This is a genomic window from Rhodococcus sp. 06-156-4 (genome assembly GCF_002259345.1).
GTDB lineage: Bacteria > Actinomycetota > Actinomycetes > Mycobacteriales > Mycobacteriaceae > Rhodococcoides > Rhodococcoides fascians_E.
This window is the reverse complement of the sequence record NZ_NPGB01000027.1, coordinates 57672-172618: the sequence shown is the minus strand read 5'-3', so window position 1 is coordinate 172618 and position 114947 is coordinate 57672. Positions and strand designations below refer to the sequence as shown.

Below are 114947 nucleotides of genomic sequence, written 5' to 3'. Positions count from 1 at the left end.
GTGTCCGAACGGAAAGCGCGACAGCGCTTCGTATCCCACGACGGCAGTGGTCGCAGTCTCGCAGATCGGCTGGAACACCACCGTCGGGCCGCCGTCGGAGACGAGACTTTCGATCCGGTCCCGAACCAGCAGTGGATCGTGCGAGCGGCGGGGATCTCCGTCGGAGTGTTCCTGTTTGTTTCGGTACAGCTCGATGTCCGCCAACGCGATCAATTTTCGGACGAGGGTGCCGGTGGCGTCACCGCGAATGGTCGTGTCTCCGGCCGATCCGACGCTGGTCGTGAAGGGCGGACCGCTGAACGATTCTTCCAGCGCGGCGCGTAGCCGCTGCTCGGCGTCGTCGACCTCGGCGCGAGTGCCGATGTGCACGCAGACGAACTCGTCTCCGCCGAGCCGTGACACCACCGAGTCCGTGGTCGGGTCGTTTCTGCCGTCTCCACTCCCGGTCGACGCCGCCTGCTGCAACCGGTCTGCGACCTCGACGAGAACGGCGTCACCGGTCGGGTGTCCGTAGCGGTCGTTGATGGCCTTGAACCGGTCGATGTCGACGACCACCACGCCGATTGCTCGGGATTCCACCTTCGTGCCTGCTCGGGCGTAGTTCAGTTGGTCGACCATGTCGAAGAGTCCGCGGCGGTTCCACAACCCGGTCAACGAGTCGCGGAGTCCGACCTGTGCGCGTTGACGAAGGAAGCGAATGTAGGGGCGCAGAGCGAACGGTGTGATGAAGAGAGAGCCGATCGTGACGACGCGTGAGGCGACCGACCACGGTTCCATACCGCTGCGGGCCGCCATCACAGCGAGATAGACAAGAACGAGGGCGGCGAGAATCAGGTGCGCAGTGAGTACTCGCGGCGACGTTCCGACGATGGCGAACAGCGCGACGATGGCGAACATCGCGCACCCAGGCATGGCCACGAACGGTGATTCGTGCGCGAGGAGAACGAAGAGGATGCCGATGTCCGCCCACAGGACGTACACGTTGGCCATCCTCCGGCTGGGCCACCGGCCCAGGATCCAGGCGAGAGCAACGGGAACCGTCGACGCCGACGCCAGCGCCACCAATACCGATTCCACGTCGGTGAACTGCCCCGACGGGATCATCAACAGGCCGGCGATACCGAAGGACGCGGTGAGAAGCCCGATCAGCTTTCGTCCCCAGGCTTCACCCTCGGGAGCTTCGGCGACCGGGACGTCGGGTTCGTAGGTGTTGATGCCGTGCCGAGTCGGCGGTTGGGGGTGCGACCGATCGGTCTGCGAATCCGAACCGGACTCGGTGACACCCTCCACGGTCACTGGACCTCTCGTTCGCTCGACGCCGATCGAGCCTGCGTCGAGCGAGGCAGGCGCACTCCCTGTACTTCGAGGGCCCCCACCCCGTCGAATCGACCTGGTCGAACCGTACCAGCGATCAGGTTATGCGACGGGGTTTCGGGCAGTCGGACGTCAGTCGGTACCGGACTCGATGGCGGCGTGGTCGAGGGCGTCCGAATTGACCTGGTCGGAGTTTCCGCCCGCGGAAATGGCTGCTGCCCCACCGGCGGGAACCTGACCGACGAGATCCTCGAACGCCGTGACCTGATGCTGGGAGGCGTACTGCTCGAGCTTGCTGCGCGAGTCCGCGATGTCGAGGTTGCGCATGGTCAGCTGACCGATGCGATCACCGGGGAAGAACGCCTGGTCCTTCGCGCGCTCCATCGACAGCTTCTCGGGGTGGTAGCTGAAGTTCGATCCCTGGGTATCGAGGATCGTGAAGTCCTGGCCGCGGCGCAGACGTACGGTGACGCTTCCGCTGACGACGTTGCCGACCCACCGCTGCAGGCCTTCGCGCAGCATCAGGGCCTGCGGGTCGAACCAGCGGCCCTCGTACAGCAACCGACCGAGTCGACGGCCCTCGTTGTGGTACGACGCGACGGTGTCCTCGTTGTGGACCGCGTTGATCAGGCGCTCGTAGGTGATGTGCAGCAGCGCCATGCCCGGTGCCTCGTAGATGCCACGACTCTTGGCTTCGATGATGCGGTTCTCGATCTGATCGGACATGCCGAGACCGTGACGTCCGCCGATGGTGTTCGCTTCCATCACCAGGTCGACGGCACTGTCGAAGCGCTTGCCGTTGATCGCGACGGGACGGCCACGCTCGAACTCGACCGTGACGTCCTCGGTGTCGATGGCGACCTCGGGGTCCCAGAAGCGGACACCCATGATGGGGTTGACGATCTCGAGCGACGTGTCGAGGTATTCGAGGCTCTTGGCCTCGTGCGTCGCGCCCCAGATGTTGGCGTCGGTGGAGTACGCCTTCTCCGCGGAGTCGCGGTAGGGCAGGTTGTGCTCGGTGAGCCAGACCGACATTTCCTGACGGCCACCCAGCTCGGTCACGAACGCCTTGTCCAGCCACGGCTTGTAGATCCGCAGTTCCGGGTTGGCGAGCAGACCGTAGCGGTAGAACCGCTCGATGTCGTTGCCCTTGTAGGTGGAACCGTCGCCCCAGATGGAGACGCCGTCCTCCTGCATCGCGCGGACCAACAGAGTGCCGGTGACGGCGCGGCCGAGGGGTGTGGTGTTGAAGTAGGTCTGCCCCGACGAACGAATGTGGAAGGCGCCGCACGTCAGCGCGGCCAATCCCTCTTCCACCAGCGGTTCGCGGCAGTCGACGAGGCGAGCCTGCTCGGCACCGTAGGCGCGGCCACGGGCGGGAACGTCGGACAGATCCGGTTCGTCGTACTGGCCGATGTCGGCGGTGTACGCGTACGGGACAGCGCCGTGTTCACGCATCCACGCCACGGCAACGGACGTGTCCAGGCCGCCGGAGAATGCGATGCCGATGCGCTCACCGACGGGAAGTTCATGCAGTACCTTCGTCACGCGAGCATGGTATCTGCTCGATCAGCCCAGGTTGAAAACGGTACGAGCGAGGGTCGAACCGTTCACCTGAATCTCGAGCACATGTTCACCGGGGTAGTACCGGCGAGTGCTGATGGGCCGGAACGAATGTGACCGCGTGAGAACCGCGGGCGAGCCGGGTGCGAGCGTCCGTGTGGTCAATTTGAAGACCTTGGGGCTGCGTGTGCCGTTCGCTCGAACATGGTGAAGGACGTAGTCGACAGCGACCGCCTGCTCCGACGTCGACGCGAGCTCGAACCGGAACGTCAGCTCGCCGCCGCTGATCACGTTCGTCGGGGTCACCATCAGGTCGTGCACCGTGACGCCGTCGGGCGGCGCGAAACCGAGCAGCGCCAAGGCGTCGGGATCGCCCTTCTTGACCAGGGTGCGCAGCGCGTGCCGAACGAGTCTCGGGGTGTTGTCGTCCGGCGCCTCGGTCCAGCGGCGTGCGGTCGTGACGACGAGCGTCGGGTCCGTGCGGCTCAGATCGTTCAGATGGTTGGCTACCGATCGACGCACGTACTCGGACTCGTCGCGGTACAGCGCGTCCAGGATCGGGACGGTCGCGTCGGGCCGGGCGGTGAGTGCCTTGACTCTCCTCGCCCACGGCAGGAACGGACGGGTGCCCTCGGTGGCGAGTCGGCGGACATGCTCGTCCTTGTGTGAGGTCCACGTGAGGGCGGCCTGGAGCGTGCGGTCCAGGTTCGCGTCCATGAAGGTCCTGACGGCGAACTCGGACGTCAGACGCGGGGTGAGGTCGGCGAGGAGCGCCAAGCCGGAATCGAACGTGGCGGTGTCCGCCGTTGTCGGTGCCTCTCCTTCCGGGCCGGGCTTGCCGGAAGTGGTTGCCCTGACGGCGACGGCCTCGGTGACGGGCCAGATCATCCATCCGGTGAAGGTGCTCTTCTTCAGCGCAGTGCGGATCTTCTTCTCGAACGGCGCGTAGGCCGCCGGCAGTTCCGCGAGCAGGGCGTCCCGGACGACGCGGGCACGGTCGCTCAGGCTCAGTCCGTCGAAGTCCCTGGTGGTGGCCAGTGTCGCGGGCATTCGCCCGCCGAGGTGCCGGACCAATTCGGTAACGACTCCGGCGCCGAGGAGTTCGTCGGCAGTGGGCATGTCACACCATGTCCTTGTTCGTCAGCCATCGGAGAGTCGGCCACCCACAGAAGACCGGCAGCCAACACGTGAGCACGCGATAGAGCAGCACCGACGGGACAGCGACGCTCGCGGGGAGTCCGAACGCCGCGAGCCCGCCGATCAGGGCGGCCTCCACGGCGCCGACGCCACCGGGTGTGGGCGCTGCCGATGCGAGGGTTCCGCCGATCATCGTCACGACGGTGACGGTGACGAACGTGGTGCCGCCGCCGAACGCTTCCACGCTCGCCCACAGGGCCAGTGCGGCGCCCAGAGTGGTTGCCGCACAGCCGAGGACGATGATCGCGAATCGTTTGGGGTCCTTGGCCAGATCTCCGAGTTCACCGAACACCTCCTTCAGCTGCGGGCGCACGGCATTGCGCAGCCAGCGCCGAAGCGTCGGGACGAACAGGACGGTGCCGAGGATGCCGAGGACGACACCCGCGATCAGGTAGAGCACCGTCGCGTCCGGTACGAAGTGCGCCAGGTCGGCCGATGTGCCTGCGGCGACGGAGAAGAAGACGAGCAACGAGACGTGCGTGATCACCTGGACCGATTGCTGCAGTGCCACAGCGGCGGTCGCACGTACCGCGCCGAGGCCGCCCTTCTGCAGAAAGCGGACGCTCAGCGCGAGGCCACCGACCCCGGCAGGCGTCGTCGTCGCGGCGAACGTGTTGGCCACCTGCATGATCGTGAGGTTCCGAAAGCTGACGAGTCCGGATGCGCACGCCCACAGTGCCGCGGCCGCACCGACGTACGTCAGCGCCGATACCGCGAGTCCGAGCAGTGCCCACCACCAGTTGGCAGTCTGCAACTCGGTGACGAAGGTCGGGACGGCGCTGATGAACGGGTAGGCGACGTACACGAGACCGATCAGCAGGACCAGTTGGATGATCTGGTTCCGGGTGAAGCGAGTGACCTGCTCGGTGGCGATCTTCTCGGTGCCGGTCTGCTTCACGACTTCGTCGCGTACCGACTTCATGATGCCCTTGCCGTCGGGGACGGACTCGAGCACGCGCGTGGGAATCGCGGTCTTGGTCAACCGCCCGGCTGCAGTGACGACGATGTCCTCGCCGAGGGTGTCGACGGCGATCCGGACTGCCCGCTCCTCACCGAAGAGCGCGGATGTCGAGATCAGAAGTTGCGCGACGTCGGACTGCATCTGCGCGTCCGATGCGCCCAGCTCGGCGCTGGAGAACCCGCCGAACAGGGCCGTGCCGTCGTCGTTGCGGAGCTCCGCGCTGCGCAGATCGCCGTGGGAGATCTGAACCTCGTGCAGTGTCTGGAGTCCGTTCCAGATGCTCGACGCCAACTCGTCGGGTGAGGTCTCGTCGACGGGGACGCCGCGGGGTGCGCTGTGGGCGTACAACGCCCAACCTCGGTCGAGTGCCGACACGGCCAGAGGCCTGCTGCTGGCGACGCCGAGGTCGCCGATGGCGATGCCCATCAGTGCGCGGTGTTCGACGGCTCGGCGCATCGACGCGTGCAGAGGCGCGCTCTCGCTGTTACGGAACGACAGCCATCGCCACACCTGCCGGAGGGCTCCCCCGCTACGTTGGTTCTGGCCGTACATCTCGACGATGATCTCGGGCTCCGGTCCTTCCGCTGCCGCCGAGAGAACCAGCGGGCCTGGCCCCGCAGGCTTCAGTACTTCCAGCGAGATGACGGTGTGACCGCGTTTGGCGAGGAGCCGGACGGCGGCGTCGAGCGGAACCTCGAGCGCAGGCGTGCCGACGACGAGAACGATCAGTGCGCCGACCAACCACCCGACGGACAGGCCGAGCATCGACCGAGCCGGCACGACGGTACTGACGAACAGGTGGATCGGCACGAAGGCGAGCAGCAGGAACCACCACACCCGACGCCACCGCGCGGGTAGCCACGGGCCGGACACCGTGAGGACGGCAGCCAGCATCGCGATCCAACGGGAGTCGTCGAGGAACTGGGACAGGAAGGTGTCGAGACGATCCGGCACGTCGAGGTGCCAGTCCGGGGTCGAGATACCGGTCCCGGTGATGGACAGGGACAGGCCTGCGATGAGTCCTGCCGCCGCATACCCCGCGAGGAGCTTCCATTTCCGTCCGGCGATCAACCCGATGAGGATGCCGAAGGGCAGTGCCAGAATCGCGACGCCGTACAGAAGGTAGACCAGATTCGACTGATCGGGGCTCAGTACACCCAGGATGTTCGACACCGACATCTCGAGGGCGTCCCACTGATTACGGGTGATGAGCGAGCCCGCGATGACCGTCGCGAGCAGCAGCACGGACAGCACCACACGCAGGATGTCGCTTGTCCGTCGGACGAGCGGTTGCAACAGACTCCCGGTGACCGGAATGTCCCGCCCGTCGACTCGCACGTGCGCCAACTTACCGTGGCGGTGCCGCCGACCGGCCGACTACCGCGCCAGTCGACGCACCAGCTCGTTACGAACAGCGGGCCATTCGGACTCGACGATGGAGAACACGACGGTGTCGCGCAGGGAGCCGTCGGGCATGCGTTGGTGGTTACGCAGGATGCCGTCCTGCTTGGCGCCGAGCCGTGCGATGGCGGTGCGTGATTGCAGGTTCATCCAATGGGTACGGAATTCGACTGCGATGCAGTGCATTTCCTCGAACGCATGAGTGAGCAGCAGCAATTTGCTCGCGGTGTTGGTTCCGCTGCGCTGAGCGGAGGTGGCGTTCCAGGTGGACCCGATCTCCAGTCGGCGGTTCGCGGCGTCGGCATTCATGTACGTCGTCATGCCGATGATCTGCCCCGTGTCGTTACGGCGCACGGTGAACGGCAGCATCGACTGGGCGTCGAGCAGGCCGAGTCGCCGATCGATCTCGGCGGCCATGTTCTCCGGCCTCGGCACCGAGGTGTACCAGAGGTTCCAGAGTTCACCGTCGCGAACGGCGTCGGAAAGTCCTTCGAGGTGGTCGTGGCTCAGCGGTTCGAGCGTCACGACGTCGTTGGTCAACGTCACCGGCTGCAGGAAAGTCACGCGGCCGACGATACGTCAGTGCGCTTGCGCGAGCGGGTGAGCAGCACGACCGCAGCGGCTGTCACCGCGACCAGCAGCGCAAGGACGACCACGACATCGTGGAATGCCGCCGCGTACTCGTGCGGATGGCCGGGAATCCCGGCTGCGGTGGCGTCGGCGACGGGGTTGTCGGGCATCGAGGCCGTGACGAACGCGGTGAGCGTCCACGCATAGCCGGCGACGAGCAGAGCCTCGCCGCCGATGCGGAACAGGTTGAGGACGCCCGCAGCCGTGCCGGTCTGCTCCGGGGGAACCGCCGCGAGAGCTTCTCCGTCGACCAAACCGATGGGTAGACCGAATCCCAGGCCGACGGCCACCATCGGCACCACGATCCACCACAGGGAAGAGTCGGGCCGCAGCGCGAGCATCCCGAGATCGCCCAGAACGAGAGCGGCGAGGCTGACGCCGATGACCGTCTTCGGCGTGACCGACCCCGTCGTGATCAGCTTGGCCACGACGGCAGGTGCGAGCAGAACGGGGACCGTCATCGTCAGCATGAACAGGCCCGCGGACGTCGGATCCATCGATGTGATGCCGCTGAGTGCATTCGGCAGGTAGGTCAGGAGGGTGACGAATCCGATCGCGCCCGCGACGGGCACCAGGCACAGGCCGAGGAAGGTGCGGTTGCGTAGGAGGCCGACGTCGAGAATAGGGGCCGAGCCCACGCGTTCGGGCCGGATGCGTGGCAGTACGACTGTCCCCGCCAGCGCGACGATCAACACCGCTGCCTGCGCGAGAAAGACTCCTCGCCAGCCGATTCCGCCGACGAGGAAGCCGGAGATCGTGGGGCCGAGCGCAAGTCCGAGGCCGTTGACTGTGCCGAACGCGGCGAAAGCCGTTGCGCGGTCGGCACCGGTGTAGAGATGCGACAGGATCGATGTCGATCCGACGAGCACAGCCGCGGCGCCGATTCCGGCGAGAACCCGGGCGGCGTCGAGGATCTCCACCGAGGGAGCGGCGGCACTCACGATGCCGGCCAGGCCGGTCAGCGCGACACCGAGCCGAAACGAGATGTGGTGCCCGATGCGGTCCGACACTGCGCCCCACACGACCGTGAACAGCGCGAATGCGAGGTTGAACCCGTTGACGACCCAGTGCAGCGGACCGGGGGCGTCGCCGAGGTCGCGCGCGATGTCCGGTAGTGCGATGGCCGTTCCCGCGATCGACATGGGTACGACGAATTGCGCCGCGAGAACGACGACGAGAGTGTTCTTGGATTGCATCGGCTCCCCCTAGGTACGATGATTGCCGTACCAGACAAGCAGAAAAATAGGTACGACGCAAGCCGTACCTATTAACTAGGAAGTGGGACCATGGACGAGAACGGGCACCCCGAGGTGTCGGAGATGGAACTGGGCAAAGTCATGTCCGCGTTGGCAGATCCGTTGCGGAGGAAGGTGATCACCGAGCTGGTCGGCGACGACGACGGTGCCGAGCGAACGTGTATGTCGTTCGAGTTGGGCGTCACCAAATCGACTCTGACGCATCATTTTCGGGTTCTGCGCGAATCCGGGTTGGTGTTCCAGGTCGATCGGGGCAACAGTCGCAAGGTCACGCTGCGCAGGCCGGAACTGAACGAGCGGTTCCCCGGCCTGCTGGACCTCATCGCCAACGAGTCGCCGTAAATCGGGTAGCACCGCGCGAGAGCACGCGTTAGCGTCGTCGACATGCACATCGCGATGATCGGCACGACGGCGCCGAGCCACATCTACCCTTCTCTCGGCCTGATCGCCGAGTTGGTGCGCCGCGGGCATCGGGTCACGTACGCCGTCGGTGAACAGCTGGCCGGGCTGGTCGAACCCCTTGGGGTGGAGGTGGTTTCGTTCTCCTCCATCCTCCCGCAGGGTGAGGACGACTGGCCGGACGACCCGGCGTCGGCGATGCACGTGTTCCTGGACGAGGCGCTGGAATCCTTCGCCGGATTGGCGGCGTTCTACGACGAGGACCGCCCGGATCTGTTCCTGTACGACATCGGCGGTCTGGCGGCACCGGTGTTGGGTCGTCGCTACGACGTCAAGGCCGTCCAACTCTCACCCGCGATGGTCGCATGGGATGGATACGAGGACGATCTGTCCGAGATGCTCGGTCCACTACGAGCATCCGAGACGGGGCAGAAGTACCACGCCGCGTACTCGACATGGCTCACCGACAACGATATTCACGTCGACGCCTGGGACTGGATCTCCCATCCCGAACACGTTCTGTCGCTGATTCCGCGTGCGATGCAGCCCAATGCGGACCGGGTACCGGACCGGGTGCAGTTCGTCGGCCCGTGTCTCGATGCCGGGCGTCTTGCCGAGACAGGCTGGACGGCCCCGAATGCACGCGTTCTCTACATCTCGTTCGGTACCGGGTTCAACGAGCGGCCGGAGTTCTACCGCACTTGCATCGAGGCGTTCGGCGGAACGGACTGGCACGTGGTGATCTCCATCGGAAACCGTGTCGGCGCAGCGGAATTAGGAGACGTGCCGTCGAACATCGAGATCCATGCGCGCGTTCCGCAGCTCACGGTCCTGCGTGCCGCGTCGGTGTTCGTCACCCACGCAGGAATGGGCGGCTGCACCGAGGCACTGTGGTTCGAGGTCCCCACGGTCGCCATCCCGCAGGCGGTGGATCAGTTCGGAAACGCGTCGTTGCTCGAGGAACTCGGCGTCGGCGTCCAGCTCCAGAACGACGAGGTGACGGTGGAATCGCTGCGCAAGGCCGTCGAATCGGTTGCCGTATCACCCGAGGTACGCGCACGCTTGATCGAGATCGGTGCCGAGGTCCGCGCGCACGGCGGAATCGCCAAGGCGGCCGATGCGGTCGAGAGGTCTAGTCCAGCGCGCTGACACTCATTCCGTACGGCAAGAACCGAACCTTGCGCGTCGGGTCGGTGTTGTCCTTGTGTGCTCGCAGAGCGTCGAGTTCGGTGGCGAACACCTGGTCGATGGCAGCACCGTCGTCGGAGACGGTGTAGATGGTCCAGACGCCGTCGCCTTTGTCGCCGGTGGTCTCGGGCTCCGGAGCGGGCTTCCTCGTCGGCGCTGCCGCCTCACCGAAGAATGCACCCCATGGCCCGATCGCACCGGATTGGCCGATGATCTTGCCGACCTGGCCGACGACGTCACGCAGTCCGTCGCTCGCTTCCTTGGCGAAGCGATCGAAGTCTTCGGGGTCGATGTTGAACGGTCCGTTGTTGGTCATGTCTCCAGTGTGCGCCCGCTGCGGGATTACTGCTGAAGCCGTGCACCGATCGTGTTGTGCAGGGCCCGGAGACTGTTCTGACCGAGGGTGACGGTCTGCGACTCGATGTGGCGCAGCAGGTGACCGTCGTCGAGGACCTTTTCGCTGGACTGGATCAGCACGGTGCCTGCGCCGGTGAAGTCGAACTGGCGTTCTTCACCACTGTTCGCGCCGAGGAATCCGCGCGCTGCGCCCAGAAAGTTCTGCATCCAGCCTGCGTCGAAGTGATGCGATGGCGACGGGCAGTCGGCCCATCCGACGAGTGCTTCCGGGTCGATGCGCAGTGGAGGTTCGGCGAACATGACCTGCCCGTTCGACGACGCCAGGAACTTGCCGGTACCCAGCAAGGTCAGGAATCCAGGAACGATCGACTGCTTCAGATCGAGGGTCGGCTCGAACGCCAGGAGGTTGGACGCTCGGATGGTCAGATTGCCGTTGTCGAGGTCGTAGGAGTTGATGTTGAAGCCGCGGTCGCCGAGGATCAGCTTGCCCTGACCCTGTGCGAGCACCCAGTCGTTCGAGTACAGCGGCGAGGAGAATCGCGCGGCGACGATGGCAGGCATCGACGTCTGGCCGAGCGGTTCGAAGCGCACGTTGCCGTAATAGGCGATCATTGCGCCCTTCGAAGTGAACCAGGGCTGGCCGGCGAGTTCGACGCAGAAGGCATAGTCGTTGCCGGGGACGTTGTCGTTGACCGGGAGCGTGTGTGGGGTGTGGATCTCGAGGCTCATGTCAGCTCCTAGAACTTCTGCTCGGAGGCCTGGACCCAGACGGTCCCGAAGCCCGTCATCTTCAACTGGATGGCCTCGCCGCTGCCTTTACCGACTGCGTCACGCCATCCGACGTTGGCGGAGATGTCGACATCGATGTTGCCGATGTGACAGACGTACGCCTGGGGATCGACCACCACCTGGGGGTGCTCCGGCCCGACCTGCAGTGGAATGGCCCCGCCGTGAGACAGAACGGCAACGCTGCCCTGCCCGGTCAGCTGCGTGGTGAACAATCCCTGGCCGGTCATCGCTCCTCGAACTGCTCCGCGCACACCACCCTGTGAGGTGAGCGCGACGATCGAGCTCTGGAGGTAACCGTCGTGCACCAGCAGGCGGTCGGCTTCGACGGTCAGCATCGACGACCCGTCGAGGTGGATCACTTCGACGTACAGGCCCGCGTGGCCGTAGAAGACCTCACCCTGGCCTTCGGCCGCCATCATCGCGACGTGCTCGCCGGACATCATCCGGCCCGCCATCCCCGCCACGCCACCCATGGACGGCATGGCACCCGCCGATCCACCCATCGAGTGCGGGATGAAATGGACGTCGCCCGTGTAGTAGAGCATGGAACCCTTGCGCGCCAACACGTTCTGGCCCGGTGCGAGGGTCGACTTGACGACTTTGCTGTTGACGAGTTCCAGCGGCATGTCAGCGCTCCTCGGGCTGGATGTAGACGACGCCGTGGCCGTCGAAACGCAGCGAGAAGGCTTCGCCGCTGCCGCCTCCGATGGCGGATCGCCAGGTCACGTCCGTCACGAAGCTCTGGTTCAGCTGCCCGCGGTGGGCGACGAACGCGTCGGGATCGACGACGAGCGGGTACTGCGGGTCGACGGCCAGCGCGATGAGCGGCCCGCCCGCCGACAGCAGTGCGACCTGGCCGGTTCCGCTGACCACCGTCGTGAACAGTCCTTGGCCCGACGACGCTCCGCGGAGGCCGGAGAACTTGACCTCGGTCTTCAGCTGACCGGTGAGAGCCAGTAGCTGCGACGCTTCGACGTGCATGGAGTCACCGGAGATGTCGACGATGGTGACGTCCTGGGCGTCGACGGCAAAATAGACGGTGCCTTTACCGGAAACCTCCATCAGAGAGAGGGATTCGCCCGTCACCTTCTGCTTGAGCGCAGCGCGCAGACCTCCACCACCGCCCATTCCGGCGTTCTTGAAGGCGACGTCGCCCTCGTACGCGACCATCGATCCGGTGATCGCGCGCAGCGAGTCACCGTTCAGATTCGCGACGAGCACTCGGTGCCCGTTCAAAGTCAGCTGAGCCACGGGGGAACTATGCCACGCGCAGTTCCCCCGTGCCAGCTTTACCCGACGAGCGGCTTCAGGGTTTTACCTGCAAGTTCGACGACGCCGGGCTCGTGTCCATTGGTGACCAGATTGATGATGATTCCGTCGATACCGTGGTCGAGAACGCGCTTCTGGATCTGCCCGGCGATGTCGTCGGGAGTGCCGCAGAAGATGCGATCGGTGGCGGCCGCGGCATCGTCGTCGGACAGGTTGGACACGTCGACGCCGGTGGAGAGCAGGTAGTCGTTCCTCAGCTTCACTGCCTTGTCGCCGTCCTCGTCGATGATGACGAACGCGAGGAAGCTGGTTTCGAGATCCTTGGGATCGCGGTCCACCTCTTCGCAGCGCGCTTCGACGGCTGCGACCTTGCGCGGCAATTCGCTTGCGTTGCAGATGATGTTGAGGTGATCCGCGAACTGCGCCGCGAGACCGAACGTCTTCTTCTCGCCGCCGCCGCCGAGCATGATGGGCAGATCGTCGCGGATGCGAGGCTCGTTGATTGCGTTCTCGACCTGGTACCAGAGGCCGTCGAACGTCGGTCGCTGACCGCGAAGCATGGGTTCGATGATCTGGAGGGCTTCGTCGAGACGCTCGAAACGGTCCGTGAACGTGCCGAACTCGAGCCCGAAGCTGGTGTGCTCCAGTTCGAACCAGCCCGCACCGATGCCGAGGATCGCGCGTCCGCCGCTGACGACGTCGAGCGTGGTGACGGTCTTGGCGAGTATTGCCGGGTTCCGGTAGGTGTTGCCGGTGACGAGGGCCGACAGCTGGATGGTCTCCGTGGCACTGGCCAGCCCCGAGAGGGCGGAGTACGCCTCGAGCATCGGCTCGTCCGGCTTGCCGATCCCGGGGAGTTGGTAGAAGTGGTCCATGACGAACGCGGTGTCGAATCCCGCGGCTTCTGCCTCGCGCGCCTGCGCGATGACCGTGGGGAACAGTTCCTTGACGGAACCTTCGTAGCTGAAATTGGGCATCTGGTAACCGAGACGAATAGTCACGTACTGAACGCTACTCCCGTCGGTGACGTATGCCACCTGGACGAGTTGACTATGCAAAGATATAGTCAGGCTAGCTAGGGTAAACCAAAGCCAGTCGAAGGGGTCTTGCCATGTCACACACATTCGGCCGCGACGCAGTCATCGTCGAGGCGGTCCGTACTCCGGTCGGTAAAGGCAAGGCCAGCGGGGCGCTGCACGGTGTGCATCCAGCCGATCTGCTGGCGCACAGCCTCCGGGCCGTCGTCGAACGAAGCGGGATCGACCCGGCGATGATCGACGACGTCATCACCGGGGCGGTCACGCAGGTGGACGAACAAGCCTTCAACATCGCTCGGACGGCACTGCTGGCTGCCGGTTATCCCGAGTCCGTGCCCGGCACCACGGTGGACCGCCAATGTGGAAGCAGCCAGCAGGCAGTGCATTTCGCCGCGCAGGGTGTCATGTCCGGTGCGTACGACATCGTCGTTGCTGCCGGCGTCGAATCCATGGGACGTGTGCCGATGGGTTCCAACATCAGGCCGGGATCCAACGTCAGGCCGGGTTCCAACATCAGGCCGGGTTCCGATCCGCGAGGGATCGGCTTCAGTGAACGATACGCCGAAGGGCTTGTGGCGCAGGGTCACAGCGCCGAGCTGATCGCAGCGAAGTGGGGATTCGACCGGACCGCTCAGGACGAGTTCGCATTGAACAGTCATGCCAAGGCCTACGCCGCCGCCACCGGAGGCAGGTTTTCGAAAGAATTGGCACCCCTGGCGGAGTTGGATCACGACGAGATCATCCGTAGCGGCGGAACGCTGGAATCGATGGCTGCTCTACGGCCGGCATTCGTCGATGATGCAGTAGGTGAACGCTTCCCACAGATCGACTGGTCCGTCACCGCCGGGAACAGTAGTCCGCTCAGCGACGGCAGCGCCGCTTTGCTGATCACGACGAGCGAGATCGCCACGCGCTTGGGGTTGAAGCCTCTCGCGCGCCTGCACAGCGTCGCTGTCGTCGGATCCGATCCGTTGTACATGCTCACCGGCGTCATTCCAGCGACCGAGAAGGTGTTGAAGCGGGCGGGCCTGGGCCTGGCCGACATCGATCTGTTCGAGGTGAACGAGGCCTTCGCTTCGGTGGTTCTGGCATGGCAGAAGGAAACCGGTGCAGACTCGTCCCGGGTGAACGTCAACGGCGGAGCCATCGCGATCGGCCACCCACTCGGGGCAAGCGGAGCACGAATCATGACGACGTTGGTCAACGCCATGGAGCAGAACGATGCCCGATTCGGTCTGCAGACGATGTGCGAAGCAGGCGGGCTCGCGAACGCGACGATTCTGGAACGGGTCTGAAGCAGGTTTTCGCTGCAGAACACGTGCATCGGGTGAACAATCGGACCATGCCGACACTCGAACTCACAGGACCACCGTTCTCCGGATTCGCCGTCGACGACATGGAGGCGGCCCGAGCGTTCTACGCGGACACGCTCGGGCTGACCGTCGAGACAGGTGAGATGGGCATGCTCCACCTTCGCCTGAGCGACGCCGTCGAGATTCTGATCTACCCGCGGGAGCGGCACGAACCCGCGCCGTACACCATTCTCAACTTTCCGGTCGCGGACATCGACGCCGCCGTCGACGCGTTGACGGCCGAAGGAGTTGTCTTTCAGCAGTATCCGGACATGGGAACCGACGAGAAGGGGATCTTCCGCCACGGCGGACCGCTGATCGCCTGGTTCACCGACCCGTCCGGCAACATCCTGTCCGTGTTGCAGGCGTGAACACTGCGGGTGCGAATCAGGCGGTGGGAGTTCCCAGCTCGAGCGTCACGGGTTGCTCCTGACGAATACCCTGCTCGGTCACCCACTCGAGACGCATCGTCTCCCCCGGCCTGCGCCCGATCATCTCCGCCGACATGTCCTTCGAGGATCGAACAGGTCTGCCGTCGACGGAGACGATCACATCGCCGTCGGCCAGGCCGGTTCTCATTGCGGGAGAGTCGTTCTGAACAGACGTCACCGCAGCTCCCTGCGACGGGCCCGCCGAACGGAAAGCCGACACGTCCCGGATCGACACCCCGAGATACGGCGTCGGGCCGACGTGAACAGTCCCACCCGAGCGCCCGGTGCGCACCTGTTCGACGACGGCCATCGCGTCGTCGATCGGGATGGCGTACGCCTCCGGAGCTTGCGTGGCTCTGGCGTCGTCCGAGAGCCCGGCCGCGTCCACTCCGATGACGTCTCCCCAGGCGTCGACGAGCGGTCCGCCCGAGTCGCCGGCGCGAACGTCGGCGTCGATCTGAATCATCCCGGTCAGCTCGTTGCTGGTTCCGTCGACCGAGTTCTGCGCGGTGACAACCCGATCCAGTGCGACGATTCTCCCCGGCGCCGGGACGAGAATTCCGCCGCCTGCCGCATTCCCGACGGCTGTGACCGCGTCACCGACCGCGAGGTCGGCCGAGGACCCGATGGGCGCCGGCGGGAGATCCGACGCGGTCGCCAACTCCAGTACCGCAAGGTCACGGGACTTGTCGTAGCCCAGCACCGACGCGTCGTAGATCAGTCCGTTGCCCATGTGCACGGCAGTCACATCCGTCGCCTGTTCGACGACGTGGAAGTTCGTCAGAACCAACCCGTCCGCGCCGACGACGAATCCCGTTCCGGCCACTCCGTACGTGCCGAACTCGGCGGAGATCGTGACCACCGTCGGATCCACGCGGGCGGACAACTGCTCCGGTGTGAGCGGGGGCCCCGCGGGCGCTGGTGGTGGTGCCGGAGGCAACGCAACCGGAGGCTGAACAGCGTCGAACCCACCCGGCGCCAGCTGGGGTGCCAGCGCCGTCGCCGCGAGCGTCAGCACCACCACGGTCACCGCCCGACCAGCTGCCTGCATAGCCTCCGATTATGGCCGCCCGTCGACGAAAATACGCCTGTCTCAGCAGCTGCATTCTGCTGCTGCCGGTCTGGTAGACCCACTGCTTGCTGGAACAGCACTGCTGCCCGCCAGGCTCGACTCGCTGACTGTACTGGCCGCCGCTCCGCCCGTGTTCTCTTACGCCTCGAACTGCGCCCCCGTTCGTTCGGCCTTGCTGTTGCGGGCATGACTGTGCGCGGCACACGTGGAGCGTGTGTGCCGCTGGCAGCCTGCTGGTGGTCATCGACCTGGTGGTGGGTCCTGTTCCGCTGGGCTCGCTTCAGGGGTGCTTGGTGTGGGGGTGCTCGGTGTGGGGGTGCTCGGTGTGGGTGGGTGTGTGGGTTGTCCGTCCTGGGGTCGGATGGCGCCGTTTCGAGTGGTGCCGGTCGTGTCGGTGATGCCGGTGGTGTGGGTCGTGTGGTTTTCGAGTCCGGGTAGGGGTGTGTCGGAGGAGACGATGTACTCCCCCGGGTGATGGAAGTGATTGACCCGCCCGCGGCGCTGGGGGTCGACCGAGACCGGTGAATGCCACAGTGTCCGCCCGGGGTAGGGGTGATCGGGTCCGGCTTTCGTCGTCGCCCACTCGTTGTCTCCGGGTCCGACGAGTGGGTGGTGGATATCGCAGCCGAATGTCAGATCCCCGATGTCGGTGCGCCCGCCCTGCGCCCATTCTTCGATGTGGTGGGTTTGCGATCGCGTCGCCGGACGGGTGCAGCCGGGGAAACTGCAGCCGCGGTCGGCGGCGATGAGCACGATGCGTTGATCGGCGGAGGCGAGTCGTTTGGTGCGGGCCAGGTGCAGGGGCCGGCCGTCGTCGTCGAAGAGCGCGAGGTACTGCTCCGCGTGGGAGGCCATTCGGATCGCATCACGCATCCGGATGGTGGTCCCGGCCGCGGTGACTGCATGCCCGGTACCCGCTTGCAGGTCCTTCCACTGCATGACGATCACCGCGGTGACCGGCAGCCCGCGGTGACTACCGAGCTTGCCGGACGCCAACATCTGCCGCGTGATCGCCTTGAGCGCATCATGCTGTCGACGTCCCACACTGCGACGATCCCGCCGCGCCCGCTCGACCAGGTCAGGATGGTCCTCCGAACTCGCCGAACCCTCGACGTTGCCGCCGCCGCCACTACCGCCGTCATCACTGCCCCCAGTGTCTTCGCCTCTGCCACCACTGTCGCTGCCGCCGCCGAACAGTGTCGGTTCGGTCGATGCTGCGTCGGCTGTGCCTGCCTGCGGTGTGGGTTCGGGTGGGTCGGTGAGGGGTGAGGCGTCGTCGGGGTCGAGCATGCCGGGTTTGGCCCATTTCTCGAAGATCGCTTCCATGTATGCACCGGTTTCGGGGTCGACGACGAAGCTGCCTTTGCGTAGACCGTCGGGCCCGGGTTTGCCCATCTTCACGTAGCAGCGCTCGGCGAGAGTGCTCTCGTCGGTCAGATCCCCGTCCGGGTCGAGCAGGTCGTACAACCGGCGCGCGGCGGCCGCGAACTCGTCCGGACCGAGCTCGCGAGCCAGCTGCGCCAACTGCCGCTCCGCGCTCGCCCGCGTCTCGACATCGCTTTTGCTGCCCAGGCGCCGGAAGAACTTGCGGATCACCTCCTGCGGTTCCTCGTCGAGCACCCCCTCCTGCGCGGCAGCAGCCGTCGCGGGCAGTTCCGGGGCCAGACGTTCCCCCGTCATCGCTGTGCGGGTACCGAGGGTCTCCGCCAAACGGATACGCTGCCCAGCCCGCCTGCGGGAGATCCGCAGCAACACCGCCAGAGCGTCGGGGACCGATCCCCAGATGTCGTCGAGACCACGCAGATCCATCAGATCCGCCAGCCAGGTGTGCGACTGCCCGAACAACGACCGCGTCACCGCCTCGGTACGCACCAACACCGCACGCTGATCCGCCGTGCTGGCGCCGCGCATGTTCATCCGACTCAGAATCTCCACCTGACGCTCCAACGTCGCCACCACCTGAGCCAGATACGCCGCCTCGATCGGCAACACCGACCCCGTACTGTCGACCGCCGAGTCACCGACCGCCGCGTCACCGACCGCCGAGTCACCGACCGCTGTCCCCGAACCCTCATCCCCCATGAGCATGACACCACCATAACCAGACCCACCGACAAGTTTTCGAACACACGTTCCCATGAATAACGCTGTGCAAGTTGAACTTTGAACGACCCGTGGTGTAGCTGGCCACACCTTCGGCATGGTGGCCCGCACCCTCGATTCGTCGGCCCTGACAGGCAAGGCTGAGTGCATGACAACTCTGGTGGAGATCGAGGCAGTGGATACTGAATCAGCCGGAACGGGAGAGAGGGCGAGATCGATGACGAGCCTGATACTGCGCGCGCCGATCGACGGCCGCACCTGGCGCGAGGGCGGCTATCTTCTGGTGAGCTCGATGCTGGGAGCGCTGGGTGCTGCGTATCTGTTCGTCGGGTTCATGTTCGGAACGGTCCTCGTCGTACTGCTGGTGGGTATTCCGATCTTGGCTGCGGTCATTGTCGGAGCGCGTGCGTGGGGTGTTGCGTTCCGTCTGCTGTCGGATCGACTTCTGGGTACGCACGTGCCTGCGCCGCAGCCGTTTCGGTGGCAGGGCGTGGTCGGGTCACTGGCCGCTGCCTTGACCGATCGGGCGGGATGGCGCGCGATCTTGTTCATGGTCATTCAGTCGGTCGTGGCGCTGGCGAGCGTATTCGGAGCATTTCTCTTTCTTGTCATCGCGCTCGCGATGGCGTTGTCTCCGGTCGTCGGAGTTGTCTTCGATCCGACTCAGCTCGACAGCGACGGCAACGTGCGGCATTCGTTCGTGTCGTTCGGCTCCGTCTACTTCGACACCTGGCCGCAGATGATCGTGCTCGTTCTGCTCGGAATCGTGTGCCTCTTCGTTGCACCGTGGCCGATCAGACTGCTGGCCGGTGTCGAGCGCTTCCTGATCGAGGCCTTGCTCGGTGAAAGCGAGTACGATGTGCGGGTCGCGCAACTGGAGACGACTCGCGCTGTGGCGGTCGATGATTCGGCCGCGACGTTGCGCCGGGTGGAACGAGATCTGCACGACGGAACCCAGGCACGTCTGGTGACGATGGCAATGGCCTTGGGGCGAGCCGAGGACAAACTCGCACGAGGCGAGGACGCGACAGAATTGATCACCGCCGCCCACGGCACGGCCAAGGACGCGCTTCGCGAACTCAGGGAGGTCGTTCGCGGTATCCACCCGCCGGCATTGGATCTCGGGCTCGAGGCGGCACTGAAGACACTCGCGGCTCGGTCGGCCGTGCCGACCGTGCTCTCGGTTCACCTGGGGTCCAGGCCCAGCAGGAGTGTCGAAACGATCGCGTACTTCAGTGTGGCGGAACTCCTGACCAACATCGTCAAGCACGCTCATGCGTCGACCGCATGGATCTCGGTCCGTGAGGAGCAGAACCGGGTTGTCGTCGCCGTGCGGGACAACGGAATCGGCGGAGCCGTACCCGGTGCCGGAACAGGAATCACCGGGCTGGAGTCGAGAGCATCGACGGTCGACGGAACGATGACAGTGGCCAGTCCGGCAGGTGGACCGACGGTCGTGACCCTGGTGCTGCCGATGACCGAGAAAGGATGATGTCGTGAGAATCGTCATCGCCGAGGACAACGTCATCCTGCGGGATGGTCTGGCGCAGCTGCTGATCGAACGTGGCAACGAGGTGTGTGCGGCAGTCGGAAACGCCGAGGCGCTGGAGGCCGCCGTCGACGAGCATCGTCCCGACGTCGCGATCATCGACATCAGGATGCCGCCGAGCTTCACCGACGAGGGCCTCGTCGCGGCAGTGGCACTTCGACGCCGACGCCCGGAGACGGGGGTCATGGTCTTCTCCCAGTGGGTCGAGACGCGCTATGCGGCAGAGCTGTTGGCGGACAGGGCGTCGGGAGTCGGGTATCTGCTGAAGGATCGTGTCGCCGACGTCGGCGAATTCGTCGAGGCGTTGGCTCGCGTCGCGGCGGGCGGCACCGCTCTCGATCCCGAGGTGATCACCCAGTTGATGGGCGCCAGCAAGCGGCGGACGTCGTTGGACAGGTTGACACCCCGTGAACGGGAGGTGCTCGCATTGATGGCACAGGGTTTGACGAACTCTGCGGTGGCGTCCAAGCTGACAGTCTCCGAGCGGGTCGTCGAGAAGCATGTGGGCAATGTCTTCGCCAAGTTCGATCTGCCTCCCTCGGACGCGCAGCACCGTCGAGTGCTGGCCGTGCTCGAGTATCTGGACGGTGTTCGGACGTGAACGCGGATTGAAATCAGGCTGAGCGAAAGTCGCGAACCGGGAATCCAGGGGCCTCGCCGACGGGTTGTCGGAAGAATGACTATCGGAGTTGCGCTCAGCACCAGTGACGAGGGAAATGCGGTCGACGACGTGGTCCGTCAGGCGACGGTCGCGGCGTCCGCGGGATTCGATTCCGCGTGGTTCGGGCAGAGGTTCGACTACGACGCGATCACCCTGGCCGGAATCGTCGGACGGGAGGTTCCCGCGCTGAAGGTCGGTACCTCGGCTGTCCCGATCTTCGCGCGTCATCCGCTGTTGGTGGTGTCGCAGGCGCAAACCGTACAGGCTGCGACTCAGGGGCGGTTCCAGCTCGGTCTGGCACTGGGCGCACCCGACCTCGTCGAGCGAGCGTTCGGCGTGACCTACTCGAAACCCGTCGACCGGGTTCGTGAATTCCTCACCGTCGCCAGATCGCTCGTGGAGACGGGAACCGCCGATCATCACGGCGAGTTCATCACCGCCGCGCCGCCGTTGCCGACCACCGTGGCCGGCGCCGGCACGGATCTACCATTGCTCGTCGCTGCGATGGGACCGCGGGCGCTACGGGCCAGCGGGGAACTCGCCGACGGCATCCTGCCCTTCCTGGCCGGTCCGCGGGTACTCGAGACGAGCATCGTTCCCCAGGTGAACAAGGCTGCCTCCGGCGCAGGCCGGAAACCGGTCCGCGTCATCGCGTTCGTTGCCGCGCTCGTCACCGACGACGTGGACGCCGGCCGGGCCGCCGCCGAGGATGCCATGTCCTTCTACGATGCCATCCCGTCGTATCAGCGGGTGGTGGCCGAGGAAGGGGTGGAGCGGGCGGCCGAATTGGTACTGGTCGGATCCGCAGCCGACGTGAAGGCAGGAATTCAGCGCTACTACGATGCAGGTGCGACGGAAGTCGTTGTCACGCAATCAGGTCTGCTCGGCCCACGTACACAGGAAGACACCTGGGCGGCTATCGCGCGCTGACGGCTCGGGGAACGTCGGCGCGGAGTGTGAAGTCGGTGACGAATTCTCCGTCCTCGGGGACGAATCGGCGTCGGGGATCGTAGTTCTCCACGTCGAACCGATTCAGAGCAGGTGAATGTGTCGTGACGGCCATCTGTCCGCCGTCGACGTCGAACTGCAGGAGGCGTTGGAAGCCTGTGGCGCGTTCGCCGTCGACCTCGAAGTACTGGTAGTCGGCGAGGAGTTGGACGACGGTGCGGCCGGTGTCGTCGACCTCTCTGTCGACGACGGTGGCCTGCCCGTCGACATGCCCCGACAACACGAGGAACACCGATTCGTACGGCTTCACGAGGCGGTTCCAGATCTGTTGACCCGAGCTGGCGCCGATGTCGCCGAAGGCCATCAGCTTCTTCTCGCCGCCTTCGTCCAGGTAGTAGTGGGTGCCGATCACGACGTTCCGATCCGGATGATCGTCGAGAACCTGCTCGGCCCACTTCATGACCTTCTCGGGCGGGTTGTATCCGATGTAGAGCATCAGGAACTTCGCGCCTGCGATGTCGATCAGGTCGTAGTGTGCCGAATTGTCCTCGGCCGTGAACGAATCACCCCACCACGGCTGATCTCGGTATCGCTGAGGGCCGAAGTATTCGTTGTACAGAGCGTGGTTCTGCTCGTGCATTCCGGGCACCAGTTTGCCCGCGACATTCCACAGGTTGTCGTGGTTGCCGGGGAGCACCCCGTGCGGAACACCCGCATCCTCCAGCCGCTTCATGGACTCGCTCGCAGCCTCGAATTCGATGCGCGACTGCGCATCCGGACGGCCGGGGCTGATCCAACTCTGGATGATGTCCCCCGTGTGCATGCTGTAGTCGATGCCGTACTTCTCGGCATTGTCGACGGTCCACTGCGTCATGTCGTCGTAGACGGTGGGATCGTCCCGCGAGATGTACTGGGTGTCACTGATGTGTTGCAGCGCGAAGTCGTAGGTGCCCGGCTCGGCGAAAGCGCCGTCGGGAGAGGCGTTGTCGTCGACGAAGGACCGATCGGCGCGGGGGCTGTCGATGATCATCACCTCGACGTCGCCGTCGATTCCCGTCACGGGCGCCGCGAGAGTGATGTCGCCCCCGCTGGTGTCGGGGCGGGCGACGGCGACGGCCTGCCCCCAGGAGTCCGACCCGGGTGCGCGCACATGCATTGCAAGATCGTTGGTGTTGACGGAGGTGCCGTTCCACGTGAGAACAGCGGACTCGACTCCGGGGGCGAACGTCGCGGTGTAGCGGAGGTACGGGAATTCGTCCCACGCCGATGTTCGGGAGGCGGAGCCCGACGACTCCTCGACACTCGCGGTGCCGTCGCCCACTCCGGCGACCATGTCGGCGGACAGCGCCTCCGGAACGGAGGTGAGTCCGAGGGCGGGTACCGCCGTGGCGGGTGCCTGCGACCGGATCTCGCCGGGGGCGGCCACGGCGTCGGCGCCGACGAGAGCACACGCGAGCAGGAGAGATCCGATGGTCGGGGCGGCCTTCACTCTGTCCAGGCTACCGACGCTCGGGAGTAGGTGTCGGGGGCGAGAGTGACGGGCCGATCACGGACCGAACGTCACGTTCGCTGAGGTAACGCCTCGGCAGCACGAGTCAGCCGGGTGGCAGCGTCGCGAACGCGTTCGATCTTCCGGTCCAGGGCTTCGCCTTCGAATGCCTCGACTCGACCGCCGATGCTGATGGAGGCCACGACGGCTCCTCCTCGTCCGAGGATCGGGGCGGCGACAGCGGCGACGCCGGTCAGGTAGTCGGAATTGCTCACGGAATATCCGGCAGTTCTGACGGCGTCGAGGTGCTCGCGCAGGCGGGTTGCGTCGGTGACGGTGTGTTCGGTGAATGCGTGCAGATCGCTCTGTATCCACTTGTCACGCAACGTGTCCGAGTTGGCGAGCATCACGATGGGGCCTGCAGCAGCGTGGTAGGGCAGCACCGAGCCGATGTTGATGCCCGCGACCACCAACGGATTGTTCCCTTCGAGCCGATCGATGCACACGGCACCTTCCTCGGCGGGAACCATCAGGTAGGCGGTGTCCCCGAATGCGTCGGCGAGTTGGGTCATGTACGGCCGCGCTGCCGTTCGGATGTCCAGGTTCACCAATGCCGCCGAGCCGATTTCGAACACCGGCATCGCGACGCGGTATGCCCCGTCCGCCGTCCGGTCGATCCACCCAGCGTGAACGAGAGTGGTCATCAAGCGATGCACCGTCGTCTTGTTCATCTCGCTCGCCGCGGTCAGATCTCCGAGAGTCCAGACCGGGCGGGAGGCGTCGAAATGCTCCAGCAGAGTGCATGCCTTGAGGACGGCTCCGACGATGTCCCGTCCCGCCTGGGTGTCGGACTGGAAGGGCGCAGCCACTGGTTACTCGCTTTCGGGGGTAGTCCGTGATCGGTCTGGCCATCATACGAACCGGCGTCTTCGGGGTGCCGTGTTGACATGTGACCCGGACCACTCTAGCTTCGTATCACGAAATACGGAACTCATTCCGCAATACGGAACGGACTCAGTGATGACGGCTTCGACACCCACCCTCAAGGACCTCACCTCCGCCGGACTCGTCTACGCCCCCGGGGTGTGGGACGGTCTGACGGCCAAGCTCGCCGAGCAGGCCGGATTCGACGCACTGTGCGCGTCGGGATTCGCGGTGTCCGCTGCGCTCGGACTCCCCGATGCCGAGCTGTACACCATGACGGAGAACCTTCAGGCCATCAGGACCATCCGGGAAACCTCGAAACTTCCCCTGGTCGCGGACATCGACACCGGCTACGGCAACGCCGTCAATGCTGCACGAACCGCGACGAAGTTCGTCGACGCAGGCGTGCAAGGAATGTTCATGGAGGACCAGGTGTCTCCCAAGTCCTGCCCCATCTGCGTCGGCGACCCGGTGGCACTGGTCGACGTCGAAGAGGCGACGGGCAAGATCCGTGCCGTGCGAGACTCCACACCCGACACGGTGCTGCTCATCGCGCGCACCGATGCTCGGGGCGACGACGCGATCCGTCGTGCGCAGGCATACGTCGAGGCGGGCGCGGACATGATCATGCCCGTCACCAAGACGTTCGAGACCATCGAGGAATGGGAGCGTTGCCACGACGAGGTAGGCGTTCCACTGATGGCCACGCTGACGGCATCGACCTGGACCGAACGCGACTTCACTCCGGAAGTGCTGGAGCGCATCGGAGTTCGACTCGCCCTCTTGCCGACGCAGGTTCTCATGGCGGCAACCGGCGCCGCGCAAACGGCACTGCGGCGCCTCGCCGGGGGCGAAGCTCCCGCCGCGGTCAGCGCCGACGCACTGTCGCACCACGAATTCGTCGACCTCATCGGCTTCTCCGACGTCGAAGCCAAACAGCGCAAATACCTCCCCGAGGCCGTCAAATGAGTCCCCACCCGACGAGTCCCCACCCGACGAGTCCCGGCTACACCATGACCGAGAAAATTCTGGCTCGCACCTGCGACAGCGAGACGGTACGCGCGGGTGAGAATCACCCGGTCCGTCCGGCCCGCATGATCGCCTACGACTTCCCCGGGTACACCGACGTGATGTTCCGTCAGATGCGGGAGGACTTCGGCATCACCGAGCTCGAGGATCCGAGTCGGTACGTAGTGTTCATCGACCACATGTTGACGAAGAACAACGACAAAGAAGCCGAGGTCCACAAGGTCACGCGTGAATGGTGCGAGTTCTACGGGATCGAACTGCACGAAGGCCGCGGAATCGGGCACCAGCTGACGGCCGAACTGGGACTGGCGATTCCGGGCGACTTCCTCGTTCATTTCGACGGCCACATCAGCGGCGTCGGAGCGTTCGGAGCGCTCGGGTGGGGAATCCGCCGCGATCTCATCGAGGCATGGGTGACCGGGAAGGTGTACGTCGACATTCCAGCCACCACACGGTTCGATCTCGTCGGTGAATTCTCCCCGGGCGTGGACAGCAGAGACCTCGTCCACACCATCATCGATCTCGTCGGCGCCGACGGATGCGCACACCAGGTCATGGAATTCGGCGGTCCCGGCGCTCGGTCGATGAAGATCGATCACCGTCAAGGACTGTGCGGCATGGCAATGTTCACCGGTGCAGTGTCCGCGGTGTTCGAGCCGGACGAGACGTCGTTGGCGTACGCGAACACGGTTGCACGCCGGAGCTTCGAGCCGGTTCACCCCGACGCCGACGCCGTGTACGCGGCCCGGCACACCATCGATCTGTCGGAGGTCGTCCCCCGCGTCGTACAGCCAGGCTCGGCGCGCGCCGCGAACACCATGACCGCGAAGGAGGCCGCCGGAACGCCGATCACCAAGGCCTTCATCGGATCCTGTGCGAGCGGGCGCATCGAAGACCTTCGTGCCGCGGCCCTGGTGCTCGACGGCAACACCATCGCCCCCGGCGTCGAACTGAACGTCGTCCCGACCTCGCAGCAGGTACACGAGCAGGCCGAGCGCGAGGGAATTCTGGACGTACTCCGATCCGCAGGGGCCACCATCGGGGTGTCGAGCTGCGACTTCTGCTTCGGCTATCAGAAGCCACTCCAGGCAGGTGAGAACTGCATCTCCACGGGAGTTCTCAACATCTCCGGCCGGATGGGTAGTTCCGACGCGAACATCTACATGGGATCGCCGTACACGGTTGCGGCGAGTGCCCTGGCCGGAACCGTTCGAGAATGGAGTTCATGACGTGAGTGCCTATCCACCACCACCCGACGTCATCGAGGGACGAGTCGCCTGGATCTTCGGCGACGACTTCGACATCGACCTCGTCGTCGGGGTCTCCAACATCAAGTCCTACGACCCCGACCACCTCAGGTCCGTGTGCATGCACGCCTACGACCCGGGGTTCGTCGACCGAGTTCGGCAGGGAGACATCATCGTCGGTGGCCGGAACTTCGGATACGGTCACCCGCACTACCCGCCGATGGTCGCGCTGCGCAACGCCGGAATCGCAGCGATCGTCGCCGAGTCGTTCTCGCCCGGATTCTGGCGAGGCGAAACGTTCAACGGGATGCCGCTCATCACCGTTCCCGGAGTGTCCACCCCCGTGGCGACGGGTGATTCCGTGACGCTGGACTGGCGCTCCGCGACCCTCCGCACCGACGACGGAACCGAACTCGTCGGCTCGCCCCCGAACCCCAGGACCGTCGCCGTCATCGAGGCCGGCGGATCCTACGAACTCCTCATCGCCGAGCACCAACTCGCACAGCAGTCACTCGCACAGCAGTCACTCGCACAGCAGTCACTCGTACAGCAAGGACAGCCGACATGACCAATGCGCCGCACCCATCCACGAGGACCGACGTGGCAAGCCCCGGAAAGTCGAACACCACCGCCAGACGGGCCGCGATCGCCGGCGGCGTCGGAACTCTGATCGAGTACTACGACTTCGCGGTGTACGGGTTCCTCGCCGTCGTCATCGCTCCGCTGTTCTTCCCGTCCACCAGCCCGGGAGTGTCGATCCTGGCAACACTCGCCGTGTTCGGCGTCGCCTACGTCGCACGTCCCCTCGGCGGCATCTTCTTCGGCCGCCTCGGCGATCGACGTGGTCGGCGATCCGCTCTGGTCATCACCGTCGTCTGCATGGGCATCGCCTGCGGCATCCTCGGGCTGCTTCCGACGCACTCGTCCGTCGGCTACCTCGCTCCGGTTCTGCTGGTGATCATCCGCCTGGCGCAGGGGTTCTCGGCCGGGGGTGAGATCGGCGGCGCCGCAACGTACATCGCCGAGTCCGCGCCGCCCAACCGTCGGGGATTCTTCGGATCGTTCACGCCGATCGGTTCGACACTCGGATTCGCCGTCGCCGCAGCGGTTGTCGGTCTGGTCGCCCTCGTCACCACCGACGAGCAGATGTCGTCCTGGGGATGGCGAATTCCGTTCCTTCTCGCTCTGCCCCTGGCTGTCGTCTGCCTGCGGGTGAGGTTGAAGCTCGAGGACAGTCCCGAATTCGAGGAGATGGCCGAGAAGAACCAGGTCACCAAGAGCCCGCTGTCCGACGTGGTGAAGCGCAACCCGTGGTCGGTGCTGCGCGTCGTGGGTATCGCGATCGCGATGAACGGTTCCGGGTACATCGGCCTGACGTACTTCAGTGTGTACCTGATCAACGATCTGGGGTTCTCCAAGGACGCGGTGTACTGGACATCCGCGATCAGTATTGCGTTGGCGTGCGCCACGTTCCCCCTCAGCGGCATGATGACCGACAGATTCGGCCGCAAACCCGTGCTGCTCGCCGGATACCTCGCGTACATCGTGATCGCATTGCCCGCGTTCATGATTCTCGGTGCCACGGCCAGCATCGTCGTCGTCGGAATCGTGTACTTCGTCTACATGGTGCTCAACGGCGTCGTCCAGGTACCCGCGTTTCCTCTCTTCACCGAGCTCTTCCCGAGGTCCGTTCGCTACACCGGAGTCTCGCTCGGTTTCAACATCGGCACCATCGCTGCCGGTGGTACTGCTCCGTACGTCGCGGCGCAGCTCGTCGAATCGACCGGCAACGCCATGTCTCCCGCATACTGGGTCATGGGTGTCTGCGCGATCGGCGTCGCCACGGTTCTCACCATTCGCGAAACCGGAAAGACAGCCCTGCCGGTCTGATGCGGTGAGGGCATACTGATTCGCATGACGCGACGGGTACCGGACACATCGACGCCGGCGGTCAGGGTCGGCATCTCGGGTTGGACGTACGCACCGTGGCGTGGTGACTTCTACCCCGAAGGTCTGGCACACCGCCGAGAGTTGGAGTACGCGTCGGAACGGCTGTCCTCCATCGAGATCAACGGAACGTTCTACGCAATGCAGAAGCCGGCGAGCTTCGTGAAGTGGCGTGACGAGACGCCGGAGGACTTCGTGTTCTCCGTCAAGGGCGGGCGGTACATCACCCACATCAAGAGGCTCGTCGGCGTCGAATCCGCTCTCGCCAACTTCTACTCGACGGGTGTGTTGAGCTTGGGACCGAAACTCGGTCCATTTCTGTGGCAGTTGCCGCCCAACCTGCAGTTCGACGCCGGTGCGCTGGCTGCGTTCTTCGATCTACTGCCGCGCACGACCACGGAGGCCGTGGCTCTCGCGGGCCTACGGGACGACAAGCTGCCCGACGACAGGGTCAGTCTCGTGATCGACGGTGACCGCCCGTTGCGTCACGCACTCGAGGTACGGCACGACAGCTTCCGATGCGACGAGGCCGTCGAATTGTTGCGAGAGAAAGATGTTGCGTTCGTCGTCGCCGACACTGCCGGACGCTACCCGTTCATCGATACGCCGACGTCGGACTTCATGTACCTCCGATTGCACGGCGACGAGGAACTGTACGCGAGCGGTTACGACGATGCCGCCCTGGACAAGTGGGCTCATCGCATCGCGCAGTGGACGGCCACGGGCCGAGACGTCTTCGCGTACTTCGACAACGACGTCAAGGGCTTCGCTCCGTTCGATGCGATGAGGCTGCGTGAACGTATCTGACTACTCGAACTCCATTCGGACCGAGCTGGCGCAGAAGTACAGGAGAAGCACGAATCCGTTGATCGACACGACGATCGGGGCCCATACGAACACGGTCATCATGGGGCTGAGACCGTCCACGACCACCACCCAGACGGCAATCACCGTCGTGAACAGTGTGCAGAGCGCGACGTGCGTCGCGAGCATCCACCGGCCCAGGAAGAAGCCGACGAACATGCCGATCTCGATGAAGAACGCAGTCTTGGCCAGGGTGATCGCGGGTGGTGTGGTCGAGGAGAAGACTGCGAGGAAGATGGCGATGTCGGATCCGATGACGAATACGAAGGCCGGGCCGATGCGAGGCCACGGCGACACCCACCACCACACTGCGGCGGCGAAGGCGAACAGCATCGATGCCCACGTGACGGCTACTCCGGCCGTGGTGGCGGGGGCGTACCCCGACGCGAGTTCCAACGCCGGGATGATAGCCATGCTCAGGGTCGCGAACGCCAGCACACGTTTGACGATCGTCGTGATCGCGAGCGACGCCATCGCGTCGACGACCCACTCGTACCGCTCTTCCAGCGTGTCGCCGGCTGCCGACATCCCGATCCCCCGATTCTGTACGGTCCCGCGATCGGAGTCTGACACATCAGGAGGGGGTCCTACGGCGAAACCGGTTCGGTATCAGTCGATCACGTTCACGGTTCTGTGACGTGTCACAGTGATCGTGTGCCGTCGAGCATGGCGATCAACAGTTCGCGGGGCAGAGCCAACGGCGGCATCGAGTTGAGGTGGATGGCGTCGTCGGACTTGTCGTTCTTGAACTCGGCCACCTCGTCGTGCAGCCGCTCCATCGTGACGTCGAGGCGGTTGGCGCTGTCCGCGGCCTCGGTGAGCTCGGCCAGCAACGGCGCCGGAATGGTCCCGGAGTACTTGTAGAAGATCTTGTGTTCGAGGCTCGCCCAGAAATCCATCGCGATGGTACGGATCTGCAGTTCCACCGGCACCGGTTGGATACGGTCGCTCATGAACACCGGAATCTCGACGATGAGATGAAGGCTCTTGTAACCGTTCGGTTTCGGCGTCGCGATGTAATCCTTGACCTCGAGTACACGCACGTCGGTCTGGCTGCCGATCATGTCCGCGATGCGGTACGTGTCGGAAATGAAGCTGCACGTGATGCGAATGCCTGCGATGTCGACGATGTTCGACCGGATGTCGTCGAGGGTCAGCGGGCAGTTCTTTCGTCGAGCCTTGGTGATGATGCTCTCGGGGGTCTTGAGCCGTGAACCGACGTGCTCGATCGGACTGTACCGATGGATGTGGGTGAACTCCTCCTTCAAGATGTTGATCTTGGTCATGAGTTCGTCGATGCCGAACTTGTACCCCATCATGAATCGGGTGAAGTCGTTCCGGAGCCGGTCGAAATCCGGCACCGCCTGGGGTTCGTCGCCCGTGGCATCGCGTTCCATGCCCTCGATTGTCCCTTACCGGGCCGGCGGCCCTAGGTGCGGTGGGATCCTCGTGAGTCGAAGCTCGCGTCCGCGCATCTCGGGCCGAGTGGCGGGCTGAAGGTGACATCTCCGCAGGTGCGGCACGCGTGGGTTCGGTGGTGCCCTCGTCCGCAGGAACACGCCCTCGACCCGACCAGTACGGTCCGTGGGCCGAGGGCGTGACCGCGAGCGCACCTGCACGGTGCGTTCTCGACCCATCGATCGCCCAATCGATGGAGGGTTCCGCTGCCGTCATCACCCTCCGCTGTCGTCATGCGCCGCCGCGTTCTTTCCGGGTGAATCCATGCTTGCCACCGCCTGCTCGACGTTTGGACCGTCCGGAGCCGGGGGACTCCAGGACGGCCCACTCAGAGTAACACGCATTCGAACATATGTTCCCATTGAACTCGCCTTCGCTGTGTTCTAATCTGAAATTACGAAATTACGGAATGACAGAGGGGTCACGATGCGTCGAACCATTGCTGTATCCGCAAGCTGCCTGGCTCTACTCGTGTCGACGGGGTGCACATCCACATCCGGCACCGACAGTGCGCCGGAGCCGGACGAGTGCACGCCGGTGACGTCGACGGATCTGAACACCGAAGACGGGTGGTTGGGTCTGATCGGTCAGGCGCCGGAGTCCGTGAGCCTGCTGGTCGACGACGGCAGTGGACGCACCGTCGAACATCGCGCCGAGGAGCAGCAGCCGCTGGCATCGGCCGTGAAAGTGGTCCACCTCGGCGCCTATGCTCGCGCGGTCGCCGCAGGGGAACTGGACCCGGACGAGCAAGTGCCGCTGTTGGATTGGGAGCGGTGGTACGTACCGGGAACGGACGGCGGAGCGCACCCGGCGGCGCTGGAACGGCTGGGGATCGCAAGCGACGGCACCAGCGCGACCGATCTTGCCGGCACCGTTCGGCTGGACGACATCGTCTCCGCGATGATCCAGGAAAGTGACAATGCCGCGCCGGACTACCTGCGCTATCGGCTGGGTGACGACGCGCTCACGCGTGCTGCCGCGGCCGGAGGGTGGGAGAATTTCCAGGCTCCGACACTCGTGACGCAGACGCTGTCGTTGTTCGATCCCGCGTTGGGCGACGGTGACACGTGGGCGACGGCGGAGAGGTGGGCCTTCGATCAGCAGTTCCGTGTGGACGTGAGTGCAGGCCTCGAACTGCCGTCGTACGATCAGCAGGTCGACGGGGTGCAGGAGCGGTCGGCGCAGGGATCGGCTGCCGAACTCGCCGGGTTCTATCGCGCGATCGCCGACGGAACTTTCGGTGACGGTAGCGATGTCGCACTGCGGCAGCTCGAATACCGACCCGCGCCCGACGGTGCCGCCGGAATCGGGTTCAAAGGCGGCAACCTGCCGGGCGTCCTGACGCAGGCATTCGAGCTACGGCGGGACGACGGCACCGTGGCGACGGCGGTGTGGCTGATCGACTCGTTGCCTGCCGATCGGTACGAGGCAGCTCTCGCCGGCTTCGGGAACCAGCAGACGCTGATCGTCGACGCGCTGAGCTCGCCGTCGGGCTTCGACCGAATTGCCTGCGCAGTGTGAGCGGGGAGTTCGAGGCCAGACTCGCCGAGTTGGAGGCCAGGGTCGCGGAGCTGGAACGCCGCGAAGTCGGTGCTCCGACAGAGAAAGCTGCCCCGACGGGCGGTGAGATCGCGTACCGCGGCGACGTCCATCTACACGGGGACGTGACATGGGACATCGGGTATTCGCCCGACGGGGTCCTGGACCTCTCGGTCGCGCGTACGACTGATGTGCTTGCTGCCCTTGGCCATCCCGTCCGATTGCAGATCGTGAAAGTGCTCCTGCGGGGACCGGCCAACGCGTCGGAACTGCAGGAGGCCGTCGGGCTCGGGTCGACGGGGCAGGTCTACCACCACCTCAAGGTGCTGGGCTCGGCCCACATCGTCGAACAGCATGGGAGAGGTGAGTACCGAGTCGGAGCGAAGAAGGTTGTGCCTCTGCTCGTGTCGATGCTCGCCGCGGCGGACATTTCGGGCGAACTGGGTACCTGACCGCGTCGTGCGATGAGTTTCCGAGCCGGGCGGTGTCGGTACAGGCACACACTCCCCCGCGAGCATCGGAGAAGACAATGGCCTCGAACAACACACAGACCGAGAACGTGACACCGACCGTCCCGTCCGGCTCCCGCACTGCCGCACGCGCCGGGTGGGTGCTGACGGCACTCCTCGCGATCTTCCTGATCTTCGACGGAGTGACCAAGTTGATCAATGTGCAGCAAGTGCGGGACGCGACGGTCGATCTCGGTCTACGCGAGGAGATGACGCCGGTCATCGGTGTCGTTCTGTTGGTCAGCCTTGCATTGTTCCTGGTGCCGCGCACGGCATTTCTCGGCGCGGTACTGCTCACCGGCTACCTCGGTGGAGCGGTCCTGACCAATTGGAGGGTCGACAAGCCACTGTTCAGCACGGTGTTGTTCGCGGTGTACGTCGGGGTCGCGGTGTGGGCGGCGCTCTACCTCCGCGACCCCAAGGTGCGTCAGGTCATGCCGTTCGTGCGCTGATGCACCGTCGAGCGGACGGAATCGACTGCGGTGACACGGCCCGGAGCTACTGGGCTGCGTAGCCGCCGTCGACGAGGTGGTAGCTGCCGGTGATGAAGCCTGCGGCGTCGCTGGCAAGGAAGGCAACGAGGCTGGACACCTCTTCGGAGGTGCCGAGACGACCGAGAGCGTGCTTGGCCTCCAACGCCTTTCGCGCATCCTCGTCCATGTTGGCAACGAGGAGCGGCGTGCGGATGAAGCCGGGGCCGACTGCGTTGACGCGAACGCCCTGTGCGCCGTACTCGAGCGCAGCGTTCTTCGTCAGACCGAGCAGGCCGTGCTTGGATGCGACGTAGCTGGCCGAGTTGGCAATTCCGACGCTGCCGAGGACCGAGGCCATGTTGACGATGGATCCACCGCCTGCTGCGGCGATGGCCGGGATCTGGGCCTTCATTCCGTAGAACACCGCGTTGAGATTGACCTCGATGACCTTGCGCCAGCTGTCCACCGACACGTCGCCGACGGGGAGGGGTTCGCCTCCGATGCCTGCGTTGTTGACGGCGATGCGAAGCGGAGCCAGGTCACCGGCCGCAGCGACCATGGCCTTCACGTCGTCCAGGTTCGCAACGTTGCCGACGAAGGCTGCCGCGGTGCCTCCGGCTGCAGTGATCTCGTCGGTGACGGCCGTCGCGTGGTCTCCGTCGAGATCGGCGACCAGTACCGATGCTCCGTTCGCCGCCAATTCCAGTGCAACCGCGCGGCCGATTCCGGAGCCTGCTCCGGTGACGATCGCCGAGCGATCTGCTACGTCGTACGTGGCCATGACAACCCATCTCCTCGTGAATCGAAACTAGTGGTAGTTGAACCTAGAACTACCTTTCTGTAAAGGTACAATAGTTACGTCGGCTTACTTATTCCGGGTTACGGCTGACGTGAGCTGCCGAAAGTTCTCGCCAAGTGGCGACCAAGTGCAGTGGGCGACGCTGTCGACCATGAACATCACACCTTCGCTCCTGTACAGGCTGAGCGGTATCGCCGTCGTCGTCGCCTTCGTCTTCAACTTGATCGGCGGAACACTGCATCCGGTCGTCGGCGGATGGGCGCATTCGGTGGAAGCGCTCAGCGAACCCTTCAACCCGTACGCGCAGTACTTGCTGCTGATCGGGACGCTGCTGCAATTCCTCGGGCTGCCCGCCGTCTACGTCTGGGTGTCCAGGAAGACAGGACTGCTCGGCCTGATCGGCTTCGCTCTCTACTTCTTCGGTGGGATGCTCGTGATCCTCCCGCATCTGACCGTCGAAGCATTCGTCTCGGTACCGATAGCCGCCAAGCACGAGACCGCTCATTTCCTCATCCCGACGGACGATTCGCTGTTCGCCGATCCGGCATTCCAGAACCTGCAGTTGTTCGCGGGCCTGGTCTTCATGGTGAGCATGCTGATCATCGGAATCGCGCTACTGAAGTCTCGTGCAGTACCGCTGTGGATCGGTGCGGTGATGACGCTCGGCGGACTGATTCTCCTGACGCCGATCCCTCAGGCCCCGGTTCTGTCCGGGCTCGTCATCGAGATCCCCCGCGGCCTGGCCATCGCAGCAATCGGAGTCCTGATGATCAAAGGCAACAGCTCAGGAGCGGACACACGCGGACTGCAGTCAAGTTCACGAGTCGACGTAGCTACCCGATGACATAGCTACCCGATGACGTAGCTACCCGATGACGAAGTGACTCGAGGAGGGCATCGGAACGCGCTCGGAGCTCCTCGGCGGCAGCGGTGTCGCCGAGGGCTTCGGCCGTTGCCGCCAGGGCGGAGTCGACCGTGCCCGCGTAGAAGGCGCCCGAGTCGAACCCCGCGATCCGACCCGAGAACGGTGAGAGCTCGTCGTGCAGTTTCGTGGCCGCCTCCAGGTCACCGAGCCTCGCTGCGGCGCGGGCCGCGTGGGCGGTCATGCCGAGCCAGTAGTAATCCCTGTCGTACGGCTCCGCGTCGAGCCAGAGTTCGCGTGCCCTGTGCTTCTCGCCCGAGTCGAGCAATGCCACGATCAGCGGGTACCGGACGCTCTGGGGGCGCATGTTCTCGATGGCGCTCAGCTCGTCGACCATCGGTGCCAGATCGCCCAGATACGTTGCCACGCCCAGTCGTCCGATCATGGTGATCAGATGGGCGATCGCGCTGCCGCCGGCGACCATCTGGGCCGCTGCCTCGGAGTATCCGCGCAGCGCACTGTCGGTGCGGCCGGACGCGATGTCGCAGGCGGCTCGGTAGATCCGGACGACGCCCAGCATCTCACCCAGCTGCTGCCCGCTGGCGTGGATGATGACGGCGGCGGCGCTCGCGTCTGCTTCATCCAGTTCCGTTGCGGCACAATGAGACAAGAATGCATAGTAGTGACCGAGAGATTGATATGCAGGGTCGGCTACCGCCGCACACAGCAGTTCCTCGCTCGTCGCGAACAGAGTGTGCGCCAGATCAGGACCGAGGGTTGCGTAACCGTACGCATTGAGTGCCCGGCACAGAACGGCGTCGTTCTGGGACAGTCGGGCGTGACGCACCGCATCCGACGCCGCGGCGACTGTCTCGGCGACATCGTTGCCCTCTATCTCGAACACGAGCGTGCTCAGCAACAGTGCGCGATCAGCCACACCGATATCGGCATCCAGCAACAACGCTCGAACGGGGTCGACGATGGACGCATCGACGACGACATCGGGCCGGATGGACCACACGACCGGTGCGGACCAGGATGTGAGAGCGTCGATCGACCGGCGACGCCCGAGGTGCGTTGTGGTCCCCGGTGCCGACGCGATGTCCACCGCTCGGCGCCGTCGACGTCGCGCCGACGCCGTATCGCCCGCCCGCGCCAACGACCCGACGTAGGGAATCAGGATGTCCAGCAGGTCCGTCTCGGACCCGTCGACGGCGCTCTCGTGCAGTTCGACGGCGGAGCTCCACAGTACGAGCGCCTCTCGGTGCGAACCGAATGCTGCAGCCCGCCTGGCCGCGTCCACGACGAAGGGCACGAGCGTGAGTGCTGTTGTGGGAGTTGCGGACAGTGCAGCATGGTGAGCGAGAAGTGCGGGATCGTGTGGTGTTCGGGCTGCGAGCACTTGTAGCGCATTGCCGTGGAACCGCGTGCGTCGCATCAGCGGCAGTTCCGTGTACAGCGTGTCGCGGACGAGCGCATGGGTGAAACGTAGTCGCCCCGAGTCGGTCTCGGTGAGAAGGCCGGCAAGGACTGCCGGCTCCAGTGCGTCGATCAACTCGTCCTCGGTCCTGTCGCTCATCGCGGAGAGCACGGAGAGATCGACGTCGCGGCCGAGAACCGATGCGCGCCTGAGTGTCAGCACGCTGTTCTCGGGAAGTCTGGTGATGCGCCGCCGGAGGACTTCACCGATCTCCACCGGAATCGAGGAGCGCGCCGCGGCTGCACCTTCCGACACGATCAACCGAGCGAACTCACGGACGAACAGTGGATTGCCGTCCGTTCTTTCGGCGAGCACGTCGAGTACGTCCGCGTCCATGTCCGTGTAGCCGGATTGCTTCGCGACTTCCGCTACACCACCGGGAGTCAACCCCGTCAAGCGCATCTTGGTCGACGGAGTGCCCGCCGTTGCTGCCCACACCGTGTCCAGCTCGGCCGATACCTCGGAGGTTCGATACGTCGCGACGATGAGCACCCGCGCACCCCTCGGAGCGAGAATCAGGTGCCGGAGCAACTGCATGGTCAGCTCGTCCGCTCGGTGGCAATCGTCGAAGACGAGTACGAGCGGTGCAGTTGCCGAGAGACGGGTCAGATAGCCGATGAGAGCCCGTGCCAGCCAGAATGTCTCGACGGCGACATCATCGGACGCCGAAGCGGGATCGAGTATCTGCCGCAGCTCTCCGGGGACTGGCGCCTGCGACCGAAGGGACGCTAGAACTTCGGACCACGGCCAGCCCGGCGGTGTCCCGTCGACCTCCGGGCACGACCCCCACGCCGCTGTCCATCCGCGGGCAGCCAAGTGGTGCGCGACGGTGTCGGCAAGTGTCGACTTGCCCTGGCCCGGCTCGCCTCCCAGCCAGACGATGTCGAACGAGCCGTGTTCGACACCACGGGCAGCATCGAGGACGACCTGCGTTTCCTCCGGTCTGCAGTTCACCACCGGGGCCTTGGGCGCGGGCGCAGGGAACGACACACGGGCGGTAGCGGCGTCGACCACGTGCGGTGCATCGAGCGCGGGATCCTGGGCAAGGATGGCGCGTTCCAGTGTGCGCAACTCGGGGCCGGGGTCGATGCCCAGTTCGTCGGACAGGTATCTCCTCGCCCGGCTCAGGGTATCGAGGGCGTCGGCCTGTCGCCCTGCGCGGTACTGCGCCAGAGCGAGGATGTGGACGGGGCGCTCACGTCCTGGACTGTCGGCGACGTGCCTCCCGAGATCGGCGATGACGACCGTGGGTGCAGCACCGAGATCCAGCAGCGTATGCGCCCGTTCTTCGACTGCCGTGCTTCGTAGTTCGTCGAGACGTGCGATCTCCACTGCAGCCCAGTGCGTGTCCGCGAGACCCTGATACGGGCTACCCGACCACGACGCGAGCGCACGATCTAACCTTCCGAGCCGAGATGTCGGGTCGCTCTCGCGTATGCCGCCGACGACCAGGGATTCGAAATGCCAGACGTCGACCTGCTCGGTCGGAAGGACCAGCCTGTATCCCGGCGCGGAGCTGACCAGAACCGTCGCCGGCGTGCGAGGCCTGCGGTCGGGCTCGAGGGTCCTGCGAAGATTGGACACGTGAACCTGCAGGGCTGCCAGCGCTTTGGGGGGAGGTTCACCCGACCACAGATCCTCGATCAACAGATCCGTCGACACCACCGAACCCCTGGCGAGGACGAGTCGCGCCAGTACTGCGCGTCGGCCGGGGCCGGCGAGGTCGATGTCGCGATCGTCGAGGCGCGCACGCATCGGACCCAGCACGCCGATTGTCAGCGTGTGGGTGGGCACAAGACTCATGTCGCGGAAGTCAACGCAGCCGGTTCCCGACGGGCAGCTGGTTCGTCAGCCGATTCGCTGGCCGTAGACGTGCTCGACGGCAAGCTTCAGCAGCACGCGGCGGTCGGACACCATGACGGACCGGTACTCGTCCCAATCGGGGTGCTCTCCGGCGGCGGCTCGGTAGTAGTCGACCAGTGCGTCGACTTCTGGGCTCGACGCGTCCGCTCCCGGCCCGACCAGCGTCCCGGTCCCGTCCACCGTGGCCCACGACCTGCCGTCGGCGCTGGTGACCTCGATGGACACCCGAGCATCGCGCCGGATGTTCTTGGTCTTCGCGCGACCGTCGGTCATCGACACGTAGACGATTCCGGCGTCGCGGTCGTAGTACGGCGTCACCGGCGACAGCTGCGGCCTACCGTCGGACTTGATGGTCGCCAGGACGCCGAGACGTGCCTCGGCCAACAGATCGTGCGGATCGAAGCGGTGCGGATCGGAACTGTCTGGACTCATGACTCCCCCTCGCGTAGTGGCTCGGTCGACTACCCCACGTTATTCGCCCGACGCCGATCCCGCCTCCGCCCGCGCCGCCAGGAATGCTTCCGGGTCGATGAGGTCGGCCTGACCGACGATGGAGCCCAGGTCCGCGATGCGCTCGATCCCGGTGAGCACCATTTCCTCCTCGACGGTGCCCTCGGCGTATCCGTAATAGCACGTCGACGTCGTGTGCTCGTGGTCCTTGTCGATGCGGTTGGCTCGGCCTTCGATCTGACGAATCTCGATCGGTGTCCATCGTGGATCGTGAATCAAGGTCACACGCGGCGCCGACGTCGACACCGTCCGCTCCGGAAGCAACAGCTCGTTCGAGTGCAGGTTGATCGCACTCGTCGTGGTCGAGATGATCACCCGGGCAGCGCCGGTCTGGAAGCGTCGGATCTCGTGCTCCTGGTCCTGACTGCTCATGCTGCCGTCGACGACGGCGACCTCCTGGCCTTCGTCGCGGAGCGCCTCCGCGAGGCCGGCGACCGACTCGCGGTAGAACATGGAGACGAACACCTGGTTGCCGTCGCGAATCCACGCGCGAACCTGATCGGCCGTCGACGGGATCCGCAGGTAGGAGCATTTCTGACGGAACCGCAGTGCCGCAGCTCTCGTGCTCGGGTTCTTCTGCAGCACACGCTTGCCGCCGACGGACTTCCACAGTGGTAGGCCGAGCTCCTTGCGGTAATCCACCCACGCCGAGTTGTACAGGCGTTTCTGCGCGGCAGTGAGTTCCTGGCCGAGCGGCTCACGCGGCGTCGGGGGCGAGGGCCGCGAGATCGACCACGGCACAGCACCTCCGGAGAGCCACCGGTGAATGGTGTCGATGTCGCGCGTACGCTGCGCGGCGTCCTCCGGTTCCCACCTCCACGTCTTCAGCCCGGTGGTCGCCTTGCCCTCCTTCAGTGCGAATCCCTGCTCGATCAGGAATTCTGCCCACTTGGTGGTCACGCCGTACCCGAGGACCTCCTCGTCGCCGACGATGGGACCGGCCGCCCGGCTCTGCTCGATCGCGCGAGCCATGTACGCGAAGTGCATCGGCTGATACCCCGGTGTCGCCGACATCCACACGACCGCACGCGCGGCCTCCTGATACCGCCACAGAATCTGCGACTGCTGCGACTCGATGTTCATCAACGCATGCGACTCGTCGGCGATGACGACGTCGATGTCGAAACGCAACTCGCCCAATGAGATCGTGCGTTTGTTCTGAGTCTTCTTGCGCTTGCCCAGGTCCGTGTCCTCGGGAACCGTCAACAACTTCTTGGTGGACTGATACGTCACCAGCAGCCAACGCTTGCGATCCGCGGGATCGAGATCCGCCTCGGTATCGGCGATGGTCCGTCGCCAGCCCGGAAGCGCGCCCTTGGGTGCGACGACCAGAACCGTGCCGATGTCCGGAGCCGAGCCTGCCTGCCGGACGGCCTCGCAGACGGCGAGAGTCTTGCCGAGACCCGTCGAGTCCATCTGCGCGAAGTACGGGAACCCAGCGTTCATCGCGCCCAGCTGCCGGCGCACCGACTCGAGTTGCGTCTCGCGAGGCGTCAACGACCGTTCGTGGACGACCTCCGGTCTCCACTCTTCGTTCGCGTCGTCCTCCACCCACCGCTGGAGGCTGTACGGCATGGACTCGAACGAGGCCAACCCGTCGGGCAGATCGGTTCCGTAGTACGCGAACACGCGTGGGCCCGGATACCAGCGGGCGCCCGACGCCGATGCCAATGCGCGATCCTCGAACGGGACGTCGAGTACCCAGACGCGCTCGCCTGGATCGGGAAGCGGGAGATCCGGCGACGCCGTCTTACGGACCGGCTTCTTGCGTGTGGTGGTGCGTTTCTTCGCGGTGGTGGTTCCCGACGACGCCTTGAACTTACGTGCGGCAGCGCTCTTGCCCGCGCCGACCGTGCGGGCAGTGGTGGAAGCGGGTTTGCGTCGACGTGGTGGCACGGAGAACAACCGTAGAGCACACGACCGACACGGCAGTATCGGTACAGAGGACGTCCCGTTCGGCACCGTGTCCTAACCTCGTCCCTCATGACGTTCGATTCTCGACAGGATTCCGCGACCGACAAGCGCGCAGTCGTTCTGGTCCACGATCGTGACCCGGCTCTGGGCCGACGCAACATCGGTACGCTCGCGCCCGAGTTGGAGAGTCGCGGATACCGACTCGACGTGCATTCCTTCGACTACGGGCACGCCGATACCCCGCCGTCGCTGGACGACGCCGGGATGGTGGTCGTCATGGGATCGCCGGACGCCGCGTACGGAGAGTCGTCGTGGATCGGCCCGGAGATCGACTATCTCGAGCGTGCCATCGAGAAGGAAGTACCGATTCTGGGTGTCTGTTTCGGTGGGCAGTTGCTGGCGCGAATCCTGGGCGGAACCGTCACGCGGTCGCAGTTCCCCGAACACGGCCTGACCGAGACCCGCTCGACGCGCCCGGATCTGATCGGGCCCGGACCGTGGATGGAGTATCACGACGACACCTTCGTCGCGCCGGACACCGCGACGGTGATCGCGAGCAACAGTGCCGGCCAGCAGGCTTTCGTGCACGGCAGGCACCTGGGACTGCAGTTCCACCCCGAGATCGACGTCGACGTCTTCGACTCCTGGGCCGACGCGTGGGTGCGCGACGGTATCGAGCAGGACCAGGACATGGTCGATGCCATCAGGAAAGACCTGGTTGATAACGAAGCCGACCTGCGCGCACGCTGCGCTGCGCTGCTCGACGGGTGGATTTCGTGCCGTCCACTTCCCGCCGCCCACTACGGTGGGGAGCATGAACTTCAGTGACCATCAGATCGGCATCTATGCCCAGGGCATGTTCACCGATCAGAAGCCGAAGATCACCACCAACCTCGCGAAACTCGAGGATCAGGCCGCGGCGAGGCTGACGCCCGAGGCGCTGGGGTACATCGTCGCCAGCGCCGGTAGTGGTTCGACGGCCCGGGCCAATCGAGAAGCGTTCGACCGGTGGCGCATTGCACCGCGTATGTTGCGTAGTGCGGGCGAGCGGGATCACTCGGTCACGGTGCTCGGTACGGAGCTACCCGCGCCTGTGTTGATCGCTCCGGTGGGAATTCAGACCCTCGCCCATCCCGACGGTGAGCTCGCCACCGCACGAGCCGCAGCGGCGCTCGGCATTCCGTACATCCACTCGACGCAGGCGTCGCACTCGTTCGAGCAAGTGGCGGAAGCTGGTGGCGACGCACCGCGGTGGTACCAGTTGTACTGGCCCACCGATGAATCGGTGCTTCTGAGCTTTCTGGATCGGGCAAAGACCACCGGCTTCACGACGCTCGTGCTCACCCTGGACACGACCCTGCTGGGATGGCGTCCGGCGGACCTCGACCGCGGTTATCTCCCCTTTCTCGCCAACCTCGGCATCGAGAACTATCTCACCGATCCGGCGTTCAAGGCCGGTCTCGAGCAGCCCGTGGAGACCAATCCCATTGCTGCGGCGATGCACTGGGCCAAGATGTTCCCCAATCCGGGGCTGAACTGGGGTCAGCTGAAGTTCCTGCGGGATCACTGGGACGGTCCGATCGTCCTCAAGGGGATCTGCACCGTCGGAGATGCGAGGTCGGCCGTCGAGCACGGAGTCGACGGCATCGTGGTGTCCAATCACGGTGGGCGCCAGATCGACGGCGCACGAGCATCGTTGGACGCGCTGCCTGCCATCGTCGACGCCGTAGGTGACCAGGTGACGGTCTTGTTCGACTCCGGTGTGCGCACGGGTGCGGACATGGCCAAGGCGCTTGCGCTCGGAGCGGACGCGGTACTGCTCGGCCGGCCGTTCCTGTACGGCCTTGCGCTCGGCGGGCAGGAGGGCGTGGAGCACGTACTACGCTGCATCCTCGCCGAATTCGATCTGGTCACCAGCTTGTCCGGGCACACCGGTGCCGGCGAACTCGGCCGCGAATCCGTGGTGCGCGCATGAGTCCGTCCTGGGTCGAGCACGCAATCTGGTGGCATGTCTATCCTCTCGGATTCGCCGGTGCGCCGGTGCGAGAGTGGGACGGAACCTCCTTGGCCGAGGAGCATCGGTTGCTCAAGGTGGTCGAATGGCTCGACTACGCACTGGAACTCGGGGCATCCGGTGTCGCACTCGGTCCCATCTTCGCCTCGGAAGGCCACGGGTACGAGACCGTCGACCACCTGCGTGTCGATGAGCGGCTCGGTACCGACGAGGACTTCGACACTCTGATCGACCGAGCGCACGGCCGGGGAATCAGGGTCATGCTCGACGGTGTCTTCAATCATGTGGGGCAGAGCTTTCCACGGTTCCAGAGCGCTCTTGCCGGGGACTCCGACGCGGCATCCTGGTTTCATCTCGACGCCTCCGGGCGTCACCGCAACTTCGAAGGTCACGACGAACTCGTCGCGCTCGACCACAGCAGCGCGGCAGTGCAGGACTACGTCGTCGACGTCATGCAACACTGGCTCGGCCGCGGCGCCGACGGATGGCGTCTGGATGCGGCATATGCTGTGCCGCCGGAGTTCTGGGCGACCGTACTACCGCGGGTCCGCGAACGGTTCCCCGACGCGTATTTCCTCGGCGAGGTCATCCACGGTGACTACGCACAGATCGTGCAGCGGAGCTCGCTGGACTCGGTGACCCAGTACGAGCTGTGGAAGGCGACGTGGAGTGCAATCGCGGAGCAGAACTTCTTCGAGCTCTCGCACGCCCTCGGTCGCCACAACGAGTGGCTCGACACCTTCGTGCCCGCCACGTTCGTGGGCAACCACGATGTCAATCGCATCGCCAGCACCATCTCCGACGAACGGCATCTCCCCCACGCGCTCGTCACGCTGTTCACCACTGGTGGAACACCGATGATCTATTACGGCGACGAGCAGGGATTCCGCGGCGTCAAGGAGGAGCGCGTCGGCGGCGACGACGACGTCCGGCCCGAGTTCCCCATGACCCGTGAGCAACTCGATTCGGCGGGATGGTCGACGTTCCACCTGCACCAGGAACTGATCGGACTACGTCGACGCGCTCCGTGGCTGCACACTGCGAAAACCGAGACCGTCGAGCTGGCCAACACCGCGATGCTCTATCGGGTCCACAGTGGCGACAACGCACTGCACGTCGCGCTCAATCTCGGCGACGACACCGTCGACTACCGCATCTCCGGTGAAGTCCTGGCAGGTGTTGCCTCCGTGGACGGGGGACGGACGATGGTGCCGGCACACGGATGGGCGGTCATCGGCTAGCTCGACCGTAGGACGATCTATCACTCTCTACAAATTTCGATAGATCGCCGTAGAAGGAGTGATAAACGGTAGTGCCCCGCGAAGGGACTACAGTGTGCAGTCGACACGGGGTGCCGCACCGACGCGGCTGAGAACACACCCGTCGAACCTGATCTGGTCAACACCAGCGTAGGGATGTCAGCGCGGATCGAAAGTTTTATCTGGGTGTCCGTGCATCCTCACGTTCGTGGTGTCCGCCGAGCGAGAGGCACACGCATGAACTTCGATCGTCAGACCGTCGTCGTCACCGGAGCCGGACGGGGCCTGGGAACCGCAGTGGCCCGCGCGTTCGCTGCGCAGGGAGCACGCGTCGTCGTCAACTATCGACGTAGCCGCGAGGCTGCGGAGGCACTGGCGTCGGAGATCGGTGGTGTGGCCGTCGCTGCCGACGTCACCGATCCCGCCCAGGTCGACGCCCTGTTCACCGCAGCCGAGCAGCATTTCGGCACGTCGGTGACCACCGTCGTCAACAATGCTCTCGCCGATTTCTCGTTCGACGGTGACGCGCGCAGCAAGGCGGACACCATCTCCTGGGACCAGTTCGACGCCCAGTTCCAAGGCGCAGTGCGCGGCGCACTCAACACGACTCAGCGCGCGGTGCCGGGTATGCGGGCCGCCGGATCGGGCCGGATCGTCAACGTCGGCACCAACCTGTTTCAGAACCCGGTGGTGCCGTATCACGACTACACGGCATCGAAGGCCGCGCTTCTGTCCCTGACCAGGACGCTTGCGGCCGACCTCGGCGGCGACGGCATCACCGTCAACATGGTGTCCGGCGGCCTGTTGCGCACCACCGACGCGAGCGCCGCGACGCCGGAGGAGGTCTTCGATTTCATCGCCGCCTCCACTCCACTGAAGCGTGTGGTGACGCCCGAGGAGTTCGCCGATGCGTTGCTGTTCTTCGCATCGCCGTGGTCCCGTTCGGTGACCGGCCAGAATCTCGTCGTGGACGGTGGATTGGTCAAGGACTGATGATGCATCTGAACGCCTTCCTGTACAACTGCGGTCACCACAGCGCCGCCTGGCGACATCCGCGTTCGCGCGTCGAGGATCTGGGCGACATCGGGTACTACGAGAAGCTCGCACAAACGGCGGAGCGCGGCAAGCTCGATGCGGTGTTCTTCGCCGACGGCCACTCGGTGCGTGACCCGGCAGGAGCGGGAACATGGTTTCTGGAACCGATCACCGCGATGACGGCGATGGCGCGGGCGACGACGCACATCGGTCTGGTGACCACGGTGTCCACCACGTTCTACACGCCGTTCCACGCCGCGCGCCTGCTCGCCTCCCTCGACCACATCAGCGGCGGACGTGCCGGATGGAACGTCGTCACCTCGATGTTCGACGCCGAGGCACGCAATCACGGCTTCGACGAGATCCCTCCTCGCGGTGAGCGATACGCGCGTGCCGAGGAGTTCGTCGACGTCGCCCTCGCTCTGTGGGACACGTGGGACGCCGACGCGCTCGTGCTCGACCGTGACGGCGTGTACGCCGATCCGGACAAGGTGAACCGGATCGACCACTCGGGCAAACATTTCCGGGTCGACGGTCCACTGACGGTCCCTCGTTCGCCGCAAGGCCGGCCGGTGCTGTTCCAGGCGGGCGCGTCGGGGCAGGGCCGGGATCTGGCCGCCCGCTACGCCGAGGCGATCTATGCAGTTGCCTACGATATCGACTCCGGCGCAGCGTATTACGCAGATGTGAAGGCGCGGGTCCGCAGCGCTGGACGGGAACCGGCGTCCGTCGGCATCATGCCCGGCCTCGTGACCTACGTCGGATCGACCACAGCCGAGGCGAGAGCGAAGAAGGACGAGCTCGACGCCTTGTTGCCGGTGGAGCAGTCGTTGAAACAACTGAGCACGTTCGTCGAACAAGACTGCAGTGCGTGGGAACTCGATGCTCCTGTCCCTTCACTGCCTCCCATCGAGGAATTCACCGGGCCCCACGGACGGTACGAGACCATCCTTCGGATCATCGCGAAGGACTCCCCGACCGTCGGTGAGCTGCTCGGCACGCTCGCCGCAGGCGGCGGCCACGCGACGATGATCGGCACTCCCGAGTCCATCGCCGACGAGATCGAGGCCTGGATCGACGGCGGTGCAGCGGACGGCTTCAACCTGATGCCCCCGCTGTATCCGGACGGTTTGGACGACTTCGTCGACCATGTGGTACCTGTCCTGCAGTCGCGGGGGCTCTTCCGTAGGGACTACACCTCCGACACGCTGCGTGGTCACCTCGCCTGATCGGGGCGTGTGTTCACGAGTGGACCGAAGACTGCGCGATCGACGAAGTCGACGAGCGCATCGAGTCCGTGCGACGGTTCGCCCGTCCATCGGCGTGCGAACGACTCGGCGGCGCCGGCTACGAGCTGCGCCGTCACCGCGGGTGACGCCGGCAGCTCGACGCCGTCGCTCTCGAATCCGCGCAGTCTGTCGACCCACGGCTCGAACTGCAGGATGGTGAATTCTTCGACACGGGAGGAGAGTTCGTCGTTGACGAGGGCTGCGTCGCGGAGCGCGTCGATGACTGTTCGATTCTCGCCGAAGATCCGCCAGAACACCTCGAGGTGGGGACGCATGGTTCGCGCGGTTCGTGCGACCGGATCCTGCGCGGCGACTATCGCGTCGGCTTCCTCGCCGAGCCGTTCGGCGAGGGCGAGCAGTAGTGCGTCCTTGCTGTCGAAATGGTTGTAGAACGACCCCGTCGACCGGCCGGCCTCGCGCGTGATGTCGGTGATCTTGGCCGCGAGGTATCCCGTCCGCGCGAACACGACGCGCGCGGCGTGCTCGAGTTCCGTGCGGGTTCGGGCGGCTTGAAGCTCGCGTGAAGTGGTCGGCACATGCGCCCTTTCGGTTGACAGCTACATGTGTAGCGTACAGACTGAATCTAGATTCAGTGAATACCGATTCAGTCACCCGCGTGAGGGTGCGGACGATGGGTGGAGGCACGTCGTGAAAGCAGCAGTTCTGACCGAGTACGGGATTCCGAGGTTCGCCGATCACGAGGACCCGACGGGTGCGGAGGGCATCGAGGTGCTTCGGGTGGAAGCGGCCACGATCAATGCCGTCGATATTGCCATCGCCTCGGGCGGGCACTACCTGAGCCCGCGAACCCTGCCCGTGATCGCAGGCATCGAAGGCGGTGGTGTCACCGCCGACGGACGTCGGGTGTACTTCTCCCTGCCGCGGGCTCCGTTCGGTTCGATGGCCGAGTTCGCGCCCGTACCCGTGGGCAACCTGATCGACATTCCGGACGGCCTGGACTTCGGAACCGCCGCGACCTTGGGAAACGCAGGCCTGGCGGGAAGTATGCCGCTCGTCGAGGGGGCGCACCTGAAGGCAGGCGAGAGCGTCGTCATCCTGGGCGGCACCGGCGTGGTCGGGCGCATCGCCGTGCAGGCTGCGTCCTTGCTCGGCGCCGGGTCCATCACGGTCGTCGGACGCGACCGGCAGGCATTGGAGGCGACGCTGGAACTCGGCGCCACCGGTGTGGTCGCCGTCGGCTCGACCGAAGGCGACCTGACGGCAGCGATCCGCGACGCGTCCGGAGGCGTCGACGTGATCCTCGATTACACCTGGGGCACTGTGGCACTCGCCGCGCTTCGGGCGGGAAACCGAGGCGTGCGGTCCATTCAGATCGGCGACCGAGCCGGAGCCGACATCACGATCCCGGCACAGCTCATGAGGGCACTGGGAGCGACAGTCGCAGGGTTCATGCCGATTCACCACGGGCCGCAAGCGGTGGTCGACGCCTACCGTCGGATCAGTGACTGGGCAGCCGAAGGCAAGCTTCGGATCGAGTACGAGGAAGTTCCGCTGTCCGACGTCGAGAAGGCATGGAGCCGAGCATCATCGGTGCGGCACAAGCTGGTTCTCGCGCCCTGAGATGTTCTTCGGTCGACGGCCGGCTACTCAGCGGCCAGTCCGGCGATGTATGTCTTGGTGAGTTCCGCGATGTCGCGCGCGTGGGAGATCGGCGACCAGTGGCCTGCTGGAATGTCGTTGCGAGTCAAGTTCTTCACCCACTTGCCTGTGTCCGCGTAGTGGTACGGGCGCACGGCGACGTCCTCGGTGTTCACGATCAGTTGGACGGGGATGTCCACGTAGCGTTCCCGCGGCTTCGTCAGTCGTGGAACGATGTTGGCGCGATAGAGGTTGGTGCCGTTGGTTGCATCGGACCACAGGGTCGAATTCTGTGTCACCAGAGCAGGATCGACGCCCGAGAACTCCTGCAGGAACGCGGGCCACCCTTTGGCGAACTGGCGTTTGATTCGCAGCGTCGACAGTCCGGGGATATGGAACGTGACCGTGTACCAGGAGGCGCGCACCTGGGCGAGGACGTGTCGTATGCCCTCCGCCGTCGGTTTCGCGAGGCGCGAGCGCGACCATTTGCCGAGGTGGTCGAGGTTGGGACCGGAAATGGATGTGTAGGAGGCGATGCGGTCGATGGCGTGTGGCTCGGCCGCTGCTTCCCAGGCCTGGACTGCGCCCCAGTCGTGCGCGAGGACGTGGACTTTCCGGTCCGGGCTGACGGCGTCGATCACTGCATAGAAGTCGGAGGCCAGGTTGCGGAGCCGGTATGCCGACCGCTCCTGAGGAATCGTGCTCTCGCCTGCTCCGCGCACGTCGTAGGACACGACGCGATAGTCCTCTTCGAGGAGCGGGACGATGTGGCTCCACAACTCGTGCGTGTCGGGCCAGCCGTGAACCAGCACGATCGTCTCACCGTCCGGGTTGCCGGTCTCGAACACGGCGAGGTGCATGCCCTCGTTGACGACGATTCTGCGGTCCATAGCGGTGTTCATGCACTCGACTTTAGTATGAATCCGGGTTACATGTACACGAACTGTCGGTCCTGCCTGCGAGAATCGACCGGTGATCGAGAACTCCGACTGGCCGCCGACCGTACGCGCGATCGCCGACGCAACCGATGACGCAATCACCGCGGCACGCGCCCGCTCGAAAGGCGACTTCGACGACGCCGCGCGGAGTCTCGACTCCGAGGACAGAGCCCAGGTCTCCTCGATCCACGCCGAGATGGTGCGTTCGCTACTCGAAGAACTGCATCCCGACGGTCTCACCGGCGAGGACGTCCAGGATGCATTGACGAGCGCGGTCCGGGCGTCGGCCGCGTGGTACGAGGATCTGGACGTTCCCGGCTTCGTCGAGGTGCTGACGGGGGCGCTCGGCGTCGCCGATCACATGCAGGAGGCCGCGGAGCAACGGCCGTTTCCCCGGCCGGAGCACGCGATCCTGATCATCACCGACTTGCTGGTCAGGCGAAAGGTCGCGGCCCAGGGCTACATCCAACGCGCGGTCGGCGAGATTCGGCGGGCCGAGACGATGGAAATGCCGTAACGCTTTCTACATGTTTCTAGTGTCCATGGAAGAAAGCCGTAGAAGGCGATAGTGAGCGTTGCTATCGCCTTCTACGAATATCTAGCGCGCAGCCGATAGAGGTGTAGAACCATCCAGAGACGGACGTGCAGCCCTGCGCCGGTCGAGTAGTAGGTTGGCTGCGCCGATGACGGCCCTGATCGATGATTCGACGCTGCTCGCGTCGATGGCCATCGCCCATTCGCGTCGACCGTCGATGTCGCACTGGACGAAGGTCGCCGTCGAGCCGTGCAGAAGCTCATGCAGGCCCAGCGGTTGCTGGTGGAACGCGGTGATCTCGATGTGGATGCCTGCGTCGTAGAGCATCGACGTCAACGCGTCGATCGGGCCGAAGCTGGTTGCCGTCGTGGAGTGAATGGAGTCGCCGATCCCGAAGGTCGCATCGAAGGTCTTCCGGCCGCCTCGCGCGTCGGATTCCTGCCAGCTGCCCAGGCGGATCGGACCCGAGGCGCCGCTGAACTCGGCACGGAACTCCGACCAGGTCATGGCCTGCGCGGAGGCCGTCAGTTCCGGCGGGAGAATGCCGCCGAAACGCGACGCGAAGGACTCGCTGGCAGACGACGGGGCGGAAGAGGTGCAGGGGAGAGCGTTCATGGAAGTGGTCTTTCCGAATGTGAAGGAAGGACCGAGATAGGTAGCACAACGACCCGCAGCGGGGGTCGGTCCGAATCAGACCCCGCTACGGCGGTGTACTACGAGAAACTTCTGCACGAGTGTCAAAGTACTCTCGCCTGCCCGTGCAGAGCAAGAATTCGGTCGTCTAACGGTGTCTAGCGGCCAGCCGATAGTGCCCGATACGGCGCGATGAAGTTGCTAGGCCTCGATAACACTCTCTAGGACACGGCCTAGATGTACCCATAAAGAGCAATCCCACTTGTTACTTTGACCCCATGGACCCCGTGCGTAACCCCTACGCTCCCGGCGCAGGTCAACGTCCGCCCGAACTCGCCGGGCGAAAGAAGCAACTCGACGCCTTCGACGTCGTACTCGAGCGCATCACCCGTGGCCGTCCGGAGCGAAGCGTCGTACTGACGGGTCTGCGAGGCGTCGGGAAAACGGTATTGCTGAATCACTTGCGTTCGGCGGCCGTCGCGCGAGGATGGGGCACCGGCAAGATCGAAGCGCGGCCGGACCAGGAGCTGCGACGGCCACTGTCGTCGGCACTACACATGGCCGTCCGAGGAATCGCCGCGTCGCACCGGGATCCCGAGCGCGTCGACGAGTTTCTCGGAGTGCTCAAGGCGTTCGCGCTCCGAGCGTCGGCGGACAAGGGCATGCGCGAGCGTTGGCAGCCCGGCATCGACGTTCCGGCGAAGACCGGACGAGCCGACTCGGGTGACATCGAGATCGACTTGGTCGAACTGCTGCTCGACGCGTCGGCGCTGGCCGGGGACGTCGGCGTAGGCATCGCCATCTTCATCGACGAAATGCAGGATCTCGGGCCTGCCGACATCTCGGCGCTGTGCGCGGCCTGCCACGAGCTGAGTCAGGACGCGGCGCCGCTGATCATCGTCGGCGCAGGGCTGCCGCATCTGCCTGCAGTCCTCTCCGCGTCGAAGAGCTATTCGGAGCGGCTGTTCAGCTATCACCGCATCGGCAGGCTGGAACGGACCGCGGCTGATCTTGCGCTGATCGCTCCTGCGGATCGCGAGGACGTCGAGTTCACCACCGAGGCACTCGACGCGCTGTACGACGCCGCGGACGGATACCCGTACTTCGTGCAGGCGTACGGCAAGGCGACGTGGGATCTCGCGGCCGAAACACCGATCACCGCCGAGGACGTTCGTGTCGCGGCGCCGACCGCGGAGGAAGAGCTGGCGGTCGGATTCTTCGGTTCGCGGTACGAGCGGGCAACCCCAGCGGAGCGCGAGTACATGCGCGCGATGGCCGATCTTTCGGGCGACGATGCGTCGGTGCCGACATCCGCGGTGGCCACCGAGCTGGGCCGCAAGCCCGCGTCGTTGTCCCCCGCACGGGACGGGCTCATCAAGAAGGGCCTGATCTACTCCGCCGAGCGGGGAACCATCGCCTTCACGGTCCCCCACTTCGGGCGGTACCTCCGGGCGCAGACAGACGACTAGGGCACTCCACTCACAAGGAATTGATGCGCGACATGTCCCCGTCGTAGTAGTCGATCAGCCTTTGATCCATCACCTTTCGCCACAGCGGAGGCACGAGTGCGCAGAAGATCATCACTGCGTACCCGGCCGGGAGCTGCGGGGAATCGTCCATGCTGCGCAGGGATTGGTACCGCCGCACCGGGTTGGCGTGGTGGTCGCTGTGCCGCTGGAGGTGGTACAGAAACAGGTTGCTCCACAGGTGATCGCTGTTCCAGCTGTGGGTGTGGTTGGTGCGCTCGTACCGCCCGCGCTTCGTCTTCTGCCGCAGCAGCCCGTAGTGCTCCAGGTAGTTCGCGGCCTCGAAGAGAATCACCGCGATCACTGCCTGCAGCACCAGGTACGGCGCCACGATCCAGCCGAAGCTTGCGATCAGAGCCGCGAACAACACGACCGAGATGGCCGCCGCGTTGAACAGGTGATTGTGGGCGGTCCAGCGCGATTTGCCGATGCGATGAAGCCGGCGCTGCTCGAGCTCCCACGCGGAGACGATGCCGCCGATCATGCTCCGCGGAAGAAACCTCCAGAAGCTCTCGCCGTACTTGGCCGACGCAGGATCCTCCGGCGTCGCCACCCGCACGTGGTGCCCATGGTTGTGCTCGACGTAGAAGTGCCCGTAGAACGACTGCGCCAATGTCACCTTGGACAACCAGCGCTCGACGTTCTCACGTTTGTGGCCCAGTTCGTGCGCGGCGTTGATGCCGACTCCGCCGACGATTCCGATGGTGATCGCCAACCCGACACGCTCCGGAACTCCGAGAGGTCCGTGCGCCCACAGGTAGCAGGCCAGGACCAGCCCGGCGTACTGCAGCGGGATCAGCAGATACAGGCACCAGCGGTAGTACTTGTCCTTCTCGAGCGCCTCGGCGGCTTCGACGGGCGGGTTACGACGGTCTACGCCGGAGAAGGCGTCGACGAGCGGGATGACGATGCCCATGATCACCAGGCCCAGCAGCCAGAACGCGCCAGGGCCGAGCCAACTGACCAGGCCCCAGGCCATGAACGGGCTGAGCGGGATCACCAGGCCGAGAGGCCACAGGTATCTCTTGGGATCGCGCCACGTGAGCGGCACGCTCGGAGTCTGCTGGCTCATGAGGGTCGCATACCCCCTCTCGGAAAATCGACCGCAAGAAATTTACTCTGACTAAAGGTAACAGTTATTTTCGGGCAAAGGTCCTCACCATTGTCGTTCGAACCAGCCACGTGATCGGATGGGCACACAGACCCGACGTGAGGAGCACCACTGTGGACAGAGCCGAGTTCTCGCTCGTTGGCCGGCACGGGACCGACATCGTCTACGACGTCTGGACGCCCGATGCCGAGATTACCGGGCTGGTCGTGCTGTCCCACGGACTGGGTGAGCATGCCCGACGCTACGACCACGTTGCCGCTGTGCTCGGCGACCTCGGCCTAATCGTGTACGCGATCGACCACCGAGGGCACGGGCGGTCGGGTGGCAAACGGCTCGAGTCCAAGAACTGGTCGGATTACGTGAGCGACCTGCACGAACTGTTCCGCATCGCCCGCACCGCGCACCCGAACACCAAGACATTCCTGCTCGGGCACAGCATGGGCGGCGCTATCGCGCTGTCCTACGCACTCGAGCATCAAGCCGAGCTCGACGGTCTCATGCTGTCCGGCCCGGCAGTGGTGCTCGGTGACGGAACACCCAAGATCCTCGTGCCGATCGGAAAGATTCTCGGCAGAATCGCGCCGTCCGTTCCGGTTCAGGCACTCGACTCGGCCGACGTCTCGCGCGACCCCGCCGTCGTCGCCGCGTACGACGCGGATCCCCTCGTGCATCACGGGAAGGTTCCTGCCGGGCTGGCCAGCCACCTCGTCGGCGCGATGGAAAGTTTCCCGGCTGCCCTGCCGTCGTTGACGCTGCCGGTGCTGCTGCAGCACGGCAGCGAGGACAAGCTCGCCGACGTGGCAGGCAGCCGGATGATCGCCGAGAGAGCCGGCTCCACCGACCTCACCCTCGAGGTGTACGACGGCTTGTTCCACGAGGTCTTCAACGAACCCGAACGTGAGCAGGTCCTCGCCGATCTGGTCGCGTGGCTCGCTCCGCGTGTGAATCGGCAGTCTCGCTCCGCGGGTGATTCGACACCGAGGTAGTAGGTTCTGTGCCTGGGGCTCGAAGAACGTAGCCGGGGATGTTCGTATCGAAGGGGATGAATGTGTCGCGCACAGCGTTGGTTCTCGGCGGCGGTGGGGTCGCCGGAATCGCATGGCAGACGGGCCTGCTTCACGGACTGGCCCACGCCGGTGTCGACGTGACCGGCCCCGACTGGTCGGACATGCTGCTCGGCACTTCGGCGGGAGCGGCCGTCGCAGCCCAGGTCAGCAGTGGAGTGTCGCTCGCAGACCTCTACGACAGGCAGGTTCGGCCCGAACTGCAGATCGACGAGCCACGTCCGAATGTGTCGATCGACTCGCTGAACGAGTTGCTCGACGCGGCCGCCGAGCGGGCAGCAGGCGACCGACAGCGCTTCGCCCGCTACGTCGGCACTGCCGCTCTCGCGGCGTCGACACCGTCCGAAGCGGAGCGACGTGCGGTGATCGCACACAGGCTGCCGTCGCACGAGTGGCCGGATCGTGATCTCAGGGTCGTGGCGGTGGACGCGGAATCGGGCCGACATCGAGTGCTGAATCGCGATTCCGGAGTGAGATTGGTCGACGCCGTCGCAGCCAGTTGCGCCATCCCGGGAATGTGGCCGCCGGTGACGATAGGCGTGCATCGCTACATCGACGGCGGCGTCCGATCCAGCGAAAATGCCGACCTCGCAGTCGGTTTCGCGAAAGTCCTGATCCTGCAGGTCGGCGTCGTCGATGCCGGGCAGGATCCATCGGCGGCCGAGCGCGAACGCTTGATCGCGGGAGGTTCGAGCGTCGAGGTCATCCGGCCCGACGCCGACACGCTGTCGGCCATCGGACCCGACCCCACCGACCCGGCTGTACGTTCTGCAGCCGCCGAGGCGGGCTTCCGTCAGGGCAGTGCGGTCAGCGAGGCGCTTCGCGGTTTCAAGCAGGCCTGACCTTCGGTTCAGTCGGTTCGGCTCACGCCTCGTGCAGTCCGAAGAGGGTTGCGCCGTTGTGATAGCAGACATCTCGAACCCAGTCGTCGCCCAGATCCAATCGACGGACGGCCTCGAGCGCATCGAGATACGGGTACGGGATGTTGGGAAAGTCGCTTCCGAACATGATGCGATCCTGCAGATCCAGTAGACGCGATCTCTCGGCGACCGGAAACGGCCATGCCGATTCGGAGAAATCGGTGAAGGACATCGTGGTGTCCAGCCGTACCTCCTGGTGAAGCGTCGCGATATCGAGGAATTCGGTGTACTCGGGCATGCCCATGTGCGCAATGATCAACGGTAGGCGCGGAAATCGTCGGAGCAGTCCGGCGATCGGTTCCGGTCCCGTGTGGTCACCGGGTGCGGGGCCGGAACCGCAGTGGATGACGACGGGTACCGCCGCATCCTCGATGGCGCCCCACACAGGATCCAGTAGGGGATCGCCCGGTGCATAATTCCCTACCTGGATGTGCGACTTGAAGATTCGAGTCCCGGAGGTAATCGCGTCGGCGACGTACCGCCCCGCGTCGGGCTCGGGGTAGAACGTTGCCGTCCGAAGGCAATCCGGTGTGCGTTGCGCAAAATCTGCACCCCACGAATTCAGCCACGCGGCCATCCCCGGCTTGTGCGGATAGATCATCGACGTGAAACCGCGTACGCCGAACTCGCGCAGCCGGTTCAGCCGCACCTCCTCGTCCTCGCGGTAGGTGATCGGCCAGTCCATGCCCACGAGCGGCCCCGCACTGTCGAAGTACGCCCACACCTTGTCCATGACGTTCTTCGGCATGAAGTGGGTGTGGACGTCGAACAGCCCCGGAAGTTCGAGCTCCTGCCAGAACGCTCGGACCTGCTCCGTCTCGTCCGTTCCTGGTTCGTCCGTTCCTCGTTCGGTCGAGCTCGGTTCAGTGGGCGACATGGCCGTCGAACCAGTCGAGAGTGCGGACCCAGGCGTCGGCGGCGGCGTCGGGGTTGTAGACCGCGGGCCGGTCGTTGCAGTTGAAGCCGTGCCGGCCTTCTGCATAGCGAGTGATCTCGGTCGACACAGGGGCCGTTGCTGCGGCGGCACGCAGTTGTTCCACCTGTTCGACGGGAATGCCGGTGTCCAGGTCGCCGAAGAAACCGTGCCACGGTGTCTGGAGTGCGTCGGCGACGGACAGCATTGTCGGATAACCGAAGCGGGCTTTGTCGATACCGCCGCCGTAGTAGGTGGCGGCTGCGCCGAGCGTGCGTCGAACAGCGGTGTGGAAGGCAACCGATCCGCCCATGCAGAACCCGATGATCGCGGACTGGGCCGGTTCGAAGCCTCGGGCGGCGATGTCACCGAGGGCCGCGTCGACGTCGGCATCGACCTCGGTGGCCTGCAGCGCGCCGATGGACGCCATCGCCGAGTCCATGTCGGTGTAATCGTGAATCTGCTTGTCCTGGCGGTGGAAGAGATGGGGTGCGACGGCTACCCAGCCGGCGTCGGCGAGGCGCCGGCAGATGTCGACGATGTGGGTGGTCACTCCGAAGGCTTCCTGGACGACGACGATGCCTCCGCGCGCCGGCCCGGACGGTGTTTCGACGGTGAGGGGGGTACTCATGAGTCGATTCGATCACATCGACTTGTACGGTGGGATCGAGGTACGTAGATCGTCGGCATTCCCCCTGGCAGCAGATCTTCCGAGAGGACAGCACATGCGCGCGGTACACATCACGAGTCTCGACGGCCCGGAATCGGTGCAGATCGTCGACATCGACGAACCCGCGGTTCGCGACGACGCGTTGGTGATCGACGTCGAGGCGGCGGGCGTCGCGTACCCGGATGCGCTGCTGACCAGGGGGCTGTACCAGTACAAGCCGGAACTACCGTTCGTTCCCGGCAGCGAGATCGCCGGGATCGTGCGCTCGGCGCCGGAGGGATCGGGGTTCGCCCCTGGCGACCGTGTCGCCGCGCTGACCGGACTGTCCGACGGTATGGCGGAGGTCGCCGTCGTCTCGCCCGACACCGTGTTTCCACTACCCGACGCCGTGTCGCTCACGGCAGGGGCGGGTTTGCTCTTCAACGACCTGACGGTGCACTTCGCGCTTCGCGAACGAGGGCGATTGGCCGAGGGCGAGACCGTGCTGGTGCACGGCGCTGCAGGCGGTATCGGAACGTCTGCGCTGCGGTTGGCGCCGGTACTCGGAGCGTCGCGCGTGATCGCGGTCGTCAGCACCGAGGCAAAGGGTGAGATCGCGAGGGCTGCAGGCGCCACCGACGTCGTGCTCACCGCGGACGCGGACGGAACAGGATGGAAGGACGCCGTCAAGAAGCTGACCGACGGCAGAGGCGTCGACCTCGTCGTCGATCCTGTCGGCGGTGATCGGTTCACCGACAGCATCAGGAGTTTGGCGCCGTCGGGACGCATCCTGGTGCTCGGTTTCACGGGCGGCGAGATCCCGACAGTGAAGGTGAATCGCCTGTTGCTCAACAACGTCGACGTCGTCGGTGTCGGTTGGGGCGCATGGTGGATGACGCGGCCGGGGTACCTCGCGACTCAGTGGGCGGAGCTGGAACCGCTGCTGGCGTCGGGAGAACTGACCGCCCCGGAGCCGACGGTGTTCTCGATCGACAAGGCATCCGATGCCATACTGTCACTCGAAAATCGCACCGCCGCAGGAAAAGTGGTTCTACAACTGAAGTAGCCGGCAGTTTCACTCCGGTTCAATCGGGAAGTTCCACTCCGCGTGCTGTGGACAACGCAGCGATCTCCGCGGGGAAGACGTTCTTGAAGACGAACGGGTCGGTCCCGAGCGCCCAGTTCGGGGCCAGTTCGATCGCGTACCGCTCGAAATATCCGAGTTGCTTGCCGACGAGAATGAGTTCCTCGGGACTCGACGTTCGGTACTGCTTGCCCATTCCGACGAGAGCCTTGATGAAATCGGTCAGGCTGAAGTGCGCCAACGTGTCCGACAGCATCGGTGCGAACACGGCCTGAAGGATGAGTCCGACCTCGGCGTCGGTGCCCACGTCGTCGGTGACGATGCCGAGACGCTTGACGCTGCCCGCGAGGCGGGTGAAATCGCCGTCGACGACTGTGGCGTGGAACAGGTCCTGCAGGAGCATCCGCCACTGTTCGTCGAGTTCGCCCATCACGCCGAAGTCGAGGAAGGACACGCGTCCGTCGTCGAGCACCCAGACGTTGCCCGCATGGACGTCGCCGTGGAAGAGGCCGTGCAGCACGAGCGCTTCCATCCACACCTTCGCGGCTCGCCGGACGACGAGTTCCGACGCGTCGCCCGGCGTGCACTGGTCGAGCGGTGAACCGTGCATTCGTTCCATGCAGATCACGCGGCTGCCGCAGTATTCGGTGAACACCTCTGGCGCGGTGACGTACTCGTTGTCGCCGAACGCGGAGATCGATTCGCGGAAGCGTGCTTGCCTGCGCGCTTCGACCACGCTGTCCAACTCGGCGAACGTGGCGGCGTGGAGGTCGACGATGATCGCGGATGCGTTGGCGGTCTTGAAGAACACGATGAACTTCTCGAGCGCACGGGCGAAGATGTAGGCGATGCGCAGGTCCACCTTCATGCGGTGGTAGATACCCCGGCGCTGGACCTTCATGATCACTTCGCGGCCGTCGCGCAGGACGCACAGATGCACTTGCGCGACCGATGCAGAGGACAGCGGGACGTCGTCGAAGCGGCTGAACAGCTCCGCCGTCGGCCGTCCCAGGTCGGACTCGATGGTGGCGCGGGCCTGCGCACCCGGGTAGGGCGGGACCTCGTCGAGACATCGGAGGCAGGTGTCGGCCAGGACCTTGGGAAACAGTCCCGGGGACGAGCCCATCAACTGCCCGACCTTGACGAACGTCGGTCCCAGGACGAAGAAGGCGTCGACGACGCCCTCCGAGGCGTGAAGCGGCCAACCGCGACGCGGTGCGAGCGCCCACTTTCCGACAGCCAGCACCTGATAGAACACCAGGACCGCGCCGATGACGAGCAGGCGCAGAAATTCGCGAACTCCGAATGTGCGCAGCGGCGGAGCAGGTCTGGTGGTGATGGGTCCGGTGGTCATCGCGCCAGCTCCATCGAGCCCGTGCCGAGCGCGGCGGTCTCCAGGCGAGACATGAGACGCTCGAAGCTACGGGTGTCGCCGGACGTGCGGGAGAGCACCAACGCTCCCTGTATCCCGGCGACGATCTCCTCCGCCAAACCTCGGGCGTCGTCGCCGTGTCCGAGTTGCCGCAGCACCGGCGTCAGCGCGTCGATCCAATCGCTGAAGTACTTGGCGACGCGGGAGCCGAAGAGTGCCCGCTCCTCACCGAGCGAGAACGCCGCGAACAAGCAGACCCGACGGCCGGACTGGAAGTACTTCGAGGTCTGCGCGAACATGTCGTGGGAGCGCGCGCGGGCGTCCGTCGCGGCACGCAGCGGTGCGAACACGTTGCTCTGGAACCACCGCTCGACCTCGTCGAGAACTGCCTCCGCCATCTCGGTCTTTCCGCGGGGGAAGAAGTGGTACAGGCTGCCCTTGCCGAGCCCGGTTCGCTTGCTGATCACCGACAGCGAGGACCCGTTCCAGCCCAGGTCTCCGAAGACACCTGCCAGGACGGGCACCACGTCCCGCCTGTCGGCGGTGGTTCGTGACGCTGCTGTTCGTGACGCTGCTCTTCGTGACGCTGCTGTTCGTGGCACAGTTGCTCCTCGAGGGGGTGCTCCCGCGCCGCGCTGCGTGGGAACGACCCCGACTGTACCTACCGGTACAGGCTGTTCACCCGGACCCCTTGGTTCCGGATCGTTCGTACAGGGAGACAGTCATCGGGACACTGCGTACTGCCTGGGCACGCGGCGCATCGGTAGGTCGACGATGCCGCATTGCCGGCGCTCTGTTCGGAGTGGCCGGTGTGCAATATCTGCTCGCGGAGGCGGCTACAGCTCTCCGGTTCGACGGCTACAGCCCACTGCACGACACCGTCAGCGAGCTCGGGGTGCCGGAGGTGTCCGAGTGGCACGGACTGATGAACGCCTCGTTCTGCGTGTCCGCGGCGTCGGTGCTCGCGGCGGGACTCGTCGCGGCTCCCCTGCTGAGAAGGGGACGGGCGCAGCTGATGCGTGGCAGTGTCCTCGCCTACGCGGTCGGGAGTGTGCTGGTTGCCGTGGTGCACACGGGCGAGGGCAACCTGCACACCCTGGGGGCGGTTCTGGCCATCGGCGCAGGAAACGTCATCGCCCTCACTGTCGGTTCGGCACGGACTGTCGGTTCCGATGCGACGAGATTCCCGCGCTGGTACTCGCGCGCTTCCGTCGGGCTGGGGACGGTGGGGTTCGCGGCGTCGGCGTTGCTCCTCACGGGTGTCGGGCCGGTCGGCGCGGTGGAGCGTGGCTCGATCTACACCTTCGTGGCGTGGGAGCTCATGACCGCGGCGACAGTATGGCGACGACCAGGACGGACGGGACCGATTTCTGCCGACAGCAGAATAGGTTCGGAAGATCGAGCGAAGGGTCCACACAGCTCCTAGCCTGGCTGCATGGCAGACGAACGAGCTATCGCGAAGGTTCTCCCGCTGCGCCCCGCCGCAGGTCGTACGCCGCCCGGCCCCGAACCGCTGGTCCGTGAGGGTATGGGCCGGGTTCTGCGTCGAATCCGCACGGAACAGGGCCGCACCTTGCAGGAGGTCTCGTCCGAGGCGCGGGTGTCGATGCCCTACCTCTCCGAGGTCGAGCGGGGACGAAAGGAAGCGTCGTCCGAGGTGCTCTCGGCTCTGTGCGGCGCGCTGGAGATCGCCCCGTCTCGCCTGCTGATGTTGACCGGGCGAGAACTCGCTGGAACGAACTCCGCCCAACGAGTCTCGCGCGGTCCCGCTCCCGTCACCATGCTGGCCGCCTGACCGGGGCGGAGTGGTCTGCAGCGCAGTCAGTTCCGATTGGTCGCGATCAGGTCTGCCAACCCGTAATCGACTGCCTCGGTGGCGGTGTAGATCCGATCACGGTCGGTGTCCAGCCGTAGTGTCTCGGGTTTCTGACCGGTGTGATGGGCGAGGATCTTCTCCATCTCCGAGCGCACGCGCACTATCTCGTCGCGTTGCAGCGTGAGATCGGAGATGGTTCCCTCACCTCCACCTGACGGCTGGTGAAGCAGAATCCTGGCGTGGTTCAGCATGATTCGCTTACCTGGTGCTCCCGACGCCATCAGCACTCCCGCGGCCGACGCTGCCTGCCCGACGCAGAAGGTGGACACGTCGGGTTTGATGTATTCCATCGTGTCGTAGATGGCGGTCATCGCGGTGAACGATCCGCCGGGTGAATTGATGTACAAGCTGATGTCGGCATCGGGGTTGTCCGATTCGAGGTGGAAGAGCTGCGCGATGACGACGTTCGCGACGCCGTCGTCGATCTCGGTTCCGAGGAAGATGACGCGTTCGGACAGGAGTCGGCTGTAGATGTCGTAGGCGCGCTCGCCGCTGTGAGTCCGTTCGACGACGGTGGGGATCGTGTACTGGCTCATGATTGCTCGACTCCCAGTCCTACCTTGTGGTGCGGTGCCGATGGTCGTATGTCGTCGAGGGTGGTGACGATGTGGTCGATAAGGCCGTAGTCCCGAGCCTGCTCGGCCGTGAACCAACGGTCGCGTTCGCTGTCCGCCGTCACCGTGGACACGTCGTGGCCGGAGTGTTCGGCATTGAGGCTGTGCATCAATGCTTTCGTGTATTCGAGGTTCTGCGCCTGGATCTCGATGTCGACGGCGGTGCCGCGGATGCCTGCGGACGGCTGGTGCATCATCACGCGGGCGTGCGGGAGGCTGTAGCGTTTTCCCTTGGTGCCCGCGGTGAGCAGGAACTGGCCCATGCTGGCGGCGAAACCCATTGCGAGGGTGGATACGTCGTTGGGTATGAGCCGCATGGTGTCCATGATCGCGAGGCCCGCGCTCACCGAACCTCCAGGTGAGTTGATGTAGAGGCTGATATCGCGGCGAGAGTCGTTGGCGGACAGGAGGAGCAGCTGCGCGCAGATCCGGCCGGCGATGCCGTCGTCGACGGCGGCCCCCAGTACGACGATGCGTTGATCGAGCAGTCGGGACGCCAGTTGGTCGTCGAACGGTGACACCGCGGCGGTGTCGCGTTCGTTCATGGTGGTGTACATGTGCATTCCTCACTCGCGAGTGTCGTCGGTCCCCATCAGGCTGCGCGGTGGGTCGGCGGGAAGGAAGGATTCTCTGCTCCGAGCAGAGATCGCTGTGGGCGTAATGCGTCTGACCAGGCGATTGGGTGTTCGGGCCCGTGGAGAGGTACGGTAGTGAAGCACCCGACGCGGGGTGGAGCAGCTCGGTAGCTCGCTGGGCTCATAACCCAGAGGTCGCAGGTTCAAATCCTGTCCCCGCTACTGAAAGAAGAACCCCCGGAAAGCATTGCTTCCCGGGGGTTCTTCCTTTGTGCGCTGAATGCGCTACTGCAGTCGAAACCGGACTATGTCGCTGACGTTGTCGATGGCGTCGGTCAGGGCCTGCAGTCGATCCGACGCGCCGAGTGCCTCGAGGACGTCCTGGCGGTCGGATTGGCCCATGGGAACCTGTGCGGCGAGGCGGAACAGGCGTTCCCCCGACGCGGCGGGAAGCTCGGAGAATTCGGGATCGTCCGGCGGCGTCGAGCCTTCCGCTTCGGCGAGAGTGCCGATCAGTCGATACAGCGCCCTGATCTGCTCCTGGAGTTCGGCGAACTCGGATTCGGTGACCGAATCCTCGGGATGATCGGGCCACGGCCGTACGTCGGCACGAGGGTACGGGTCGTCCTCGAGCCAGGCGTCGACTCGGATTCTTTCCCCTCCTACGCATTCCACGAGAAAGCGGCCGTCGCCGATGTCCTGGTGCGCGACGATGTGCGCCCTGGTGGCGACATCGTGCCGAACGTCTCCGCCTCCGGCCTCGTGGCCGCGGGCGATGAGCACCACCCCGAAGCTCGGGTCCTCGGTAGCGAGGCAGTCTCGCAGCATCTCCTGGTAGCGCGGTTCGAAGATGTGCAGAGGAAGCGGCTCACCCGGGAGCAGAACGCTTCCCAGGGGAAACATCGGAATCACTGCCACGGTCAGTCCGACGAGGCCGGCCGCGTCGACTGCGGAATCGGTGCGAGCTCGGACACCGCTGCCGTGCCGAGGAACTGGTCGAGCACCCGGAAGAACAGATCGGGCTCGTCCAGTTGTGGGAAATGCCCTGCATCGGAGAAGATCTCGACGCGCGAGTTCGGAACCTCGCGTCGAATGTTGTCCGCGTGCGACGCTGGGATCATGCGATCCTTCCCGCCCCAGACCAGGAGCGAGGGCAGCGATTCGAACTTCTCGAAATGCTGCTTGGCGCTGACGGTTTGACCGCGTGGACCGACGACGGCGCGGGTCGACGCCAGGAAAGCGGAGCGGGAGCCGTGGTCCGCCACCGTCTTGAACGCGCGCCACGTCTCGGTGGTGCTCTTACCGGGACGCACAGGCAGCCCCCATTTACCGAGCTGAGTCACCACGTTCTCGGTGTTCCTACGGACCCAGTCCGACGCCAACACCGGCAGCACCAGTTCGCTGCCCGGCAGAGTCGCAGCCTTCAGGAACAAGCTGACTTCGCGTCCGAGGCCGCCACTGCTGACGAGGGCGATCCGCTCCACGCGCTCGGGGAACAGGTAGACGGTCTGCATGACGATTCCGCCGCCGAGCGAATGCCCCACCATCGGTGCCGAACGAATGTCGAGGTGGTCCAGTAGATCGCGGATGGTCGCCGAGTGCGCACTGAGTGAGTAGTCGCCGGGTGGCTTGTCCGAGTCGCCGTGGCCGAACAGGTCCGGTGCGATGACGCGGTACTTCTCCGACAGCCGCTCGATCTGACCTGCCCAGGACTCGTGCGAGCCGAGAAGGCCGTGAACTAGGACCACAGGTGGACCGTCCCCGGCGTCGACGTACCGCAGGGTGTCCCGATGGAACTCGACCGACTCGAGCTCGTAGGGCGACGTTCGGTCTGGCATCGATCCTCCTCGCGCAGTGACTCTGGTCGTTCCGCCGGCTCCACTCCTGCCGACTTGGGTCGTTCCGCCGGCGGCTTCGATGCCCAACGTACGCGGATCGGCGTCCTCGGGACAGTCGATGCCCCGGTGAGCAGCGATGGAGGCCGTCAGTGACCGTGAGGCGGCACGACGAGAGGAGTGTCGTCGTTCCGGGTCGAGGTGCTGCACTAGTGGATGATTCCCTCGGTTGCTCGGCGTAGTTCGTGGTCGAGGATTCGAGCGACGTCCTCGGCGACCGGTTCGCGGACCATGTCGACGTGGCGGCCGTCGACATGTGTGATGGACAGGTCACCGGTGGCTATCGCGGCCCACGACCGGCGATCGTCGGTGTTCTCCGCCGTGACGATGACGCTGACCGGCCCGTTCCATGGCTTCGGACGATGGAAGCGCAGAGCGAGCGAGCCGATCGCCGCGAATGCCAGCCACCTCTCGGTCGTCGAATAACGTGCGATGCCCGCGGTGACCACCCGCGCTGCGATACCGACGCGGGTTGCGACGGTGATCTTCGGCGACGCGGCTGCACCTACGCCCGCCGGTGCAGCTTCGAGGGAGCTTCCGCCAGGAAAGCGGTCGAGCAGATGGCGGTACAGGCGGGGGTCCAGGAGAGTCAACCGCGCCACCGATCCGCCGCCGGCCCGAAGCTGGTGTGCCATCTCGAGTGCGATCCATCCGCCGAGCGAGTGCCCGGCGAGAAGGTACGGGCCCGTCGGCTGGATTCGCGTGATCTCTCGTACGTAGGTGCGGGCTGCGGCGCGGATGGTGCGGTCGGGAAGTGCCCGGGTGTCCATTCCCTTGGCCTGGATCACGTAGACGGGACGGTCCGGATCGAGCCGCCGAGCAAGCGCGGCCAGACCGACGGCGGGCACCCCACCACCTGCGACGACGAAGAGAGGCGTGAGCGCACCCGCGGTGCGCAGTGGCACCGCGATCGACTCGGCTCTGGAACGGGCCGAGTTGTTGTCGATGGACGCGAGCTTGGTGTCCACGATCGAGGCCAGACGGCGGACGCTCATGGCCCCGACCAGTTCCTCCGCCGACAGCACGATGTGGAAGGCGCGCGCGACCCCCACCGAGATACGAGTCAGAGCAAGCGACGTAGCGCCCATGGCGGTGAAGTCGGTGGTGGACCCGATGTCGTCGATCCCGTCGACCTCGTCCCGAAGGGCATCGTGGACGATGTTGGCGATCCACATCTCCGTCGCGCCGCGCGGCGCTTCCGTCACCGTGGCGGACTCCAGGTCTGCACCCTGCTCCGGCAGCCGCTGCCGGTCCACTTTGCCGCGTTCGTTGCGTTCGATCGTGTGTGTGCGCGTGATGTTCCGGGGAACCATCCACGTGGGGAGCTGGTCCTGAATGCGCGCCCGGACGTAGGCACTGTCCCGTGTGTCGCTGACGAAGAACGCATCGAGGTGAGGTTCGTCGTCGGTCGAGCGGGGAACGATCGCCACGTCTCGGACGCCGTCGAGTCCGCGGATTGCTGCTTCCACCTCGGCGGGTTCGACGAGGTATCCGCGGATCTTGACGGCGTCGTCGGCTCGGCCGAGCAGGTGCAGCTGTCCGGTCTCGTCGAATCGGCCGAGATCGCCGGTTGCGTAGCGCATGAGCGGCCCGTCGCTCGCGAAGCGGGATTCCGTCAGGTCCGGGAGACCGAGGTAGCCGTCGGACAGGCATTCCGCGGAGACGCGGATCTCCCCGGCCACTCCGGCCGGTGCGAGCGTGCCCACCGGGTCGACGACGTCGACGATCTTGCCCTTCGGGAGGGTCGTCGCGGTGAGGAAGCCCGACGGCAGGGGGTGGTCCGATCGGTACTCGCCGTACGCCACGCCGCCTGCTTCCGTGGTTGCGTACCAGTTGACGAAGGTGGCGCCGCTGCCGAGTGCGCTACGGAATCCGATGACGTCCCGCGAGTGCAGGGCTTCGCCGTAGGTGGTCACGACGCGCAGCGACGGCACGGCGTTGTCCGGGAGCGGGACGATGGCGTCGGACGGGCTTTCCCCTGCTCCCCCTCGGAAGCTCCGTACCAGCGAAGGTGAGCAATGCAACGTCGTCAACGACGACCGTTCGATCCACTCGGTCAAGGTGGTGGGCAGGACGGTGCGTGGGTCCGTGCAGTAGACCGTCGCACCGCTGAGGATGCCGGCGAACAACGTGTTCAGGCCCGCACCGAAGCTGACCGGCAGGGCGTTGCCGACGCGATCGCGGGAGGACAGGCCGAGTGCCGAGCTGACCTCGTACGCCTTGGTCAGGCACATGCGGTGGCTCAGCAGCACGCCTTTGGCGGCACCGGTGGAGCCCGAGGTGTATGCGATCAAGGCCGTCCGGCTGCCGGTGAGAGAGGGCAGCGGCATCGCGGAATCCTGCGTGGTCGCCAGGTCCGCCCGCTCGAGGCGGAGCGCCGCTGCCGACTCCACGATGCGATCCGCGCGGTTGGCCGGCAGGTTGGAATCCAACGGAACCAGAGCGTGGCCCGACGCCATCACCGCGAGCATCGTGGCGATCGACTCCGACGTGGAGGCGGCCTCGACGGCGATCGGGCGAGGATCGTCCCCTGCGAGCTGCGCGATCTTCCTCGCCGACGCATAGGTGCGGTGCAGGAGTTGGTCGAACGTGACCGCCCCGTCCTCGGTGTGGACGGCGACGGCGTCGGGCACCGCGTGAGCGACCTCGCAGAGTCGGTCGAGAAGGGTGTCCCTGGTGCCGGGTTTGCACAGCGGTGCAAGCGGCGCGTGGGTGGGCGCTTCCAGCTTGTGCACCGACATGGTTGCTCCTCGAGTACGGCGTTCCTTGCGATCGCTCTACCGGGAAACCACCCTGAAAACAATCGTAAAGTCTGTTTTACTCCGTACAAGGTAACTCTGCGGTCCTTTTGGCTGCAACTTTTCGTTCGATCGACCGACGAGGCCGCCACGACCCGTCTCATGGTTCCGTGATTGCCTCCAGAGGTCGGGTGCGGGCGGCGCGCACCGCCGGCCAGAGTGCCGCGAGGACTCCGACGACGGCCGAGCCGAACAGCATGGCCACTATCTGGCCCCACGGAACGGTCAGGAGACCGAGACCTTCGTCGCGCAGAGTTCTGACGAATCCCCATCCGAAGGCCACGCCGAGGCCGAGACCGACGATGGCCCCGAAGAGCGCGATGAGCAGCGACTCCAGATAGATCGTGCGCCTGACCTGGGGGCGCTGCATGCCGACGGCCCGGAGCATTCCGATTTCACGGCGTCGTTCGACGACCGACAGAGCGAGAGTGTTGACGATTCCCAGCACGGAGATGACGACGGCGAGCGCGAGCAGCCCGTAGAGGACGGCGAGCAGTGTGTCGATCTGCTGGCCCTGCGACCCCTTGAATTCGTCGCGATCCTGGACCTGAACGACGACGAACGGCTTGGTGGCGGCTTCCAGGTCGGTCCTGAGCACGTTCAGGTCGGTTCCCGCAGCGGCGCCGACGAGCACGACGATGTCCGACCGGACGATGCTCGGAGTCACCTTCTGGTAGACGTCGTTCGAGATCATCCACTGCCCTACCAGCGGGTTGTCCTCGTAGACGGAGGTGACCGTGACGGGAACCTGCTGCCCGTCGACCGACGTCATGTTCACGATCGAGCCGAGCGCCCACCCCTCGTCGCGCGACGCGGAGGACGACACTGCGATGCTGTCGCCTTGCAGCTCCGGCGACCCGGCGACGACGACGCTGTCGAACAATCCTTCCGGGCTCCCTTCGAGCGCGACGCCGAAGGCGGGCTCGTCGTCGATGTCCACCGACACCGGGTGAAGTACGGCGACGCGGTCGACCCCGTTCACTTCCCGGGCGGCTGCGGCGGCTCCCGTCGGGATTCCGATCGACGGTGGGCCGCTGAAGATGTAGTCGGCTTCGATTCCGTTGTCGACCAGGGCGTCGACGCTCGCTTTGGCGGTCGAGCCGAGGACGCCGATGACCGACACCAGCATCAGCCCGAGCATGAGAGCGAAGGCAGTGGCGGCCGTACGCCGGGGATTGCGGACCGAGTTGGTTCGGGCCAGGCGTCCGATCGGGCCGAACGGCCGCGTCAGAACCGAACCGAGGGCACCGACGACCGGCCGGGACAGTGACGGTGCCGCCAGCGCGACGGCGACGATCACCGCCACGGCACCTGCGCCGACGGTCGCTGCGGCAGCGCCGCCGGTGGATTGCGCTCCGATGACGACGGCAGCGGCGCCGATCGCGCCGATCACGACGCCGATCCAGGTGCGCACGCGCAGACTGTCACCGGCGGAGGCGAACTCCTCGCGCATCGCCGCGATGGGTGGCACCTTGGCGGCACGACGAGCGGGTGCGTATGCGCTGAGCACGGTGACGACGATGCCGACGGCGAAAGCGACGACGACGGTTCGAGGTTCGAGTGCCAGTGCCCCCGAGGGCAATCCGAGGTCGAACGCGTTGAGCAGTGCGCGCAGGCCGTAGGCGAGACCGATGCCGCCCGCGAAGCCGATCGCGCTGCCGATGACACCGACGACGAGAGCTTCCAGCACCACGGAGCGGCTGACCTGGCCGCGGCTGGCGCCGATCGCGCGGAGCAGAGCGAGCTCGCGAACGCGCTGGGCGACGATCATCGAGAAGGTGTTGTAGATGATGAACGTGCCCACGAGCAATGCGATCGCGCCGAATGCGAGCAGGAAGTAGTTCACGAAGGACAGGGCTTGTTCGATCTCGGCCTGTGCTTCGTCCCGGACGTCGTCCGCGGTCTGCACCTTCGAGTCGGGTAGGGCGGCGGCGATCTCGTCCCGAAGCTCCGTCTGCGACACGCCTGTTCCGGCGATGTCGTAGTACTGCACGTGCTCGCCGTCGGAGAACAGTTCGTCGGCCTGGCCCTCGGTGAACTGGATGCCGATGTACCCGCCGGATTCGACGGCGGTGTCGTAGATCCCGGTCACGGTGACGTCCACGGTGCCTTTCGACGGCACGAGGACCTGCGTGGTGTCACCCACGCTGAGCCCGGAGCGCGTGGCGCCGCCCTCGTTGATGACGACGTCGCCCGGTGCCGTGGGCGCTGAACCTGCGATGAACACCGCGTCCTCGCCCAGTCGCCGCTCGGGCGGTAGGTACGCCTCGCCGATAGTCGGCGCGCCACCGGTCTGCACGGCAGCGCCCGAGGAATCCAGTACGACGATCTGACCGCTGACATACGGTGCGACGGCACGAACGTCGGGTAGGGACGAGATGACGTCGGCTGCGGAGACAGGGACGCCGCTCGAGCGTGCGTCCTCGGCACTGACACGGACGTCGGCGCCCTGGGCAGTGTCGGAGAAGATCGACGAGAACGTTCGTTGCAGTGTGTCGGTGAACACGAAAGACCCTGCAACGAAGGCGGTTCCGAGCACGACGGACAGGACGGTCAGTGCGAGTCTGACCTTGTGGGCGGCGAGATTGCGCAGTGAGACCTTGCGCATGGGATTGGTCGAAGGCATGGTCAGGCCGTTTCCAGACGCTTCATGCGGTCGAGCACGTTCTCGGCGGTCGGGTTCGCGAGGTGATCGATGACCGAACCGTCGGCGAGGAACACGACCCGGTCGGCGTAACTGGCGGCGCGGGGATCGTGCGTGACGATCACGACGGTCTGGTCGAACTCGTCGGCGGCAGCGCGGAGGATGCTCAGCACCTCACCGGACGAGCGGGAATCGAGGTTGCCGGTCGGTTCGTCGCCGAAGACGATATCGGGTCGTCCGGCGAGTGCACGTGCGCACGCGACGCGTTGCTGCTGGCCACCGGACAGTTCGCTCGGCCGGTGGCCGAGACGGTCACGTAGGCCGAGTCGGTCGACGACGGTGTCGAGCCACTGCGGGTCGGCCTTGCGCCCCGCGATGTCCAGCGGCAACGTGATGTTCTCCAACGCCGTCAGCGTGGGCACGAGGTTGAACGACTGGAACACGAAACCGATTCTGTCTCTGCGCAGTCCGGTCATCTGCTTGTCGTCGAGATTGGTCAGCTCGGTGTCACCGATCGTGACCGTTCCCGAGGTGGCCGTGTCGAGACCTGCGAGGCAGTGCATCAGCGTCGACTTGCCCGACCCCGACGGGCCCATGATCGCCGTGAACTCGCCGCGGGCGAACTCCACCGTCACGTCCCGCAGCGCATGGACCTGAGTGTCGCCGGAACCGTAGGTCTTGGTGAGGGCGCTCGCCCGGGCGGCAGGAGTGGAGCCTGCGGAACGACCCGGGTGGCCAGGAGTGGAGCCTGCGGAACGACCTGAGGGTCCTGTGTCAGTCATGGCATCAGTGTTTCAGTGTTTTCTGCATTTCCATATCGGGGAGACCACCCATCCGCCCCTAGTATGGAGAGATGCGCATCGGAGCACACGTTCGTGACAGTGCCGACCCGCTCGGTTCTGCGGCAAGCCTCGGGGTCGATTTCGTTCAGATGTTTCTGACCGACCCGCAGAAGTGGAACAAGCTGACACCGCATCCGCAGGGTGAGGAGTTGAAGGCGAGTGACGTCGACGTCGTCGTACACAGTTCGTACGTTCTCAACGTCGCCAGTCTGAACAACCGGATCCGCATTCCGTCGCGTAAAGCGGTGATCGAGCAGGCGTCTGCTGCGGCCGACATCGGCGCCATCGGATTGGTCGTCCACGGCGGACATGTCCGCGACGGTGAGGACACCGCCAAAGGATTCGAGAACTGGCGCAAGCTTTTCGAGCGCCAGGCCGACGACGGTGGTTTCGCGGTGCCGATCTTCATCGAGAACACTGCGGGCGGGGATTTTGCGATGGCCAGGCATTTCGACGACATCTCTCGTCTGTGGGATGCCGTCGGAGAATTCGGTGCAGGTTTCTGCCTCGACACGTGCCATGCATGGGCGGGTGGGGAGGAATTGGTCGGTGTGGTCGATCGGATCAAGGCCATCACCGGACGAATCGACCTGGTGCACCTGAACAATTCACGCGACGAGTTCGATTCCGCTCGTGACCGCCATGCGAATCTTGCCGACGGAACCATCGACACCGACGTTCTGGTCGCGGTCGCGGAGGCATCGGGTGCGCCGGTGATCCTGGAAACTCCAGCGGAGGGACTCGCGGCCGACGTGCAGTACCTGAAGTCGCTCTGAGGTTCAGGACCGAACGAACGCCGAGACGGTCTTCTCCCAGAACCTCTCGAAGTCGTCGACGTCGGCGCGAGTGAAAACTCGGCTGTTCCAGCGGAACTCGGCGTCGACCATGACCACTCCGTCGAGTTCGGACACGCTGCACGTGACCGAGAGGTTGTGGCGAAGGGGATCGTCGTCGCCGGGCGCGGTGATCGCGGCGGCGTCGGGCTCGAACGAGAACGCGATCTGCGCGCCGTGCTTGCGGGCGAGGGCGGGGGCTCGCTTCGCGGTGACGTAACCTGCGCCGCCGTCCGGGACGGCGGCGATGCGGCGTCGAACTTCGGTGAGAATCGTGCTCGGCGCGCCGGTCACCGGCAGCCGAACCGGGTACCGGGCATGGTCCTGCCCCACGGTGCTGCACGGAAGATCCACGAGAACTCCGGACGAGGAGCAGCGGCACCGGTCGCTCTGCCACGCGCCGACGGTGGCGGCGAGGACGGCCAGGAGCGTCGCGGACGTCGGGTGCTCCGGCGCGGCCCATTGCGTGTGCGTCTCGGTGACGACGGACGAGAAGACGGTGTCGATTCGTTCGTCGGTACGCCTGCTGCCGAAGGTGCGTTCCTCGGGCGTGAGGACGGCGACCCAGTACGGAGCCTCCACTGCAGATTGCCCGAGCATGCCGACACCACCTCGAAGTTCTCGTCTAACTGTCGCAAGCCTTACCTAACCTTGCGCCACTGTAGCCAAAGCGGCGGGCATCGCCAAACGCGGGCTCAGGAGAGTAGACGAGGAACGGTGGGATCAGGCGGAAGAGCGCCGGCGTCGAGCTGGTCCTGTATGCCTTCCGACCAGCTGAGCAGCCCCGAGATGTCGAGCCCGTACGGTGGGTCGAGTTCGTAGTCGCGGATCCGGTCGTGCCCCTGTCTCAGCAGGGACTTCGCGCCGACGACGTTACCGCGGAGCACGTGAGTCAGTCCGACGGCGAGCTGGGCGAGGCCCTGCCAGAGTCTGCGTTCCGGCTCGGGCGCGTCCTTCCACGTGCCTTCGAGGATTTCGTGAGCGTGGAACGGCATCGACGCGTCGAGCAGCTTCTGCGCTCTCGTGATGGCCTCGTCGGGAGGCAACCTCAGATCGTCGGGAATGCGTTCGACGCCGACGGCGCCCCGCGCGAGCGGCCTTCCCAGGCCGTCACGGGGGCGCCCGTTGAGCGGTTTGCCGGTGGCGTCGCGTTCACGGTCCGGCACTCGACTCTCACACCTCGCTGGTAGACGTTTCCACGGACTTCGCTCGTGCCGTCTGGGCTGCCCCCTCAGGAGACTTTCGGTCCTCGCTCGCGTGGACCGTCCGACTTGCCTGGGCTTCCGGCTCGGACCGGCGTCCGGACTGTCGTGCGGAGGTGACCGTCACGCCGATCAGGGCCAGCAGGGCGATGGCCGACACGGCAACCATCGTCAGCGATACTGCCACGTTGTCGTTGCCGAGCGCACCCACGACGGGAGCGATGATCGCACCGGAACCGAACTGTGCGGCGCCGAGGAGTGCGGCTGCCGTTCCGGCTGCTTCGCCGTGTCGCGACAGCGCGAGGGCAGGCGCGTTGGGCATCACGAAGCCGACGGCACCGAGCACGAACCACAGTGGGACGAGGAAGCCGAAGATCCCGCCGATCCCTGCAACCGCCAGGATCGTCATGACGAGAGCCGACACCACAGCTGCCGACAGTGCGCTGATCACGATGCGTACGGGAGTGAAGCGTCCGAGCAGCACGACATTCAACTGCGAGGCGCCGATCAGCGCGATCGCTCCGAGCGCGAACACGATCGCGAACTGCTGCTCGCTGAGACCGAACTCGTCCTGCAGCACGAAGGACGATCCGGCGATGTACGCGAACATTGCCGACATCGCGAGGGCGGCGACGAGGACGAGTACGACGAACTGGCCGTCGCGCAGGAGGCCGCCGTACGTGCGCACGACGGGCATGACGCCTCGGCTGCGACGACGCTCGGGCGGCAGGCTCTCGCGCAGAGCGAAGACGGCAAGAGTAAGCAAGGCGACGCCGAGTACGGCGAGGACACCGAACACCCACCGCCACGTTCCGACGATGAGGATGCCGCCGCCGATCGACGGTGCAAGTACGGGTGCGACGCCCATGACCAGCATCAGACGAGACAGGACGGTTGCCGCCGCCCGACCGGTGAAGAGGTCACGAACGACTGCCATGGCGACGACCGCCGCCGCTGCCGCACCGAGTCCTTGCAGGCCACGGAACAGTCCGAGGACCGGGACGTTGGGAGCGATGACACAGAGAAGGGATGCGCCGATGTGCACCGCGGTGCCGACGATCAGCGGAAGGCGTCGCCCCACGATGTCGGAGAGAGGTCCGATGACGAGCTGGCCGAGCGCGAGCCCGATCAACGTTCCGGTGAGCGTGAACTGCACGGCGGCTGCCGACGAGTTCAGATCGTCGACGATGGACGGCAGAGCGGGAAGGTACATGTCGATCGTCAATGGACCGAGCGCGATCAATGCGCCGAGCACCAGAATGATTCGCAGGCGCTCGGCGGAGGTCGGTTCTGTGGATGCCGACACGGCATCGGTTGCTTGCGTCACCCAACCGTCAGCAACCGACGCCGGCGCGTTGTTCCCGACTCTGCGGAAAAGTTCCCGGTGTGGCAGAGGTTACGTATCCGAGAAGGCCGGGAGCGGAGCCCTGCTCAGATTCGTCCGGACACCTCGGTGAGTCGTGCGATTTCGTCGGAGGCGAGCGACAGACGTGGTGCGTCGAGCAGTGCGGGTAGTTGAGAGATCTTGCTGGCGCTGGCGATCGGTGCGGTGACCGTCGGCTGTGCGAGAAGCCAGGCGAGTGCGACGGTGGAGATCTCCGCGTCGTGAGCATCGGCGATCTCGTCGAGTGCGGTCACGACGTCGAGGCCTTTGTCGGTGAAGTATCCCGTGGCGAGCCGCTCGCGTGCCTGTCCTTCCAGGTCTTCGCGAGTGCGGTACTTGCCTGTCAGGAAGCCCGCTGCGAGCGAGAAGTACGGGAAGACGCCCAGGTTGTTGTCGGTGGCGAGTGGTGCGAGTTCGCTCTCGTACTCGCGGCGCGTGACGAGGTTGTAGTGCGGCTGCAGCGCGATCGGCTTGGCGAAACCATGCTCGTCGGCGAGCGACACCCACTCGCGGATGCGGTCGGCGGAGTAGTTAGAGATGGCGACGTACCGCACCTTCCCGTCTTTGACGAGTTGGTCGAACGCGGCGAGGGACTCGACGAGCGGGGTGGACTCGTCGTCGTAGTGGGCGTAATAGACGTCGATGTGGTCGCTCTGGAGTCGCTTCAGCGAGGCCTCGGCTGCAGCGGCGATGTTCTTCGGGGCGAGGCCCTTGAACTCGGGGTGCTGGCTCACCTTGGTGGCGATCACGACGTCGTCGCGGTTGCCGCGCGCGGCAGTCCACTTACCGATGATGGTCTCGGATTCGCCGCCCGAATTACCGTCGGCGAAGGCGGAATAGGAATCGGCGGTGTCGATGAAGTTGCCTTCACCTGCCGTGAACGCATCGAGGATCTCGAACGACGCTTTCTCGTCGCTCGTCCAACCGAACGTGTTTCCGCCGAGAGCGAGGGGGAAGATGTCGAGGTTCGAGTTTCCGATGGCAACCAAGATGACTCCTTATCTAGGCGAACTATTCCTGTGTGGCAACGCGGGGAGGTCGCCGGATTGTTCCCGCGAGTGTCATTCCTCGATCCACGTATCCACGAACGACGGCCACCACGGTGCCTGGAAGCTCAGCCCGTGCACGGTCGACGGGGCGGCTTGGGTCTGGCTCCCTTCGGTGATCGGGAATGCGTAACCGCGGTCGACGATCGTGTCCTGAATGCGGTTGGCGAGCTCACGGCGGGTGACATCGTCGAGCTCGGACGCCTGCTCGCCGAGGAGGTGTTCGAGCTCGGGGTCGTAGGAGGACTTGAAGTAGTTGCTGTACGTCGGGTCGAACGCGGACACCAGCACGTCGGCATCGGGCCGAGTCAGGTTGCCGTACTGGAGCTGCCATCGACCCGACGAACGGTTGGCGGTCACCTCGGCGGCGGTGAGCTGCTCGAGCTGGAAGTCGATGCCGATCTCTCTCAGCTGCTGCTGTGTGAGCTCGTGGATCGGCTTGTCGCCGTTCGCGCTGAATTGAATTGCGACGCTCAGCTTCCGGCCGTCCTTCTCGCGAATGCCGTCGGGGCCTTCGGTCCACCCCGCGTCGTCGAGGATTCGACGCGCCTCGTCCTGGTCGGCTTTTAGGGCCTCGGACAGATCCGTGTAGTCGGGGTGCGTCGAGGACAGCACGCTCGTGGGAACCGTCTGGAACTCGTTGAACACCGTGTCGTGAATTTCATGGCGATCGATGCCCAGCTGCAACGCTTTTCGGACGGATTCGTCGGCGAGGATCGGGTCCGTCACGTTCGGGTAATAGGTGTAGACGACGCCCGCCGAGGAGCGGGAGACGATGTCGAAGCCCTGTGCCCGAATGGAGTCGACGTCGTTGCTCGGTACGGTCGTCGAGACCTGGATCTGACCGCTGAGCAACGCTCCGGTTCGGACGAGGTCTTCCGGGAGTATCTGGAACGTCACGCGGTCCAGGTAAGCGGGTCCCTCGTGTGCGTTCTTCGGCGAGGACCATCGGTAGTCGTCGCGGCGCTTCACGACGAACTTCTGGTCTGCAACAACTTCCTCGATGACGAACGGACCGCTTCCGATGACGCCCTGCGCCAGTCGCTCCTCGGGTGTCCTGGTGGTGATGGTCTCCGGTGCGATGATGCCGAGCGGTTTCTCCGACAACGCCTGCAGAAAGCCGGCTTTCGGGGCGTCGAACTCGACTCGGAGCGTCAGCGGATCCACGACGACCGACTCCCGATAACCCTGAAGGTATGCGGAGGACTGAAATGCGCGCCCCTGCTTGCCGAGTTCCACCACGTTGTCGAAGTTCAGCTTCACGGCTTCGGCGTCGAGAACTTCGCCGTTGCTGAACGTGACTCCGTCCTTCAGCGCGAAGGTGTAGGACGTCCCGTCGTCGCCGATCTTCCACGATTCCGCGAGCCAGGGTACGACCTCACCGGTGTCGGGGATCTGCTCGGTGAGATTGTCCACGATTTCGACATTGGCGAAGTTGCACCCGGACGTCTGTGCTTTGTCCCAACCGCAGGCAGGAATGATCCCCACGGTGATCTCCCCGCCCGACCGGGGAGTCAGGCCCCCGTCGGTGCTGGTGCTGGTTCCTGAACTGCACCCGGCGAGAAGCGCACTGGCCGCGGCGATCGCAACCGCCGCCGCCCGCAGACGTGGGCCGAGACTCATGACGTCATCCTCCTGCTTTTGTGTCCCGGAAAACTAGCAGTTGAAATTCGGTGTGCAAAACGCTCGCGAACTGCCAGGTCAGGGACGTGGAGGAGAAAAAATCACCGTGCTCACAATCATTGTGCCGCAGGTGGATTGGGTGCTACTCGTACTCGTGCGTCAGTGCCAGGTGTGGTCGACGAGGGGTGTGCGTGGACCGAATTTCGGTTTGATTGCCCGGCCGCTGATTTGAAGTAGCTTGACGGCACGAAAGCGATGCGGTGCAAGCGGTTTCATGTACTCGATCATTCCGGCGTCGTCGAGGGGGTGACCGAGAAGCGACCAACCGACCGCAGCGGCCAAGTGGTAGTCGCCCACGGACAAGGCGTCGGGATCGCCGAAGGCACGTTGCGCGACTTCCGCTGCCGTCCAGATGCCGACGCCGGGGACAGCCCGCAGGCGACGTGTCGCATCCGCGAACGGCATCGAGGCGGCTTCTTCCATACGGTGCGCCACCTGTGCGCATCGCACGATGGTCTTGGAGCGAGCAGGATCGACGTTGGCGAGGTGGTACTCCCACGAGGGAATGCGGCGCCAGACGTCCGGAGGGGGCGGAACGAACATCGGCTTCGGAGTCGGGCCAGGTGCCCGCTCGCCGAATTTCGTGACGAGCCTGCGCCACGACGAGAACGCGGACAACCCGTGGACACGCTGCTCGAGTACCGCGGGCACCAGGGCTTCCATGACGAGCCCGGTCCTGCCGAGGCGAAGGTGCGGATGCTGTCGGTGAGCTTCCTTCAGGGTCGGATGCTCCGGCGCGAAGCCCGACGAGTCGTCCTCACTGCCCAGCAGCGCGGGCAGAAATCCGGTGAACTCCTCGGCACCGGGACCCCACGCCTGGCTCCGGACGGCGGTGCGCGAGATAGGGGTGATCCTGTATGTGACCGGACCGGACGGAAGACGCGACGCTCGCCAGACACTGCCTGCGCTGTCCCGCTCGAACGTGGGGTCTCCCTTGCCCCTGCGTAGATCCCGAAGGCACGCCATCGGGTCCAGCGGGGACGCCGACTCGAACACCGTCGAGACATCACTGTCTCCGGCGGCGGATGGAGAGCCTGGCGTGGTCTTCGGGAACATCGTGCCGCCGACTTTATCCCCTCCGACCGACAAACGCCGGAACTGGATCCGAGCGCCGCGGCCTACGCGAAGCCTCCGGAGACGGCGACGACCGTTCGGCCGGTGACGCCACCGCCGGAGATCGAGTCGAGAGCACTCGCGACGTCCGCCACGGGCACCTCGGTGGTGAGCGCCGACAGACGCTGCGGGCGCAGATCGGTTTCGAGTTTCTGCCACAGTGCCCGGCGCTTGTCGATGGGGAGTAACACGGAGTCGATGCCGAGCAGAGACACGCCGCGCAGAATGAACGGAAGCACCGTCGTCGGCAGCTGCGCGCCTCCGGTCAGACCGCTCGCGGCGACAGCGCCGCCGTACCGGACCGTGCTCAACGCATGTGCCAGCGTCTTGCCGCCTACGCAGTCGACGACGCCGCCCCACTCCGCCTTGCCGAGCGGACGCGGCTTGGCATCGGGATCCTCCGGCAGCCGGCCGACGACCCGCGATGCACCCAACTCTGTCAGCAGTTGCGTGGCGCCTTGCTTGCCGGACGATGCGACCACTTCGTAGCCTGCGGCCGAGAGGAGGTCGACGCTGACCGTCCCCACTCCGCCGCTGGCACCCGTCACCAGCACCGGCCCGTCGGACGGAGTCACGCCTGCCGCTTGCAGCGCACGTACGCTCAGTGCCGCGGTGAAACCCGCGGTGCCGATGGCCGCGGCCTCACGGGTGGACAGGGTGGTCAACGGCACCACCCACTCGGCGGGAACGCGCGCGAACTCGGCGTAACCACCGTGCTGCGCAGTACCGATGTCGTACCCGTGCGCAACGACGCGCTGACCCACCTCGAACTCCGGCGATGTGGACTCCGCAACGGTTCCCGCGACGTCGATGCCAGGGACGATGGGGTACTCGCGGACGACTCCACCCTTCGGCGTGATCGCGAGAGCATCCTTGAAGTTGACCGACGAATACTCCACGGCAATCGTCACCGACGGACCCGACACCTCCGGCAGAAACGACGCGTCGACGCGTTCTCGCGTGAGCGTGATGCCGTCGGCCTCCCTCGCCACCAATGCTTCGAACGACGACGGGATGGATTCTCCTGGCGCTGCAGTTGTCACGATTCGAGTCCTCGGTGAGTGCGAATGTGTGATCGACCCTGTCGGGTGCGTTCTCGGATGCTTTCCCACACTACCCATTCGGACACCCACACAGCCTCGAGCGGTCCTCGGCCCCCGAATTCAGAGGTCCGCAGGCTCCACTCCTGCCTCATCAGGTCGTTCCGCAGGCTCCACTCCTGCCTCATCAGGTCGTTCCGCAGGCTCCACTCCTGCGCGGCGCCTGTTGTTTGTCGGTGGGGCGAAGTAGGGTCCTTCCCGTGATCATCGTGAGTACTGACGGTTCGTGTCTGCGGAATCCGGGTGGCGCCATCGGTTGGGCCTGGGTCAACCACACGGGGCCGTCCAACTCCGGTGGAGAAGCGTCGGGAACCAACCAGATCGCCGAGCTTCGAGCGCTTTTGGAGGCAATCCTCGCGCACCCCGGTGACGAGCCGATGCTCATCGAGTCGGATTCGCAGTACGCCATCAAGTGTGCTTCGGAATGGCTGCCGGGGTGGAAGCGTAAGGGCTGGAAAACCGCGGGCGGATCGCCGGTGCGCAACCTGGAATTGGTGCAGAGCATCGATCGAGCAATCGTGGACCGCAGCGGACCTGTCCGATTCCGCTGGGTCCGTGGACATGTCGGCAACCACTTCAACGAGGCAGCCGACGCGCTCGCCGGTGAAGCTGCTCGCGCCGTCGCCTCGGGCAAAGCGGGCCCCAGCAAACCTGTTGCTACCGCTGCCGGCACGCCTGCCGCTGCCGCACCTTCCCGCAGCGAATCCCTCGACGAGGTCGCTACTCTTTTCTGAGGCTCGAGCCGAACCCTCGCAGCGCCCGCACCTCAGTGTCTCGGGGCGATGCGAGCGTTCGGTAGTTCGGGCGCAGGAAGTCTGAACCCCGGTATCCGGTACCCATCGACCGTGCCGAACTGCCCGTCACGCTCCGCATGCTCCGCTCCTTCCCAGGCCTCGCGATAGGCCACGATGTCGTCGTGGGTGCGGCCCATGAAGTTCCACCACATCACTACTTCTTCACCGAACGGTGGCCCGCCGAGCAGCAGCATTCGTGCTTCGTCGGTGCCCGAGTTTCGCAGGGTGATGGCGCGATTGCCGGGCTGGAGGTATCCCAATTCGGCTCGGGCAAGGGTGCCGGATTCCGCGTCCTCGGGATCGGCGTCGTCAGCTGGGGGAAGGGTCTCGACGTTCACCGAGCCCTGGTCGACGATGATGCCGTGCTCGAAGGCCTCGTCGACGTCGAGTTGAACGGCACTCCCTGCGGGAAGGACGATCTCGGCGCCGAGGAGTGGTGTGAAAGTCGAGACGGGGGATGTCCGGCCCGCGAGAGATCCCAGGAACACCCGCAGCTCTGCGCCGCCCGTCGTCACGGCGTCGGGGACGTAGTGCTGAAAGGCCGGCGCAGTGAATCGAGCGGACCCGGGCAGGGCGACCCACAGCTGCATGCCGTGCAGGATTCGGGTGTTGTCGGTCGAGACTTCCGAGTGGGAGATTCCGCGGCCCGCGGTCATGAGGTTGAGCTCGCCGGGGTGGACAAGTGCGTGCGAGCCGATGCTGTCGCGGTGTTCGATCTCACCGGTGAACAGCCAGCTCACGGTCTGCAGCCCGGTGTGGGGGTGCGGCGGGACGTCCATGCCTCCGGACGCGGATACGTCGTCGGGACCGTAGTGATCGGCAAAACACCACGCGCCGATCAGGGTTCGCTGTTTCGTCGGTAGCGTCCGCCGGACGTTCATGGCGCGAGGGCCGCCGAGTGGAACGTCGCGTGGGGTGATGATTTCGAGGTTCATGGGAAACCGCCTGTCATGAGATGTCCTTCTGCGCGAGCCTCAGTTTGGTGCACAGTGCCGTCAGTGTTCGCAGTTCCTCGTCGGTCAACGCGTCGCCGACGTATCTCCTGATGCGCGACGCGTGCTTCCGTCCGATCTCCCGTTGCACAGCGAGGCCGTCGTCGGTGAGGCCGACGACGGTTCCGCGTTTGTCGTTCGGGTCCGGCGTGCGGGTGACCAGTCCGAGCTTCTCCAGCCGTTCGCAGAGTCGACTGAGCGAGGGCTGGGTCAGCAGGATCTCGGCGTTGAGGTCGTGCAGACGCAACGTTCGCGTCGGGCAATTGCCGAGTGTGAACAGCACGTCGTACTCGCGCAGACTGATCGGGCCCCAAATGTCGTCGGCGGTGAACTTGCGCATCAGCGCCACCTGGGAGCGAAACAACGCCTCCCAGGCGACAACCGACAGTTCGGTGCTAGACGGCAACAGCCGTCTCCTTCTCGGCGAGCATGCTCGCGTGCGTCGGCGGGTTCTCGGGAACCCCGGCCGGGCGTCGTGCGGCGAACTCCGCGCGCAGCGTCGGTACCACTTCCTCGCCCAGCAGATCGAGCTGCTCGAGGACCGTCTTCAGCGGGAGACCGGCGTGATCCATCAGGAACAGTTGGCGCTGGTAGTCGCCGAAGAAGTCCGCGAACGCGAGTGTCTTCTCGATGACCTGCTGTGGTGAGCCGACGGTCAACGGTGTCTGCTCGGTGAATTCTTCCATCGTCGGGCCGTGTCCGTAGACGGGTGCGTTGTCGAAGTACGGCCGGAACTCGTTCACTGCGTCCTGGCTGTTCTTGCGCATGAACACCTGACCGCCGAGGCCGACGATGGCCTGGTCCGCGCGGCCGTGCCCGTAGTGCTCGTAGCGTTGGCGATAGAGGTCGATGAGCTGAATGTAGTGCTCTTTGGGCCAGAAGATGTTGTTCGCGAAGAATCCGTCACCGTGGTACGCGGCGATCTCTGCGATCTCGGGGCTGCGGATCGAGCCGTGCCATACGAACGGCGGGATGTCGTCCAGCGGGCGAGGCGTGGAGGTGAAGCTGTCGAGCGGAGTCCGGAAGTTGCCCTTCCACGTCACGACGTCCTCGGTCCACAGGCGTCGCAGGAGTTGGTAGTTCTCGAGCGCGAGGGGAATGCCCTGACGGATGTCCTTGCCGAACCACGGGTAGACCGGCGCGGTGTTGCCGCGGCCCATGATGAGGTCGACGCGGCCGTCGGACAGATGCTGGAGCATCGCGTAGTCCTCGGCGATCTTCACCGGGTCGTTGGTCGTGATGAGTGTCGTCGACGTGGACAGGATCAGCTTGTCGGTCTGGGCGGCGACGTACCCGAGCATCGTCGTCGGTGACGACGGCACGAACGGCCGGTTGTGGTGCTCACCGGTTGCGAACACGTCGAGACCGACTTCTTCGGCATGCCTGGCGATGGTGACCATTGCCTTGATCCGCTCGTTTTCGGTGGGTGCGCGACCTGTGGTGGGGTCGACTGTCACGTCGCCGACGGTGAAGATTCCGAACTGCATGGTGTGCTCCCTGGCCGAATCCCTCGAACGCATTTTCATGCGTTTGCATTGACTTCTACTCTAACGGGAGTTTGCCGGGTGGTATTCCATGCCGGTGCCGAGAAATTTCCGAAAAACTTTCCATCCGGACCCATCCAGCCTTTCACCTGCGGCGAATGATGGATGAGACGCCCGCGGCTGCTGTCGCCCCCGACCGCCGTCAGCTGTGGGCGTCTCCCTTACTTCTCGGCTCCGAGACGTGTCGACGCCCGCGAATGCCGAAGCTGATGGAGCCTGCTCAGCGTCCTCTTCAGATCGACTCCTCCCGACGAGACCGAGCCGAGGCCTTCCCGGTGACCGTCGGCGAACTCCTCCAACGGCACCCGTGCGTGAAATCGAGTCCTGATGTCCGCGTCGTACAGGATGTCCACGAGATTCGAGAATCTGCGCACTGCGTCGTCCGACGCCTGGGCAAGTGCTGGTATTTCCCTGATCGTCAGTTCTGCGCCCGCGTCGAGCCGATCGACGATGGCCAGGTAATCGCCCGTCGACCTCGGGGCCTCGCACAGGTCCGCGAAGGACTCGCCTGCGGCAGTTCCGGTGGTGGACCAGGTTCCCGCGGAGAATCCCGAGTTCTCGGTGTTCGCGTCGCCCAGGGTGCGGTAATCCACGGGTCCGTCGACGCACACCACTCGGAGGTTCGCTTTCAGAACCTCGATGGTCGGGAGGAATGCGTCGTGAAACAGCGGATTGGGCAGCAAGCCGTCGGGTGGGTAATTGGACGTCGCGACCACGGCGACACCTCGTGCCCACAGGGCGTCGAGCATCCGGGCGATGAGCCGTGCGTCGCCGATGTCGTGCACGTGGAATTCGTCGAAGCAGAGCAATCGGGTGGGGCCGATCAACGCGTCGAGCGTCGGTTCGAGCTGGAACCGATGAACGAAGTACGACGCGTGCAGGTCACGGAAAAAGGTGTGGAAGTGCAGGCGTTTCTTGGGCTCCGGTGCGGCGCCGAAGTATCTGTCCATCAACCAGGTCTTGCCTCGCCCGACGGGTCCCCACAGGTACAGGCCGAGCGTGTCGGCCTCGGTGAGAAGGTCGACGACGGAGTGCTGCGACGGGTCCAGGTCGAAATCGGCGGCGAACGCATTCCGGGGTACTGGTGGCCTCATGGGCGCCCACTCTACATATGTAGAGGAAATTGGCGTATGATCCACGTCATGGACAGAAGAGCTGCGATCGCGGACGCGGCGATCGACGTCATCGCCGATTCCGGACTCCGGGCACTGACCCACCGCAAGCTCGACGACGCCCTGACGCTGCCGGCCGGCTCCACGTCGTACTACTTCCGATCGAAAGCCGATCTGTTCGCCGCCGTGATCGCCCGGATCACCGAGACTTCGCGTGCCGAGTTCACCCACCTGTCGACCATCGAGGGTGATCCGGTCGAAGTGACGGTGCGGTACCTGGACCACCTCGTCACGGAGAGAGCCGCCCAACTACGCGCCCGGCACGTGCTGATGCTCGACCCGACGGTGTCCGACGCCGACCGCGCCGCGCTGGCGGGCAGCCTGTTCTCGGGGCCTGGTGCCGTCGAACTGTTCGGCGACGCCGAGGTCGGAGCCGGCTACATCGCGTTGTGCGAGGGGTTGGTGACCTCTGCCCTCGGGGCCCGCGCCGCACGCACGGAAATGTTCCGAGCGCCTGTTGTCACTTATCTGAAGGGTGCGGGGAAGCTCTAGTTCACGGAGTCGACGCTTCTCACCCCTAGCGTCGAACGGCATGCGACGACTACCAGGTGCCGCGCTCGTCTTGACCGTGCTCGCAGCGGTCACGTTCACTGCATGTTCGTCGGCCGAAGCGGACCGGTCGCCGGATCCTCGACCTCAGCCGTCGAACGGCGAGTTCGATCTACAGGCGCACCGGGGTGGACTCGGCCTCGTCTCCGAGAGCACCCTCGAATCGTTCACCACTGCACTGGAGCTCGGCGTGACCACGCTGGAACTGGACACGCAGATCACCGAGGACGGGATTGCCGTCGTCACCCATGATCGGCAGGTCTCGTCGAAGAAATGTCTGGACACGGCACCTGTCGTCGAGCAGGATCCCGAGTTCCCCTACGTCGGCAAGTACGTGAACACGTTGACGCTGGCGCAGATTCGGACCCTGGACTGTGGGACGTTGCGGCTGGCGGACTATCCGGAGCAACGAACGGTGCCGGGTGCGCGGATGCCGACGTTGGCCGACGTTCTCGAACTTGCCGCCAGTGCCCCTGGGATCAAGCTGAATGTCGAAACCAAGGTCGAAGCGGCAAGCCCGACGGAGACGGCACCTCGTGAGCAGTTCGTCGACACCGTCCTCGGCACCATCCGTGCCGCTGGGATGCTCGACAGAGCGACGATCCAGAGCTTCGACTGGGGTGCGCTGCAGCGGGTCCGGGAAGTGGAACCCGCACTACCGACCGTCGCGCTGACGAACGGTGAGTTTCTTCAGATCGGTCAGTCCGGGAGGTCGCCATGGCTCGGTGGCGTGGACATCGACGATTTCGACGGTGACCCGATTGCCGCGATCCGCTCGTTCGGCGCATCCGGATTCTCACCGGTTCAGGGAAATCCGCAGAGCGGCAAGGTAAGTGACCCGGACTTCGAGCTGTACGTGACCCAGAAGATGATCGACGACGCCCATGCCGCTGGAATTCGGGTCATTCCGTGGACAGTCGACGACCCCGAGACCATGAACGTCCTGCTGGACATGGGAGTCGACGGGATCATCACCGACTACCCGGACCGGCTACGCGCGGTGCTGAGCGACCGGGGTATGCCGCTACCCGCTTCGGTCACGGTAGGCGGCTGACCCGCATGTCGGTGCGTCAGCCGAGGTCGTACACGACTCCGGTGAGTCGTTCACTTGCTTCCCAGAGCTTTTCGGCGAGCTGGCGGTCTTTTGCCTTGCCGGAGAGCTTTGCCGGAGCGGGAGCGCCACGGGACTCGAACAACCACTTCGGGCCCGTGTACGACCCCGGTCCACCCTTCTCGAGTGCGTGGAGGGTAGGAAGTGCGCCGGCTTTCGCGGACTGCGAGATGATCGGCAGCCCGACGGCCGCGACGAGGGACGCAATCTTGGAACTCCCCAGGCCGTCGGGACTCGAGTACAACTCGGTCGACGAGATGCCGGGGTGGGCGGCGTTGCTCGTGATGTCGATCTTCGCGGCATCGAGACGGCGCTGAAGTTCCAGTGCGAACAACAGATTCGACAACTTGGAATTGGCGTAACCCCGCTGTGGGTTGTACCCGCGCGTGGCCTGCAGATCGTCGAAATCGAGTTTCGGTGCTTGCTTGTGGGCGACCGAGGAGACGGTGACGACGGTGGCCTTGTCCGACGCGCGAAGCTTGGGGAGCAAGTGGCCGGTCAACGCGAAGTGGCCGAGGTGATTGGTACCGAATTGAAGTTCGAAGCCGTCGACGGTCTCGCGCCGCGTCGCAGGCATCATGACGCCTGCGTTGTTGATGAGGACGTCGACGCGGTCGGGAGCCGATGCCGCGAAATCACGCACCGAGCTCAGATCGGCCAGATCGAGTTCGGCAGTGTCCACGACGCCGCCGGTGCTGTTGGTTTCTGCGGCAATCTTGTCCGCCGCTGTCTTGGCCTTGTCCAGGTTGCGGCAGGCCAAGGTCACGTGGTCGCCTTGCTTCACCAACTGGAGCGCGGTGAAGTAACCGATTCCGGTGTTTCCGCCGGTGAGGATGACGCGTCGCTGCTTGTTGTCAGGCACCCGACCAGGTTACCGGCGAGTTTAAGATGTGGCCATGAGTGAGCCGATCGACCATTTCCCCGCAGGCACCGGACGCCCCGCAGCAGGCGCATTCTTCGCCGCCGGCTTCACATCGCTCGAGGCGTTGGCCGGGCAGTCGGAATCGGCGCTCGCACAGCTCCACGGCGTCGGCCCCAAAGCACTCGGCATCGTGAAGGCCGCCTTGGAAGCGGAAGGACTCGGGCTCGAACCCTAGTACGAGTCATTACGCAGGCTCCACTCCTGAAACCTCCTGCTCAGAACGGTGGTGGCCGGTACTTCTCGCGTTCGGCGACCACGGCGCGATGCTCGAGGAACTTCTCGCGGAGGTATAGCGCGTCGGCTCGGCACTGCGGATCGTCGAGTCTTGCGATGTCCGCCAGACTTGGTGCGCCGCCGTCGGTGCGCGGATTCAGGAGCCTCCAGAGTTGGCAGTCCTCGTCGGTGATGTTGGCTTCCCACCACGTGGGTTCGTACAGTTCGTCCGGCGGGTCGGGTAAGTCGTCGTGGCGGTCGATGTTGTTGCGGGTGTCGGATCGACGGGATGCGCCCCTCGACGTCGGTCGGGACGGCATGCGGAATCGACGGACGTGGACGAAATCGCCGGGGATGTCGACTGTTCCGAACGCGGGTGGGGTTATGTGCTGCAGCCCAGCCCCTGAGCGCCAATAGATTCCGTCTCCGTCGAGCTTGGTGCACGCCCACAGTCGCAGAGTCTTGGCCTGATGGTGGTACGGGCACAGTGGATGCAGGTTTCCGAGAACGGTCCAGCCTCCGGAAATCGGATCTCGATGATCGAACGGAACGATGTGGTCGATGTCGCAACGGGCAGCCGGTACCCCACAGTTCGGGAACGTACAGGTGTGATAGCTCGCGCGAACCAGCGCGACCAGAGCAGCGCTCGGCCGGTAGGTGAGGGCTCCGGGCGGAGGCGTGCAGAATCCACCGTGTCCGTCGGGGTGCAAGCCCTCGGCGAGCGACGGGTCGAGTGCCACAGCGTCCATGAACGCAGCAATCGCCGCGGACAGCGCCGCTTCTTCCCCGATCGCCGATGCACGCGGATTGTCCTTGGCCCGCTGCGTAGTAGTCGGCAGAGGCGCTGGAGGCCGTGTTCGGCCGCGGGCGACAACCCGCCGAGCACGGGCAGCCTTACGCCGACCGCGCCGTACTGGATGTTGCGCCGGTGGTCTGGGATTCGGTGCGTCAGTAACCTTGGTGCCGCCATCGTCGTCGTCACCCCCGTCCGAACCCTCGTCCGAGTTGCCGGCACCGTCGTCGTCGAGATCGTCGGCCGATTCGTCGTTGTCGAGGCCACGGCGGTCACGTGCGGCGGTCAGGGTTTCGGTGAGCAGGACCTGCCAGCGGGTGTCGGTGGCGAGGAGTCGCACGGTTTCCGCGTCGAGAACTGTGCCGTCGGACAGTGTGGCCGGCTCTTCGTTCAGCCCGAGAATGGTTTCGATGTCGATGTGAATGTTCAGCAGGTACGGTCGCCGGTTGGGGTTCTTGGCATCGACTCCGCGAAACGGGCATTCCTCGCTCCCGCAACGGCATTGGAGCGCATCTTCTCGGTGGATCAACGCGAGTAAGGCATGTCCGCGTAGTTCTTTCTTGGTTCGTGGATCTTTCGGGCAGACGGTGGCTACGTACTCGTCGAGGAGGGCGTCGCATTCAGCGCCCTCGAGCACGCTCATCTTCGACACCAGGGTGGCGATGCCGGAGTCGTTGCGGCGAATCTCGGCGCATCGTTCGTCGGCGAGCGCAGCTTTCTGTGCAGCCGCGGCCTCGTCCGGGTCGTATTGGAACCAGCGGCGCCAGATGTTCTCCCGCAGCGCTTTCGGAGCGCATCGCTGTGCCGCGGCGAGAATATCTGCCTCCAGAGCCGACACAGTCTCGTCGCTGGCGCGGAGCAGGGTCAGAACTACCGTTCGGACACGGCCGTAGTCGAGGTCCCCGGCCGTGAAGGCGGCATCGATTGCCGGCAGACGCCAGAACAGATGGTTGGCGACAACGATCATCTGGCGCGCAACAGTCCGAGTTGTCGACATGGACACTGCTGCTTCGTATTCGACTGTGTGTCGGGCGCGATCGACGTTCGGTTCCTCACTGCCGTGCTCTGCACCCAGTGCATGCACGTCCATCTCTGCGCACAGCCGTATCTCGTAGAGATCTTGCAACTCGTGGATCACCACTGCCGACGCTCGGTTCTCTGCCCGCCGTCCATCCGACAGGCGCGTCAGTGACCGCGATGCCGCACTGTCTGCATCGGATCGAACCTGCGTGGAGCCCCCCGGCTGTGCCATGTCACATAGAGTAATCGAACATACGTTCGAACGCAACCGTGAGCGATGCCTCCCGTTATTTTCTTTCTCTGCTCCACATCGGTGTGGTCGGGTCGTCTGCTCCGGTATGGCTCCCGCAACCTGGCTAACCTGAGGCAATGACCAGTACAGGCGTTATCAGGAAGTGGTATGCCGACGAAGGATGGGGCGTTCTCGACTCCCTGGACACTGCCGGCGGATGCTGGGTTCACGTCAGCATGCTGTGGGCCATCACGCTGCCTCCTGCGCGCGAGAATGAGTCCATTCATATCACCGGTTCCAGTGTCGACGCGGTCGTCGGGGAGACCGTGGATTTCGAGTGGGAACAGGTGAGACAGGACGGTTACGACTATCGCGGAATCAGCGTGAGGCCTCGTCGAGATGGCCCCGAACGGACCATTCGCTGGGAGTACGGAGGCGATCGCCGTCATTCGGGGGTGGAATTTCGGACCGCTCCGCGGCTGCAGGAATAGACGGATGAGATTATCCGACATGCGTCCACGCGAACCGGCGATCACGGCCTAGCCTGATGCGGGCGCAAGGTAGAACGTCCCGACTGCGGGCTGACTTGGTTCGCAAGTGCTGGCTGTCGCCAGTATTTGCCCCGACCCTGTGTAGGCATCGGTTCGGTATCCATCGTCGGCCGGTTTCACCCCGGAAGTGCCTCTGCTGTCTCTGGATTCGCCAGGCGAGTTTCGTCAGCTGATGCAACAGCGGTGATACCTGCCGACGACGGCGACAGCACTCGATGTGCCCACGATGCAAGATCTTATGATCGAAGTCCGACACACGGACGCGGTCTTGGGTGTAGTCACTGTGGTGTTCCTCCGAGGGTGCTAGCTGGTCTCGCCTACGACAAGCTCTGGGGCCGTGGGTACGGATTCATGGAGAACCCGATCCTGCGAAGTAGGTCGATGCACTCGGGCCGTTCTCGGAACTCGATTCCGGTTGGGTTGTCGCAGTGCTCGCTGCTGAGGAGCCGGTGTGAGACGCTGGGTGCATGGTGAGCGTGGGGGCGTGGTCGCTGGCGGACAAGGCGTCGAGACTGGGGTGGAAGACGGTCGGAAGACGTGTCGACCTCGACGGCGACCAGTCGTGGTTGCGGGGGCCGGTATCGGGTCCGGGCGTCGTTCGGGACAGGTGGCTGCAGCAGGAGGCGGAGCGCATCGGTGGGCGCGTCGTACCCGGTTCCTCGTCGGACGGTTTGCTGCACAGCTTCGATGCGCTGGCCGGTCCGGAGTTCGACCCGAGCGCGATCGACCCTCGCATTCGCGAATTCTACGAGCACACTGCTCGGTGGCGCATGGATGCGTGGACGCAGTGGACGACGGGTTTCGGGCTACCCGGCGCGGCCATCGAAGCGTTGTACGGCAAACGCGTGCAGCAGCTTGCTCTTCCGGTGCAGCCTCTGGCGGTGGCACACGGTGTGGACAGTGAGGTCACGGAGATCGTCGACGCCGACGGCCGGCATGCCGGCTCTGCCTGGTTGCGAACTCTGCGGAAGACCGGCGACTACATGTACAGCGGTTACTACCGCGCTTCGACGCTTCCCTCGGCGTCGGGTCCGAGCGTCCATGTGACTTTCCCGTTGGAGGACGGCAACGTCCAGGTTTTCCTGAAACCGACAGTGGGCGAAGGAGGTTCGCTCGTTCTGACGTCCCCGTCGGGTAGGTTCGGGCAGGACGGCGCCTACACGGTCGTGTTGGACAAAGGTGCCTGGTACGCGGCCAGAGCGCCGATCCACGAGGTCTTCCATGTCTACGTCGACGACGAGGGGGTGCTGCGGACCGATCATGTGCTGAAACTGTGGAACGTGACCGCTGTCCGGCTGCACTACCGCCTCACGCCCCTCGGCTGATCTCGAGTCCGATGTCCGCGCCTTCCTTCGACGAGATCGTCCGGGTGTTGCGCGCCGCGGGCTGCGTGTTCGCGGAAATCGAGGCTCGGCTCCTCGTGGAGGCGTTCGGCGGAAGCGCTCTGAAAAAGGCTGTCGCACAGCGAGTCGACGGCACTCCACTGGAACAACTTCTCGGGTGGGCGGAGTTCGCTGGTCTGCGGATATCGGTCGCGCCCGGAGTGTTCGTCCCCCGTCGCAGAACCGAACTCCTCGTGCACGCCGCGGTCGACGCGGAGCCCGGGGTTGTGCTCGACATCTGTTGCGGATCCGGGGCAGTCGCCGTTGCGATCGCACACGAGCGGCCCGGGGTGGCGCTGCATGCCTCCGACATCGCACCCGCTGCAGTCCGCTGTGCGCGTCGGAATCTGGAGCCCGTCGGAGGTCATGTCTATCGAAGTGACATGTACAGCGCTCTGCCGCACAGTCTTCGGAGAACCGTCGACGTCGTGGTCGCCAATGCCCCGTACGTTCCGACCGGGGCGATCGGTTCCATGCCGTCCGAGGCGAGGGACCATGAGCCGAGAGACGCTCTCGACGGAGGTGTCGACGGCCTCGACCTCCAGCGCCGAGTGGTCGAGGGGGCGGGGGAGTGGCTTGCTCCTGCGGGCCGCATCGTGGTCGAAACCAGCGTTCGGCAAGCGCAGGGCACCGCGGCGCTCGTCGCGGCGTCGGGTTTCGAAGCGGAGATCGTCAGATCCGAGGAACTGGACGGGACGGCAGTCGTCGGGCGTAGTCGCGGACGCTGATTCTGCCCACGGAGAACACGCTCACCACGGGGAACACCCGGAGCACACGTGAAGTTGAGTCCACATAGCTCAACCGACCGGAGGTGCTGTAATGCCCGAACCCATCCGCCTACCTGTTCTCTTTCTGACCGACCCCGTCGTTCTGCCCGGGATGGTCGTCCCCGTCGAACTCGACGAGTCCGCGCGCGCTGCCGTGGACGCAGCACAGGCTTCCAACGACGGAACCTTGCTCGTTGCTCCTCGGCTCGAGGACCGATACGCCGCGTACGGCGTGGTTGCGTCCATCGTGCAGATGGGACGGCTCGCGACCGGGGAGGCTGCCGCAGTCCTCAAGGCCGAGCGCCGCGCTCACATCGGTCACGGTGTCAGCGGGCCCGGTGCTGCCCTGTGGGTCGAGGCCGAAATCGTCGACGAATCCGCCGTCGACGGTAGTGGTGGAACTGCCGAGAGCACCCGAACGCTGGCCACCGAGTACAAGCAGCTCGTCGTCGCGATGTTGCAGCGCCGCGACGCGTGGCAGGTCATCGACTCCGTCAACAAGCTCACCGATCCCGGCGCGATCGCCGACACCGCGGGGTACGCGTCGTACCTGACCGATGTGCAGAAGAGGCAGCTGCTCGAGACCCCATCCGTGCACGATCGTCTGACACTGCTGATCGAGTGGACCCGGTCCCATCTCGCGGAGGTCGAGGTCAACGACAAGATCTCGAACGATGTGCGCGACGGTATGGAGAAGACCCAGAAAGAGTTTCTGCTGCGGCAGCAGCTCGCCGCGATCCGCAAGGAGCTCGGCGAGGACGAACCAGACGGCGCCGACGACTACCGCGGCCGCGTCGAATCGGCAGATCTCCCGGATGCGGTGCGCGAGGCCGCACTTCGTGAGGTCGGAAAGCTCGAGCGGGCGAGTGATCAGAGTCCCGAGTCCGGGTGGATCAGGACGTGGCTCGATACCGTCCTGGACCTGCCGTGGTCGGTCACCACGACCGACACGACCGACATCGATTCGGCACGAGCGATTCTCGATGCGGACCACCATGGTCTGGACGACGTGAAGGATCGTATCGTCGAGTATCTCGCCGTGCGGGCGCGTCGAGCAGAGCGCGGCATGGGCCTCGTCGGTGGACGCGGATCGGGTGCGGTCATGGTGCTCGCGGGGCCGCCCGGAGTCGGTAAGACGTCGCTGGGCGAATCCGTGGCGCGTGCGTTGGGCCGCAAGTTCGTTCGTGTCGCACTCGGTGGCGTTCGAGACGAAGCGGAGATTCGCGGACACCGGCGTACCTACGTGGGTGCGTTGCCCGGGCGAATCGTCCGCGCCATCGGTGAGGCGGGTTCGATGAACCCCGTGGTGCTGCTCGACGAGATCGACAAGGTCGGTTCCGACTACCGCGGCGATCCCAGTGCCGCTCTGCTCGAAGTTCTCGATCCGGCGCAGAATCACACTTTTCGGGATCACTACCTGGACCTCGATCTCGACCTCTCCGACGTCGTGTTTCTGGCGACAGCCAATGTGGTCGAACAGATTCCGGGACCTCTGCTCGATCGGATGGAGCTCGTCACCATCGACGGGTACACCGAGGACGACAAGGTCGTGATCGCGCGGAACTATCTGCTGCCGCGTCAGTTGGAACGTTCTGCGCTCACGTCCGACGAAGTCGACGTCACCGACGATGCGTTGCGAAAGATCGCTGCCGACTACACCCGTGAACCAGGTGTGCGTCAGTTCGAGCGTCTGCTCGCCAAGGCTCTGCGGAAGTCCGCGACAGCACTGGCAGGGGGAAAGGCGACGGTGCGTATCGACGAGGCGGGACTCGTCGAGTACCTCGGCCGACCGCGTTTCACTCCCGACGTTCACGAGAGAACCGAAGTGCCGGGTGTGGCAACCGGTCTCGCCGTGACGGGACTCGGAGGCGACGTGCTGTTCATCGAGGCGTCGTCGACGGAGGGCAAGCCCGGACTTGCGCTGACGGGTCAGCTGGGTGACGTCATGAAGGAGTCGGCGCAGATAGCCCTGTCCTACGTGCGATCTCACGCGGCACGATTCGGCATCGATCCGCAGGTGTTGGACCGCAGCATCCACGTCCACGTACCGGCAGGTGCCGTACCCAAGGACGGTCCGTCGGCAGGCGTCACGATGGTCACGGCACTGGTGTCGATGGCGACGGGACGGCCGGTGCGGTCGGATGTGGGAATGACCGGCGAGGTCACGCTGAACGGTCGGGTCCTGCCGATCGGCGGAGTCAAGCAGAAGTTGCTGGCCGCGCAACGGGCAGGTCTGAAGACCGTTTTCGTTCCCGCGAGGAACGAACCGGATCTGGACGACGTACCGGCCGAGGTGCTCGCCGCCCTCGACGTACGTCCGATGACCGACGTCGCGGACATCGTGGATCTCGCCCTGGAGGAGGCTGCTGTGTCCGCAGTGGCGTGATGTGGCGCGTTCCTTGACCTCTACCTACATCGAGGTTCTAGCGTTGCCGGTATGAGCATGGAAGTCACGGCCTGGAATCAGCTGTATCGGACGATGCATGCGTCCGAGCAGAGCACGCAGTTCTCGTCGATCACGGCTCGGCGGATCCTGAGGTTCGCCGAGCCGCACCGCAACAAACTGATCGGGTTCGTCGTTCTGAGCGTCGTGCTCGCAGTTCTGGCGGTCGCGACGCCGGTACTGGCGGGACGCGTCGTCAATGCCATCGTCGACGGCGACTCGTTCGATGTCGTGCTGTGGCTGTCGGTGGCGATCGCACTGATCGCCGTCGTCGACGCGGCGTTCGGTTTGGTGAACCGGTGGCTGTCGTCGAGCTTGGGTGAGGCGTTGATTCTGGATCTGCGCACCGCGGTGTTCGACCACGTTCAGCGGATGCCGATCGCGTTCTTCACCCGGACGCGCACCGGTGCTCTCGTGAGCCGGTTGAACAACGACGTGATCGGAGCGCAACGCGCCTTCAGCGACACGCTCTCGGGCGTCGTGAGCAACCTCGTCACGCTGATCCTGACGCTCGTCGTGATGATCGGGATTTCCTGGCAGATCACGTTGCTCGCGTTGATCATCCTTCCGGTCTTCGTGATACCAGCCAGCCGGATGGGCAGGCGACTCGCGAGGCTGCAACGTGAAGCAGCCGAACACGATTCCGCGATGAGTACGCAGATGACGGAGCGGTTCTCCGCGCCGGGTGCGACTCTGGTCAAGCTGTTCGGCCAACCGGACTTCGAGTCGCGCGAGTTCGCGGTTCGCGCAGCTCGGGTCCGGGACATCGGCGTTCGGAGCGCCATGGTGCAGACGGTGTTCGTGACTGCGCTGACGTTGGTGTCGGCCCTCGCGCTCGCCGTCGTCTACGGTCTCGGTGGTTTCTACGCGCTGAAGGGACAGTTGGATCCGGGTTCGGTTGTGTCGCTGTCTCTTCTGTTGACCCGGTTGTATTCACCGCTGACGGAGCTGGCCAGCGCACGCGTCGAAGTGATGAGCGCTCTCGTCAGCTTCGAGCGTGTCTTCGAAGTCCTCGACCTCGTACCGCTCATCGAGGACAGTCCCGACGCCGTGGACGTCCCCGACGGGCCTGCTGCCGTCGAACTACGCGACGTCAGGTTCGCCTACCCGTCGGCGGACAAAGTGTCGCTTGCCTCGTTGGAGGAAGTGGCGACGCTGGATTCTCGTGGCGGCGACGAAGTGCTGCACGGCATCTCGTTCGTCGCCGAACCTGGGCAGATGATTGCCCTGGTCGGTACATCGGGCGCGGGCAAGTCCACCGTCGCGCAGCTCATCGCTCGGTTGTACGACGTCGACAGTGGATCCATCCTGCTGGGCGGCAAGGACGTCCGTGATCTGAAAGCGGATTCGATCAGAGGTGCCGTCGGGATGGTGACGCAGGACGGACATCTCTTCCACGACACGATCAGGTCCAACGTTGTGCTGCCGCGGCCGTCGGCCACCGACGACGAAGTCTGGGACGCGTTGCGTCGGGCACGGCTCGAAGATCTGGTGAAATCTCTGCCCGACGGGCTGGACACCGTCGTCGGAGAGCGCGGTTATCGGTTGTCCGGAGGTGAGCGGCAGAGACTGACCATCGCTCGGCTGCTGATTGCTCGGCCACGGATCGTGATTCTCGACGAGGCGACGGCGTCGCTGGATTCGACGTCGGAGTCAGCGGTCCAGGCTGCGCTGTCCGAGGCGCTCGCGGGCAGAACCTCGGTTGTGATCGCGCACCGACTGTCGACGATTCGGGCCGCCGACGCCATCCTGGTGGTGGAGGCAGGTTCGATTGTCGAGCGGGGAACACACGAAGAGCTCCTCGCAGCGGGTGGCCGCTACGAGGAGCTCCATCGAACTCAATTCGCTACCAGTGGATCGTGATCACCCTGCAGGAGCGGGCACGACCGTCGCCGGGTCGTTGTCCGCAGCGGCGGCGAGCATCGGGGTGAAGCCGTCGATCGCGTAGTCGAGCGAGAGCGGGCTCGAGTATCCGAGAGCGGACGGAAGGTCCTGATCGAACGAACCGATGTAGGCGGTGCGGTCCTCGGCGACGGCGGGCAGCTGCGCGAACAGTGGGTTGGCGGTGAGCTCTTCTCGGCTCTTGCCGGCGACGACGATCACGTCGGAGTTCAGCTGGGTGAGTCCCTCCAGGCTGACGGTCTCGGTCTTCTCCGGAACCTGGAAGCCGAGGTCGGTGAAGAACAGCGCACGGATGTCGTCGGAACCGAGGATCATGTAGCTGCCGTCGTCCATGAGGAACGTGAGTGCGAGCGTCTTGGCGGCGAACTGCGGGTTCTCGTCCTGCGCCGTCTGGAACTTCTGTTCGAGTTCGGCGGTCTTGTCCGCGGTTTCCTGCTCCTTGCCGAGGGCCTTTCCGATGACCTCGAACTCCTGCTGCCAGGTGGCAGCGGGTACGTCCTCGTACCCGCCGATGTCGGCGATCGTCGGAGCCATCTCGGACAGCTGGTCGTACTGGCCCTTCTCGATGAAGGAGTACGGCCCGAGGATCAGATCCGGACCGGCCGCCGCGATCTGCTCGAGGTTGAGGTCGGTGCTGCCGACCTCGGGGATCTCGGTGCCACCGAGTGCGTCCTGTGCCCAGGGACGCTGGCGGTAGTCGTAGCTCAGGTTGCCGCGGGTAGCAACGGGCTTCACGCCGAGCGCGAGAACGAAGTCCTGCTCGTTGAACCCGATCGTCACGACGTTGGACGGTTCGCTCTCGATGGTCGTCTGGCCGAACGCGTGGTCGATGGTGACCGGAAACGCCCCGGATTCGCCGCCCGACTCGGACGACGACGAACTGTCGTCCGAAGAGCACCCTGCGGCCAGGGCGATGGCGGCCGCACCTGCGGCTAGCTTGAGAACACTGGAACGCACGGAAACTCCTCGCATCGACAACGTTGTGCGAGGTAAGGCTAACAAAATCGGATGGTCGTCCCGCAAGCTCCACTCCCGGGCCTCGAACCGATCGAACGTTCAAGGCCCGGGGTCGGCCGGCCGTCAGCAGTTGCTGGGAGCGGGCACGCCGTTGAAGCGTGCGTCGATCCATTCCAGCGCCTGAGGCAATCCGAGAACTGCAGCGGTGAGGTGATCATTGCTGGGAACGAGCACTTCGGTGACCGGAACGCCTGCGGCGCAGTAGCGGCCGACCGTGTTGCTGATGGCCGAGACAGGGATGAGCGCATCCGTCGGGCTGTGCCACTCGAAGTACGGGGCCTTGGGGACACCGGGGTAGAGCTCGACGCTGTTCTCGTTGACTGCGGCAACCATCTCGGGGCTGTCGATCAAGTCGATGGAGTTGGCCACCTGCATCGCGCTCTTGCCCGCACCGACGGCGATGATGTCGTTGGTGCACGCATTCTGCAGCTGCGCTGCCATCTGCTGACCGAGCGGGTTGAGCTGCTCGCTGATCGGGATGCGCGTCGGGTACTCACGCTCGAGACCCAGAGCCGCCGCGAATGCGAGTCCGAAGACCGGGTGCGGGTTGAATCCGAGGTCGCGTGCCATGCGCTCGAGGTTCATCGGTGCGCCGCCCGCTGCGCTTCCGACGATGTTCAGCTCGGGTGCGTAGTCGTTCTGCAATGCCGCAGCCCACGCGGTGGCCATGCCGCCGCCCGAGTAACCGGCGAGTGCAACCGGGCTCTGCTGAACCTGCAGCGGATCGAAACGCTGGGTCGCCCGAATGCTGTCGAGGACGATCTGCCCGCCCATCTTGGCCGCGCCGTACGCGCTGTTCGGTCCCAGATGGTCCGCCATGTTGATGGTCCAGCCACGCTGCAATGCGACGTTCAGTGCAGGAGCCTCACGGATCATCAGGTTGGGGTCCTGCGTCCACAAGGCCTGCGACGGCGCGCACTGCAGACCGAGTGCGTTGATGATGTGCTGGTAGGACAGCAACGGCCCGTTCGGAACCTTGTTCCGCGGTGAGAACACCGTCGTCACCGCCGCGATGGGATCGCCGGCAGAGTTGGTCGAGCGGAACCGGATCTGCCACACGTCGGTGTCGAGGAAACCGGCGGGAGGCGGCATGGGCCGACTGGAGATGATGTCACCTGGATTCTTGGCCTCCAGGTCCGGCACGGGCGCATAGAAGACGTCGGAGATCGGCGTCGGTTCCAGAGGATTGGCCGCTGCGGTGCCCGTCGATATCACCGCGGAACAGGCGATCGCCACTGCCGTGATACTGGCAGCCCCGACCAGTTTGAGTGCGCGCATGACGTTGGGTTCCCTCCCGAAAGCTCTGATTACTCGAGCGAATGTTGCTGTCCTTCTACCCCACCGAATGCGATATAGGGAAAAGCAGTCCGCTCGTTACGCCGCCCCCCGGCAGCGATCACCGAAGACTCCGAGATTTTATGGCACGCGGCTACAAACTGACCAGTCGGCTAGGGATCGTTCTCGAGAACCACGTCAGTCGGCTGTTTGTCGTCACGAACGCCACGCCAACTCGGGTGCCTGAGGTGCATGGAGTCCGTCCATTCGTAGAACCGAACCTCGCCGACGAGCGACGGTGTGACCCATACCGCATCTTTTCGGTCGGCGGTCGGGAGCCGTTCCTCGAACGGCGACTCGTCCGACTCCAGAGGCGAGAGCAGCGCGGCCAGAGTGTCGAGTGCAGAGTCGGTGAACCCCGTTCCCACCCGGCCCAGATACCTCAGTCCGTTCGGGCCGGGAATGCCGACGAGCAGAGAACCCAGACCACCGCCGCGCCTACCTTTCCCGCGTCGCCACCCGCCGACGACGACTTCTTGTGTTCGCCAGTTCTTCGTCTTGATCCAGGTGTGCGCGCGTCGACCTGGCTGGTACACGGAGTCGACACGCTTGGCGACGACGCCCTCCCAGCCACGCTCGACGCTGGTGGCCAGAGCTTCTTCTGCCGTGCCCGTGAGCGCCTCGGGCACCAGGACCGACTCCAGGCCGGTCGTGAGGAGTTCGAGCAGCTTGCGCCGGTCCGAGTATTTCTTCTTCACCAGCGATGTGCCGTCGAGGTGCAGTAGATCGAACGCGATGAACTTCACGTCGGTACCGGAACTCGATTGCAGCAGTTCGAAACTCGTCGATCCGTCGGCAGCGAACACCACGGCCTCGCCGTCGAGGACGGCCTCGTGGTCGGCAAGATCCGCGGCCAGCGCCGAGAGGGCGCGGAACCGCTCGGTCAGATCCTTGCCGGTCCGAGACTCCAGTTTCATCTCCCCGTGGGACATCCGCGCGACGACCCTGAAGCCGTCCCACTTGCCCTCGAACGCCCATTCGCCGTCGGGCAGGTCGGTCACGTCGCCTGCCGTCGCCAACATCGGCTGAACGCTCTTCGGTAGCTCGGGTGCATCCTTTTCTTTCATCAGGTGCATGAGCCACTGGTTTCCCTTGGTGCGGATCAACGCGAAACGGCCCTGTGCCCGAGTGCCTTTCAGAACGACGATGACCTCGTCGTCACGCCACTTCTCGAGTTCGTAGGTGCCCGAATCCCAGATGGTCACCTCGCCGCCCCCGTACTCGCCCTTGGGGATGGTGCCCTCGAAGCGTGCGTACTCCAGTGGGTGATCCTCGGTGTGCACCGCGAGGCGGTTCTGAGCCGGGTCGTCGGGAATGTTCTTGGGCACGGCCCACGAGACCAGGACACCGTCGTGCTCGAGGCGAAAGTCGTAGTGCAGGCGCCTCGCATGGTGTTCCTGGATGACGAACGTGTCGTCGTGTTCGTGTTCGTGTCCAGGGGTAGTGCCGCGAGGTTCGGCGGCGTCGGGCACAGGTTCGGGCGTCTTCGACGCGCTGCGCATGCTGCGGTACTTGGTGAGCTTGTCCGGCTCGCGGACCTCCAACGGCGGATCGAGGTCGGCAAGCAGATCGCCGTCGTCGTGGTATCTGCGCAGGACCTCCTCGAACCGAAGCTGGTGCAGACCAGGTGATTCCAGCTCGTCCCAGGAGCGCGGTGCGGCGACGGTCGGCTCAGATCTGCCGCGCATCGAGTACGGCGCGACGGTCGTCTTCTTGCCGTTGTTCTGCGACCAGTCGACGAACACCCGTCCGGTTCGCTTGGCCTTGGCCATCGTCGCCGTGATGCGGTCCGGTGAGCGCTCCTCCAGCAACGTCGCCACACGCTTGGCGACGGTCGACGCCCCCGATGTCGTGAGCGGCTTCTCCAGCGGCACGTACAGGTGGATGCCTTTGCTCCCGCTCGTGACCGGAAACGCCGTGAACCCGATCTCGGCGATCAGATCGCGGATCTCGCAGGCCACCTCGGCGCAACGGGCCAGGTCGACGTCGTCCCCGGGATCCAGATCGAACACCATGCGCGTCGCCGGTCCGGGCTGACTGCCGTCGAACCGCCACTGCGGGACATGGGCCTCGATGGCAGCTTGCTGCCCGAGCCACGCCAAGTCCGCCGTGGTGGAGAACAACGGATACGTCACCACCCGATCGGAATGCTGCATGTCCCGGCGATCCAGCCATTCCGGCGCCGACGACGCGAGATTCTTCTCGAAGAACGACGATTGCTCCACACCGTTCGGCCACCGCTTCCGAGTCACGGCCCGACCGGCCAGATGAGGAAGCATCGCAGGCGCAATCGTCGTGTAGTACTCGATGACCTGACTCTTGGTGGTGCCCGTCTCCGGGAACAACACCTTGTCCAGGTTGGTCACCGAGACCTTCCGACCTGCGATGTCGAGCGTCGCCATGATCGCCACCATAGTTTGGCCGTCGCCGACGTGGGACATGATGGAAGGTATGGCGACGATCAGTGTGACCGTGCAGATGCCCGAGAACCCTCAGGGCGCGTGGGACAAGGCGTCGGCCCTGGACAGGTTCGACGAGTGGATGACCATCCACGGTGGATGGTGCAGCCCGCCGCCGAAAACGCTGTCCAAGGGCACCGAAGTCGAATCCCTCGTGAAGGTCAAAGGCTTCAAGAACACGATCCGATGGACGTTCACCGAGTACAAGGAACCCGAGCTCATCGAAATGTCCGGCAGCGGAAAAGGCGGCGTCAGGATTTCCCTGACGATCCACGTCCGCGAAAGCCCCGGCGGTTCCGAACTGACCCTCGACGCGGAATTCGGCGGCGGCGTCCTCTTCGGTCCCGTCGGAAAAGTCGTCGCCAGAGCACTCGACTCGGATGTGAAGAAATCCGTCGCCAACCTCGCGGCGCTGAAGTAGAGGACTCCGGTTTACTGCGGAGTGCGCGGCTGCCGGGTGCGACGCAGCCACCACAGTCCGGCGATGGGAAGTACGACGGGGATGAAGACGTATCCCTGGCCGAAGTGAGACCAGACCGTTGCGTCGGGGAAGTCGTCGGGCTGGATGTAGCTGAGGGCGCCGATCGCGAGGACGCCGACCAGTTCGATGATGCACGACACCGTCACCACCTTGCGTGATGCCTCGGTGGCACGAGCGAGCCCGACCGTTGCGACGATGTAGACCACTGCAGCGACGGCCGACAGGATGTACGCGAACGGTGCGACGTCGAACCGCGTCGTCAGCTGCACGATCGATCGGGACGTTGCAGCCACAGCGAACACCGCGTAGACGGCGATCAGGAATCGGCCGAATCCGGTGCGTGTCGCCTGCTGCAGGTGGTCCCGGGGTGACGAGGTATCAGGCATATCCGGCCCATATCTGGCTGAGGCGCAACACCATGGCTGCGAGGGTGACGACGGCGACGAGCAGCACTGCTGTACCGCCGCGTGAGCGATCGCCGAGCGACCACCAGGTGCCGATCGGCAACAGTAGCAGGAGCCCCACGAGGTACGAGCCGAACGTGAGGCGATGTATCTCGCGGTCGCTGGTGAACATCATGGCGAATCCGATGACTGCTTGAGCGAGCACGACGGCCTCGGTCGCGGCGATCGTCCAGAACAGCGCCCGGTTGGATCGGTACTTCAGGAGTACCGGGCTCCCCATGACGAGTTTGACCAGAACCCACACGCCGACGATCAGGGACATCACGTACAGCAAGCCTGTGACGGCGCCGATCATCGTTTCCTCGTTCGAACTAGGCAGTGGTGCGGGTGGTCAGTAGAACTCAAGAGTATCGGTCCGCGCACGTGCCTCGATGTGAGCCCTTCGAAACAGTGCGTTATTCCGCGCGTGACCATTCGGAAATGGATGGGGCTTGTACTTGTCTCATGGCCGAAGAGCATCTCCGGCTTCGATTCTTCTCTCCACCGGTGGCCAACGATTGCCCACTCGGTTCTCAGTCACCCGCTGATCGACAACCTCTCATCCCAGGAGCACTACGTGTCCGATATCGACAACGCCATCGCCGAGAACATCGCCAAGTCCCTCTCGGAGATCCCGCATCCCTCGCTCCCCAAGGGCAGCAACATCTACGGTTCCACCAAGATCTTCCCCGACTACAAGGCCGAGAACGGCGAGAGCTACTTCACGCTCGTGCACGGTATCGCCCACGAATCATCCGTCAGTTTCGTTGCCGTGCTGCAGGCAACGAGGGCACTGCGCAAGGGCTTCGAGTCGGCCATGTACTTCTACGGTCCCGGCGCTATCAATTGCCTTGCCACGCGCGGCTTCCCGACGACCGGCGACTCAGGGTTCCCGGGCGAGCAGAACATCAACGACTCGCTCGCGACGTTCATCGCCGAGGGCGGCACCGTGTTCTGCTGTCGCTTCGGCCTCGCGCTGCACGGTGGCCGCGAGGAAGACCTGATCGAGGGCGTCATCCCGGCGCATCCCCTCGACGTCCAGGACGCCCTCATTCACTACGCACGCAAGGGCGCCATCATCAACTCGACCTACATGGTCTAGGAGCCTGACATGTCTGTCAGTACGCGTGTAGACCTGGCGTTGCTCGGAGTTCGAGGGACGCCGCCGGTCAACAGAACGGCCGGCGCCGGGCCCAGCGACGACGGGCATGTTCGAATCGATGGTCTCGGCGCAGCCATCCCTCGTAATCCGTTGAGTCCGTATGTCCTCGAAGAGGGGCGAATCCTGTTCGACGGATCGGACATCGGTCTCGACGTCCAAACAATCGACCGGCCGAAATTCTACGACCTGAAGACTGCCGACGGAATCGCCTACGAGAAGATCGCCAAACTCCACGGAACCAGCGTTCTCGCAACTACCGTCGTGCAGACGTGTATCAGGTACGGCGCAGACCAGCGCTGCCGGTTCTGCTCCATCGAGGCGTCGCTGGAAGCAGGAGACACGATCGCTGTCAAGACTCCGGCGCAGCTCGCCGAGGTTGCCGAAGCTGCAGTCCGACTCGACGGTGTCACCCAGATGGTCATGACGACGGGTACCTCCGCGGCGAAGGATCGCGGAGCGCGGCACCTCGCACGGTGCGTCAAGGCCATCAAGGCCGTGGTCCCGGATCTGCCGATCCAGGTGCAGTGCGAACCACCCGGCGACCTTCAGACCATCACCGATCTCTACGACGCCGGTGCCGAATCCATCGGCATTCACGTCGAATCACTCGACGACGATGTCCGTCGGAAATGGATGCCGGGTAAGGCCTCGGTGTCGATGGACGAATACCGAGCAGCGTGGAAGGAAGCGGTTCGCGTCTTCGGGCGCAACCAGGTCTCGACGTACATACTCGTCGGCCTCGGTGAGGATCCGGACGAATTGGTTTCGGGTGCAGCTCAACTCATCGAGATGGGTGTCTACCCGTTCGTCGTTCCGTTCCGGCCGCTCGGCGGCACGCTGGCTGTCGACGTCGACCATGCGGTCGCTCCGAACCGAGACGTGCTCGAGGACGTGACGCGCCGGGTAGCCAAGGAATTGCAAGCGGCATCGATGCTCGGTTCGGATCAGAAAGCAGGCTGCGCGGCGTGCGGAGCGTGCAGCGTACTGCAGAATGCGGGTGGCTGATGTATGCGAGTGACTTGGCCGGTCTGTCGGGAACGGTACCTACCGAAGCCGATTCGCACTTCTTGATCCAACCGTGTTCGAACGCTTCGCAGCTCGGCACCTACCGCCGATTGAGACGCGACATCTTCGTCCGAGAGCAGGGGCTGTTCGCCGGGTCCGATCACGACGACGTCGACGACGACCCGCGCACGGTAGTACTGGTCGCCACTGCATCCGACGGCAGCGTGCTGGGCGGAGTTCGGTTGGCTCCCTGCACATCGACCGATCTGGGGTGGTGGGCTGGCAGCCGGTTGGTGGTTTCGTCGGCGGCGCGCACATCCGGGGTCGGGCCGGCGTTGGTGCGGGCCGCGTGTGCGCACGCCGAAAGTCACGGCGTACTGCGCTTCGACGCCACCGTGCAGAAACAGAACGAAACGCTCTTCACCAGGCTGGGATGGGTCAGACGCGCCGACGTCGACGTGCACGGCGCGCCACACGTCGCCATGTACTGGCCGATCGATCGAATCGAGCGGCTCGTGGTCTCGACCAAGGCGATGCTCGCGGGTGTGCTCGCACCCTTGCGTGCTCAGCCACTCGGTCTCGGTGCCAAAGGATTCCGTGGCGACGACGGAGTCCCCGTTCCGGGGAGCGACATCATCGCCGCGTGCGACGCCATCCTGCCTTCCATGGTCGACCGCGATCCCGAATGGGCGGGCTGGTGTGCCGCACTGGTCAACCTGAACGACCTGTCGGCAATGGGGGCCCGGGCCGTCGGAATGCTCGACGCGGTCGGTGCCCCGACACAGTCGAGGCTCACGCGCATCGTCCGAGGGTTGGCCAACGCGTCACAGGCCTGGCAAGTACCGGTCCTCGGTGGTCACACCCAGGTCGGGGTGCCGTCGTCGCTGTCGGTCACGGCACTCGGAAGTACCCCGCGCCCCGTTCGCGCCGGCGGCGCGTCCGCCGGAGACGTCCTGACTCTCACCGCGGACATCGAAGGCAACTGGCGACGGGGTTATCAAGGTCAGCAGTGGGATTCGTCGTCCAGACGAAACTCCGAGGAGCTCACGCAGATGGCGTCGTTCGTCGCTCGGACGGCGCCCCGAGCCGCGAAGGATGTCTCGATGGCCGGCCTCGTCGGCACCACCGGAATGCTCGCCGAAGCGAGCGGAACCGGAGCCGTTCTCGACGTCGCCTCCATCCCCAAACCCGACGCCGCCGCCATGGGCGAGTGGGTCACGTGTTTTCCAGGGTTCGCGATGATCACCGCGGACCGTCCCGATGCGCAGTGTGCACCGTCGGGACCAGCAGTATCCGCTCGATGCGGCCAGCTCACCGACATTCCGGGCGTCGCTTTGCGGTGGCCCGACGGAATCACCACGTCAGCGGTCACGTCCACCGTGACCGGATTGGGAGAAGCATGAACGACACGACCATCTCCGTGGCCGCAGCCGAATTCGGCCGCGACATGGAACAGGGATACCGGACCATTGCCGCGTTGCTCGAAGAGGCGCGCAACCGCGGAAGTCAACTGCTGGTGCTGCCCGAGGCCTGCCTCGGCGGGTACCTCCCTTCGTTGGGCGGCGGTGACGAATCCGAGGAAGCGCGCCAGCGCAGGCTCGAAAGCCTTCCTCCTGCTTTGGAACTGGACGGACCGGAGTTGAAGCGGGTCATCGACATGGCCGGTGACACGGTGATCACCCTCGGATTCTGCGAGAAGGACGGCGACACACGCTACAACGCGGCGGTCACCTTGCACGGCGACGGAATACTCGGCTCGTACCGCAAAGTGCATCAGCCACTCGGCGAAAACCTCTGCTACGACGCAGGCGACAGCTACGCTGCCTTCGATACTCCGGTCGGCCGGATGGGCATGCAGATCTGCTACGACAAGGGATTCCCCGAAGCCGCACGTGAACTTGCGCTCGACGGCGCGGAGATCATCACCTCCATCTCCGCGTGGCCGACCGCCCGTACCGCGACAGTCGAAAACATGGAGGACGACCGCTGGAAGCAGCGCTTCGACATCTACGACCGCGCCCGCGCACTGGAGAACCAGGTGGTGTGGGTGGCAGCCAACCAGTCGGGCACCTTCGGATCCTTGCGGTTCGTGTGCAGCGCCAAGATCGTCGGACCCGGTGGCGAGATTCTCGCGGGCACCGGCGTCGAACCCGGTTTGGCGACGGCGACGGTGGATGTCCAAGGGTTGATGGCGGCTGCACGCGGAGGCGGAATGTACAACCTGCGCGATCGTCGGCCCTCGGTGTACAAGACCATCACGAAAGAGCCAGTTCATGCCTGAGATGCGATTTCTCGTGCAGTGGCCCGACGGCCGCGAACAATCCTGTTATTCACCGTCTCTGGTGATGCACGATTACCTGACGCCCGGAGCGGAGTACTCGGTCGAGGAATTCGTGAAGCTGACCTCGGAAGCGTTGACGGTGGCCAGCGATCGCGTGCTGGCGAAATTCGGAATGCGGTGCACCTCCGCCGCCCAGCAGATGGAAGAAATTCACGACGTCGGCGCCGGGTACTCCTCGGGCGCAGTTCGTGTCCTGAGTATGTCGGGAGCTGAATTGTTATGAGCGAACATCACTCCGTGATCGTCGTCGGCGGTGGACAGGCGGGACTGTCCATCAGCTGGCATCTGACGCAGCGAGGAATCGACCACGTCGTCCTCGAGGCCGAGACCGTCGCGCACGAGTGGAAGGATTCCCGCTGGGACAACTTTACCCTCGTCACGCCGAACTGGCAGTGCGCCTTGCCCGGATTCTCCTACGGCGGTGACGATCCCGACGGCTTCATGAAGCGCGACGAGGTCTACGACTTCGTCCGGCGGTACGCAGACACCTTCGACGCACCCGTCCGCGAACACGTCTCGGTGGTGAACGCACTCCAAGGCACCGAGGGCGGCTTCGATCTCGAGACCACAGCCGGGCCGATGCACGCCGACCACCTCGTCGTTGCGGTCGGGGGATATCACATCCCGACGATCCCGCGTTTCGCCGAGAAGCTGCCGAGCGACATCCTTCAGATCCACTCGTCGGAGTATCGCGGGTCTCATCAGTTCCCGGACGGTGACGTGCTGGTCGTGGGTACCGGACAATCGGGTGCGCAGATCGCCGAGGACCTGCACCTGGACGGCAGGAGGGTGCACCTGGTCGCGGGGACCGCTCCGCGCGTCGCACGGTTCTATCGTGGCCGTGACTGTGTCGCCTGGTTGCACGACATGGGCGTCTACGATGTGTCCATCGAAGATCAGCCCGGTGGCGTCGGAAAACGCGAGAACACGAACCACTACGTGACGGGACGCGACGGTGGTCGTGACATCGACCTGCGCGCGTTCGCGACCGAGGGCATGCAGCTCTACGGCCGGCTTCTCGGCGTCGACGACGGGGTGCTGCGGTTCGCGCCGACGCTCGAAGCGTCACTCGATGCAGCCGACGCCGTCGCCGAGTCCATCAAGGACAACATCGATGCCTACATCGAGCGTGAGGGTATCGATGCACCCACCGAGAAGCGCTACGTTCCGGTGTGGCGTCCGGAGCAGGAGACCACGGAGCTCGATCTGGCAGACAGCGACGTCACGGCAGTGATCTGGTCCGTCGGCTTCCGTACCGACTACCGGTGGCTGAAGGTCGGTGCGTTCGACGGCGAGGGCCACCCGACGCACAACCGCGGTGTCACGTCGGTGTCGGGTCTGTACTTCCTCGGGCTGCCGTGGCAACACACCTGGGGGTCGGGACGCTTTGCTTCCGTAGCCCGCGACGCCGAGTTCCTGGCCGAGCAGATCGGCTTGGAAATCAGTGCTGCTCAGCCGCAGAAGGTAGTGGTCTAGCTTCGTGACATCCATCAGGATAGGCGCTCTGGCAGCACACTTCGGTCGAGACGTGGATCGCGCGGTGTCCAAGATCGTCACGATCGTCGACAGCGCCAAGCGAGACGGACTCGATCTTCTCGTGCTGCCGGACGCCTCCCTCGGTGGGTACATCGACAGTCTCCGCAATCCCGACGTGTCCGAACTGCCGCCGACTCTGGACATCGACGGACCGGAGATCGCCGCCATCATGGCCGCGGCCGGGGATCTGACCGTGTGCGTCGGGTACACCGAGCTGGCCGGCGGGCTTCGCTACAACGCCGCGGTGTGTCTTACCGGCGATGGTGTGCTGGGTAGTCACCGGAAGGTGCATCAGCCGTTGGGTGAGTCGCTCGCCTACGCTGCGGGGGAAACATTCTCGGCCTTCGACACTCCTGTCGGTCGGATGGGCATGCTGATCGACTACGACAAGACGTTCCCGGAATCCGCTCGCACGCTGGCGTTGGACGGTGCTCGCATCATCGCTGCATTGTCCGCGTGGCCTGCGAGTGTGACCGACCGGGCGTCCAGTCTGCCCAACGATCGCCAGTCTCGGTTGTTCGATCTGTACGACGCAGCACGTGCCGCGGAGAACCAGGTGGTCCTGGTCTCGTCCAACCAGACCGGGGTGATGGGTTCGCTCCGATTCCTCGGACAGGCCAAGATCGTCGGTCCCGGCGGCGACGTGCTCGTCAAGACACGCGACAAAGGAGGCCTCGCCGTCGTCGACATCGACGTCGACGCCGAAGTCGACCGTGCGCGCCGGGGTCTGCACCACCTGGAAGAGCGGCGAGTGGATGCGTACCCGAATCTGTTGGACGAGAAAGGATCAGGAAGTTGAAGGTGGCACTCCTGACGTACTCGTCCAAGCCGCGCGGCGGAGTGGTGCACACGCTTCATCTGGCCGAAGCGCTCGCCCGCGCCGGCGAGGACGTCACCGTGTGGTCGCTGGGTCGAGGCGGCGATGCGGCATTCTTCCGTCCCGTCGATCCGTCGGTGACGGTCAGAATGGTTCCGTTCGAGGCCCGCGAGAACGAAACCGTCGGAGACAGGATTCTTCGTTCGATCGACGTTCTGGGGCAGGCATTCTCGCGCGAGGAGCACGACATCGTCCACGCGCAGGACTGCATCTCGGCGAATGCCGTGGGGCAGTGCATCCGGACTATCCACCACCTCGACACGTTCACGACCCCCGCGCTGGCTGCGTGCCACGAGCGCGCGATCACGGAGCCTCGTGCGCGGATCTGCGTATCGGCCGCCGTGGCCGAAGAAGTACGAGCCGGTTGGGGTTTCACACCCACGGTGATTCCGAACGGAGTGGATGCGCAGCGCTTCGACGCCGCAGCGAGGTCGAGGGGAACCCAGTGGCGGGACAAGCTCGGGAAGTACGTCCTGGCGGTGGGCGGCATCGAGCCTCGAAAAGGGTCACTGGACCTGCTCGACGCCTTCTCGTTGCTGAACAGGCCGGACTTCTCGCTCGTGTTCGCCGGAGGGGAAACACTGTTCGACTACCGCGACTACCGGCATGAATTCGATTCGCGGGCAGCAGAAATGGGAATCGAACCGGTCGTGCTCGGCGTCGTCGACGACGAGGAACTGCCGCACCTGGTCGCGCAGGCGAGCGTTCTTCCGTTCTTCTCGACGAAAGAGGGCTTCGGTCTGGCCGCCATGGAAGCGCTCGCGGCAGGCACACCCGTCGTCGCCCGCGACCTGCCGGTACTGCGTGAGGTGTTCGGGGACGCCGTCACGTACGCGACGAGCCCACAGGACATGGCGTCGGGACTGGCGGATGCGATCGATCACGGCCACGACCCGGACGTCGGTCGCGCCCTTGCGCGCAGCCTGACGTGGGACGAAGCAGCACGCAGGCACCTCGACTTCTATCGGTCGGTCCTCACATAGGGTCAGTCTCTTCTGTTCCTTCGCAGTGCGTGCGGCTTGAGCTTGTGGAAGCCGCGAACACGAAGGGAGCGAAGAGACTTGAGGTAGAACTCGGAATCTTCCCTCAGCAGTTCCGTCAGCGTCGTGTCCACCAGGATGGTTCCCGGGTGCGCCGAGCTGGTCAGGCGCGCAGCCATGTTGACGACCGAACCGTAGAGGTCGCCGTAACGGGCAAGCACCGGTCCCCAGGCGATTCCGACGCGAAGCTCGGGCATGTCCTCGTAGGTCGCGAACGCATCCTGGAGATCGAGGGCGATGTGGGCGGCGTCCTCGGGCGTCTGCGCACTGAACATCACTTCGTCGCCGACGTTCTTGATCACCGAACCACGACCGCGCGCAATGATGTTGGTGGCCACGGACTCGAACTGCTCGAGCAGTTCGGTGAGCTCGTCGATGGCGAGGCGTCGCGTCAGGCTGGTGTATCCGACCATGTCGGCGAAACCGACGGCCAAGGTACGGCTGGTGGTCTCCTCGCCCGGATCGGCGATGGCGCGGCCGGCGGTGGCCGCCAGATGCCTGCGCCAGGTGTAGGACTGCAGGGCTTCGAGAGTCGGCACCGTCTGCGCCGCGATCTCGCGCGCGTCGCGGCGGATGGCGTCGAGGTCTGCGGGGCTCGCGAGCTCGTCCGCGTCCCGGCCCTCGGCGTCACGTCCCTCGGCGACGCGGTCGTGTATGTGACTGTTCACAACGCCCACTTGCCATTCGGTGAGCCTGGACATCGTCTGACCGAGGGTGCGCGCGATGGCGACCTCCATGTCCGGCCGGATGACCTTCTGCTCGGTGAGACCGGTGATCATGCGCAGAGCATCGAGGTCCGCGTCGGTGTACACGACGGCATCGGCGTCGGTGTGAACCGGGAAGCCCATCGCGATCCACAATTGAATGACTCGCTCGAGCGGTATCCCGGATTTCTCGACGATATCCGTGCGCGTGTATTTCGGTGTTCCCCCCAGCAGATTCTTTTCGATTTCTCTCTGCACGACCGAGTTGATCTGTTCTTCAGGCATATCCCAGCGTTCTGTCGAAAAAGGACCGGACGTCGTCGATGTAGTTGTCGATCTTCTCGGGAACCCAGTCCTCGGTGGAGATGGGCTCGCCGACGGTGACATCGACCGTACCGGAGTGCGCGGTGAAATCCTTCTTCCACATCACGTCGCCTGCGTTGTGGATGACGATGGGAACGATGGGTACGCCGGCCTGCATCGCGAGGTGGAAGCCGCCCTTCTTGAACCGGCCGAGCCGCGACGTCGGCATCCGGGTGCCCTCGGGTGCGATCGCCACGGAAATGCCGGAATGCAACTTTTCGATGGCCGGGGCCATGGCCTCTCTGGCCTGGGCTGGATCGCCGCGGTCGATGTAGGCGACGTCGAAGATCTTGCCGAGAAGAGCGAATCGCGGGTCGCGTTCGAGTTCCCGCTTGGCGACGGCGGTGATGTCGCGACGGAGGATCGACGCCACGATGATCGAATCCGCGGTGCTCTGGTGATTGAACATGAACACCGCAGGCCGAGCGGACCACGCATTCTCGGTGCCGACGACGTTCAACTTCACGCCCGCGAGCGTCAGCGCGATGTCCGGGGCGATGGAGGAGGTGATGTTGGCACCCGTCCGCCTGCTGCGAGTCAACAGGCCGAGACCGAGCCCGATCCCGGCACTTGCGAGGACGGAACCCAGGGCAGCGGTACTGCGAACAGCCGACGCCAGGTCGGTGCCGCGCTTGGGGTTCTCGAGCCTCAACGACGTCCAGCCGGCCTTGTCCGCGTGCCGGGTGAGCTCCTCGTCGGGGTTGAGTGCGACGGGTCGACCGACCTCCGCCAGAAACGGCACGTCCTCGCCGCCGTTGGAGTATCCGAAACAGCGAGCCAGGTCGAGGCCCTCCCGGTCCGCGTAATCCGCGACGGCCTTCGCTTTGCGCGGCCCCCACAACGACGTCCCGACGAGTTCGCCGGTGAGGACGCCGTCGACGACGACCGGTGTGGTGCACAGCAACTCGTCGAACATCAGGTCCTGCTCTACGGGAATGGCCTGATACGGGGTCGCGGAGGTAGCCATCACCAACCGGTGCCCCGCGTGTCGGTGTGCTTCGACGAGCCTGCGGGCCTGCGGGTAGATCATCGGTGCGATCTCGTTGCGGAACAGCGTGTATGCCTGCTCCATGAGGTCCTCCTCGCGCCGTCCCTCTAGACCCTTGACGGCCTTGCCCATCAGATTGTCGACGGGGGAGTTGCGCATCCGCATCTCCACGACGGCGCTCGAGATCTCCCACAGTTCGTGAACGGTGACATCGAGAGTCTTCAGTCGTTCCAGGAACACGGCTTTCGCGGAGAAGCCGTTGATCAGCGTGCCGTCGAGGTCGAAGATTGCCGCAGTGTCCGGGCCTTCGGGTGCCTCGGCGATGGCCTGCAGCTGGAGGTCGAGAGGGCTGGTCATCAGGCGTCGTCCTCACGTTCGTCGGTGCTCGCGACAGGGGCCGGAAGGGTCAACGGATCCACCTCGTCGAGCATGCGGTGGGCCATGTCGCGGACGATTCTCGCTTTCCGTGCCCATTCGTTGATCTCGCGGGCGAAGTCCCGTCGGCGCTGCGCAAGGTTCTCCCCGCCCGGATCGACGAGGTTGCGATTGTCGGCCAATTGCAGTGCAGTGTCGAAGAGTTCACCCGAGATGGCTTCGCTGTGGTCGAGTTGTTGCCGAAGCCTGCGGGCCTGAGCTGCGCCGAGGCAATGCGTGACGAACGACGCCTTGTCGAACTCGACTCCGGTGGGCTGCAGCATGAGCTGATCCGCCACCACCTGATAGGCCTCCAGGATGGGCTGCAACACGCGGTGAGCGAGATGCAGGTCCTGGGACTCGAGCTGCCGCGAGGAGTACTCGGGATCGTCCAGATTGGCGCGCCAATCCGGATCGATCAGTGCCACTTCGGCTTCGAGGCGATCACCGAAGTCCTTCTTGTCGCCGAAGAAGAACTCGAATTTGAGCAGGTCGCGGAGCTCGAGCGCCGACTTCCACAACGATTCGGGCGTCGACGGTGTGCCCTGGCCCAGGTCAGGCAGGACGACCAGTTCGCCGATGGCGCGCATCACGAAGTAGTGAATTGCGTTGTTGCGGAAGAACGCCGCAACCAGGTGCTTGTCCTGGGCGAGATAGAACACCGGCTCGGGTCCGTCGTCGAAGCGCTTGACGACGCCCGCATTCACCTGCGCGATGACGGCGGATCGCACCACGTCGACCTCGCTGATGTCGATGCCGCCCGCCGTCGGGAGACCGCGTCTCTTGATGTAGCTCGCAAGAGGCGAGATGATGGCCCACATCTCGTGCACGTTCAGGGCGCGGTCTTCGATGCCAAGCAGTGCCATCGTCACCAGCGCGGCAGGGGTCACCGGCGTCGTGTCGTTGATCGCGTGCGACACCGTCAGCGCAATCTTCTGCACCGCAACGCGTTTGTCCTCGTTGTCGTCGAGTATCGACCGCACCGAGACGGGCTCGGCGAAGTTGAGGTACACGTTGCCGCGCAGTTTGCCCTGGGCGCGGATGTAGCCGATGGCCATCCGTATTCCCTCGGCTTGCTTCTGCGCGCCGTGGGATTCGGCGGCCATGGCGCCGACCTCGTGGAGTCGGTCGTACGTGATGGCCGTCGGCACCAGATAGACATCCTCGGCGTCGCTGGACTCGAGGGCGTCGACCAGATAGGTCAACAAGCCGAAGCGCGGCGGACGGAGTTTGCCGGTGCGGCTACGTCCGCCTTCGATGTACCACTCGAGATTGAAGCGCTTGCTCAGCAGGAAGCTCATGTACTGACGCAGCGTCCACTTGTAGATCTCGTCGGAGAACTTGCGTTGGATCAACACGACGCCACTGCGTTTCGCGATGGGGCCGATGGGCCAGAAACCGACGTTGATGCCGCCCATCACGTGGTTGAGCGGCAGCCCTTCGGCAAGCAGTGCGGGCCGCAGGACCAGAGGATCGAGGTACGAGCGATGGTTGGGGAGGAAGACGAGAGGGTGCTTCTTGTTGAGTTCACGCACCTTCTGCAGTTGAGCTCGGTCCACGTCGACCTTGTACGCGCGAGAGAAGTAGGCGCCCAAGGTGCCCCACATCTCGACCGCCCGCCTGGTCTCGGTGGCCACCATCTCGCCGAGGATGGTGTGTACCCGTCGCTCCACCTCGGGTACGTCCTCGCCGACCTGTTGCGCGAGCTCCGCGATGCCGTCGTGGAACTTCTTCTGTTCGGTCATGTCCTCGACGACGAAGCGCGGAATCTTGTACTCCGAGCCGATGACGTCTCGCTCGGCCCGGTCGAGGGCAAGAGTGGCCTGGCGGGCGATGAACGAGGACAACGACCTTCCGCCCGACTTCTCGAACTTGGCCGACAGATCGCCCAGCGTCGCGGGTTCGCCGACCAGGACGGCGGACCTGTCCGGGTCGTCGCCTTGGACCCATCGTTGCCAGGTCTTCGTCGGGAGCGAGTTGCCGCGCGGTGCGAGTGCCCGACGGAGGAATCCGGGTCGCTTCTTGGCCGACAGGGTCACGCGAAGCGGAATCAGCAGGGGGTCGTCACCGATCCCGCGTACCAGCTCGGCCACCTGCCCCGACGAGTCGCCGGACAGCGCGATCGACGGAGGACGAGTTTCACCGTCGGGCGTCGTCGCGTCGATCCACGAGTTGAGTGCCTGGATCTCGAGAGCCCCCGCTGCGTCGAGCAAATAGACCTGCCGGCCTTCGGCTGTTCGCTGATCACTCGCTTCGACGTGGTACATCGAGTCCTCCCGTTTCCCGTACCGCACGCAGGTACTCGGCCAGGCTACGGGGGCGAAGCGGCCGATATGCGGGTTTGGGGTCGGCTATCTCACAATGCTCTCGCCATGCGCCTCGGGCTGCCGCGCAGTAGGCTGGAGGTCGTCGTCGAGTGAAGCTCCGACAAAGCCAAATCTATCTGTTACTTCGAGTTACACATAATTCTGTGCGGCGGGAACGACTCGACGAACCGTTCGGCAATCCGACGATGAGCACGGGCGTCCGGGTGCAAGGCGTCGGGCAGCGGGAACTCGTCGAAGTCGCTCGGACCGTACAGATCCAGACCGTCGACGAGATACAGGTTCGGATCCTCCCGCTGGTCGAACACGCGCCGCAGTTCGTCCCGGACCACGGTGAGCGTCAGCTTCCCCGGCCCCGGATCACCTGTCGCGACGAACCGCACGGCGCCCTCGGCCAGTGCGTCGGGGTCGAATGCGCCTGGCCCCGGAGTGTTCTCGTGGATCGGGCAGTAGAACGGTGATACCACCACGATCGGTGTGCTGGGGTGCCCGTCGCGAATCGTGTCCAGAAACCCGTGGACCGCGGGCGTGAACGCGCGCGTCCGCATGACGTCACCGTTCACGAGGTTGATGCCGACCTCGAGGCTGATCACCTCGGCAGGCTCGTCGCGCATGACCCGGGCGACGAACGGATCCAGCATCGCGCTGCCCGAGAACCCGAGGTTCGTCACGGAAAAACCCATCGCCGACGAGCTCAGTCCCACCCAGGTCGTGCTGGGACTCGTCGCGTTCGATCCCTGGCTGATGGAACTGCCGTAGTGGATCCACCTCGGCCTCGCCTGCCGCTCGGAGGTGGATGCGGCGACGATCGGAGAGTCGCTGCGCAGCGCGATCAACTCGACGTGCTGATTGTGCGGCAGCCATATCTCGACGTCCTTGGCGCCGGGTGTCATCTCGAATCGCACCGGAACCACCGGGCCGTCCGTTCGATCGACACTGCCGGTCACCATGTCGACCGACAGCACGTTGCCACCAGCCGACGCCACGCTGTGCACGAGTTCGCCGTCGATCGTCATGTCGAACATCCCCGACGGACGGGGCGGGAGTCCGACGAACTCCTGCCGCGTCGGAAGGGCGTCGAGTTCGACGACTGTCGCATCGGTGCGGAAAGCCAGCCGAACTCCCGCCGGTTGCACCTCGGCCCCGGCGATCCGGTCGTCGGGAAACCGGCTGCGAGTCCACGCGGGCAGCCGGTGCGGAATCAGGCCTCGTTCGGTGACCTCGACATCGAGTGCGCCGAGAAGAAGGTCGGAGGTGACGGGTGTCGATCGCATGCATGGATTCTGCGTTCCGGGGGACAAGTATGCGACAGTATTCGCAAACACTTTCGAGAGAGGTATGCACCGATGCCACCGCGTAGACGTTCGACGCCCACCGGTTCCCTGACGCCGGAGAATCTCGACACGCTGGCCACGGCCCTCTCCGAGGGGCGGCGCGCGACGGTGTACCTCATCGAGCCGACGCCGAGCCTGGGCCTGCCCGAGGGAACGTCGGCGAGGGTCGTCTCGATCGACGGAAACACCGTCACCATCAGCCCCAAGGGCGTCAACGACGAGCTCCCGTTCGAAGCGGAGGAACTCCGGATCACCCGGAACCCTCCGTGCGGTGCACCCAAACCGGCACCGAAACCGGCACCGAAACCGGCGTCGACGCCGGGGCCCGAGGTGGCCGAATGGACCGAGCCGGCCCCAGCACCCAAGCCTGCGGCCACCAAATCCGCAGCTCCGAAGTCGGAGGTGACGACGTCCGCCACGCCCAAGACTGCCGCGCCCAAGACTGCTGCGCCCAAGCCTGCGCCGGCGAGGAAGGGAAAGAAGGGGCCGGACAGCGTCAGCGTCACCATCCACGCCGGGCCGGACAACGACTGGTCCGTGACGGTCACCCACGGTGCCCGCAGGCCAGGAAAAGCGCAGTCGGTGTCCCCCGAGTCCGTCTCCCGCGCGGTACGCGAACTGGGCGACGATTCGGCACGCGACGCCGTGGAAGCCGTGATCTCGTACGCGCGAGAAGAGGCAGCGTCGCGTGTGGAGGAGCTCAGCCGCCAACTCGAGGAAGCCCGGTCCATGCTGGCCGCTCTGGAATCGGACCTTTAGTACTCGTGCGTACTTGTTGACGTCAGGTACTCGTCCATCGGTGCTTCT

At 65.0% G+C, this 114947-nt stretch carries 107 protein-coding genes, 1 tRNA gene and 1 riboswitch (1 of these 109 only partly in view); of the genes, 50 read left to right on the top strand and 58 right to left on the bottom strand.

Annotated elements, in window-relative coordinates:
* From CH290_RS19575 to CH290_RS19550, 6 genes are all read right to left on the bottom strand, one after another.
* Positions 1 to 1296 carry the 5' portion of a bifunctional diguanylate cyclase/phosphodiesterase gene (locus CH290_RS19575; protein WP_033190283.1) on the bottom strand. It extends 564 nt beyond the left edge of the window, so the window shows 1296 of its 1860 coding nt (coding positions 1-1296); its start codon is at positions 1294 to 1296; the stop codon falls past the left edge of the window.
* A gap of 150 nt (positions 1297 to 1446) precedes the next feature.
* Entirely contained in the window at positions 1447 to 2862 is a 1416-nt protein-coding gene (argG, locus tag CH290_RS19570) for an argininosuccinate synthase (protein WP_033190284.1), read from the bottom strand.
* A gap of 21 nt (positions 2863 to 2883) precedes the next feature.
* Positions 2884 to 3996, bottom strand: a complete 1113-nt coding sequence (locus tag CH290_RS19565; RefSeq protein ID WP_033190285.1) for a DNA alkylation repair protein — start codon at positions 3994 to 3996, stop codon at positions 2884 to 2886.
* 1 nt (position 3997) lies between these two features.
* Positions 3998 to 6373: a lysylphosphatidylglycerol synthase transmembrane domain-containing protein gene (locus CH290_RS19560; protein WP_019665260.1), complete on the bottom strand. Its 2376-nt coding sequence runs from the start codon at positions 6371 to 6373 to the stop codon at positions 3998 to 4000.
* Positions 6374 to 6412: 39 nt separating this feature from the next.
* The gene (locus CH290_RS19555) at positions 6413 to 7000 is read right to left on the bottom strand and encodes a GNAT family N-acetyltransferase (protein ID WP_019665261.1); all 588 of its coding nucleotides are present in this window, start codon (positions 6998 to 7000) and stop codon (positions 6413 to 6415) included.
* The gene (locus tag CH290_RS19550) at positions 6997 to 8262 is read right to left on the bottom strand and encodes an MFS transporter (protein WP_033190286.1); all 1266 of its coding nucleotides are present in this window, start codon (positions 8260 to 8262) and stop codon (positions 6997 to 6999) included. The genes CH290_RS19555 and CH290_RS19550 overlap by 4 nt, the downstream gene beginning before the upstream one ends.
* A 90-nt stretch (positions 8263 to 8352) precedes the next feature.
* On the opposite strand from CH290_RS19550, the gene CH290_RS19545 reads away from it, so the two are divergent.
* Both CH290_RS19545 and CH290_RS19540 read left to right on the top strand, forming a co-directional pair.
* Positions 8353 to 8664, top strand: a complete 312-nt coding sequence (locus CH290_RS19545) for an ArsR/SmtB family transcription factor (RefSeq protein ID WP_033190287.1) — start codon at positions 8353 to 8355, stop codon at positions 8662 to 8664.
* Between the two features lie 42 nt (positions 8665 to 8706).
* Positions 8707 to 9870: a macrolide family glycosyltransferase gene (locus tag CH290_RS19540; protein ID WP_033190288.1), complete on the top strand. Its 1164-nt coding sequence runs from the start codon at positions 8707 to 8709 to the stop codon at positions 9868 to 9870.
* Here the strand turns inward: CH290_RS19540 and CH290_RS19535 are convergent.
* From CH290_RS19535 to CH290_RS19515, 5 genes are read right to left on the bottom strand one after another with little or no spacing between them, the layout of a single operon-like run.
* Complete coding sequence (locus tag CH290_RS19535) at positions 9854 to 10225, bottom strand: Rv0313 family protein (protein WP_020110368.1); 372 nt, start codon at positions 10223 to 10225, stop codon at positions 9854 to 9856. The two genes, CH290_RS19540 and CH290_RS19535, sit on opposite strands and share 17 nt — an antisense overlap.
* 26 nt (positions 10226 to 10251) lie before the next feature.
* Positions 10252 to 10995, bottom strand: a complete 744-nt coding sequence (locus CH290_RS19530) for an AIM24 family protein (protein ID WP_019665266.1) — start codon at positions 10993 to 10995, stop codon at positions 10252 to 10254.
* A gap of 8 nt (positions 10996 to 11003) precedes the next feature.
* Positions 11004 to 11681: an AIM24 family protein gene (locus CH290_RS19525; RefSeq protein ID WP_020110367.1), complete on the bottom strand. Its 678-nt coding sequence runs from the start codon at positions 11679 to 11681 to the stop codon at positions 11004 to 11006.
* Between the two features lies 1 nt (position 11682).
* Complete coding sequence (locus tag CH290_RS19520; RefSeq protein WP_371828038.1) at positions 11683 to 12306, bottom strand: AIM24 family protein; 624 nt, start codon at positions 12304 to 12306, stop codon at positions 11683 to 11685.
* A 38-nt stretch (positions 12307 to 12344) separates the two neighbouring features.
* Entirely contained in the window at positions 12345 to 13325 is a 981-nt protein-coding gene (locus tag CH290_RS19515) for an LLM class F420-dependent oxidoreductase (RefSeq protein WP_026347813.1), read from the bottom strand.
* 110 nt (positions 13326 to 13435) lie between these two features.
* Between CH290_RS19515 and CH290_RS19510 the strand changes: the two genes are divergently transcribed.
* Both CH290_RS19510 and CH290_RS19505 read left to right on the top strand, forming a co-directional pair.
* Positions 13436 to 14656, top strand: a complete 1221-nt coding sequence (locus CH290_RS19510) for a thiolase family protein (RefSeq protein WP_033190289.1) — start codon at positions 13436 to 13438, stop codon at positions 14654 to 14656.
* Between the two features lie 47 nt (positions 14657 to 14703).
* Positions 14704 to 15084: a VOC family protein gene (locus tag CH290_RS19505; RefSeq protein WP_020110364.1), complete on the top strand. Its 381-nt coding sequence runs from the start codon at positions 14704 to 14706 to the stop codon at positions 15082 to 15084.
* Positions 15085 to 15100: 16 nt separating this feature from the next.
* On the opposite strand, the gene CH290_RS19500 is transcribed toward CH290_RS19505, so the two are convergent.
* Complete coding sequence (locus CH290_RS19500; protein WP_033190290.1) at positions 15101 to 16195, bottom strand: S1C family serine protease; 1095 nt, start codon at positions 16193 to 16195, stop codon at positions 15101 to 15103.
* A 261-nt stretch (positions 16196 to 16456) separates the two neighbouring features.
* Positions 16457 to 18304 carry an HNH endonuclease signature motif containing protein gene (locus CH290_RS19495; protein ID WP_249277815.1) on the bottom strand — a complete coding sequence of 616 codons (1848 nt, stop codon included), beginning with the start codon at positions 18302 to 18304 and terminating at the stop codon, positions 16457 to 16459.
* 163 nt (positions 18305 to 18467) lie between these two features.
* Between CH290_RS19495 and CH290_RS19490 the strand changes: the two genes are divergently transcribed.
* From CH290_RS19490 to CH290_RS19480, 3 genes are all read left to right on the top strand, one after another.
* Entirely contained in the window at positions 18468 to 19811 is a 1344-nt protein-coding gene (locus CH290_RS19490; protein ID WP_230620950.1) for a sensor histidine kinase, read from the top strand.
* Positions 19812 to 19815: 4 nt separating this feature from the next.
* Positions 19816 to 20469: a response regulator gene (locus CH290_RS19485; RefSeq protein ID WP_020112485.1), complete on the top strand. Its 654-nt coding sequence runs from the start codon at positions 19816 to 19818 to the stop codon at positions 20467 to 20469.
* Positions 20470 to 20544: 75 nt separating this feature from the next.
* The gene (locus CH290_RS19480; RefSeq protein ID WP_033189049.1) at positions 20545 to 21459 is read left to right on the top strand and encodes a TIGR03564 family F420-dependent LLM class oxidoreductase; all 915 of its coding nucleotides are present in this window, start codon (positions 20545 to 20547) and stop codon (positions 21457 to 21459) included.
* Here the strand turns inward: CH290_RS19480 and CH290_RS19475 are convergent.
* Together CH290_RS19475 and CH290_RS19470 are read right to left on the bottom strand one after the other, a co-directional pair.
* Complete coding sequence (locus tag CH290_RS19475; RefSeq protein ID WP_033189048.1) at positions 21446 to 22966, bottom strand: metallophosphoesterase; 1521 nt, start codon at positions 22964 to 22966, stop codon at positions 21446 to 21448. The two genes, CH290_RS19480 and CH290_RS19475, sit on opposite strands and share 14 nt — an antisense overlap.
* A 71-nt stretch (positions 22967 to 23037) precedes the next feature.
* Positions 23038 to 23835 (bottom strand): IclR family transcriptional regulator, encoded by a 798-nt coding sequence (locus CH290_RS19470; RefSeq protein WP_019667005.1) that lies wholly within the window; start codon positions 23833 to 23835, stop codon positions 23038 to 23040.
* Positions 23836 to 23986: 151 nt separating this feature from the next.
* Between CH290_RS19470 and CH290_RS19465 the strand changes: the two genes are divergently transcribed.
* Genes CH290_RS19465 through CH290_RS19445 form a run of 5 tightly spaced genes read left to right on the top strand, consistent with a single transcriptional unit; the run spans position 23987 to position 28920 of the window.
* Positions 23987 to 24859 (top strand): isocitrate lyase/PEP mutase family protein, encoded by an 873-nt coding sequence (locus CH290_RS19465; RefSeq protein ID WP_033189047.1) that lies wholly within the window; start codon positions 23987 to 23989, stop codon positions 24857 to 24859.
* Between the two features lie 44 nt (positions 24860 to 24903).
* Positions 24904 to 26148 carry a 3-isopropylmalate dehydratase large subunit gene (locus CH290_RS19460; protein WP_033189046.1) on the top strand — a complete coding sequence of 415 codons (1245 nt, stop codon included), beginning with the start codon at positions 24904 to 24906 and terminating at the stop codon, positions 26146 to 26148.
* A 1-nt stretch (position 26149) separates the two neighbouring features.
* Positions 26150 to 26734, top strand: a complete 585-nt coding sequence (locus CH290_RS19455; RefSeq protein ID WP_033189045.1) for a 3-isopropylmalate dehydratase small subunit — start codon at positions 26150 to 26152, stop codon at positions 26732 to 26734.
* Complete coding sequence (locus CH290_RS19450; protein ID WP_019667001.1) at positions 26731 to 28056, top strand: MFS transporter; 1326 nt, start codon at positions 26731 to 26733, stop codon at positions 28054 to 28056. The genes CH290_RS19455 and CH290_RS19450 overlap by 4 nt, the downstream gene beginning before the upstream one ends.
* Before the next feature lie 24 nt (positions 28057 to 28080).
* Positions 28081 to 28920, top strand: coding sequence for a DUF72 domain-containing protein (locus CH290_RS19445; RefSeq protein ID WP_019667000.1), 840 nt, complete (start codon positions 28081 to 28083; stop codon positions 28918 to 28920).
* Here CH290_RS19445 and CH290_RS19440 read toward each other — a convergent pair whose 3' ends face one another.
* Together CH290_RS19440 and CH290_RS19435 are read right to left on the bottom strand one after the other, a co-directional pair.
* Entirely contained in the window at positions 28921 to 29505 is a 585-nt protein-coding gene (locus tag CH290_RS19440; protein ID WP_033189044.1) for a hypothetical protein, read from the bottom strand.
* Between the two features lie 113 nt (positions 29506 to 29618).
* Positions 29619 to 30374 (bottom strand): GTP pyrophosphokinase, encoded by a 756-nt coding sequence (locus CH290_RS19435; RefSeq protein WP_019666998.1) that lies wholly within the window; start codon positions 30372 to 30374, stop codon positions 29619 to 29621.
* A gap of 487 nt (positions 30375 to 30861) precedes the next feature.
* Between CH290_RS19435 and CH290_RS19430 the strand changes: the two genes are divergently transcribed.
* The 3 genes from CH290_RS19430 (at position 30862) to CH290_RS19420 (ending at position 32935) form a co-directional block, all read left to right on the top strand.
* Entirely contained in the window at positions 30862 to 31956 is a 1095-nt protein-coding gene (locus CH290_RS19430) for a serine hydrolase (protein ID WP_033189043.1), read from the top strand.
* Positions 31953 to 32426, top strand: coding sequence for an ArsR/SmtB family transcription factor (locus tag CH290_RS19425; protein WP_019666996.1), 474 nt, complete (start codon positions 31953 to 31955; stop codon positions 32424 to 32426). The genes CH290_RS19430 and CH290_RS19425 overlap by 4 nt, the downstream gene beginning before the upstream one ends.
* Before the next feature lie 77 nt (positions 32427 to 32503).
* The gene (locus CH290_RS19420) at positions 32504 to 32935 is read left to right on the top strand and encodes a DoxX family protein (RefSeq protein ID WP_020112476.1); all 432 of its coding nucleotides are present in this window, start codon (positions 32504 to 32506) and stop codon (positions 32933 to 32935) included.
* 46 nt (positions 32936 to 32981) lie between these two features.
* Here CH290_RS19420 and CH290_RS19415 read toward each other — a convergent pair whose 3' ends face one another.
* Entirely contained in the window at positions 32982 to 33737 is a 756-nt protein-coding gene (locus CH290_RS19415; RefSeq protein WP_020112475.1) for an SDR family NAD(P)-dependent oxidoreductase, read from the bottom strand.
* A 169-nt stretch (positions 33738 to 33906) separates the two neighbouring features.
* Here CH290_RS19415 and CH290_RS19410 point away from each other — a divergent pair, with 169 nt between their 5' ends.
* Positions 33907 to 34599: a hypothetical protein gene (locus CH290_RS19410; RefSeq protein WP_230595539.1), complete on the top strand. Its 693-nt coding sequence runs from the start codon at positions 33907 to 33909 to the stop codon at positions 34597 to 34599.
* Here the strand turns inward: CH290_RS19410 and CH290_RS19405 are convergent.
* The 3 genes from CH290_RS19405 to CH290_RS19395 are packed head-to-tail and all read right to left on the bottom strand — an operon-like array spanning position 34589 to position 40366.
* Entirely contained in the window at positions 34589 to 37900 is a 3312-nt protein-coding gene (locus CH290_RS19405) for an ATP-binding protein (RefSeq protein ID WP_033189042.1), read from the bottom strand. The two genes, CH290_RS19410 and CH290_RS19405, sit on opposite strands and share 11 nt — an antisense overlap.
* Before the next feature lie 45 nt (positions 37901 to 37945).
* On the bottom strand, positions 37946 to 38392 hold the full coding sequence (locus tag CH290_RS19400; protein ID WP_019666991.1) for a PPOX class F420-dependent oxidoreductase: 447 nt from the start codon (positions 38390 to 38392) through the stop codon (positions 37946 to 37948).
* A 39-nt stretch (positions 38393 to 38431) separates the two neighbouring features.
* Entirely contained in the window at positions 38432 to 40366 is a 1935-nt protein-coding gene (locus CH290_RS19395) for a helicase-related protein (protein WP_230620949.1), read from the bottom strand.
* A gap of 87 nt (positions 40367 to 40453) precedes the next feature.
* Here CH290_RS19395 and CH290_RS19390 point away from each other — a divergent pair, with 87 nt between their 5' ends.
* The 5 genes from CH290_RS19390 to CH290_RS19370 all read left to right on the top strand — a co-directional run bounded on the left by CH290_RS19390 (position 40454) and on the right by CH290_RS19370 (position 45921).
* Entirely contained in the window at positions 40454 to 41212 is a 759-nt protein-coding gene (locus tag CH290_RS19390) for a type 1 glutamine amidotransferase (RefSeq protein WP_033189041.1), read from the top strand.
* A complete protein-coding gene (locus CH290_RS19385) occupies positions 41199 to 42359 on the top strand; it encodes an alpha-hydroxy-acid oxidizing protein (RefSeq protein ID WP_019666988.1) in 1161 nt (386 codons plus the stop codon). Before CH290_RS19390 ends, CH290_RS19385 begins: the two co-directional genes overlap by 14 nt.
* Positions 42356 to 43639: an alpha-amylase family protein gene (locus CH290_RS19380; RefSeq protein WP_033189040.1), complete on the top strand. Its 1284-nt coding sequence runs from the start codon at positions 42356 to 42358 to the stop codon at positions 43637 to 43639. The genes CH290_RS19385 and CH290_RS19380 overlap by 4 nt, the downstream gene beginning before the upstream one ends.
* Before the next feature lie 96 nt (positions 43640 to 43735).
* Positions 43736 to 43831, top strand: a riboswitch (TPP riboswitch).
* A 63-nt stretch (positions 43832 to 43894) separates the two neighbouring features.
* The gene (locus CH290_RS19375; protein ID WP_026348116.1) at positions 43895 to 44650 is read left to right on the top strand and encodes a 3-oxoacyl-ACP reductase; all 756 of its coding nucleotides are present in this window, start codon (positions 43895 to 43897) and stop codon (positions 44648 to 44650) included.
* Positions 44650 to 45921 (top strand): LLM class flavin-dependent oxidoreductase, encoded by a 1272-nt coding sequence (locus CH290_RS19370; RefSeq protein WP_033189039.1) that lies wholly within the window; start codon positions 44650 to 44652, stop codon positions 45919 to 45921. Before CH290_RS19375 ends, CH290_RS19370 begins: the two co-directional genes overlap by 1 nt.
* On the opposite strand, the gene CH290_RS19365 is transcribed toward CH290_RS19370, so the two are convergent.
* Entirely contained in the window at positions 45909 to 46517 is a 609-nt protein-coding gene (locus tag CH290_RS19365) for a TetR/AcrR family transcriptional regulator (protein ID WP_033189038.1), read from the bottom strand. The genes CH290_RS19370 and CH290_RS19365 overlap by 13 nt on opposite strands.
* A 112-nt stretch (positions 46518 to 46629) precedes the next feature.
* Between CH290_RS19365 and CH290_RS19360 the strand changes: the two genes are divergently transcribed.
* Positions 46630 to 47562: a quinone oxidoreductase family protein gene (locus tag CH290_RS19360; protein WP_020112468.1), complete on the top strand. Its 933-nt coding sequence runs from the start codon at positions 46630 to 46632 to the stop codon at positions 47560 to 47562.
* Between the two features lie 23 nt (positions 47563 to 47585).
* On the opposite strand, the gene CH290_RS19355 is transcribed toward CH290_RS19360, so the two are convergent.
* Positions 47586 to 48482, bottom strand: a complete 897-nt coding sequence (locus CH290_RS19355; protein ID WP_033189037.1) for an alpha/beta fold hydrolase — start codon at positions 48480 to 48482, stop codon at positions 47586 to 47588.
* 70 nt (positions 48483 to 48552) lie between these two features.
* Here CH290_RS19355 and CH290_RS19350 point away from each other — a divergent pair, with 70 nt between their 5' ends.
* On the top strand, positions 48553 to 49035 hold the full coding sequence (locus CH290_RS19350) for a hypothetical protein (RefSeq protein ID WP_020112466.1): 483 nt from the start codon (positions 48553 to 48555) through the stop codon (positions 49033 to 49035).
* Between the two features lie 81 nt (positions 49036 to 49116).
* Here the strand turns inward: CH290_RS19350 and CH290_RS19345 are convergent, their stop codons facing one another.
* Entirely contained in the window at positions 49117 to 49668 is a 552-nt protein-coding gene (locus tag CH290_RS19345) for an alpha-isopropylmalate synthase regulatory domain-containing protein (protein WP_020112465.1), read from the bottom strand.
* A gap of 296 nt (positions 49669 to 49964) precedes the next feature.
* Between CH290_RS19345 and CH290_RS19340 the strand changes: the two genes are divergently transcribed.
* Positions 49965 to 51155, top strand: a complete 1191-nt coding sequence (locus CH290_RS19340; RefSeq protein WP_019666979.1) for an ATP-binding protein — start codon at positions 49965 to 49967, stop codon at positions 51153 to 51155.
* A gap of 10 nt (positions 51156 to 51165) precedes the next feature.
* On the opposite strand, the gene CH290_RS19335 is transcribed toward CH290_RS19340, so the two are convergent.
* Positions 51166 to 52284 (bottom strand): alkane 1-monooxygenase, encoded by a 1119-nt coding sequence (locus tag CH290_RS19335; protein ID WP_033189036.1) that lies wholly within the window; start codon positions 52282 to 52284, stop codon positions 51166 to 51168.
* A 152-nt stretch (positions 52285 to 52436) separates the two neighbouring features.
* On the opposite strand from CH290_RS19335, the gene CH290_RS19330 reads away from it, so the two are divergent.
* Both CH290_RS19330 and CH290_RS19325 read left to right on the top strand, forming a co-directional pair.
* On the top strand, positions 52437 to 53309 hold the full coding sequence (locus CH290_RS19330; protein WP_033189056.1) for an alpha/beta hydrolase: 873 nt from the start codon (positions 52437 to 52439) through the stop codon (positions 53307 to 53309).
* 56 nt (positions 53310 to 53365) lie between these two features.
* Positions 53366 to 54229 (top strand): patatin-like phospholipase family protein, encoded by an 864-nt coding sequence (locus CH290_RS19325; RefSeq protein WP_230620953.1) that lies wholly within the window; start codon positions 53366 to 53368, stop codon positions 54227 to 54229.
* A 22-nt stretch (positions 54230 to 54251) separates the two neighbouring features.
* Here the strand turns inward: CH290_RS19325 and CH290_RS19320 are convergent, their stop codons facing one another.
* Positions 54252 to 55184: an amidohydrolase family protein gene (locus CH290_RS19320; RefSeq protein ID WP_033189035.1), complete on the bottom strand. Its 933-nt coding sequence runs from the start codon at positions 55182 to 55184 to the stop codon at positions 54252 to 54254.
* Positions 55171 to 55851, bottom strand: coding sequence for a dienelactone hydrolase family protein (locus CH290_RS19315; protein ID WP_033189034.1), 681 nt, complete (start codon positions 55849 to 55851; stop codon positions 55171 to 55173). The genes CH290_RS19320 and CH290_RS19315 overlap by 14 nt, the downstream gene beginning before the upstream one ends.
* Before the next feature lie 94 nt (positions 55852 to 55945).
* On the opposite strand from CH290_RS19315, the gene CH290_RS19310 reads away from it, so the two are divergent.
* A complete protein-coding gene (locus CH290_RS19310; protein ID WP_026348114.1) occupies positions 55946 to 56935 on the top strand; it encodes an NADPH:quinone oxidoreductase family protein in 990 nt (329 codons plus the stop codon).
* Positions 56936 to 56954: 19 nt separating this feature from the next.
* On the opposite strand, the gene CH290_RS19305 is transcribed toward CH290_RS19310, so the two are convergent.
* On the bottom strand, positions 56955 to 58307 hold the full coding sequence (locus CH290_RS19305; protein ID WP_019666972.1) for an ABC1 kinase family protein: 1353 nt from the start codon (positions 58305 to 58307) through the stop codon (positions 56955 to 56957).
* Complete coding sequence (locus CH290_RS19300) at positions 58304 to 58852, bottom strand: TetR/AcrR family transcriptional regulator (RefSeq protein WP_033189033.1); 549 nt, start codon at positions 58850 to 58852, stop codon at positions 58304 to 58306. Before CH290_RS19300 ends, CH290_RS19305 begins: the two co-directional genes overlap by 4 nt.
* 23 nt (positions 58853 to 58875) lie before the next feature.
* On the opposite strand from CH290_RS19300, the gene CH290_RS19295 reads away from it, so the two are divergent.
* Entirely contained in the window at positions 58876 to 59751 is an 876-nt protein-coding gene (locus tag CH290_RS19295) for a DUF998 domain-containing protein (protein WP_033189032.1), read from the top strand.
* Between the two features lie 9 nt (positions 59752 to 59760).
* Positions 59761 to 60120, top strand: a complete 360-nt coding sequence (locus CH290_RS19290) for a helix-turn-helix domain-containing protein (RefSeq protein ID WP_020112456.1) — start codon at positions 59761 to 59763, stop codon at positions 60118 to 60120.
* Between the two features lie 26 nt (positions 60121 to 60146).
* Here CH290_RS19290 and CH290_RS19285 read toward each other — a convergent pair whose 3' ends face one another.
* Together CH290_RS19285 and CH290_RS19280 are read right to left on the bottom strand one after the other, a co-directional pair.
* The gene (locus tag CH290_RS19285; protein ID WP_020112455.1) at positions 60147 to 60737 is read right to left on the bottom strand and encodes a ClpP family protease; all 591 of its coding nucleotides are present in this window, start codon (positions 60735 to 60737) and stop codon (positions 60147 to 60149) included.
* Positions 60734 to 61378 (bottom strand): ClpP family protease, encoded by a 645-nt coding sequence (locus CH290_RS19280; RefSeq protein WP_020112454.1) that lies wholly within the window; start codon positions 61376 to 61378, stop codon positions 60734 to 60736. The genes CH290_RS19285 and CH290_RS19280 overlap by 4 nt, the downstream gene beginning before the upstream one ends.
* Before the next feature lie 160 nt (positions 61379 to 61538).
* Here CH290_RS19280 and CH290_RS19275 point away from each other — a divergent pair.
* A tRNA-Met gene (locus CH290_RS19275) sits at positions 61539 to 61612 on the top strand.
* Positions 61613 to 61675: 63 nt separating this feature from the next.
* Here CH290_RS19275 and CH290_RS19270 read toward each other — a convergent pair.
* The 5 genes from CH290_RS19270 to CH290_RS19250 form a co-directional block, all read right to left on the bottom strand.
* Positions 61676 to 62308, bottom strand: coding sequence for an LON peptidase substrate-binding domain-containing protein (locus tag CH290_RS19270; protein ID WP_020112453.1), 633 nt, complete (start codon positions 62306 to 62308; stop codon positions 61676 to 61678).
* A gap of 2 nt (positions 62309 to 62310) precedes the next feature.
* Positions 62311 to 63228 carry an alpha/beta fold hydrolase gene (locus tag CH290_RS19265; RefSeq protein WP_051127775.1) on the bottom strand — a complete coding sequence of 306 codons (918 nt, stop codon included), beginning with the start codon at positions 63226 to 63228 and terminating at the stop codon, positions 62311 to 62313.
* Positions 63229 to 63434: 206 nt separating this feature from the next.
* Positions 63435 to 66026 carry an alpha/beta fold hydrolase gene (locus CH290_RS19260; protein WP_033189031.1) on the bottom strand — a complete coding sequence of 864 codons (2592 nt, stop codon included), beginning with the start codon at positions 66024 to 66026 and terminating at the stop codon, positions 63435 to 63437.
* A 157-nt stretch (positions 66027 to 66183) separates the two neighbouring features.
* Entirely contained in the window at positions 66184 to 68691 is a 2508-nt protein-coding gene (locus CH290_RS19255) for an ABC transporter permease (RefSeq protein WP_033189054.1), read from the bottom strand.
* A gap of 20 nt (positions 68692 to 68711) precedes the next feature.
* Entirely contained in the window at positions 68712 to 69509 is a 798-nt protein-coding gene (locus tag CH290_RS19250) for an ABC transporter ATP-binding protein (RefSeq protein WP_020112449.1), read from the bottom strand.
* Positions 69510 to 69580: 71 nt separating this feature from the next.
* Between CH290_RS19250 and CH290_RS19245 the strand changes: the two genes are divergently transcribed.
* Positions 69581 to 70345, top strand: a complete 765-nt coding sequence (locus CH290_RS19245; RefSeq protein ID WP_033189030.1) for a deoxyribonuclease IV — start codon at positions 69581 to 69583, stop codon at positions 70343 to 70345.
* A gap of 3 nt (positions 70346 to 70348) precedes the next feature.
* Here CH290_RS19245 and CH290_RS19240 read toward each other — a convergent pair whose 3' ends face one another.
* The 7 genes from CH290_RS19240 to CH290_RS19210 form a co-directional block, all read right to left on the bottom strand.
* A complete protein-coding gene (locus CH290_RS19240; RefSeq protein ID WP_033189029.1) occupies positions 70349 to 71002 on the bottom strand; it encodes a condensation domain-containing protein in 654 nt (217 codons plus the stop codon).
* A 95-nt stretch (positions 71003 to 71097) separates the two neighbouring features.
* Positions 71098 to 71568 carry a DUF309 domain-containing protein gene (locus tag CH290_RS19235; RefSeq protein ID WP_020112446.1) on the bottom strand — a complete coding sequence of 157 codons (471 nt, stop codon included), beginning with the start codon at positions 71566 to 71568 and terminating at the stop codon, positions 71098 to 71100.
* Positions 71569 to 71575: 7 nt separating this feature from the next.
* The gene (locus CH290_RS19230; protein WP_033189028.1) at positions 71576 to 72931 is read right to left on the bottom strand and encodes a multidrug effflux MFS transporter; all 1356 of its coding nucleotides are present in this window, start codon (positions 72929 to 72931) and stop codon (positions 71576 to 71578) included.
* A gap of 104 nt (positions 72932 to 73035) precedes the next feature.
* Complete coding sequence (locus CH290_RS19225) at positions 73036 to 73977, bottom strand: aldo/keto reductase (RefSeq protein ID WP_020112444.1); 942 nt, start codon at positions 73975 to 73977, stop codon at positions 73036 to 73038.
* A gap of 72 nt (positions 73978 to 74049) precedes the next feature.
* Positions 74050 to 75657 carry an ABC transporter substrate-binding protein gene (locus tag CH290_RS19220; protein ID WP_020112443.1) on the bottom strand — a complete coding sequence of 536 codons (1608 nt, stop codon included), beginning with the start codon at positions 75655 to 75657 and terminating at the stop codon, positions 74050 to 74052.
* 159 nt (positions 75658 to 75816) lie between these two features.
* Complete coding sequence (locus tag CH290_RS19215) at positions 75817 to 76773, bottom strand: DNA-3-methyladenine glycosylase family protein (RefSeq protein ID WP_371828581.1); 957 nt, start codon at positions 76771 to 76773, stop codon at positions 75817 to 75819.
* 62 nt (positions 76774 to 76835) lie between these two features.
* Complete coding sequence (locus CH290_RS19210; RefSeq protein WP_033189026.1) at positions 76836 to 77873, bottom strand: acrylyl-CoA reductase family protein; 1038 nt, start codon at positions 77871 to 77873, stop codon at positions 76836 to 76838.
* Positions 77874 to 78130: 257 nt separating this feature from the next.
* Here CH290_RS19210 and CH290_RS19200 point away from each other — a divergent pair, with 257 nt between their 5' ends.
* On the top strand, positions 78131 to 78664 hold the full coding sequence (locus tag CH290_RS19200; protein ID WP_020112440.1) for a ribonuclease H family protein: 534 nt from the start codon (positions 78131 to 78133) through the stop codon (positions 78662 to 78664).
* Between the two features lie 32 nt (positions 78665 to 78696).
* Here the strand turns inward: CH290_RS19200 and CH290_RS19195 are convergent, their stop codons facing one another.
* From CH290_RS19195 to zapE, 4 genes are all read right to left on the bottom strand, one after another.
* Entirely contained in the window at positions 78697 to 79659 is a 963-nt protein-coding gene (locus CH290_RS19195) for a pirin family protein (RefSeq protein ID WP_020112439.1), read from the bottom strand.
* Positions 79660 to 79672: 13 nt separating this feature from the next.
* The gene (locus CH290_RS19190) at positions 79673 to 80056 is read right to left on the bottom strand and encodes a MarR family winged helix-turn-helix transcriptional regulator (protein ID WP_371828043.1); all 384 of its coding nucleotides are present in this window, start codon (positions 80054 to 80056) and stop codon (positions 79673 to 79675) included.
* Positions 80057 to 80111: 55 nt separating this feature from the next.
* Positions 80112 to 81203 carry an LLM class flavin-dependent oxidoreductase gene (locus tag CH290_RS19185; protein ID WP_033189025.1) on the bottom strand — a complete coding sequence of 364 codons (1092 nt, stop codon included), beginning with the start codon at positions 81201 to 81203 and terminating at the stop codon, positions 80112 to 80114.
* Between the two features lie 218 nt (positions 81204 to 81421).
* Positions 81422 to 82354: a cell division protein ZapE gene (zapE, locus tag CH290_RS19180; RefSeq protein WP_019666949.1), complete on the bottom strand. Its 933-nt coding sequence runs from the start codon at positions 82352 to 82354 to the stop codon at positions 81422 to 81424.
* A 48-nt stretch (positions 82355 to 82402) separates the two neighbouring features.
* On the opposite strand from zapE, the gene CH290_RS19175 reads away from it, so the two are divergent.
* On the top strand, positions 82403 to 82924 hold the full coding sequence (locus tag CH290_RS19175; protein WP_020112438.1) for a TetR/AcrR family transcriptional regulator: 522 nt from the start codon (positions 82403 to 82405) through the stop codon (positions 82922 to 82924).
* A 40-nt stretch (positions 82925 to 82964) separates the two neighbouring features.
* Positions 82965 to 84035: a glycerophosphodiester phosphodiesterase family protein gene (locus CH290_RS19170; protein ID WP_020112437.1), complete on the top strand. Its 1071-nt coding sequence runs from the start codon at positions 82965 to 82967 to the stop codon at positions 84033 to 84035.
* A 16-nt stretch (positions 84036 to 84051) separates the two neighbouring features.
* On the opposite strand, the gene CH290_RS19165 is transcribed toward CH290_RS19170, so the two are convergent.
* Positions 84052 to 84954, bottom strand: coding sequence for an oxidoreductase (locus CH290_RS19165; RefSeq protein WP_019666946.1), 903 nt, complete (start codon positions 84952 to 84954; stop codon positions 84052 to 84054).
* A gap of 34 nt (positions 84955 to 84988) precedes the next feature.
* On the opposite strand from CH290_RS19165, the gene CH290_RS19160 reads away from it, so the two are divergent.
* The gene (locus tag CH290_RS19160) at positions 84989 to 85189 is read left to right on the top strand and encodes a helix-hairpin-helix domain-containing protein (protein ID WP_020112436.1); all 201 of its coding nucleotides are present in this window, start codon (positions 84989 to 84991) and stop codon (positions 85187 to 85189) included.
* Positions 85190 to 85229: 40 nt separating this feature from the next.
* On the opposite strand, the gene CH290_RS19155 is transcribed toward CH290_RS19160, so the two are convergent.
* Complete coding sequence (locus tag CH290_RS19155; RefSeq protein ID WP_020112435.1) at positions 85230 to 87272, bottom strand: HNH endonuclease signature motif containing protein; 2043 nt, start codon at positions 87270 to 87272, stop codon at positions 85230 to 85232.
* 137 nt (positions 87273 to 87409) lie between these two features.
* On the opposite strand from CH290_RS19155, the gene CH290_RS19150 reads away from it, so the two are divergent.
* From CH290_RS19150 to CH290_RS19130, 5 genes are all read left to right on the top strand, one after another.
* On the top strand, positions 87410 to 87763 hold the full coding sequence (locus CH290_RS19150) for a hypothetical protein (RefSeq protein ID WP_019666943.1): 354 nt from the start codon (positions 87410 to 87412) through the stop codon (positions 87761 to 87763).
* A gap of 527 nt (positions 87764 to 88290) precedes the next feature.
* Positions 88291 to 89148, top strand: a complete 858-nt coding sequence (locus tag CH290_RS19145) for a hypothetical protein (RefSeq protein ID WP_019666942.1) — start codon at positions 88291 to 88293, stop codon at positions 89146 to 89148.
* Between the two features lie 11 nt (positions 89149 to 89159).
* Positions 89160 to 89933, top strand: a complete 774-nt coding sequence (locus CH290_RS19140; RefSeq protein ID WP_019666941.1) for a putative protein N(5)-glutamine methyltransferase — start codon at positions 89160 to 89162, stop codon at positions 89931 to 89933.
* A gap of 91 nt (positions 89934 to 90024) precedes the next feature.
* Positions 90025 to 92358 carry an endopeptidase La gene (gene lon / locus CH290_RS19135; protein WP_019666940.1) on the top strand — a complete coding sequence of 778 codons (2334 nt, stop codon included), beginning with the start codon at positions 90025 to 90027 and terminating at the stop codon, positions 92356 to 92358.
* A gap of 51 nt (positions 92359 to 92409) precedes the next feature.
* Positions 92410 to 94278 carry an ABC transporter ATP-binding protein gene (locus CH290_RS19130; protein ID WP_026348110.1) on the top strand — a complete coding sequence of 623 codons (1869 nt, stop codon included), beginning with the start codon at positions 92410 to 92412 and terminating at the stop codon, positions 94276 to 94278.
* On the opposite strand, the gene CH290_RS19125 is transcribed toward CH290_RS19130, so the two are convergent.
* The 3 genes from CH290_RS19125 to CH290_RS19115 form a co-directional block, all read right to left on the bottom strand.
* Entirely contained in the window at positions 94279 to 95274 is a 996-nt protein-coding gene (locus CH290_RS19125; RefSeq protein ID WP_020112432.1) for an iron-siderophore ABC transporter substrate-binding protein, read from the bottom strand.
* 123 nt (positions 95275 to 95397) lie between these two features.
* Complete coding sequence (locus CH290_RS19120) at positions 95398 to 96612, bottom strand: lipase family protein (protein WP_020112431.1); 1215 nt, start codon at positions 96610 to 96612, stop codon at positions 95398 to 95400.
* A 170-nt stretch (positions 96613 to 96782) separates the two neighbouring features.
* Complete coding sequence (locus tag CH290_RS19115; protein ID WP_033189053.1) at positions 96783 to 99071, bottom strand: ATP-dependent DNA ligase; 2289 nt, start codon at positions 99069 to 99071, stop codon at positions 96783 to 96785.
* 49 nt (positions 99072 to 99120) lie between these two features.
* Between CH290_RS19115 and CH290_RS19110 the strand changes: the two genes are divergently transcribed.
* A complete protein-coding gene (locus CH290_RS19110; protein ID WP_026348109.1) occupies positions 99121 to 99549 on the top strand; it encodes a type II toxin-antitoxin system Rv0910 family toxin in 429 nt (142 codons plus the stop codon).
* An 11-nt stretch (positions 99550 to 99560) separates the two neighbouring features.
* On the opposite strand, the gene CH290_RS19105 is transcribed toward CH290_RS19110, so the two are convergent.
* Entirely contained in the window at positions 99561 to 99995 is a 435-nt protein-coding gene (locus CH290_RS19105) for a hypothetical protein (RefSeq protein WP_033189023.1), read from the bottom strand.
* On the bottom strand, positions 99988 to 100368 hold the full coding sequence (locus CH290_RS19100; RefSeq protein ID WP_019666933.1) for a hypothetical protein: 381 nt from the start codon (positions 100366 to 100368) through the stop codon (positions 99988 to 99990). Before CH290_RS19100 ends, CH290_RS19105 begins: the two co-directional genes overlap by 8 nt.
* A 261-nt stretch (positions 100369 to 100629) precedes the next feature.
* Between CH290_RS19100 and CH290_RS19095 the strand changes: the two genes are divergently transcribed.
* The 8 genes from CH290_RS19095 to CH290_RS19060 are packed head-to-tail and all read left to right on the top strand — an operon-like array spanning position 100630 to position 107956.
* The gene (locus tag CH290_RS19095) at positions 100630 to 101154 is read left to right on the top strand and encodes an MSMEG_0572/Sll0783 family nitrogen starvation response protein (RefSeq protein ID WP_026348108.1); all 525 of its coding nucleotides are present in this window, start codon (positions 100630 to 100632) and stop codon (positions 101152 to 101154) included.
* A gap of 9 nt (positions 101155 to 101163) precedes the next feature.
* Positions 101164 to 102219, top strand: coding sequence for an MSMEG_0568 family radical SAM protein (locus CH290_RS19090; protein WP_033189022.1), 1056 nt, complete (start codon positions 101164 to 101166; stop codon positions 102217 to 102219).
* Complete coding sequence (locus CH290_RS19085; RefSeq protein WP_027498928.1) at positions 102219 to 103622, top strand: MSMEG_0567/sll0787 family protein; 1404 nt, start codon at positions 102219 to 102221, stop codon at positions 103620 to 103622. Before CH290_RS19090 ends, CH290_RS19085 begins: the two co-directional genes overlap by 1 nt.
* Positions 103619 to 104500, top strand: a complete 882-nt coding sequence (locus CH290_RS19080; protein ID WP_033189021.1) for a carbon-nitrogen hydrolase family protein — start codon at positions 103619 to 103621, stop codon at positions 104498 to 104500. Before CH290_RS19085 ends, CH290_RS19080 begins: the two co-directional genes overlap by 4 nt.
* Positions 104493 to 104783 (top strand): MSMEG_0570 family nitrogen starvation response protein, encoded by a 291-nt coding sequence (locus CH290_RS19075; RefSeq protein ID WP_019666928.1) that lies wholly within the window; start codon positions 104493 to 104495, stop codon positions 104781 to 104783. Before CH290_RS19080 ends, CH290_RS19075 begins: the two co-directional genes overlap by 8 nt.
* Positions 104780 to 106036, top strand: a complete 1257-nt coding sequence (locus tag CH290_RS19070; RefSeq protein ID WP_033189020.1) for an MSMEG_0569 family flavin-dependent oxidoreductase — start codon at positions 104780 to 104782, stop codon at positions 106034 to 106036. Before CH290_RS19075 ends, CH290_RS19070 begins: the two co-directional genes overlap by 4 nt.
* A 4-nt stretch (positions 106037 to 106040) precedes the next feature.
* Complete coding sequence (locus tag CH290_RS19065) at positions 106041 to 106895, top strand: carbon-nitrogen hydrolase family protein (RefSeq protein ID WP_033189019.1); 855 nt, start codon at positions 106041 to 106043, stop codon at positions 106893 to 106895.
* Complete coding sequence (locus CH290_RS19060; RefSeq protein ID WP_033189018.1) at positions 106892 to 107956, top strand: MSMEG_0565 family glycosyltransferase; 1065 nt, start codon at positions 106892 to 106894, stop codon at positions 107954 to 107956. The genes CH290_RS19065 and CH290_RS19060 overlap by 4 nt, the downstream gene beginning before the upstream one ends.
* 2 nt (positions 107957 to 107958) lie before the next feature.
* Here the strand turns inward: CH290_RS19060 and CH290_RS19055 are convergent, their stop codons facing one another.
* The 4 genes from CH290_RS19055 to CH290_RS19040 all read right to left on the bottom strand — a co-directional run bounded on the left by CH290_RS19055 (position 107959) and on the right by CH290_RS19040 (position 114080).
* Positions 107959 to 109002 carry an adenylate/guanylate cyclase domain-containing protein gene (locus CH290_RS19055; RefSeq protein WP_019666922.1) on the bottom strand — a complete coding sequence of 348 codons (1044 nt, stop codon included), beginning with the start codon at positions 109000 to 109002 and terminating at the stop codon, positions 107959 to 107961.
* Entirely contained in the window at positions 108995 to 110425 is a 1431-nt protein-coding gene (locus CH290_RS19050; protein ID WP_033189017.1) for an HAD-IB family hydrolase, read from the bottom strand. Before CH290_RS19050 ends, CH290_RS19055 begins: the two co-directional genes overlap by 8 nt.
* Complete coding sequence (locus CH290_RS19045) at positions 110425 to 112749, bottom strand: glycerol-3-phosphate 1-O-acyltransferase (protein WP_033189052.1); 2325 nt, start codon at positions 112747 to 112749, stop codon at positions 110425 to 110427. The genes CH290_RS19050 and CH290_RS19045 overlap by 1 nt, the downstream gene beginning before the upstream one ends.
* Before the next feature lie 179 nt (positions 112750 to 112928).
* A complete protein-coding gene (locus CH290_RS19040; RefSeq protein ID WP_052083124.1) occupies positions 112929 to 114080 on the bottom strand; it encodes an SGNH/GDSL hydrolase family protein in 1152 nt (383 codons plus the stop codon).
* A 72-nt stretch (positions 114081 to 114152) separates the two neighbouring features.
* On the opposite strand from CH290_RS19040, the gene CH290_RS19035 reads away from it, so the two are divergent.
* Positions 114153 to 114899, top strand: a complete 747-nt coding sequence (locus tag CH290_RS19035; protein ID WP_033189016.1) for a DUF6319 family protein — start codon at positions 114153 to 114155, stop codon at positions 114897 to 114899.
* Positions 114900 to 114947: the final 48 nt, after the last annotated feature.

Excerpts from the sequence above, each read along its gene's own strand:
- CH290_RS19465 (WP_033189047.1), top strand. The coding sequence starts at position 23,987 with ATGACGGCTTCGACACCCACCCTCAAGGACCTCACCTCCGCCGGACTC.
- CH290_RS19380 (WP_033189040.1), top strand. The coding sequence starts at position 42,356 with ATGAGTCCGTCCTGGGTCGAGCACGCAATCTGGTGGCATGTCTATCCT.
- CH290_RS19505 (WP_020110364.1), top strand. The coding sequence starts at position 14,704 with ATGCCGACACTCGAACTCACAGGACCACCGTTCTCCGGATTCGCCGTC.
- CH290_RS19120 (WP_020112431.1), bottom strand. The coding sequence starts at position 96,612 with ATGCGCGCACTCAAACTGGTCGGGGCTGCCAGTATCACGGCAGTGGCG.
- CH290_RS19110 (WP_026348109.1), top strand. The coding sequence starts at position 99,121 with ATGGCGACGATCAGTGTGACCGTGCAGATGCCCGAGAACCCTCAGGGC.
- CH290_RS19450 (WP_019667001.1), top strand. The coding sequence starts at position 26,731 with ATGACCAATGCGCCGCACCCATCCACGAGGACCGACGTGGCAAGCCCC.
- CH290_RS19250 (WP_020112449.1), bottom strand. The coding sequence starts at position 69,509 with ATGACTGACACAGGACCCTCAGGTCGTTCCGCAGGCTCCACTCCTGGC.
- CH290_RS19410 (WP_230595539.1), top strand. The coding sequence starts at position 33,907 with ATGAACATCACACCTTCGCTCCTGTACAGGCTGAGCGGTATCGCCGTC.
- CH290_RS19535 (WP_020110368.1), bottom strand. The coding sequence starts at position 10,225 with ATGACCAACAACGGACCGTTCAACATCGACCCCGAAGACTTCGATCGC.
- CH290_RS19260 (WP_033189031.1), bottom strand. The coding sequence starts at position 66,026 with ATGTCGGTGCACAAGCTGGAAGCGCCCACCCACGCGCCGCTTGCACCG.
- CH290_RS19080 (WP_033189021.1), top strand. The coding sequence starts at position 103,619 with ATGAACGACACGACCATCTCCGTGGCCGCAGCCGAATTCGGCCGCGAC.
- CH290_RS19215 (WP_371828581.1), bottom strand. The coding sequence starts at position 76,773 with ATGTTCCCGAAGACCACGCCAGGCTCTCCATCCGCCGCCGGAGACAGT.
- CH290_RS19325 (WP_230620953.1), top strand. The coding sequence starts at position 53,366 with ATGAATGTGTCGCGCACAGCGTTGGTTCTCGGCGGCGGTGGGGTCGCC.
- CH290_RS19050 (WP_033189017.1), bottom strand. The coding sequence starts at position 110,425 with ATGACCAGCCCTCTCGACCTCCAGCTGCAGGCCATCGCCGAGGCACCC.
- CH290_RS19320 (WP_033189035.1), bottom strand. The coding sequence starts at position 55,184 with ATGTCGCCCACTGAACCGAGCTCGACCGAACGAGGAACGGACGAACCA.
- CH290_RS19340 (WP_019666979.1), top strand. The coding sequence starts at position 49,965 with ATGGACCCCGTGCGTAACCCCTACGCTCCCGGCGCAGGTCAACGTCCG.
- CH290_RS19155 (WP_020112435.1), bottom strand. The coding sequence starts at position 87,272 with ATGGCACAGCCGGGGGGCTCCACGCAGGTTCGATCCGATGCAGACAGT.
- CH290_RS19480 (WP_033189049.1), top strand. The coding sequence starts at position 20,545 with ATGACTATCGGAGTTGCGCTCAGCACCAGTGACGAGGGAAATGCGGTC.
- CH290_RS19145 (WP_019666942.1), top strand. The coding sequence starts at position 88,291 with ATGGTGAGCGTGGGGGCGTGGTCGCTGGCGGACAAGGCGTCGAGACTG.
- CH290_RS19385 (WP_019666988.1), top strand. The coding sequence starts at position 41,199 with ATGAACTTCAGTGACCATCAGATCGGCATCTATGCCCAGGGCATGTTC.
- CH290_RS19090 (WP_033189022.1), top strand. The coding sequence starts at position 101,164 with ATGTCTGTCAGTACGCGTGTAGACCTGGCGTTGCTCGGAGTTCGAGGG.
- CH290_RS19490 (WP_230620950.1), top strand. The coding sequence starts at position 18,468 with ATGACAACTCTGGTGGAGATCGAGGCAGTGGATACTGAATCAGCCGGA.
- CH290_RS19375 (WP_026348116.1), top strand. The coding sequence starts at position 43,895 with ATGAACTTCGATCGTCAGACCGTCGTCGTCACCGGAGCCGGACGGGGC.
- CH290_RS19290 (WP_020112456.1), top strand. The coding sequence starts at position 59,761 with ATGGCAGACGAACGAGCTATCGCGAAGGTTCTCCCGCTGCGCCCCGCC.
- CH290_RS19075 (WP_019666928.1), top strand. The coding sequence starts at position 104,493 with ATGCCTGAGATGCGATTTCTCGTGCAGTGGCCCGACGGCCGCGAACAA.
- CH290_RS19370 (WP_033189039.1), top strand. The coding sequence starts at position 44,650 with ATGATGCATCTGAACGCCTTCCTGTACAACTGCGGTCACCACAGCGCC.
- CH290_RS19100 (WP_019666933.1), bottom strand. The coding sequence starts at position 100,368 with ATGATCGGCGCCGTCACAGGCTTGCTGTACGTGATGTCCCTGATCGTC.
- CH290_RS19335 (WP_033189036.1), bottom strand. The coding sequence starts at position 52,284 with ATGAGCCAGCAGACTCCGAGCGTGCCGCTCACGTGGCGCGATCCCAAG.
- CH290_RS19430 (WP_033189043.1), top strand. The coding sequence starts at position 30,862 with ATGCGTCGAACCATTGCTGTATCCGCAAGCTGCCTGGCTCTACTCGTG.
- CH290_RS19550 (WP_033190286.1), bottom strand. The coding sequence starts at position 8,262 with ATGCAATCCAAGAACACTCTCGTCGTCGTTCTCGCGGCGCAATTCGTC.
- lon (WP_019666940.1), top strand. The coding sequence starts at position 90,025 with ATGCCCGAACCCATCCGCCTACCTGTTCTCTTTCTGACCGACCCCGTC.
- CH290_RS19355 (WP_033189037.1), bottom strand. The coding sequence starts at position 48,482 with ATGAACACCGCTATGGACCGCAGAATCGTCGTCAACGAGGGCATGCAC.
- CH290_RS19525 (WP_020110367.1), bottom strand. The coding sequence starts at position 11,681 with ATGCCGCTGGAACTCGTCAACAGCAAAGTCGTCAAGTCGACCCTCGCA.
- CH290_RS19435 (WP_019666998.1), bottom strand. The coding sequence starts at position 30,374 with ATGGAACGCGATGCCACGGGCGACGAACCCCAGGCGGTGCCGGATTTC.
- CH290_RS19055 (WP_019666922.1), bottom strand. The coding sequence starts at position 109,002 with ATGCCTGAAGAACAGATCAACTCGGTCGTGCAGAGAGAAATCGAAAAG.
- CH290_RS19170 (WP_020112437.1), top strand. The coding sequence starts at position 82,965 with ATGCGACGACTACCAGGTGCCGCGCTCGTCTTGACCGTGCTCGCAGCG.
- CH290_RS19070 (WP_033189020.1), top strand. The coding sequence starts at position 104,780 with ATGAGCGAACATCACTCCGTGATCGTCGTCGGCGGTGGACAGGCGGGA.
- CH290_RS19510 (WP_033190289.1), top strand. The coding sequence starts at position 13,436 with ATGTCACACACATTCGGCCGCGACGCAGTCATCGTCGAGGCGGTCCGT.
- CH290_RS19150 (WP_019666943.1), top strand. The coding sequence starts at position 87,410 with ATGACCAGTACAGGCGTTATCAGGAAGTGGTATGCCGACGAAGGATGG.
- CH290_RS19405 (WP_033189042.1), bottom strand. The coding sequence starts at position 37,900 with ATGAGTCTTGTGCCCACCCACACGCTGACAATCGGCGTGCTGGGTCCG.
- CH290_RS19240 (WP_033189029.1), bottom strand. The coding sequence starts at position 71,002 with ATGCTCGGGCAATCTGCAGTGGAGGCTCCGTACTGGGTCGCCGTCCTC.
- CH290_RS19500 (WP_033190290.1), bottom strand. The coding sequence starts at position 16,195 with ATGCAGGCAGCTGGTCGGGCGGTGACCGTGGTGGTGCTGACGCTCGCG.
- CH290_RS19190 (WP_371828043.1), bottom strand. The coding sequence starts at position 80,056 with ATGCGCAAGTTCACCGCCGACGACATTTGGGGCCCGATCAGTCTGCGC.
- CH290_RS19130 (WP_026348110.1), top strand. The coding sequence starts at position 92,410 with ATGAGCATGGAAGTCACGGCCTGGAATCAGCTGTATCGGACGATGCAT.
- CH290_RS19565 (WP_033190285.1), bottom strand. The coding sequence starts at position 3,996 with ATGCCCACTGCCGACGAACTCCTCGGCGCCGGAGTCGTTACCGAATTG.
- CH290_RS19045 (WP_033189052.1), bottom strand. The coding sequence starts at position 112,749 with ATGTACCACGTCGAAGCGAGTGATCAGCGAACAGCCGAAGGCCGGCAG.
- CH290_RS19495 (WP_249277815.1), bottom strand. The coding sequence starts at position 18,304 with ATGCTCATGGGGGATGAGGGTTCGGGGACAGCGGTCGGTGACTCGGCG.
- CH290_RS19245 (WP_033189030.1), top strand. The coding sequence starts at position 69,581 with ATGCGCATCGGAGCACACGTTCGTGACAGTGCCGACCCGCTCGGTTCT.
- CH290_RS19545 (WP_033190287.1), top strand. The coding sequence starts at position 8,353 with ATGGACGAGAACGGGCACCCCGAGGTGTCGGAGATGGAACTGGGCAAA.
- CH290_RS19540 (WP_033190288.1), top strand. The coding sequence starts at position 8,707 with ATGCACATCGCGATGATCGGCACGACGGCGCCGAGCCACATCTACCCT.
- CH290_RS19040 (WP_052083124.1), bottom strand. The coding sequence starts at position 114,080 with ATGCGATCGACACCCGTCACCTCCGACCTTCTTCTCGGCGCACTCGAT.
- CH290_RS19415 (WP_020112475.1), bottom strand. The coding sequence starts at position 33,737 with ATGGCCACGTACGACGTAGCAGATCGCTCGGCGATCGTCACCGGAGCA.
- CH290_RS19530 (WP_019665266.1), bottom strand. The coding sequence starts at position 10,995 with ATGAGCCTCGAGATCCACACCCCACACACGCTCCCGGTCAACGACAAC.
- CH290_RS19315 (WP_033189034.1), bottom strand. The coding sequence starts at position 55,851 with ATGAGTACCCCCCTCACCGTCGAAACACCGTCCGGGCCGGCGCGCGGA.
- CH290_RS19310 (WP_026348114.1), top strand. The coding sequence starts at position 55,946 with ATGCGCGCGGTACACATCACGAGTCTCGACGGCCCGGAATCGGTGCAG.
- CH290_RS19280 (WP_020112454.1), bottom strand. The coding sequence starts at position 61,378 with ATGCACATGTACACCACCATGAACGAACGCGACACCGCCGCGGTGTCA.
- CH290_RS19305 (WP_019666972.1), bottom strand. The coding sequence starts at position 58,307 with ATGACCACCGGACCCATCACCACCAGACCTGCTCCGCCGCTGCGCACA.
- CH290_RS19390 (WP_033189041.1), top strand. The coding sequence starts at position 40,454 with ATGACGTTCGATTCTCGACAGGATTCCGCGACCGACAAGCGCGCAGTC.
- CH290_RS19420 (WP_020112476.1), top strand. The coding sequence starts at position 32,504 with ATGGCCTCGAACAACACACAGACCGAGAACGTGACACCGACCGTCCCG.
- CH290_RS19175 (WP_020112438.1), top strand. The coding sequence starts at position 82,403 with ATGGACAGAAGAGCTGCGATCGCGGACGCGGCGATCGACGTCATCGCC.
- CH290_RS19220 (WP_020112443.1), bottom strand. The coding sequence starts at position 75,657 with ATGAGTCTCGGCCCACGTCTGCGGGCGGCGGCGGTTGCGATCGCCGCG.
- CH290_RS19460 (WP_033189046.1), top strand. The coding sequence starts at position 24,904 with ATGACCGAGAAAATTCTGGCTCGCACCTGCGACAGCGAGACGGTACGC.
- CH290_RS19445 (WP_019667000.1), top strand. The coding sequence starts at position 28,081 with ATGACGCGACGGGTACCGGACACATCGACGCCGGCGGTCAGGGTCGGC.
- CH290_RS19265 (WP_051127775.1), bottom strand. The coding sequence starts at position 63,228 with ATGCCAGACCGAACGTCGCCCTACGAGCTCGAGTCGGTCGAGTTCCAT.
- CH290_RS19140 (WP_019666941.1), top strand. The coding sequence starts at position 89,160 with ATGTCCGCGCCTTCCTTCGACGAGATCGTCCGGGTGTTGCGCGCCGCG.
- zapE (WP_019666949.1), bottom strand. The coding sequence starts at position 82,354 with ATGAGGCCACCAGTACCCCGGAATGCGTTCGCCGCCGATTTCGACCTG.
- CH290_RS19195 (WP_020112439.1), bottom strand. The coding sequence starts at position 79,659 with ATGAACCTCGAAATCATCACCCCACGCGACGTTCCACTCGGCGGCCCT.
- CH290_RS19085 (WP_027498928.1), top strand. The coding sequence starts at position 102,219 with ATGTATGCGAGTGACTTGGCCGGTCTGTCGGGAACGGTACCTACCGAA.
- CH290_RS19105 (WP_033189023.1), bottom strand. The coding sequence starts at position 99,995 with ATGCCTGATACCTCGTCACCCCGGGACCACCTGCAGCAGGCGACACGC.
- CH290_RS19185 (WP_033189025.1), bottom strand. The coding sequence starts at position 81,203 with ATGCAGTTCGGAATCTTCACCGTCGGCGACGTGACAGTCGACCCCACC.
- CH290_RS19115 (WP_033189053.1), bottom strand. The coding sequence starts at position 99,071 with ATGGCGACGCTCGACATCGCAGGTCGGAAGGTCTCGGTGACCAACCTG.
- CH290_RS19345 (WP_020112465.1), bottom strand. The coding sequence starts at position 49,668 with ATGAACGCTCTCCCCTGCACCTCTTCCGCCCCGTCGTCTGCCAGCGAG.
- CH290_RS19440 (WP_033189044.1), bottom strand. The coding sequence starts at position 29,505 with ATGTCGGCAGCCGGCGACACGCTGGAAGAGCGGTACGAGTGGGTCGTC.
- CH290_RS19400 (WP_019666991.1), bottom strand. The coding sequence starts at position 38,392 with ATGAGTCCAGACAGTTCCGATCCGCACCGCTTCGATCCGCACGATCTG.
- CH290_RS19160 (WP_020112436.1), top strand. The coding sequence starts at position 84,989 with ATGAGTGAGCCGATCGACCATTTCCCCGCAGGCACCGGACGCCCCGCA.
- CH290_RS19285 (WP_020112455.1), bottom strand. The coding sequence starts at position 60,737 with ATGAGCCAGTACACGATCCCCACCGTCGTCGAACGGACTCACAGCGGC.
- CH290_RS19035 (WP_033189016.1), top strand. The coding sequence starts at position 114,153 with ATGCCACCGCGTAGACGTTCGACGCCCACCGGTTCCCTGACGCCGGAG.
- CH290_RS19255 (WP_033189054.1), bottom strand. The coding sequence starts at position 68,691 with ATGCGCAAGGTCTCACTGCGCAATCTCGCCGCCCACAAGGTCAGACTC.